The 115,343-nt window shown below is 44.2% G+C and carries 109 protein-coding genes, 1 tRNA gene, 1 other RNA gene and 1 pseudogene (2 of these 112 cut by a window edge); 96 read left to right on the top strand and 16 right to left on the bottom strand.

Annotated features, from left to right (window positions below):
- A protein-coding gene (locus NHH16_RS04340) for a DUF1292 domain-containing protein (RefSeq protein WP_262068384.1) crosses the window boundary here: on the bottom strand, nt 1–208 show its 5' portion. 89 nt of this gene lie to the left of the window's left edge; the window shows 208 of its 297 coding nt (coding positions 1–208); it begins with the start codon at nt 206–208; its stop codon lies off the left edge, out of view.
- A gap of 110 nt (nt 209–318) precedes the next feature.
- On the opposite strand from NHH16_RS04340, the gene NHH16_RS04335 reads away from it, so the two are divergent.
- The 9 genes from NHH16_RS04335 (at nt 319) to NHH16_RS04295 (ending at nt 7,740) form a co-directional block, all read left to right on the top strand.
- Nucleotides 319–1,320, top strand: a complete 1,002-nt coding sequence (locus tag NHH16_RS04335) for a substrate-binding domain-containing protein (RefSeq protein WP_262068383.1) — start codon at nt 319–321, stop codon at nt 1,318–1,320.
- Between the two features lie 13 nt (nt 1,321–1,333).
- A complete protein-coding gene (locus NHH16_RS04330; RefSeq protein ID WP_262068382.1) occupies nt 1,334–3,025 on the top strand; it encodes an alpha-amylase family glycosyl hydrolase in 1,692 nt (563 codons plus the stop codon).
- Nucleotides 3,022–3,573, top strand: a complete 552-nt coding sequence (locus NHH16_RS04325) for a DUF5662 family protein (RefSeq protein ID WP_262068381.1) — start codon at nt 3,022–3,024, stop codon at nt 3,571–3,573. The genes NHH16_RS04330 and NHH16_RS04325 overlap by 4 nt, the downstream gene beginning before the upstream one ends.
- A 49-nt stretch (nt 3,574–3,622) precedes the next feature.
- Nucleotides 3,623–3,707: transfer RNA gene (locus NHH16_RS04320), tRNA-Leu, on the top strand.
- Between the two features lie 84 nt (nt 3,708–3,791).
- Complete coding sequence (locus tag NHH16_RS04315) at nt 3,792–4,463, top strand: pentapeptide repeat-containing protein (protein ID WP_262068380.1); 672 nt, start codon at nt 3,792–3,794, stop codon at nt 4,461–4,463.
- A gap of 137 nt (nt 4,464–4,600) precedes the next feature.
- A complete protein-coding gene (locus NHH16_RS04310; protein ID WP_262068379.1) occupies nt 4,601–5,284 on the top strand; it encodes a SatD family protein in 684 nt (227 codons plus the stop codon).
- The gene (locus NHH16_RS04305) at nt 5,277–6,035 is read left to right on the top strand and encodes a DUF3307 domain-containing protein (protein ID WP_262068378.1); all 759 of its coding nucleotides are present in this window, start codon (nt 5,277–5,279) and stop codon (nt 6,033–6,035) included. Before NHH16_RS04310 ends, NHH16_RS04305 begins: the two co-directional genes overlap by 8 nt.
- Before the next feature lie 117 nt (nt 6,036–6,152).
- Nucleotides 6,153–7,211 (top strand): helix-turn-helix domain-containing protein, encoded by a 1,059-nt coding sequence (locus NHH16_RS04300; protein ID WP_262068377.1) that lies wholly within the window; start codon nt 6,153–6,155, stop codon nt 7,209–7,211.
- Nucleotides 7,192–7,740 (top strand): GNAT family N-acetyltransferase, encoded by a 549-nt coding sequence (locus tag NHH16_RS04295; RefSeq protein WP_262068376.1) that lies wholly within the window; start codon nt 7,192–7,194, stop codon nt 7,738–7,740. Before NHH16_RS04300 ends, NHH16_RS04295 begins: the two co-directional genes overlap by 20 nt.
- On the opposite strand, the gene NHH16_RS04290 is transcribed toward NHH16_RS04295, so the two are convergent.
- A complete protein-coding gene (locus NHH16_RS04290) occupies nt 7,730–8,824 on the bottom strand; it encodes a DUF3810 domain-containing protein (protein WP_262068375.1) in 1,095 nt (364 codons plus the stop codon). The two genes, NHH16_RS04295 and NHH16_RS04290, sit on opposite strands and share 11 nt — an antisense overlap.
- A 106-nt stretch (nt 8,825–8,930) precedes the next feature.
- Here NHH16_RS04290 and NHH16_RS04285 point away from each other — a divergent pair, with 106 nt between their 5' ends.
- Both NHH16_RS04285 and NHH16_RS04280 read left to right on the top strand, forming a co-directional pair.
- Nucleotides 8,931–9,494: a DUF3841 domain-containing protein gene (locus NHH16_RS04285; protein WP_262068374.1), complete on the top strand. Its 564-nt coding sequence runs from the start codon at nt 8,931–8,933 to the stop codon at nt 9,492–9,494.
- Nucleotides 9,487–10,041 carry a DUF3841 domain-containing protein gene (locus NHH16_RS04280; RefSeq protein WP_262068373.1) on the top strand — a complete coding sequence of 185 codons (555 nt, stop codon included), beginning with the start codon at nt 9,487–9,489 and terminating at the stop codon, nt 10,039–10,041. The genes NHH16_RS04285 and NHH16_RS04280 overlap by 8 nt, the downstream gene beginning before the upstream one ends.
- Here NHH16_RS04280 and NHH16_RS04275 read toward each other — a convergent pair.
- Complete coding sequence (locus NHH16_RS04275) at nt 10,025–10,693, bottom strand: TetR/AcrR family transcriptional regulator (protein ID WP_262068372.1); 669 nt, start codon at nt 10,691–10,693, stop codon at nt 10,025–10,027. The genes NHH16_RS04280 and NHH16_RS04275 overlap by 17 nt on opposite strands.
- Nucleotides 10,694–11,047: 354 nt before the next feature.
- On the opposite strand from NHH16_RS04275, the gene NHH16_RS04270 reads away from it, so the two are divergent.
- The 15 genes from NHH16_RS04270 (at nt 11,048) to NHH16_RS04200 (ending at nt 28,628) form a co-directional block, all read left to right on the top strand.
- Nucleotides 11,048–12,373, top strand: a complete 1,326-nt coding sequence (locus NHH16_RS04270) for a glycine/sarcosine/betaine reductase component B subunit (protein ID WP_262068371.1) — start codon at nt 11,048–11,050, stop codon at nt 12,371–12,373.
- On the top strand, nt 12,337–13,692 hold the full coding sequence (gene grdH, locus NHH16_RS04265) for a betaine reductase selenoprotein B (RefSeq protein WP_465223421.1): 1,356 nt from the start codon (nt 12,337–12,339) through the stop codon (nt 13,690–13,692). Before NHH16_RS04270 ends, grdH begins: the two co-directional genes overlap by 37 nt.
- Before the next feature lie 33 nt (nt 13,693–13,725).
- A complete protein-coding gene (locus NHH16_RS04260; RefSeq protein WP_262068369.1) occupies nt 13,726–15,216 on the top strand; it encodes a glycine betaine uptake BCCT transporter in 1,491 nt (496 codons plus the stop codon).
- 2 nt (nt 15,217–15,218) lie between these two features.
- Nucleotides 15,219–16,163 carry a thioredoxin-disulfide reductase gene (gene trxB / locus NHH16_RS04255; protein WP_262068368.1) on the top strand — a complete coding sequence of 315 codons (945 nt, stop codon included), beginning with the start codon at nt 15,219–15,221 and terminating at the stop codon, nt 16,161–16,163.
- 26 nt (nt 16,164–16,189) lie between these two features.
- Nucleotides 16,190–16,507, top strand: a complete 318-nt coding sequence (gene trxA / locus NHH16_RS04250) for a thioredoxin TrxA (RefSeq protein WP_262068367.1) — start codon at nt 16,190–16,192, stop codon at nt 16,505–16,507.
- A gap of 49 nt (nt 16,508–16,556) precedes the next feature.
- Nucleotides 16,557–17,027, top strand: coding sequence for a glycine/sarcosine/betaine reductase complex selenoprotein A (gene grdA, locus NHH16_RS04245; protein ID WP_262068366.1), 471 nt, complete (start codon nt 16,557–16,559; stop codon nt 17,025–17,027).
- Nucleotides 17,028–17,096: 69 nt separating this feature from the next.
- Nucleotides 17,097–18,635 (top strand): glycine/sarcosine/betaine reductase complex component C subunit beta, encoded by a 1,539-nt coding sequence (grdC, locus tag NHH16_RS04240; RefSeq protein WP_262068365.1) that lies wholly within the window; start codon nt 17,097–17,099, stop codon nt 18,633–18,635.
- A 12-nt stretch (nt 18,636–18,647) separates the two neighbouring features.
- Nucleotides 18,648–19,805 carry a glycine/sarcosine/betaine reductase complex component C subunit alpha gene (grdD, locus tag NHH16_RS04235; protein ID WP_262068364.1) on the top strand — a complete coding sequence of 386 codons (1,158 nt, stop codon included), beginning with the start codon at nt 18,648–18,650 and terminating at the stop codon, nt 19,803–19,805.
- Between the two features lie 222 nt (nt 19,806–20,027).
- Nucleotides 20,028–21,515 (top strand): polyphosphate:AMP phosphotransferase, encoded by a 1,488-nt coding sequence (gene pap, locus NHH16_RS04230; protein ID WP_262068363.1) that lies wholly within the window; start codon nt 20,028–20,030, stop codon nt 21,513–21,515.
- Between the two features lie 2 nt (nt 21,516–21,517).
- Entirely contained in the window at nt 21,518–22,519 is a 1,002-nt protein-coding gene (locus tag NHH16_RS04225) for a deoxyguanosinetriphosphate triphosphohydrolase (RefSeq protein ID WP_262068362.1), read from the top strand.
- Between the two features lie 17 nt (nt 22,520–22,536).
- Nucleotides 22,537–24,315 (top strand): DNA primase, encoded by a 1,779-nt coding sequence (gene dnaG, locus NHH16_RS04220; RefSeq protein WP_262068361.1) that lies wholly within the window; start codon nt 22,537–22,539, stop codon nt 24,313–24,315.
- 22 nt (nt 24,316–24,337) lie between these two features.
- A complete protein-coding gene (gene rpoD / locus NHH16_RS04215) occupies nt 24,338–25,459 on the top strand; it encodes an RNA polymerase sigma factor RpoD (RefSeq protein ID WP_262068360.1) in 1,122 nt (373 codons plus the stop codon).
- A 1-nt stretch (nt 25,460) separates the two neighbouring features.
- Nucleotides 25,461–26,156 (top strand): tRNA (adenine(22)-N(1))-methyltransferase, encoded by a 696-nt coding sequence (locus NHH16_RS04210; protein ID WP_262068359.1) that lies wholly within the window; start codon nt 25,461–25,463, stop codon nt 26,154–26,156.
- A 14-nt stretch (nt 26,157–26,170) separates the two neighbouring features.
- Entirely contained in the window at nt 26,171–26,947 is a 777-nt protein-coding gene (locus NHH16_RS04205; protein ID WP_262068358.1) for a Nif3-like dinuclear metal center hexameric protein, read from the top strand.
- 10 nt (nt 26,948–26,957) lie between these two features.
- Nucleotides 26,958–28,628 carry a nucleoside kinase gene (locus NHH16_RS04200; protein WP_262068357.1) on the top strand — a complete coding sequence of 557 codons (1,671 nt, stop codon included), beginning with the start codon at nt 26,958–26,960 and terminating at the stop codon, nt 28,626–28,628.
- 36 nt (nt 28,629–28,664) lie between these two features.
- Here the strand turns inward: NHH16_RS04200 and NHH16_RS04195 are convergent, their stop codons facing one another.
- From NHH16_RS04195 to aroC, 4 genes are read right to left on the bottom strand one after another with little or no spacing between them, the layout of a single operon-like run.
- Nucleotides 28,665–30,527, bottom strand: coding sequence for an extracellular solute-binding protein (locus tag NHH16_RS04195; protein WP_262068356.1), 1,863 nt, complete (start codon nt 30,525–30,527; stop codon nt 28,665–28,667).
- Entirely contained in the window at nt 30,524–31,366 is an 843-nt protein-coding gene (locus NHH16_RS04190; protein ID WP_262068355.1) for an ABC transporter permease, read from the bottom strand. Before NHH16_RS04190 ends, NHH16_RS04195 begins: the two co-directional genes overlap by 4 nt.
- Complete coding sequence (locus tag NHH16_RS04185) at nt 31,338–32,411, bottom strand: ABC transporter ATP-binding protein (protein WP_262068354.1); 1,074 nt, start codon at nt 32,409–32,411, stop codon at nt 31,338–31,340. Before NHH16_RS04185 ends, NHH16_RS04190 begins: the two co-directional genes overlap by 29 nt.
- A 5-nt stretch (nt 32,412–32,416) precedes the next feature.
- The gene (gene aroC, locus NHH16_RS04180) at nt 32,417–33,511 is read right to left on the bottom strand and encodes a chorismate synthase (RefSeq protein ID WP_262068353.1); all 1,095 of its coding nucleotides are present in this window, start codon (nt 33,509–33,511) and stop codon (nt 32,417–32,419) included.
- A 133-nt stretch (nt 33,512–33,644) separates the two neighbouring features.
- Here aroC and NHH16_RS04175 point away from each other — a divergent pair, with 133 nt between their 5' ends.
- From NHH16_RS04175 to hcp, 6 genes are all read left to right on the top strand, one after another.
- A complete protein-coding gene (locus NHH16_RS04175; RefSeq protein WP_262068352.1) occupies nt 33,645–35,309 on the top strand; it encodes a L,D-transpeptidase family protein in 1,665 nt (554 codons plus the stop codon).
- Nucleotides 35,310–35,323: 14 nt separating this feature from the next.
- Nucleotides 35,324–36,457, top strand: a complete 1,134-nt coding sequence (tgt, locus tag NHH16_RS04170; RefSeq protein ID WP_262068351.1) for a tRNA guanosine(34) transglycosylase Tgt — start codon at nt 35,324–35,326, stop codon at nt 36,455–36,457.
- Nucleotides 36,458–36,545: 88 nt separating this feature from the next.
- A complete protein-coding gene (gene yajC, locus NHH16_RS04165; RefSeq protein ID WP_262068350.1) occupies nt 36,546–36,851 on the top strand; it encodes a preprotein translocase subunit YajC in 306 nt (101 codons plus the stop codon).
- Nucleotides 36,852–37,026: 175 nt separating this feature from the next.
- Nucleotides 37,027–39,285 (top strand): formate C-acetyltransferase, encoded by a 2,259-nt coding sequence (pflB, locus tag NHH16_RS04160; protein WP_262068349.1) that lies wholly within the window; start codon nt 37,027–37,029, stop codon nt 39,283–39,285.
- Nucleotides 39,286–39,309: 24 nt separating this feature from the next.
- Nucleotides 39,310–40,038, top strand: a complete 729-nt coding sequence (gene pflA, locus NHH16_RS04155; RefSeq protein WP_262068348.1) for a pyruvate formate-lyase-activating protein — start codon at nt 39,310–39,312, stop codon at nt 40,036–40,038.
- Between the two features lie 111 nt (nt 40,039–40,149).
- On the top strand, nt 40,150–41,778 hold the full coding sequence (hcp, locus tag NHH16_RS04150; RefSeq protein ID WP_262068347.1) for a hydroxylamine reductase: 1,629 nt from the start codon (nt 40,150–40,152) through the stop codon (nt 41,776–41,778).
- 53 nt (nt 41,779–41,831) lie between these two features.
- Here hcp and NHH16_RS04145 read toward each other — a convergent pair whose 3' ends face one another.
- On the bottom strand, nt 41,832–42,320 hold the full coding sequence (locus NHH16_RS04145; RefSeq protein ID WP_262068346.1) for a hypothetical protein: 489 nt from the start codon (nt 42,318–42,320) through the stop codon (nt 41,832–41,834).
- Nucleotides 42,321–42,341: 21 nt separating this feature from the next.
- On the bottom strand, nt 42,342–43,016 hold the full coding sequence (locus NHH16_RS04140; RefSeq protein ID WP_262068345.1) for an MgtC/SapB family protein: 675 nt from the start codon (nt 43,014–43,016) through the stop codon (nt 42,342–42,344).
- Between the two features lie 155 nt (nt 43,017–43,171).
- Between NHH16_RS04140 and udp the strand changes: the two genes are divergently transcribed.
- The 13 genes and pseudogenes from udp to NHH16_RS04075 all read left to right on the top strand — a co-directional run bounded on the left by udp (nt 43,172) and on the right by NHH16_RS04075 (nt 54,704).
- Nucleotides 43,172–43,948, top strand: a complete 777-nt coding sequence (gene udp / locus NHH16_RS04135) for a uridine phosphorylase (protein ID WP_262068344.1) — start codon at nt 43,172–43,174, stop codon at nt 43,946–43,948.
- 13 nt (nt 43,949–43,961) lie between these two features.
- Nucleotides 43,962–44,660, top strand: coding sequence for a purine-nucleoside phosphorylase (deoD, locus tag NHH16_RS04130; protein WP_262068343.1), 699 nt, complete (start codon nt 43,962–43,964; stop codon nt 44,658–44,660).
- An 18-nt stretch (nt 44,661–44,678) separates the two neighbouring features.
- On the top strand, nt 44,679–45,338 hold the full coding sequence (gene deoC / locus NHH16_RS04125) for a deoxyribose-phosphate aldolase (RefSeq protein ID WP_262068342.1): 660 nt from the start codon (nt 44,679–44,681) through the stop codon (nt 45,336–45,338).
- Entirely contained in the window at nt 45,338–45,757 is a 420-nt protein-coding gene (cdd, locus tag NHH16_RS04120; RefSeq protein ID WP_262068341.1) for a cytidine deaminase, read from the top strand. The genes deoC and cdd overlap by 1 nt, the downstream gene beginning before the upstream one ends.
- Nucleotides 45,750–46,154: pseudogene (locus NHH16_RS15710) on the top strand (N-acetyltransferase); the annotation flags it as partial. The gene cdd and the pseudogene NHH16_RS15710, both read left to right, overlap by 8 nt.
- Nucleotides 46,155–46,229: 75 nt before the next feature.
- The gene (locus NHH16_RS04110) at nt 46,230–47,375 is read left to right on the top strand and encodes a phosphopentomutase (RefSeq protein WP_262068390.1); all 1,146 of its coding nucleotides are present in this window, start codon (nt 46,230–46,232) and stop codon (nt 47,373–47,375) included.
- Complete coding sequence (locus NHH16_RS04105; RefSeq protein WP_262068340.1) at nt 47,365–47,643, top strand: hypothetical protein; 279 nt, start codon at nt 47,365–47,367, stop codon at nt 47,641–47,643. The genes NHH16_RS04110 and NHH16_RS04105 overlap by 11 nt, the downstream gene beginning before the upstream one ends.
- A 13-nt stretch (nt 47,644–47,656) precedes the next feature.
- A complete protein-coding gene (locus tag NHH16_RS04100; RefSeq protein WP_262068339.1) occupies nt 47,657–47,881 on the top strand; it encodes a GNAT family protein in 225 nt (74 codons plus the stop codon).
- Nucleotides 47,882–47,970: 89 nt separating this feature from the next.
- Nucleotides 47,971–49,077 (top strand): 3-isopropylmalate dehydrogenase, encoded by a 1,107-nt coding sequence (gene leuB / locus NHH16_RS04095; RefSeq protein WP_262068338.1) that lies wholly within the window; start codon nt 47,971–47,973, stop codon nt 49,075–49,077.
- Complete coding sequence (gene ilvD / locus NHH16_RS04090; protein ID WP_262068337.1) at nt 49,070–50,746, top strand: dihydroxy-acid dehydratase; 1,677 nt, start codon at nt 49,070–49,072, stop codon at nt 50,744–50,746. Before leuB ends, ilvD begins: the two co-directional genes overlap by 8 nt.
- Nucleotides 50,747–50,764: 18 nt before the next feature.
- Nucleotides 50,765–52,444, top strand: coding sequence for a biosynthetic-type acetolactate synthase large subunit (ilvB, locus tag NHH16_RS04085; protein ID WP_262068336.1), 1,680 nt, complete (start codon nt 50,765–50,767; stop codon nt 52,442–52,444).
- Between the two features lie 13 nt (nt 52,445–52,457).
- Nucleotides 52,458–53,540, top strand: a complete 1,083-nt coding sequence (serC, locus tag NHH16_RS04080) for a 3-phosphoserine/phosphohydroxythreonine transaminase (RefSeq protein WP_262068335.1) — start codon at nt 52,458–52,460, stop codon at nt 53,538–53,540.
- A complete protein-coding gene (locus NHH16_RS04075; protein WP_262068334.1) occupies nt 53,541–54,704 on the top strand; it encodes a phosphoglycerate dehydrogenase in 1,164 nt (387 codons plus the stop codon).
- Between the two features lie 51 nt (nt 54,705–54,755).
- Here NHH16_RS04075 and NHH16_RS04070 read toward each other — a convergent pair whose 3' ends face one another.
- Nucleotides 54,756–55,925, bottom strand: a complete 1,170-nt coding sequence (locus tag NHH16_RS04070) for a ribose-phosphate pyrophosphokinase (RefSeq protein ID WP_262068333.1) — start codon at nt 55,923–55,925, stop codon at nt 54,756–54,758.
- 134 nt (nt 55,926–56,059) lie between these two features.
- On the opposite strand from NHH16_RS04070, the gene der reads away from it, so the two are divergent.
- The 9 genes from der to rnpB all read left to right on the top strand — a co-directional run bounded on the left by der (nt 56,060) and on the right by rnpB (nt 62,189).
- Nucleotides 56,060–57,382: a ribosome biogenesis GTPase Der gene (gene der, locus NHH16_RS04065; RefSeq protein ID WP_262068332.1), complete on the top strand. Its 1,323-nt coding sequence runs from the start codon at nt 56,060–56,062 to the stop codon at nt 57,380–57,382.
- A 9-nt stretch (nt 57,383–57,391) separates the two neighbouring features.
- Entirely contained in the window at nt 57,392–58,045 is a 654-nt protein-coding gene (gene plsY / locus NHH16_RS04060; protein WP_262068331.1) for a glycerol-3-phosphate 1-O-acyltransferase PlsY, read from the top strand.
- 2 nt (nt 58,046–58,047) lie between these two features.
- A complete protein-coding gene (locus NHH16_RS04055; RefSeq protein WP_262068330.1) occupies nt 58,048–59,061 on the top strand; it encodes an NAD(P)H-dependent glycerol-3-phosphate dehydrogenase in 1,014 nt (337 codons plus the stop codon).
- 2 nt (nt 59,062–59,063) lie between these two features.
- Nucleotides 59,064–59,438, top strand: coding sequence for a CidA/LrgA family protein (locus NHH16_RS04050; protein WP_262068329.1), 375 nt, complete (start codon nt 59,064–59,066; stop codon nt 59,436–59,438).
- Nucleotides 59,435–60,112 carry an LrgB family protein gene (locus NHH16_RS04045; RefSeq protein ID WP_262068328.1) on the top strand — a complete coding sequence of 226 codons (678 nt, stop codon included), beginning with the start codon at nt 59,435–59,437 and terminating at the stop codon, nt 60,110–60,112. Before NHH16_RS04050 ends, NHH16_RS04045 begins: the two co-directional genes overlap by 4 nt.
- A 48-nt stretch (nt 60,113–60,160) precedes the next feature.
- Nucleotides 60,161–60,637, top strand: a complete 477-nt coding sequence (locus NHH16_RS04040; RefSeq protein ID WP_262068327.1) for a MogA/MoaB family molybdenum cofactor biosynthesis protein — start codon at nt 60,161–60,163, stop codon at nt 60,635–60,637.
- Between the two features lie 5 nt (nt 60,638–60,642).
- Nucleotides 60,643–61,308: an MBL fold metallo-hydrolase gene (locus tag NHH16_RS04035; protein WP_262068326.1), complete on the top strand. Its 666-nt coding sequence runs from the start codon at nt 60,643–60,645 to the stop codon at nt 61,306–61,308.
- Nucleotides 61,305–61,775: a ribonuclease HI gene (gene rnhA, locus NHH16_RS04030; RefSeq protein WP_262068325.1), complete on the top strand. Its 471-nt coding sequence runs from the start codon at nt 61,305–61,307 to the stop codon at nt 61,773–61,775. Before NHH16_RS04035 ends, rnhA begins: the two co-directional genes overlap by 4 nt.
- A 68-nt stretch (nt 61,776–61,843) precedes the next feature.
- An RNA gene (gene rnpB / locus NHH16_RS04025) (RNase P RNA component class A) lies at nt 61,844–62,189 on the top strand.
- A gap of 43 nt (nt 62,190–62,232) precedes the next feature.
- On the opposite strand, the gene NHH16_RS04020 is transcribed toward rnpB, so the two are convergent.
- The 3 genes from NHH16_RS04020 to NHH16_RS04010 are packed head-to-tail and all read right to left on the bottom strand — an operon-like array spanning nt 62,233 to nt 64,158.
- Nucleotides 62,233–62,670, bottom strand: coding sequence for an aspartate carbamoyltransferase regulatory subunit (locus tag NHH16_RS04020; RefSeq protein ID WP_262068324.1), 438 nt, complete (start codon nt 62,668–62,670; stop codon nt 62,233–62,235).
- A gap of 17 nt (nt 62,671–62,687) precedes the next feature.
- A complete protein-coding gene (gene pyrB / locus NHH16_RS04015) occupies nt 62,688–63,605 on the bottom strand; it encodes an aspartate carbamoyltransferase (protein WP_262068323.1) in 918 nt (305 codons plus the stop codon).
- 16 nt (nt 63,606–63,621) lie between these two features.
- Nucleotides 63,622–64,158: a nitroreductase family protein gene (locus NHH16_RS04010; protein WP_262068322.1), complete on the bottom strand. Its 537-nt coding sequence runs from the start codon at nt 64,156–64,158 to the stop codon at nt 63,622–63,624.
- 191 nt (nt 64,159–64,349) lie between these two features.
- On the opposite strand from NHH16_RS04010, the gene NHH16_RS04005 reads away from it, so the two are divergent.
- The 15 genes from NHH16_RS04005 (at nt 64,350) to NHH16_RS03935 (ending at nt 82,918) form a co-directional block, all read left to right on the top strand.
- Entirely contained in the window at nt 64,350–65,867 is a 1,518-nt protein-coding gene (locus NHH16_RS04005; RefSeq protein WP_262068321.1) for a CoA-acylating methylmalonate-semialdehyde dehydrogenase, read from the top strand.
- A gap of 82 nt (nt 65,868–65,949) precedes the next feature.
- Complete coding sequence (locus NHH16_RS04000; RefSeq protein WP_262068320.1) at nt 65,950–66,792, top strand: class II fructose-bisphosphate aldolase; 843 nt, start codon at nt 65,950–65,952, stop codon at nt 66,790–66,792.
- A 78-nt stretch (nt 66,793–66,870) separates the two neighbouring features.
- On the top strand, nt 66,871–67,815 hold the full coding sequence (locus NHH16_RS03995; protein ID WP_262068319.1) for a substrate-binding domain-containing protein: 945 nt from the start codon (nt 66,871–66,873) through the stop codon (nt 67,813–67,815).
- Nucleotides 67,796–69,526 carry a sensor histidine kinase gene (locus tag NHH16_RS03990; protein WP_262068318.1) on the top strand — a complete coding sequence of 577 codons (1,731 nt, stop codon included), beginning with the start codon at nt 67,796–67,798 and terminating at the stop codon, nt 69,524–69,526. The genes NHH16_RS03995 and NHH16_RS03990 overlap by 20 nt, the downstream gene beginning before the upstream one ends.
- A 3-nt stretch (nt 69,527–69,529) precedes the next feature.
- Complete coding sequence (locus tag NHH16_RS03985; protein ID WP_262068317.1) at nt 69,530–71,092, top strand: response regulator; 1,563 nt, start codon at nt 69,530–69,532, stop codon at nt 71,090–71,092.
- A gap of 194 nt (nt 71,093–71,286) precedes the next feature.
- Entirely contained in the window at nt 71,287–72,309 is a 1,023-nt protein-coding gene (locus tag NHH16_RS03980) for a Gfo/Idh/MocA family oxidoreductase (RefSeq protein ID WP_262068316.1), read from the top strand.
- 19 nt (nt 72,310–72,328) lie between these two features.
- Nucleotides 72,329–73,333: a sugar ABC transporter substrate-binding protein gene (locus NHH16_RS03975; protein ID WP_262068315.1), complete on the top strand. Its 1,005-nt coding sequence runs from the start codon at nt 72,329–72,331 to the stop codon at nt 73,331–73,333.
- Nucleotides 73,334–73,361: 28 nt separating this feature from the next.
- Nucleotides 73,362–74,867 carry a sugar ABC transporter ATP-binding protein gene (locus NHH16_RS03970; protein WP_262068314.1) on the top strand — a complete coding sequence of 502 codons (1,506 nt, stop codon included), beginning with the start codon at nt 73,362–73,364 and terminating at the stop codon, nt 74,865–74,867.
- Entirely contained in the window at nt 74,860–75,873 is a 1,014-nt protein-coding gene (locus NHH16_RS03965; RefSeq protein WP_262068313.1) for an ABC transporter permease, read from the top strand. Before NHH16_RS03970 ends, NHH16_RS03965 begins: the two co-directional genes overlap by 8 nt.
- A 26-nt stretch (nt 75,874–75,899) precedes the next feature.
- Nucleotides 75,900–76,904 (top strand): Gfo/Idh/MocA family protein, encoded by a 1,005-nt coding sequence (locus NHH16_RS03960; RefSeq protein WP_262068312.1) that lies wholly within the window; start codon nt 75,900–75,902, stop codon nt 76,902–76,904.
- Nucleotides 76,905–76,928: 24 nt separating this feature from the next.
- Nucleotides 76,929–77,831, top strand: a complete 903-nt coding sequence (iolE, locus tag NHH16_RS03955) for a myo-inosose-2 dehydratase (protein WP_262068311.1) — start codon at nt 76,929–76,931, stop codon at nt 77,829–77,831.
- A 133-nt stretch (nt 77,832–77,964) separates the two neighbouring features.
- Nucleotides 77,965–78,981 (top strand): LacI family DNA-binding transcriptional regulator, encoded by a 1,017-nt coding sequence (locus NHH16_RS03950; RefSeq protein ID WP_262068310.1) that lies wholly within the window; start codon nt 77,965–77,967, stop codon nt 78,979–78,981.
- A 151-nt stretch (nt 78,982–79,132) separates the two neighbouring features.
- Nucleotides 79,133–80,167, top strand: coding sequence for a 5-dehydro-2-deoxygluconokinase (iolC, locus tag NHH16_RS03945; RefSeq protein ID WP_262068309.1), 1,035 nt, complete (start codon nt 79,133–79,135; stop codon nt 80,165–80,167).
- 13 nt (nt 80,168–80,180) lie between these two features.
- Nucleotides 80,181–82,112, top strand: coding sequence for a 3D-(3,5/4)-trihydroxycyclohexane-1,2-dione acylhydrolase (decyclizing) (iolD, locus tag NHH16_RS03940; protein WP_262068308.1), 1,932 nt, complete (start codon nt 80,181–80,183; stop codon nt 82,110–82,112).
- A gap of 17 nt (nt 82,113–82,129) precedes the next feature.
- Nucleotides 82,130–82,918: a 5-deoxy-glucuronate isomerase gene (locus tag NHH16_RS03935; RefSeq protein ID WP_262068307.1), complete on the top strand. Its 789-nt coding sequence runs from the start codon at nt 82,130–82,132 to the stop codon at nt 82,916–82,918.
- A gap of 22 nt (nt 82,919–82,940) precedes the next feature.
- Here the strand turns inward: NHH16_RS03935 and NHH16_RS03930 are convergent, their stop codons facing one another.
- A complete protein-coding gene (locus NHH16_RS03930) occupies nt 82,941–83,717 on the bottom strand; it encodes a DeoR/GlpR family DNA-binding transcription regulator (protein WP_262068306.1) in 777 nt (258 codons plus the stop codon).
- 168 nt (nt 83,718–83,885) lie between these two features.
- On the opposite strand from NHH16_RS03930, the gene NHH16_RS03925 reads away from it, so the two are divergent.
- The 12 genes from NHH16_RS03925 (at nt 83,886) to melA (ending at nt 97,030) form a co-directional block, all read left to right on the top strand.
- On the top strand, nt 83,886–84,920 hold the full coding sequence (locus NHH16_RS03925) for a LacI family DNA-binding transcriptional regulator (protein ID WP_262068305.1): 1,035 nt from the start codon (nt 83,886–83,888) through the stop codon (nt 84,918–84,920).
- A gap of 251 nt (nt 84,921–85,171) precedes the next feature.
- On the top strand, nt 85,172–86,176 hold the full coding sequence (locus NHH16_RS03920; RefSeq protein ID WP_262068304.1) for a Gfo/Idh/MocA family protein: 1,005 nt from the start codon (nt 85,172–85,174) through the stop codon (nt 86,174–86,176).
- A gap of 20 nt (nt 86,177–86,196) precedes the next feature.
- Nucleotides 86,197–87,030, top strand: coding sequence for a sugar phosphate isomerase/epimerase family protein (locus NHH16_RS03915; protein WP_262068303.1), 834 nt, complete (start codon nt 86,197–86,199; stop codon nt 87,028–87,030).
- Nucleotides 87,031–87,049: 19 nt separating this feature from the next.
- A complete protein-coding gene (gene iolE, locus NHH16_RS03910; RefSeq protein WP_262068302.1) occupies nt 87,050–87,946 on the top strand; it encodes a myo-inosose-2 dehydratase in 897 nt (298 codons plus the stop codon).
- A 14-nt stretch (nt 87,947–87,960) separates the two neighbouring features.
- A complete protein-coding gene (locus NHH16_RS03905) occupies nt 87,961–88,866 on the top strand; it encodes a sugar phosphate isomerase/epimerase family protein (protein WP_262068301.1) in 906 nt (301 codons plus the stop codon).
- Between the two features lie 28 nt (nt 88,867–88,894).
- Nucleotides 88,895–89,917 (top strand): sugar ABC transporter substrate-binding protein, encoded by a 1,023-nt coding sequence (locus NHH16_RS03900; RefSeq protein WP_262068300.1) that lies wholly within the window; start codon nt 88,895–88,897, stop codon nt 89,915–89,917.
- 23 nt (nt 89,918–89,940) lie between these two features.
- Nucleotides 89,941–91,446 (top strand): sugar ABC transporter ATP-binding protein, encoded by a 1,506-nt coding sequence (locus NHH16_RS03895; RefSeq protein ID WP_262068299.1) that lies wholly within the window; start codon nt 89,941–89,943, stop codon nt 91,444–91,446.
- Between the two features lie 12 nt (nt 91,447–91,458).
- On the top strand, nt 91,459–92,436 hold the full coding sequence (locus NHH16_RS03890) for an ABC transporter permease (RefSeq protein WP_262068298.1): 978 nt from the start codon (nt 91,459–91,461) through the stop codon (nt 92,434–92,436).
- Between the two features lie 237 nt (nt 92,437–92,673).
- Nucleotides 92,674–93,951 (top strand): ABC transporter substrate-binding protein, encoded by a 1,278-nt coding sequence (locus tag NHH16_RS03885; protein WP_262068297.1) that lies wholly within the window; start codon nt 92,674–92,676, stop codon nt 93,949–93,951.
- Nucleotides 93,952–94,836, top strand: coding sequence for a carbohydrate ABC transporter permease (locus NHH16_RS03880; RefSeq protein WP_262068296.1), 885 nt, complete (start codon nt 93,952–93,954; stop codon nt 94,834–94,836).
- A 15-nt stretch (nt 94,837–94,851) separates the two neighbouring features.
- Nucleotides 94,852–95,682, top strand: coding sequence for a carbohydrate ABC transporter permease (locus NHH16_RS03875; RefSeq protein WP_262068295.1), 831 nt, complete (start codon nt 94,852–94,854; stop codon nt 95,680–95,682).
- A gap of 25 nt (nt 95,683–95,707) precedes the next feature.
- Nucleotides 95,708–97,030, top strand: a complete 1,323-nt coding sequence (gene melA / locus NHH16_RS03870; RefSeq protein ID WP_262068294.1) for an alpha-glucosidase/alpha-galactosidase — start codon at nt 95,708–95,710, stop codon at nt 97,028–97,030.
- A 31-nt stretch (nt 97,031–97,061) separates the two neighbouring features.
- On the opposite strand, the gene NHH16_RS03865 is transcribed toward melA, so the two are convergent.
- Nucleotides 97,062–97,937, bottom strand: a complete 876-nt coding sequence (locus NHH16_RS03865; RefSeq protein ID WP_262068293.1) for an AraC family transcriptional regulator — start codon at nt 97,935–97,937, stop codon at nt 97,062–97,064.
- Nucleotides 97,938–98,054: 117 nt separating this feature from the next.
- Between NHH16_RS03865 and pheA the strand changes: the two genes are divergently transcribed.
- A complete protein-coding gene (gene pheA, locus NHH16_RS03860) occupies nt 98,055–99,185 on the top strand; it encodes a prephenate dehydratase (RefSeq protein WP_262068292.1) in 1,131 nt (376 codons plus the stop codon).
- Nucleotides 99,186–99,196: 11 nt separating this feature from the next.
- Nucleotides 99,197–100,471: an ATP-binding protein gene (locus tag NHH16_RS03855; protein WP_262068291.1), complete on the top strand. Its 1,275-nt coding sequence runs from the start codon at nt 99,197–99,199 to the stop codon at nt 100,469–100,471.
- Here the strand turns inward: NHH16_RS03855 and NHH16_RS03850 are convergent.
- The gene (locus NHH16_RS03850) at nt 100,468–102,210 is read right to left on the bottom strand and encodes an Rqc2 family fibronectin-binding protein (protein ID WP_262068290.1); all 1,743 of its coding nucleotides are present in this window, start codon (nt 102,208–102,210) and stop codon (nt 100,468–100,470) included. The two genes, NHH16_RS03855 and NHH16_RS03850, sit on opposite strands and share 4 nt — an antisense overlap.
- 94 nt (nt 102,211–102,304) lie before the next feature.
- On the opposite strand from NHH16_RS03850, the gene NHH16_RS03845 reads away from it, so the two are divergent.
- The 13 genes from NHH16_RS03845 to NHH16_RS03785 all read left to right on the top strand — a co-directional run.
- Entirely contained in the window at nt 102,305–103,186 is an 882-nt protein-coding gene (locus NHH16_RS03845) for a YicC/YloC family endoribonuclease (RefSeq protein ID WP_262068289.1), read from the top strand.
- A 12-nt stretch (nt 103,187–103,198) separates the two neighbouring features.
- Complete coding sequence (gene gmk, locus NHH16_RS03840; RefSeq protein ID WP_262068288.1) at nt 103,199–103,819, top strand: guanylate kinase; 621 nt, start codon at nt 103,199–103,201, stop codon at nt 103,817–103,819.
- 2 nt (nt 103,820–103,821) lie between these two features.
- Complete coding sequence (rpoZ, locus tag NHH16_RS03835) at nt 103,822–104,058, top strand: DNA-directed RNA polymerase subunit omega (protein ID WP_262068287.1); 237 nt, start codon at nt 103,822–103,824, stop codon at nt 104,056–104,058.
- Nucleotides 104,059–104,130: 72 nt separating this feature from the next.
- Nucleotides 104,131–105,468, top strand: coding sequence for a 30S ribosomal protein S12 methylthiotransferase RimO (rimO, locus tag NHH16_RS03830; RefSeq protein WP_262068286.1), 1,338 nt, complete (start codon nt 104,131–104,133; stop codon nt 105,466–105,468).
- Nucleotides 105,452–105,994, top strand: coding sequence for a CDP-diacylglycerol--glycerol-3-phosphate 3-phosphatidyltransferase (gene pgsA / locus NHH16_RS03825; RefSeq protein ID WP_262068285.1), 543 nt, complete (start codon nt 105,452–105,454; stop codon nt 105,992–105,994). The genes rimO and pgsA overlap by 17 nt, the downstream gene beginning before the upstream one ends.
- Complete coding sequence (locus NHH16_RS03820) at nt 105,994–107,229, top strand: competence/damage-inducible protein A (RefSeq protein WP_262068284.1); 1,236 nt, start codon at nt 105,994–105,996, stop codon at nt 107,227–107,229. The genes pgsA and NHH16_RS03820 overlap by 1 nt, the downstream gene beginning before the upstream one ends.
- Nucleotides 107,230–108,654, top strand: a complete 1,425-nt coding sequence (locus NHH16_RS03815) for a GNAT family N-acetyltransferase (RefSeq protein WP_262068283.1) — start codon at nt 107,230–107,232, stop codon at nt 108,652–108,654. It abuts the gene before it with no gap.
- Nucleotides 108,655–108,794: 140 nt separating this feature from the next.
- Entirely contained in the window at nt 108,795–109,487 is a 693-nt protein-coding gene (locus NHH16_RS03810) for an iron-sulfur cluster assembly scaffold protein (RefSeq protein ID WP_262068282.1), read from the top strand.
- A gap of 13 nt (nt 109,488–109,500) precedes the next feature.
- Complete coding sequence (locus NHH16_RS03805; protein ID WP_262068281.1) at nt 109,501–110,511, top strand: GGGtGRT protein; 1,011 nt, start codon at nt 109,501–109,503, stop codon at nt 110,509–110,511.
- 246 nt (nt 110,512–110,757) lie between these two features.
- The gene (locus NHH16_RS03800) at nt 110,758–112,182 is read left to right on the top strand and encodes an APC family permease (RefSeq protein ID WP_262068280.1); all 1,425 of its coding nucleotides are present in this window, start codon (nt 110,758–110,760) and stop codon (nt 112,180–112,182) included.
- Between the two features lie 12 nt (nt 112,183–112,194).
- Entirely contained in the window at nt 112,195–113,502 is a 1,308-nt protein-coding gene (locus tag NHH16_RS03795) for a M18 family aminopeptidase (protein WP_262068279.1), read from the top strand.
- A 172-nt stretch (nt 113,503–113,674) separates the two neighbouring features.
- Nucleotides 113,675–114,409, top strand: coding sequence for a LytR/AlgR family response regulator transcription factor (locus NHH16_RS03790; protein WP_262068278.1), 735 nt, complete (start codon nt 113,675–113,677; stop codon nt 114,407–114,409).
- On the top strand, nt 114,388–115,343 hold the 5' portion of the coding sequence (locus NHH16_RS03785; RefSeq protein ID WP_262068277.1) for a hypothetical protein. 118 nt of this gene lie beyond the right edge of the window; only the first 956 of its 1,074 coding nucleotides appear in the window; its start codon is at nt 114,388–114,390; the stop codon falls past the right edge of the window. Before NHH16_RS03790 ends, NHH16_RS03785 begins: the two co-directional genes overlap by 22 nt.

The following is a 115,343-nucleotide window of genomic DNA, read 5'->3' as shown; positions in this document are numbered from 1 at the left end:
CGATGTTTTTAAGTTCTGGCTCTTCACCTTCGTTCTCGATAAATTGATATAGATATACGTCGCCTGATTCACTCTCACCTTCTTCATTAAGAGGTAAGAGGGCGATGTAATCAGATTCTCCCACGGTAAAAATCGTCAAGATAGCACAGGTAACCTCTTCGTCATTATCTAGAGTGAGAACTACTAAGCTTTCGTTTTCTTCAGTCATATAGGGTACTCCTTTTCTTTTTTTCTACTGTAACAAAGGCTATGGAAAAAAGCAAGGTTATATAGTAAAATGAACGTTAGAGATGTGTCAAGAGACATGATGGAGGAGTTATGAGTAAATTAAAAAAAATAATGGCCATCCTACTTCTGCTGACATTAGCTACCAGTATCTGGAGTTGTAAGAAGAGTGTAGGGACCGATGAAGATAATGCAGTTGTCAAAGAGGAAGAACCTCAGGAAGAGGAAGCCGAGGCTCCTAAAATCGGGTTTTCGGTAATCAGCCTCGACAATCCTTTTTATAAGGCGCTAGAAAGCTCTATCCAGGAAGAGATGACGAAAGCCGGTTATGAATTTATCGTGAAGGATCCGGCAGGCAGTGTAGACACTCAGGCGGCTCAGATTGAGGAGTTTATCGCTCAGGAAATCGATATTCTTATCTTAACGCCGGTGAACTATGAAAGCATTACCCCTTCTTTAGAGCTTTTAAAGAAGGCGAAAATCAAAGTTGTGGGTGTGGATGTAAAGGTAAAAGAGGAGAGTTATTTAGAAGCTTTTATTGGCTCAGATAACGAGGAGATTGGTAGATTGCTCGCAGATGCGGTAATCGAAAAGTTACCAGAGGGCGGGAAAATAGCTGTCTTTGAATGCTTTTCCCAAAGTGCCATGGCCTACCGGATGAGCAATTTAGAGGAAGGACTTGCTGGGGCAAAAAAAGGTTTTGAAGTAGTGAAACGCATCGATGGTGGTAGTAACTATGAGGAATCGTTGGAAAAAGCAAGAGAGCTTCTAGCTTCTAGAAGCGATATTGATGCCATTATCTGCGGGAATGATCAAATGGCAATGGGGGTTAAGACGGCTGCTAATCTAGTGGGAAATGAGTCAGTGCTAATCTTTGGCATAGACGGTGCCCCAGAAATCAAGCAAGAAATTGCCAAATCGGGCTCTCAGGTGGTGGCAACGGTAGCTCAGTCACCTATTACTATGGGGAAAAGTACCTTCTCCGTAGTGAAGTCTATTCTTGAAAAGGAAGATTACGAAAAAGAAATTAAAGAAAAGGTATATTTGGTAGATCGTACGAATATAGATGTGTATGGAACTGACGGTTGGCAATAGGAAGAGGTCACATATGAAAATACTAGCAGGTAAGCCCTTGCCCATAGGGACTTGGAAAAACGGTGATATCCTAAATTTTTCAGTATCAGTTGATAAAGGAGCAGACTGCCGACTATTGCTTTATAAACAAGGGGAAGCGACCCCAAGTAAGCGAATCGAAATGAAAAATTCGGTTGGTTCTTTGTGGAGCGTGGCCTTAGAAGGTGTGTGTAGCGAATTCGAAAGTTATAACTATGAGGTGGATGGCCTTATTCTCCTTGACCCCAGAAGTCTGGGGCTTATTGGCAGAGAAGAGTGGAAAGGCCAACGTGATCCCTTAAGCGGACAAGTTCGTTCGCTACTTATGACACCAGAATTTGACTGGGAGGACGATGCCCCCTTACACCTTCCAGAAGATGAGCTAATCGCTTACAGCCTCCACGTCCGCGGTTTTACAAAAGGCGCAGCGGCAGGAGTACGGCATAAGGGAACATTTATCGGGATTATCGAAAAGCTTAACTACCTTATGGATTTGGGGATAAATCAGCTTCACTTAATGCCGATTTATGATTTTGAAGAAAATCTTCGCTATACGAATTACTGGGGGTATGGCGAGGGCTTTTTCTTTGCACCAAAAGCGGCCTATGCCAGTAATGGTAGCGGTATTAACGAATTTAAAGCTTTAGTGAAAGCATGTCATAAAGTGGGTATCGAAGTGGTGGTAGAAATGCCTTTCCAGGAAAAGGAAACTCCTTGGCTTATCGTCGAGTGCTTACGCTACTATGCCATGGAATACCATGTGGATGGTTTTATTCTTAACCCAGCTCTTATATCGATCGATGAGCTTAGAGCAGATCCAGTACTGACAAAGACGCGCATCTTGTATCACGACCTTACGTTTCAGAACACCATGCGAAGATTTTTAAAGGGTGACGAAGGGATGGTAGGCGAGACAGCACGCTGTATTACGAGGAGCCTGCGAGGGAGTGGTACCTATAATTATATTGCTAACCATAATGGGTTTACCCTACAGGATTTGGTATCATATGATGGCAAGCATAACGAGGCCAACGGTGAGAATAACACCGATGGGCCAGACTACAATTATAGCTGGAACTGCGGTGCTGAAGGTCCTACGCGGAAGAAAAGCGTATTGGCGCTACGCACGAATCAGGTAAAGAATGCTCTGTTTTTAGTGTTTCTGTCTCAAGGAATTCCTTGCCTTTTAGCGGGTGATGAATTTGGCAATACTATGAAAGGCAACAACAATGTATATTGCCAGGATAATGAGATTAGCTGGCTCGACTGGCGGCTTGAAAAGAAGAATCGCGAGCTAGTTACTTTTGTAAAAAGCTTAATCGCGATGCGAAAGAAGTATAAAACACTCCATGCAAAAGAAGAACTTCTGGGGATGGATGTGAGTAGTAGGGGAATTCCCGATGTATCTTATCACGGAGAAAGCGCTTGGCAAGCTCCTTTAGAAATTGCTAGTCGCATTCTGGGGATTTATTACCGGGGTAATGAAGAGGCCAGTAGCGAATGCTTTGTGGCTTATAATATGCACTGGATTAGCCACGAGTTTGCTCTTCCTAGCACGAACCAGGGAAAGAAATGGTACCGGGTAGCGTCTACGAAAGAGGGTATCTTCGACAAACCAGAATTACTAAAAGAACAACGGAAGACCTTACTTCCAGAACGAACAATCGAGGTATTTATTAGAAAATGAGAAAAGTAATTGGACATCTACGAACCATCAATAACCACAAAATGTTGGTGTTAAAGATGTGTTTTCGTTTAGGCTTATACAAACAAGGTTTGCTTCACGATTTATCGAAGTACTCCCTAACAGAATTTATTCCCGGGGTGCGGTATTATCAGGGCGATAGAAGTCCTAATGCCGCGGAGCGGGAAATCAACGGCACCTCCAGTGCCTGGCTTCATCACAAGGGACGCAACAAGCACCATTATGAATATTGGATAGATTACAGCATGAACGTTGAAGAAGGGATTGTGGGTCAAAAAATGCCCCTTAAATACGTAGTGGAAATGTTTGTGGACCGAGTAGCCGCCTCAAAGAACTACCAAGGGACAAATTACACTCCCGCTCACCCTCTCCATTATTACGACGGCGGCTCTGCCTTGCTAGGCAAAATGATTCATCCAGATACCGCTAAGCTCTTGCGAAAACTCTTGGTTATGCTCAAAGAAAGAGGTGAGCGAGAAACCTTCGCTTATATTAAAAAAGTCGTGCTAAAAGGTAAAGTTTCTTATTGACTTTAGCCCTCTATAATAGTATTATTATCTACGGACGTTAAAGTCCTTTGCGGAAGTGTCGGAACTGGCAGACGAGCAAGACTAAGGATCTTGTGAGCAATGCGCTCGTGTGGGTTCAAGTCCCATCTTCCGCATTACAGTTAGGGATTCAGAGAGTTTGTAAATTCTCTGAATCCCTTTTTTGATTTGATTACACGTTGGAAAAGAGGAAAATATAAATGAAAAAATATAAAATAGCAAAGCCCATGGTACCAGAGGTGCCTTTATTAAGAAGAGGAGAAGCGGAAACGCTGAGCGAAGCTGCTCTCAGCGAGCAAGCCTTATCAGAATTATCTTTTGAAAAAATAGACGGCGAAGCAGAGGATTATAAAAATGTGGTGGTTAGTCAGTCGCTATTTGCGGGCTGTAGTTTTCATAAATGCAGCTTTGAAAATGGCGAGTTTGCAAATGCTATCTTTGAAAACTGCGATTTCTCCGGTTGCAACTTTCATAACATCTATTTGAGCAAGGTGCATTTTGTGAACTGTAAAGGGTTGGGGAGTCTTTTTACCAATGGGATGTTTAAAGATGTTTTCTTTGAAAGTTGTAATCTAGCGATGGCTAATTTTGATTACTCAAAGCTGGAGTTTTGCGTTTTTAAAGAGTGCCAACTACTGGATAGTAACCTAGCCTATTGTCACTTTAAGAACACGACTTGGGATAAAACTAATCTTTCTAGGGCTAGTTTTTTCCAAACGCCTCTAAAAAAACAGGATTTCACAACATGTGAACTGGAAGGAATTGTGCTTTCGGAGAATCCTATCGAGCTAAAAGGAGCAATTGTTAACACCTATCAAGCAGTTGACTTAGCAAAAAGACTGGGAGTCATTGTTCGTTCAATGGAAGAATGAGTATCGCTTTAAATACACCCTTTTTAGGGAATAATTCTAAAATATAGCCTTATTAGCGAATAATTGTTGATTATTCGTTAAATAGGCTATATAATGATAAGACAAAACTAGGTGTGAAGTAGAGAGGAGGACGAGAGATGTTTTTCTTTGATTTTAATCCTTATATAGCTATTATTGGCGATATTATGCAATCAAAGAAGATTGTAGATAGAGAGTGTGTGCAGAAAAAAATGGTACAGACTTTGGCGAAGATTAATAAAAAATATACAGATGACATAGCCGCTAAGTTTACGATTACACTAGGCGATGAGTTTCAGGGTTTATTAAGCAGTGGCATCAATGTGCTAAAGATTATTACGGAAATTGAAAATGAATTAGATGATGTTGATATCCGTTTTGGCATAGGGGTTGGTGATATAACAACGCCTATTAATCGAGAGATTGCCATAGGAGCAGACGGTCCGGGATACTATCAAGCAAGGCGAGCCATTGATTATTTAAAAAAGAGCGAAAAGAAAAAGGAGAGTGGAAAGGCAAACATAAGGCTAGCGATTGACGGCAAGGAACAAGAGATGACAGAATTAGTAAATGTAATTTTTTCATTAATGACAGCGATGAAATTGTCTTGGACAGCAAGGCAGAGAGAGGTTGTCTGGAAGATGCTTCAGAATTCGACGAGTCAAGTGGAAGTGGCAAGTGAACTGGGAATCAGACAATCATCTGTACAAAAAAGTCTAGCCAATGCGAATTTCTACACCTATAAGGAAGCCTATCTGACAGTGGGAAAAGTGTTAGGCGAAATAAGGAGGGAGCATGTATAGCGAATACTTACTAATGTTGATATGTGGTCATATGATTGGCGACTTTTATCTTCAATCTGAGAAGATGGCTAGAAAAAAAGATGAAAAATATAGCGGCGTATGTATTCACGGTTTGTGTTACGGCGCCGTCCTTCTTCTAATGTCATTAGTCATTAAGTCAAGGGAAGTTATCATCTACACAGGTGTGGCAGTGGTGATGCATTTTATCATTGATTCTTTAAAATACTTATATATAAAGAACATAAAGGTAAAGAGTCAGAGAGTAACAAAGAACATTTTCATAATTGATCAAAGCATTCATTTACTTAGCCTGTTGATAATCGCCTTTCTATTTGCTCGTGGCGGTGGCCAGGTGATGTGTGCATTTGCTGTAATCACCGAGTATTTTTCCTTGATTAAGACGTCGCCTCAACACGTGTTTTTGTGGGTGACAATCTTATTAATCGTTCACAAACCGGCAAATGTTTTTATTGGGCAAATATTGGCTGGGTACAAACCAAGTGAAGCAGAAGATGTGCAGATGCAAACTTCAGATAAACGCGCAGGTCGTTATATTGGCAGTTTGGAAAGAATCATTATGGTAATCTTGATGTCGGTAGGACAATATGCAGCCATGGGTTTAGTCCTTACGGCAAAGTCTATTGCTCGGTATGATAGAATCACAAAAGACTCAGCATTCTCAGAATATTATCTATTAGGTACTTTGTTGAGTACATTAACGGCAATTGGTGTGTTTTTACTACTAAAGTAATGTAGAGAAATATAACTAACCGTTAATTCATTTTCAAAATAGTAAACGGATATTCAATTGTACATTTCCCTTTGTCATGGTATATTTTTACTACAAAATGTAAGGGGAGGACGAGAAATGGAGATCGGTGAAACAATTAAAAAATATCGAAAAGAGGCAGGGCTGACCCAGAAGGAAGTGGCAAAACGCGTAGGTGTGTCCGCGCCAGCTGTCAATAAGTGGGAGAACGGTTATTCTTTACCGGATATCTCCTTGTTATCTCCCCTTGCCCGCCTCTTTCACGTATCAGTAGATGAACTACTAGCTCATGAAAAGGGACTTACAGATAACGAGGCGAATCGTTTGGTGGAAGAAGCCCTAGAGCGCTTACAGACAGAGCCTTTCGAAGAAGTATTAGAGTGGATGAAAGGATATATCGAAAGGTATCCAAATGCTTATTTTCTTGCTTTGTGGGCGGCGAGAGTCTTTGAAAGTCAAGAGCTAAGGTTAGGGTTACCAGAGGATAAGAAAAACGAAGAGTTTATTTTAGATTGTTACCAACGGGTGTTAGAAAGTGAAGAGGAGGGGCTGAGAATTTCAGCGGCAGAATCCCTTTACTATTTCTATTACCGAAAAAAGGACTATACGAAGGCAGAGCAGTATTTAGCGTACTTTTCTGAAGAAAATCCTGAGCGTAAGCGTAAACTAGCTGCTATCTACAGGGAGACGAACCGCCAAGAGGAAGCTTATAAGATGCTAGAAGAATTGCTTTACGGTAGCTATCAAAGGGCGAATCAGGTATTTCAGGATCTTTACCAGATGGCTCTTGGGGAAGAGGACTATACAAAGGCTCACCTGTTGGTGGATAAGATGGCGGCACTTGCTCAGCTTTTTGAAATAGGCAAATATCATGAGGTTTGCCAAGGGTTAGAGCTAGCGACTCTTGAACAAGATGAAGAATGGACGCTTCTCATAATGGAGCAAATACTAAGTAATCTAGAGAGTCTGTATGGTTTTACAGAGTCACCGTTATACGCTCATATGGAGTTTAGAGATACGGATTACACGTCATATTTAGCAAAAGTCAAAGAGGATTTGTTGCAGGGTCTTAAGGATGAGGATGTGTATGGATATATGAAAAACAACCAGAAGTGGCAAGAGCTGAAAGGGGATAACCATGAAAATATTAGAAACTAAGCGATTGATTTTACGACCGTGGCAAGAAGCTGATGCGGAGAATTTGTACCAATACGCCAAAGACCCGTTAGTAGGTCCGATTGCTGGATGGCCAGTTCACACCAGTGTAGAAAATAGCTTGCAGATCATTCGTGAGGTTCTTTCAGCCGAAGGGACTTACGCGGTTACCTTAAAGGGTGAAGATAAAGCGATTGGCAGTATTGGTTTGATGATTGGGGAGCAGAGTAATCTAAATATTCCGGTTACAGAGGGAGAGGTTGGGTATTGGCTAGGTGTTCCTTATTGGGGACAAGGACTGATTCCCGAAGCGACGAAAGAGCTAATGCGCTATGCCTTTGAAGAGCTAGGACTGACCACCTTGTGGTGCGGATATTTTGCTGAGAATGAGAAGTCGAAGCGGGTCGGAGAGAAGTGTGGATTTCGCTATCACCATACAGAAGAAAAAGAATGGCCGCTAATAGGAGAGACGAAAACTCAACACATTACCAGTATTTCTCGAGATGAATGGCGAAAACTTGCTAGTGGATAGCTTGCTGGTAATACGCTACCACTAAATCCACCATAAGATTATATCTCATGACACCTTCTTCTTGGCCATTGGCCTTAAGGTAGGTGTCATTTACTTTATTGGAAACCTCCGCCACCTTACCATCAAAACGATTCCAAAATTCACTATTGGCTCTTAGGTCGGCTTCGCAAGCGGGAGATAACGTTTCTCTAAGAGAGGCGTGCGCAGCTGGGTCTGCTTTGTATAAAGCATTCATACAATAAATCCAACCACTTAAAAGACCACTGTAGCGAAAGGAGCTGTCCTCTGCCCCAGAGCAGGCGAGAAAGGCGATAAAATTCGCCTCGTCTTCAGACATAAAGCCCCGCAGATGAGCCAGCTCGTGACACATAGTAAAAGGAATATTGTAGTCCGTCATATCTTGGTTATAGTTGGCTTCAATGGTAAAAGGAGAGTAGATACCGCTTAGGTGCTGGTAGGAAAGGATTTCTGAGAGTAGTAGTCCTTTCGGTCTCGCGTAGGTGCCAGATAACTCGGGATAGGTTTTCCCTAAAGAGGCCATCACTTCGGTGGCTTCTTTTGCCGTATCAGGAGCAAGCATCATAACTCCGTTTTCATCCCTTTTTACTTCCGTACTTAAAGCATTCACCTCTTCTGTAAGCCACTGGCAGACTTCGTTAAGTTCCGCAGCGGAGTATTCCTGGGGGGTGATATTAGAGGTCTCGGCAAAGGAGAGGTTGTGATAGTTGATACCGCAGTTGCATACGTAGAGGAAGAAGAGGATGTTAGCGGAAAAAAAGAGGTTAGTCAACCAAGAGAAAACGTTTTTTCTGTCCCCTTTCTTCCAAAAAAGGCGTATCAGCAAACCCAGTCCAGATAGGAGCAGGGTTAGGACAAGAAGATAGAGCAATATTTCGGAGAGAGAGAAGGGAAAAAGATTGGTGAATTTTCCCGTTAACCAGACGCAAGCGGCATAGATCGACTGGCGATACCACTGCGCAAAACCAGAGCTTTTACTGGCGATAAAAAGCAGCAAAAAACTGGCTGCAAAAAGCAGCAAGGTTAGAATGATTTTGAATTTATTGAGCGATTTTTTCTTGTTCATAAGCTCATTATAGAGAGCTCATTCGTGGAAGTAAAGGCTTGCTTTTTGTAAATACGCCCCTTATAATGGTGCCTAATTTATATAAGAGGGAAAGGGGAAGTGAAGGATGATACTGTGGACGAGACAGGTAGTAGACGCTTATAAGGAGTTAGATGACTGCGGTGTATACGCAGTTAGGGAAGAATATATTAGGGAAAAGAACGATACCATTTCCGACTACTATTTGGAGCTTTATCGGTGGTATACGAAAGCAGCTAGACAATATATCGATATCGACGAAGAGCGGCTTTACCCTATATGGTTATCGGTAGACGAACAGATGATGCTACAAGGGACGCCGGGAACGGTCATCCTAAAGCTCGATGTCCCAGAGGAAAAAGTGCTTCTATGCAATGATGTGGCCTGGGGATACCGGATGAATTACTGGTACGTACCTCTTGATGAGGCGGATGAAAAGTCTCATAACGAAGAGCTACAGCGTTACGGTATTGCCAGCGAGGCGGATTTAACCTTAACTTCGAAAGGGAACTTTTATCCCCTGTTAAAGAAAAAAATCGAGAGTAGCTGGCAGCGGATATTTACCCAGGCGCCGAAAAAGCCAGAAGAGTATGTGGCGACCATGTGGGAGATTAAAAAGGAATGGGTAAAGGAGGTACGCGTTTGTGAGTGAAGGAAAGATAAGTCTTTGGACGAGTCAGGATGTCCGTGTGCATCAGAGTCTACAAAGAGGTGAGACTTATACGGTCAAAAAGGAATATGTAAAAGAAAAGTTTGGCGAAGTGGCGTGGATATTTCTTGAGGCCTACGGCTATCTCGGGAAGGTGGCGGCTGCTCAAATGGAACAACCAGAGGGGAGCGAGTCACTGATTTGGACCTTTAGAGATCGTAAATGGGTCAAAAAAGAAGGTGATAGCGTGGTCATGAAGCTAGAGGTGCCGGTAGATCAGGTCCTGCTTTTCAATCTGAATAAGTGGAATAAAATCTTGAATTTGTCCTTTATTGGGGAGGCCAGGGAAGAAGAGCAGTTTGCCAGTGAGCTGGCGAAGATGGGAATAAAAGATACCCTAGAGGTTTTTCGTAGCTCCTTCTATCCGGTGCAGAAACGCAAAATAATCGATAGTTGGAAAAGCGTATTTGACCTCCAGGGTATCAGTGATGAATATATTCAGGGTGGCTTGTGGGAAATCCAGCCGTCTTGGGTTACAGAAGTTCTTTAGGAATCCCACAGGTATAAATTAATATCTCTTGCAATTCTTTAACAAGACGGTCTACCTTTAGGTGATCGTCTTGACATTTTTGCTCTAACTTGTATTTCACACAACTAATCGTAATCTCGTTAATCATATCTAGATTTTCTTCTGTTACCGCGGTTTCTTCCTCAATTAGTGGCCTTAGAATACGTAGGCTCCGCTCTTTTAAATTATTCCCAAAATACATGGTTTCAATTTCCGCAGAAAAGCGATGACGCTCTTCAGGAAAGAGGATATCATAGTAAAGATTTAGGATCTCTTTCAAATTCTGGCTGCGCTTCCCAAAGAAAAAATTGTAAAAAACCTTGGGTTTGCGAAAAATCGAGCGATTAAATAGATCCCAAATAGCCAGAAAGTTTTTAGTGGGAGATTGGGCCTGATTACTTAAGTGTTCTAGGGATTCACTATACTCGCGGAAGTATTTGATAGAGGCCAGCATCAGCAGCTCGTCCAAATCCTCAAAATAGAGATAGATAGTAGAATTATGAAAGCCAGCTTTATCCGCGATTTTTCTGACCGACACCTGGTCGATGCCCTCGGCTTCAATCATTTCCCGGGCAGTCTCGATAAAAAGAATGGCATTTTGTTTTCTCTGTAAATCATTTTCGCCAATATTCATGGTAAAACCTCATTCGTCTATAATTTTGTCAAACTCATGTATAGCATAAGTTATTTTTGGGAAAAAAGAAAGTGTAAAATCTAACTATTCAGGACAGACCACAGACACGTCTACTTCGTAGACTATTCGCTGTTAAAACAGCCTCCATTCTGAATAGCGATAGAAAATATAAATAATTGATAAAGAAATTGTTAAAAAAATAATAATTTCTCTTGACAATAAGCGCGCTTATGAATACAATGATTGTAAATATTAACGTACAAGCGCGCTTATTGTATGTTAAATTTAGACAATTTAACTATAGAATATACCTATATGTTAAAAAACGCTAAGCGAGAAAAGAAGGAGGTTACTATGAGGCTGGAAATAGGAAATTTTTATGTAAAGGACATTGTTTTCGGTGAGGAACTAGCATTTTCAAAAGGCACCCTAACGGTAAACAAGGAGGAGGCTCTAGCGTTTATCCGTGAAGATGACCGCATTACCGAGGCAGATTTGTACATCGTAAAGCCAGGTGAGATGGTGCGGATGTGTCCAGTTAAGGAAGCGATTGAGCCTAGAGTTCGTCCAGATAACAGAGGTTTGTTCCCAGGATACGAAGGCGAATTAGTGCAAGCCGGTGAAGGAACGCTTCACGCTATGAAAAACTGTAGTGTCCTAGTGGTAGGTAAGCATTGGGGAGGCTTTCAAGATGGCGTCATCGATATGGGCGGCGAAGGTCAGAAGTACACCTTGTTTGGTGAACTGAATAATATTGTGCTTGTAGCCGATACGAACGAGGACTTTGAAAAGCATGAACAACAAAAGAAAAATGATGCTCTTAGAAGAGCCGGTCACAAATTAGCTGAGTATATCGCTAATTGCGTTAAAGATTTAGTTCCTGAAGATACAGAAGTCTTTGAGCTGGAGTCGATTATTAAAAGAGACCCTGAGGTGGAGAAGTTACCTTCTGTAGTTTACGTAATGCAGCCCCAGACCCAGCTAGAGCAAATGGGATACAATACCTTGGTTTACGGTTGGGACATGAATCACATGGTGCCGACGCTAATGCATCCTAATGAGGTGTTAGACGGTGCTCTTGTATCAGGAAGCTTTATGCCGGTGTCCTCTAAGTGGTCAACCTATGATTATCAGAACTGCCCGAATATCAAAGCTCTTTATAACGAACACGGTAAGACGATTAATTTCTTAGGAGTGATTATGTCAAACCTAAATGTAGCCCTAGATCAAAAGGAAAGAGCAGCGATTTTTGTAGCACAACTCGCTAAGAGCTTGGGAGCTGATGGCGCGGTGGTTGCTGAAGAAGGCTATGGTAATCCAGATGCGGACTTTGTCGGTTGCTACGTAGCCCTAGAAGATGTTGGGGTTAAGACAGTAGGTATCACCAATGAGTGTACGGGACGCGATGGACAGTCGCAACCACTGGTTACCTTAGATGAAAAATGCGACGCCATCGTTTCTTGTGGAAATGTATCGGAATTAATTGAATTACCAGCGATGGATGTTGTGCTTGGTGAGTTAGAAGCTCTTGGACGAGATGGTTTTGCTGGTGGCTGGGCAGATGATGAGCTCCTAGGACCATCAGTAAGACCAGACGGCTCGATTATTATGGAAAACAATTCGATGTTCTGTGGCGATCAAGTATGTGGATGGTCACCGAAGACGATGAAAGAATTCTAGGAGGAGGGAAGAACATGAAGAAAGCGATTTTATATATTAATCAGTTTTTTGGTCAGATTGGCGGTGAAGACAAGGCCGATTTTGCTCCAGAAATTAGAGTAGGTAAAGTAGGACCAGCTCTTGAGTTTGCTAAGTCGTTAGATGCAGAATTGACCCACACGATTATCTGTGGTGATAACTTTATGGGGTCCCAGACAGAAGAAGCAGTAGCGACTATTCTGGGCATGTTAGAAGATAAAGAAATGGATCTTTTTATTGCTGGACCGGCCTTTCAGGCAGGACGTTACGGTGTGGCTTGCGGAACCATTTGTAAAGCAGTAGCGGAAAAGTTTGGCGTCCCAGTTGTGACTTCTATGAACGTGGAAAATCCTGGGGCAGAAATGTTTAAGAAGGATATGTATATTTTACAAGGTGGCAACATCGCTTCCAAGATGCGTCAAGATGTGAAAGCCATGGTTAGCCTCGCCAATAAGATTCTAAGGGGCGAAGAGGTCGGCTCTGCCGACGAGGAAGGTTACTTTGGCAGAGGCATTCGTCGTCAAGTATGGCGAGCCGACGCGAAACCTGCCTCTGAGAGAATGGTAGAAATGCTTGTTAAGAAGCTAAACGGCGAACCTTTTCAGACAGAATTGCCAATTCCTAAATTAGACCGGGTGCCGATTGCCGCAGCTATTAAGGATTTAAAGAGCGCGAGAATTGCTCTAGTAACCACCGGGGGAATCGTGCCAGTAGATAACCCGGATAAGATTCAATCCGCTTCTGCAACCAGATGGGGACGCTATAATATCGATCAAGTTGCTGCTTTAAAAGGCGGCGAATATAAGACGATTCACGCAGGCTTTGACCCAGCCGCTGCCGATGCCGATCCGAATGTAATTACTCCTGTAGATGCCTTGCAGGTGCTTCTAAAAGAAGGGGTTTACGGTAGTCTTCACCCATATTTCTATTCAACTGTAGGTACAGGAACGACTCAGGCTGAGGCTCAGAGAATGGCTCAGGAAATCGTGCCTTACTTGCAAGAAGACAAGGTGGATGGCGTGATTATGGTCTCCACTTGAGGTACCTGTACTCGTTGCGGTGCAACGATGGTTAAGGAAATTGAAAAGGCTGGCTTCCCAATCGTGCAGATGTGTAATCTGATTCCGGTAGCGAAGACGGTTGGCTCTAATAGAATCGTACCAACAATCTCTATTCCGTATCCACTAGGAGACCCAGGCACAACGAAAGAAGAGCAATGGAAACTGAGATATCATCGTACCAAAGTAGCATTAGAAAGCTTGGCTACGGAGATCACGGAACAAACAGTTTTTAAAGTATAAAGCTGCTCTTAAGGGATGGAGGTAAGATAGGTAATGAAGAAAAGTACAAATTTAGTCTTTCGCATTTCGCTAATTCTTACGGGCGGTATTGCGCTATGGGCAGTATTTTTAAACGATAGTTTTACGAAGGTATCAGACGCTGTCTATGCCTTTCTAACAGGTAACTTTGGGTGGTTATATTTGATTGCGATGCTCTTTTTCGTCATCTTTGTAGTGGCCCTTGCAATCAGTAAGTACGGGAAGCTACGTCTAGGACCTGATGATTCGAAGCCCGAATACAGTACGGTGTCGTGGTTTGCCATGCTCTTTGGTGCCGGCATGGGCGTAGGCCTTGTGTTTTGGGGCATCTCGGAACCGATTTCTCACTATGTGAGTCCCATGGGTATGGCGGGCGGAACGCCGGAGGCGGCAGCTTTTGCCATAAAGTCTTCCTTTATGCACTGGGGGATTCACCCCTGGGCAAATTATGCCATTATCGGTTTGGCGCTGGCTTATTTTCAGTTTAGAAAAAACAAACCAGGGCTTATCAGCTCGATTTTCGAACCGTTAATTGGTGAAAAAAGGGTAAACGGCTTCTGGGGTAAGCTGATTGATGTATTAGCGGTGTTTGCAACGGTCGCCGGAGTAGTTACTTCTCTGGGATTAGGGGTTTTGCAGATCAACAGTGGGCTCGGCTATCTCTTTGGAGTACCGACCACCCTGGTTGTTCAGATTATCATCATTGCCGTAATCTCTTTTATCTATATTTGGTCGGCAGTCTCAGGTATTGATAAAGGAATTAAGCTGATTTCGGATGCGAACCTTTATATTGCTCTAGGTTTGATGATTTTGGTATTCCTTATTGGACCTAAGGTTGAAATTCTGAATAATTTAACCAACGGTATTGGCCAATACCTTGGCGATTTTATCCCAGATAGCTTAGGGATTAATACGTATGGTGACAATTCATGGATTGAAGGTTGGCGCGTATTTTACTGGGCATGGTGGATTGCATGGGCACCTTTTGTAGGCGTATTCATCGCTAGAATTTCTAAAGGGAGAACGATTAGAGAGTTTATTGGTGGTGTGGTATTAGCGCCGACGCTGGCTTCCCTCGTCTGGTTCGCAATTTTCGGAACTCTAGGAATTCACTTAGGGGAGACGGGCAAGTTATCGACGAAGGTTTTAGAAGCAGTGGCTTCCGTACCGGAGACCGGCCTCTTCGTGGTGATGAAAGAGTATCCGCTAGGTACCCTTTTATCGGTGGTAGCTTTGGTGCTGCTTTGCACCTTCTTTATCACTTCCGCAAACTCCGGAACCTTTGTACTATCCATGCTTTCTTCGGATGGGGATTTGAATCCACCGAATAGCAAAAAAGTAATTTGGGGTGTTGTACAATCCGTATTAGCGGTAGGACTATTAATTGCCGGCGGTCTAAAGCCACTACAGATCATCTCGATTGCGGCAGCCTTCCCCTTTATATTTATCATGATATTTGCCGCCGTCTCGCTAGTGAAGGCGCTTAAGTCTGAAGAAGGAGTGTAGGAATGGGCAAGATTTATGATGTGATTATCCTCGGCGCCGGTCCAGCCGGTCTTGCGGCAGGGCTCTACGCTGGGAGAAGCCGATTATCGACTTTAATTATTGAAAAAGGCCAAGATGGCGGTCAAATCGCCATTACTGATGAAATCGAGAACTACCCTGGTCAAAGGGTGGAAGGGGAGTCAGGCGCGTCTTTAGTAGCCAGAATGACAGAACAAGCAGAAAAGTTTGGTTGCGAGCGGGTAGCCGATACGGTTACAGAAGTTCTCTTAGATGAAGAGATTAAGGTGATTAAAACGTCTAAAGAAGAGTATTACAGTAAAAACGTGATTATCGCTACCGGAGCGTATGCAAGACCGATTGGCTGTAAGAATGAAGCCAATTATATCGGTAGAGGTGTTTCCTACTGTGCCACCTGTGATGCCAACTTCTTTGAAGATTTTGAAGTATACGTAGTCGGTGGCGGCGACTCCGCCGTAGAAGAAGCTTTGTACTTAAGTAAGTTTGCCCGGAAGGTGACGATTATACACCGCCGAGATGAACTTAGAGCAGCGAAGTCTATTCAGGAAAAAGCCTTTGCTAATCCGAAAGTAGCCTTTATGTGGGACTCAGTCGTAGAAGAAATTGGCGGCGAGGACATTCTTTCAGAAATGAAAGTGAAGAATCTAAAAACTGGTGAAGTGACCACGGTAGTGGCAGACGAAGAGGATGGCATGTTCGGGCTCTTTGGCTTCATCGGTACCATACCTAACTCGGATCTATTTAAAGGGAAAGTGGCAATGGATGAGCGCGGATATATCGTCGGCGACGAGAACATGAACACCGATGTAGAAGGGGTGTTTGTGGCTGGAGATGTGCGTATCAAAAGCCTTCGTCAAGTGGTTACCGCCGCAGCTGACGGTGCCATTGCCGCTACCTGGATCGAAAGAAAGATATCAGGATATCTGTAAGTTAGAATAACTCAGGAGGATTTATCATGCTAGAGCTTACAAAAGAAAACTTTGAAGAAGAAGTATTAAAAGCAGACGGATACGTATTCGTAGATTTCTACGGCGATGGCTGTGTACCATGTCAGGCGTTGATGCCAAAGGTACACGCGTTTGCTGATACCTACGGTGATAAGCTTAAGTTTACTGCCCTTAATACCACGAAAGCGAGAAGACTGGCGATTGCCCAAAAGGTTCTTGGCCTTCCTGTAATGGCAGTTTATAAGGACGGTGAGAAAGTACAAGAGCTTGTGAAAGACGATTGTACAGAAGAAGCCATCGAAGAGATGATTAAGAGTTATATCTAGGACTCTGCAATCATAAATACGTAACATGATAGAAGAAAGGAGATTAATTATGGCTATTTTAGAAGGTAAAAAAGCAATAATTATTGGAGACCGTGATGGAATCCCCGGACCAGCTATCGCTGAGTGTGTGAACACAGCCGGTGCGGACGTAGTATTTTCATCGACGGAATGCTTCGTGTGAACGAGCGCAGGAGCAATGGATCTAGAAAATCAAAAGAGAGTTAAAGAATTCGCTGAGGAATTCGGCCCAGAAAACTTGGTCGTACTTCTTGGTGCTGCTGAAGGAGAAGCTGCAGGTCTTGCAGCCGAAACCGTAACCGCAGGAGACCCTACTTTTGCAGGTCCGCTCACTGGAGTCCAGCTTGGACTTAAAGTATATCACGTATGTGAACCAGAAATTAAAGCTGAGTTTGACGAAGCTGTATATGATGAACAGATTAGTATGATGGAAATGGTTCTTGACATTGACGATATCGTTAGTGAAATGTCGGCCATTCGTGACGAATACACGAAATACTAGAGAATCAATCGGGGGATAGGGACAAAGATCCCTATTCCCCTTAATTCTATTATAGAAAGGTGAATAAAGATGAATAGTGTAATTAAAGGCACCAGCTACGTGCTGGTACATACACCGGATATGGTATTGCACAACGGAACGACTCAGACCACGGAGAGAATTGTGAATCCAGAATCCGAATACTTGAAAGAAGTACCAAAGCATCTACGTAGTTTTGAGGATGCGGTTAATTACTATCCGAACCAGACTTATATTGGCAATCTACATCCCGATGAGCTTAGGGAGGTAGAGCTTCCTTGGTATAATAAGACCATGGACGGTGCCAAACGCTATGGTAAGTTTGGTGAGATTATGCCTCAAGAGGAGTTCTTGCTCTTAGTACAGGCTTCTGATATGTTTGAAGTTGTGCGTCTAGAGAAGGGGTTTGTTGAATCTCATAAAGAAGCCTTCATGGCCAATCCAATTATCTCTGAGGATATCAATGCCAGAATTCATGAGGGCGTAGAGCTTTCAGAAATCGAGAACTTCGTGAATAACGAAGATGCTGAAGGCTTATATCACGATGGAAAACTAGTGGGCTGCGTAAAGCGAGCTCATGATATAGATAGCAACTTATCGGCTCACGTAATGCACGAGAACCTGATGAGTAAGGCTTCCAGCGTCTTAGCGCTTCTTTATGCCGTTAAGAACGCGGGAATCCGTAAAGAAGACGTAGACTACGTAGTAGACTGCGCGGAAGAAGCATGTGGTGACATGAACCAAAGAGGTGGCGGTAACTTCGCCAAAGCGGCGGCAGAAGTAGCGGGTCTTGTAAACGCGACGGGTTCAGATTTAAGAGGTTTCTGTGCAGCACCGACCCATGCAGTCATTGAAGCAGCAGCTCTTGTTAAATCAGGTGCTTATAAAACCGTCATCGTTACCAGTGGTGGTTGTACCGCAAAGCTAGGTATGAACGGAAAAGATCATTTGAAGAAAGAGATTCCGATTCTAGAAGACTGCTTAGGCGGTTTTGCGGTAGTGATTACGGAAAACGACGGCGTAAGCCCAGAAGTAAATCTTGACCTTCTTGGACGCCACAGTGTAGGAACCGGCTCGGCTCCTCAGGCAGTTATGACTGGCCTAGTAATCTCTGGCCTCGAAAAGGGTGGGCTTAAAATCTTAGATGTGGATAAGTACTCTCCAGAGATGCAAAATCCAGATATTACCGTACCAGCAGGTGCCGGTGATGTACCCCTTGCTAACTACAAGATGATCGGTGCTCTTGCTGCTAAGCGCGGGGAGATGACTCCGAAAGACTTAAATGACTTCGTTAAAAACCACGGGATGATCGGCTGGGCCCCCACTCAGGGACATATCCCATCCGGTGTACCTTACATCGGTTTTGGAATCGAAGACATTAAAGCCGGCAAGGTAAATAAAGCGATGATTATCGGTAAAGGAAGCTTATTCCTTGGCCGGATGACCAACCTATTTGACGGCGTATCCTTTATTATGCAGCCTAATAGCGGCGAGACAGAGGGCGGCAGCTTTGATAAAGCGGAAGTGAAACAACTAATCGCCGAAGCCTTAAAGGACTTCGCGCAAAACATGCTAGACAAAGCAGAGTAGAGGAGGCGCAAAATGGCTAAGAATTTAAATGAATTAGTAGCGTCCACCTTTCTCGAGATCGCGGATGGTATCGAAAGCGGGAGCTTCGCTGCCAAACCGAAGATTGCCTTAACAGGCATGGGTAGCGAACACGGTGAAGTCAATGCGATCGCTGGAGCCCAGGCCGCAGCCAAGACGGGAATCGATGTGTATTACATCGGGACTCTAGAAGCGGAAGGCGTAACTACAATCCACGTGGCTGATGAAGAAGAAGGCCACAAGAAGATGGAAGAGCTACTGGATAAGAAGGAAGTGGACGGAGCAGTTACTATGCACTTTCCTTTCCCCATTGGGGTGTCGACGGTAGGTAGAAGCCTGACCCCGGGGATGGGAAAATCGATGTACATCGCTACCACCACGGGAACTTCTAGCGCCGACCGGATAGAGGGCATGATTAAGAACGCGATATACGGAATCATCGCCGCGAAAGCCTGTGGCAAGACGAATCCTACTGTAGGAATCTTAAATGTAGATGGTGCCCGGCAGACGGAGAAGGCCTTAAAAGAATTGCAAGCAGGTGGCTATGATATCACTTTTGCCCAGTCGAAGCGGGCCGATGGAGGCTTAGTCCTTAGAGGCAACGATGTGTTAATGGGTTCCGCAGATGTAATGGTATGTGATTCGCTTTCCGGTAACATCATGACTAAGATGCTCTCTTCGTTTAACACTGGTGGTAGCTATGAAGCGATTGGTGACGGCTATGGACCAGGCATTGGAGAAGGGTATGATAAGCTTGTCATGATTATATCTCGAGCTTCTGGCGCCCCGGTAATTGAAGGGGCGATTAAATATGCCGCCGAATTAGTCCGTGGGGATTTGAGGGCAGTTGCCGAGAAGGAATTTGCAGCCGCTAAGAAAGCCGGTTTAGACGAGATTTTAAAAGCGAGAAAAGAGGCAAGCACTGGAAAGAGTAGCGAAGCTGAAGAGGTAAAAGCACCACCGAAAGAGGTGGTAACCTCACAAATCGCCGGAATCGAGATTATGGACCTAGAAGACGGAGTACAGGCCCTCTGGAAAGTAGGCATTTATGCTGAGAGCGGCATGGGCTGTACGGGACCGATTATCCTAGTAAATGAAAGTAAGACCGAAGACGCAGTCGCCGAACTTAAAAAGGCGAGTTTCATTGGATAGGGGACACGCAGGTCGTGTCTCACAATCTAACATTGAGACATTTTACTCTTTTCCCCCGATGAGTGTAAAATGTCTCACCCTCCAAAAGATTAAAGGACATTCTCAGGCGTGAGGATGTCTTTTTTGTTTTATAGTAAAAAATAGATAAAATCCCTCTATATATTAGGAAAAAAGGGATTTATAGTGTATACTAACTCTATATGCTTTGAAGAAGGGGGTAGTATGCTAAAGGAATTAGATTACGATGTAAAAATTAGTAAACAGGATTACCAAGAAGCAATCAAACCTCTACAGGCTAAGCTGATGGAGCTACAAAGGCAGTTAAAGGAATTAGAGATTCCCGTGATGATTGCCTTTGAAGGCTTTGGTGCAGCCGGTAAGGGCGTACAGACAGCACAACTTTTAAAGGGGTTAGATCCGCGCGGATTCATCGTCTATCCAGTCAAGAACGAGACTGAAGAAGAGGCGATGCATCCGTTTTTGTGGCGCTTTTGGAACAAGATGCCGGCGAAGGGGCGGATTTCAATTTTTGACAGTAGCTGGTACCGCCGGGTGCTGATTGACTATTTTGAAAAAAGAGTGGATAAGAAGCAAGTAAAAGCAAGCTACAAATCCATTGCGGCCTTTGAAGGTCAGTTGATAGCCGAGGGAATGGTTATTATTAAGCTTTTCTTAGCGATTGATGAAAAGACTCAGAAGCAGCGCTTTGGGCGACTATTAGCAGATGAAGATACGGCTTGGCGGGTGAGCGCTGGCGATTTGCTGCGCAATAAGAAGTTCTCCAAATACGCGAAGATTAACGAAAATATGTTAAAGGCGACGGATAATCCCGAGGCGCCTTGGCACGTGATTCCGGCTACCGATAGACGGTTTACGACGCTAAGAGTGTATGAAGCTGTAACTGGAGCTATGGAAAGCGCCATTAAAGCTAAGCAAGAGGAAGAGCAAGTACAGGTGATTTATCCTCACAGCGAAGAAGAAGCGGTTCACGAAACGGTTCTTGATAAAGTAGATTTGAGCAAATCTTTGACAAGAGAAGAGTATCAGCGAAAGCTACGGAAGCTTCAGAAAAAGCTAGAAGGTTTACACGGTGAGCTTTATCGCAAACGGATTCCAGTCATCATTGGGTTTGAGGGCTGGGATGCCGGCGGCAAAGGTGGGGCGATTAAGCGTCTTACTAGTAAGCTAGATCCTAGGGGGTACGAAGTGAGCCCAACAGCAGCGGCAAACGACTGGGAAAAGCGCTTTCATTACCTGTGGCGTTTTTGGAAACACGTGCCTAAGTATGGCCATATCGGGATTTTCGACCGTACTTGGTACGGCCGGGTGATGGTAGAGCGAATTGAAGGTTTTTGTACGAAACCAGAGTGGCAAAGGGCCTATAAAGAAATCAATGATATGGAGCGAGACTGGACGAACGAAGGGTATGTGGTGCTTAAGTTCTGGATGCATATCGATAAGGATGAGCAAAAAAGACGCTTTGACGAACGGAGCAGCAATCCGTTAAAGAAGTGGAAGATTACCGATGAGGACTGGCGTAACCGGGAAAAATGGGACGCCTATGAAGAAGCGGTTAACGAGATGATTATTCGCACGGATAAGCCAGCGGCACCTTGGATTATTATCCCTGGTAACTGCAAATATTACGCTCGTATCAAAGTGCTAGAAACGGTGGTTGCCGCTATAGAAGCACGGTTGCAGGAGGATTAGCCATGACTATTCGGGAACAGTTAGAACGTAGAGAATATGAATATCTAAGCCCCTATGCGGCGAAGAGTCAGGATTCTAAGGGGCGGGGGACGGTGGAAGCAGAATGCGATATCCGTCCAGTTTTTCAAAGAGATAGGGACCGGATATTACACAGTAAGTCCTTTCGCCGGCTTAAGCAAAAGACCCAGGTGTTTTTACTACCAAAGGGGGATCATTATCGGACCCGGCTAACACATACGTTAGAAGTTTCCCAGAATGCTCGGACGGTGGCGAAAGCGCTACGCCTTAACGAAGACTTGGTGGAGGCTATTGCCCTTGGTCACGACGTGGGGCATACGCCTTTTGGACACGCTGGTGAGCGGGCGCTTAATAAGGTTACGGGTGGCAATTTTACCCATAACGAGCAAAGTGTTCGGGTTCTTGATAAGCTAGAAAAGCACGGGGCAGGGCTTAACCTTACCTGGGAGGTTTTAGACGGGATAGTTAACCATAAGACCAGTGGCACTCCTTTTACATTGGAGGGACAGATTGTCCGCCTTTCTGACAAAATCGCCTATATCAATCACGACATTGACGATGCGATTCGCGGGGGGATTATCGAAGAGGCAGATATTCCTAGTGATTTAAAAGCTGTTTTAGGTGTATCTAGTAAAGTGCGCCTTGATACCATGATTCATGACGTGATTACTAGTAGCATGGACAAGGACCGGATTACCCAGTCTGCAGAAGTAGAGGCGGCGATGATTGAACTGCGCAAATTTATGTTTGAAAACGTCTATTTAAATCCCAAAGCAAAGTCAGAAGAGGATAAGGCGGTAGCCATGATTACGAAGCTTTATGAGTATTATTTACTTCATTATGAGATACTTCCAGATGAGTATTTGCAGATGTTAGGAGAAGGAGAAAGTAAAGAGCGAGTGGTGTGTGATTATATCGCCGGCATGACCGATAATTATGCGGTTAAGAAGTTTGAAGAGTTTTTTGTGCCTCAGGCATGGCAGTAGAATGGAGTTTATACTAAATGTTTTATCCTGAAGAGATAATTGAAGAGGTGCGTAGCCGGAGCGACATTGTGGATGTGATATCCGGCTACGTAAAATTGCAAAAAAAGGGCAATACGTATTTTGGTTTGTGCCCCTTTCATAATGAAAAGACCCCCTCGTTTTCCGTTAGTAAGGAAAAGGGGATGTTTTACTGCTTCGGTTGCGGGGAGGCAGGCAACGTCATTACCTTTATCATGAAATACGAGAATTACACCTTTGTGGAAGCACTTAAATTTTTGGCGGAGCACTCAGGGGTGGAGTTACCGGAGATGGAACAGTCAGAGGCTCAGAAAAACAAAGCCAATAAGAAGTTACAGATTCTGGAGATTAATAAGATTGCGGCTAATTACTTTTTCTGGGAGTTAGGCGAACAGTCGGGAGAGATTGCCCTTACTTATCTAAAGAAGCGTGGGCTTTCCGATGAGGTGATTCGTCGCTTCGGACTGGGATTTGCCCCCAAGGATGGCCGTAAGCTCTATCGTTACTTAAAGGAGAAGGGGTATTCCGATGGTCTTTTAATGGAGTCCGGCTTATTTTCCGCGGATGAAAGAAATGGCGCGTACTGTAAGTTTTGGAACCGGGTGATGTTCCCCATTATGGATGCCAATAGCCGGGTAATCGGCTTTGGTGGCCGGGTGATGGGCGAGGGCGAGCCAAAATACTTGAATTCACCAGAGACGCTGTTGTTTGATAAGAGTCGCAACTTATACGGACTGAATTACGCAAGGAAGTCAAAAGCTGGGTACTTGATTGTCTGCGAAGGGTATATGGATGTTATCGCCTTACAAAAGGCTGGTTTTACCGGAGCGGTTGCTTCCCTAGGAACAGCCTTTACTTCAGGGCAAGCCTCCCTTCTTAGGCGGTACGTGGACCAGGTGTACTTAACCTATGATAGCGATGATGCAGGAACGCGAGCGGCGCTTAGAGCCTTACCGATTATTAAAGAGGCGGGGATTAGCGGTAAGATTATTCGGATGGACCCTTATAAGGATCCGGATGAGCTAATTAATAAAGAAGGTGCGGAAGGGTTTCAGAAGCGGATTGATGAGGCCGAAAATGGCTTTATGTATAGCCTCAAGGTTTTGATGCGCGAGTACGATATGGACTCTCCAGAGGGGAAGACCAAGTACATGAACGCTGTGGCTGAACGCCTCACTACCTTCGAAGAGGAAATCGAACGCAATAATTATATTGAAGCAGTGGCTAAGGCGTATCACGTAGAGTATGAAGACTTAAAACAACTGGTCAAAAAGGCCGCGCTACGTCTAGGACAGGCAAAAGTCGTTAAAAGACCGCTACCAACCGGTGCGAAGAAAAAGGAAAGAGAAGATGGCGAGGAGCTAGCTCAGAAAATCCTTTTAACCTGGATCGCCGATGACCGGGAGGTATATGAAAGCCTTAAGGATTATTTGGATAAGGCGGATTTTACGAAAGAGATTTACCGTGAGATCTATGAGCTTCTCGTAAAGCAGTACGAAGAAGGCAGTGTTAACCAAGCGATGATTATCAATCATTTTACCGATGATGATGAGCATAAAGAGGCCGCGGGCATTTTCAATAGCAAGATTCGCGGTTTGGAAGATGTTAATGAACAGAAGAAATCTATTATCGATACTCTTCAAAAAGTGAAGGAGCGTAGCCTAAAAGAGCAGGTGAAGGCCTTAGATCCAACGGATATAAGCGGCCTGCAAGAAGTGATGAAAAAAAAGCAAGCGCTGGAGCAGATTAGAAGAATCGAAATTAAGATGATAGACTAATGTGGATGAGGAGATGTAAAAAATGGAAGAAAACATGTTGAAATTTGAAGAGAAAATGAAAGAGCTAGTCGTTCTCGGAAAAAAGAAGAAGAGCATTCTGGAAATCGGGGAGATTAACGAATTTTTCGTGGAAATGGAACTGGAGACAGAACAGATGGAAATAGTTTACGAACAGTTAGAGAAAAACGGTATTGATGTCCTCAGAATAACCTCTGATAACGATGCTGATGACGAAGTAATCGACGACGAGATCATCGCTAGAGAAGAAGAGGAAGTGGATGTTGAGAAAATCGACTTATCCGTACCTGATGGAATTAGCATTGAAGATCCTGTGCGGATGTATCTAAAAGAAATCGGTAAGGTTCAGCTTTTAACCGCGGAGGAAGAGGTAGAACTAGCTAAGCGGATGGACGATGGTGATGAAGAGGCGAAGAAACGTCTAGCCGAAGCCAACTTACGTCTGGTTGTTAGTATCGCTAAGCGCTATGTAGGCCGTGGCATGCTTTTCCTTGACCTGATTCAAGAAGGAAACTTAGGTCTTATTAAGGCTGTAGAGAAATTTGACTACCATAAGGGCTTTAAATTTAGTACATATGCAACCTGGTGGATTCGCCAAGCGATTACGAGGGCGATTGCCGATCAAGCGCGGACCATTCGTATTCCGGTACATATGGTGGAGACAATCAATAAGCTTATCCGAGTTTCCCGTCAGCTATTACAGGAGCTAGGAAGAGAACCCACGCCAGAGGAGATTGCAGAAGAGTTAGATATGCCGGTTGAAAGAGTCCGGGAGATTCTTAAAATTTCTCAGGAACCGGTGTCCTTAGAAACCCCAATCGGTGAGGAAGAGGACTCTCATCTAGGGGATTTCATCCAAGACGATAATGTGCCGGTGCCAGCGGAAGCGGCAGCTCAGACCCTTTTAAAGGAGCAACTTGATGAAGTCCTTGATACGCTGACGGAAAGAGAGCAGAAGGTTTTGCGCTTGCGCTTTGGTATGAATGACGGCAGAGCACGTACTCTAGAAGAAGTAGGGAAAGAGTTTGACGTTACGAGAGAGCGTATTCGGCAGATAGAAGCCAAGGCTCTTCGTAAGCTTCGCCACCCTAGCCGCAGCCGTAAGTTAAAGGATTATTTAGACTAAGATGAACGGGTTATCAAAACGGCTACAGATGCTAGCGGATTTCGCTCGCCCTGGAAGTGTGGTTGCCGACGTGGGAACGGATCACGGCTATCTTCCGATTTATCTGGTAGAAAATAAAATCTGTCCCCGGGCCCTAGGAATGGATATTAATGTGGGCCCTCTTGAAAAAGCTAGAGAGCACGTAGGCGAAGCCGGTCTTTCGGCGAGCATTGAACTCCGCCTTAGTGACGGTCTAGAAAAGCTAGCCCCAGGGGAAGCAGAGGGCGTGATCATTAGCGGCATGGGCGGCGCGTTAGTGTTAAGGATTCTAGAAGCCAGCAAAGAAGTGGTGGATGCTTTAGATTATTTGATTCTTCAACCTCAGTCAGAGCTTAAAAAGGTGCGAGAGCGTCTAGCGGATTTAGGGCTTATGATTAGTGATGAAGGGATGGTAGAAGAGGCTGGGAAGTTTTACACCGCCCTCTTCGTAGAAAAAGGACCAGAGAAAACGTATTCATCATGGGAGCATCAGTATGGACCTTGCTTATTACAGGAAAAAAACGAGACCCTATATACGTTTTTGCAAAAGGAAAAGCAGCTTAAGGAGCAGATAAGTAGCACTCTCACGGGGAGGGACACTCCCGAAATTCGTGCCAGACAAGGAGCGCTTAAGGCTGAATTACAAGATATAAAGGAAGCGCTTCAGTATTATTTGTAGAAGGGAGATTAGCGATGGTTTGTCAGGGAATAGTGGAAAAGATAGAAGCTAGTTACGACAAAGAGTATGCCCTTGAGTGGGATAATGTGGGACTTTTGGTAGGCCGAGACGATAAAGAAGTGAAGAAAATCTACATCGCCCTTGATGCCACCGATGAAGTGATTGCCAATGCGCTTGCGTTCGGTGCGGATATGCTAATTACTCATCATCCGCTATTATTTTCGCCGATTAAACGCATAACCAGTAGCGATTTTATCGGGCGACGGATTATCCAGTTAATTCAGAACGATATCTCTTATTATGCAGCTCACACTAACTACGACGTTCTCGGGATGTCGGATTTATCGGGAGCGGTTCTTGGTTTAGAGAATTCGGAGACCTTGGAAGTGACAGCCGTTGAGGGGGATCTAGGCATCGGCAAGGTGGCAAAACTAGAGAGTTCTGTCACCCTAGGTGAGTTTTCGAAGCAGGTGAAAGATCGTTTTCACTTAGGCAGTGTGAAGGTCTTTGGTGATCTTGATGACCAGGTGTCCGTCGTCGCCATTTCGCCTGGTTCAGGAAGCAGCATGATTCGTCCCGCTATTAATAAAGGTGCGGACGTCTTGATTACTGGAGATATCGATCACCATACGGGAATTGACGCTCTAGATCAAGGTCTTAGAGTCATCGATGCGGGACACTACGGCATCGAGCATATTTTTATTGAAGACATGAAAGAATTTATCTTACAGCAGATTCCGGAGGTTATAGTGGCTACAGAGCCGCTTAAATCACCGTTTATTATCGTTTAAAGGGGGAGACATGGGAGAAAAGTTATGTAAAATCACCATTGACGGTGTGGAAAAAGAATATTCATTAGGAACGAAGCTAGAGACCGTTGCTAGGGAGTATCAAAAGGAGTTTGCCGATGATATCGTCTTAGCTTATGTGGACGGCAAGCTCACTGAACTTACCAAATACGTGCGTGATAATACCAAGGTGCGCTTTGAAAGTTCCAGCGGCAGTGCCGGTCATAAGACGTACAAACGCAGTATGTGTCTGATGATGGTAAAAGCCGTTCACGATGTGACAAATCATACTGATATTAGCGTGCGTATTCACTACTCCATTAGTAAAGGCTATTACTGCACGGTTTTAGGTGGCGATATCGAAGTTAATCAAGAGTTTCTAGATAAAGTGGAGGCCCGAATGCACGAACTGGTGCGGGCCGATGTACCGATTGATAAACGCAGTCTCAATACGGACGATGCCATTGCTCTATTTCACAAGCACCGGATGTATGATAAAGAAGAGCTCTTTAAATACCGGATGGTATCCCGGGTTAATATTTACAGTATGAACGAATTTGAGGATTACTATTACGGCTATATGGTGCCCTCAGCCAGTTACCTTCAGTACTTCAAATTATTTCCCTATGATGAAGGCTTTGTTCTGCAGATGCCAACGGCAAAGGACACTCGCACGGTGCCGCCTTTTGCGCCCCAGCACAAGCTATTCCAAGTACAGAAAGAGTCCACTAAGTGGGGAGATATGCAAAACATCGAGACGGTAGGCGCCCTTAACCGCCAGATTTGCCATCATAATGTTAGTGAATTAGTTTTGGTTCAAGAGGCCCTACAGGAGAAAAAAATCGCGGAAATTGCCTCTGCTATTAGCGCCCAGAAGAGTGTGAAGTTTGTTCTGATTGCCGGACCGTCCTCTTCGGGAAAAACTACTTTTTCCCATCGACTCAGTATTCAGCTTAAAGCCAGTGGCTTGGTACCTCACCCGATTGCGGTGGATAATTACTTTGTTGAACGAGAAGACACGCCTAGAGAGGCTGATGGAACTTATAATTTCGAGTGCCTTGAAGCCGTCGATGTGAAATTGTTCAACGACCATATGCAGCGCCTATTAGCTGGCGAAGAAGTGGTTATACCCACGTTTGACTTTATTGAAGGTAAGAAAAAATACGGTGGACCGATTCTGAAACTTGCCGAAAATGACGTCTTAGTGATTGAAGGTATTCACTGTCTTAATCCGAAGTTGACCGAAAGCCTTAATAACGACCAAAAATTCAAGATTTATATAAGCGCCTTGACTCAGCTTAATATCGATGAACACAACCGGATTCCTACCACTGATGGACGTCTCCTTAGACGAATCGTTAGAGATGCCAGGATGCGGGGGGCGGATGCGAAGAAGACCATTAACATGTGGGATTCGGTGCGCAGAGGTGAAGAAGAGAATATCTTCCCTTATCAGGAAGAGGCCGACGTGATGTTTGACTCGGCACTTATCTATGAGTTGGCGGTTCTTAAGCCATACGTAGAGGCTCAGCTTTTTGCTATTGAGAAAAATGCTCCCGAATACGTGGAAGCGAAGCGCCTGCTTAAATTCTTAGATTACTTCTTAGTAATCAGCAGCGAAAATGTACCGGCGAACTCTCTACTGCGAGAGTTTATCGGTGGTAATATTTTAGGAACAAGTTAAGGAAAAGGGACACGCAAATTTGCGTGTCCCCTTTCCTTAATGGCTTTTTACTTCTCGCCAAAGCTCGTTATAGAGCGCATCGTTTTTGTCCCCTAAGAACTTAAAGGTTTCACAGTTTTCTAGATCCTTTGCATCGGGGAAAGCGATTTTGCTATTACGTATTGCGTCATCCTCGATTAAGTCTCTGGCCGCTTCGTTAGGCGTAGAGTAGGTGATATAGTCAAAGTTCATCTTGGCAATGTCTGGCCGACATAAGAAGTTGATGAACGCTTCGGCGTTCTCTTTGTTCTTAGCGTTTTTCGGAACCACCCAAGAATCAATCCAAACATTAGACCCTTCCTTAGGAATAACGTACTCAAGGTCAGGGTTTTCGGACTGGGTGTAGATCGCTTCACCGGAGTAGATAACTCCGAGAGCGGCTTCATTGCCAATCATTTTATCCCTTACCTGATCGATTACGTAGGCTTGTACTAAGGGCTTTTGTAGGGTTAGAAGATCGGTAGCTTCATAAAGCTCATCTCTATCGGTAGAATTCAGCGAATAGCCTAGGTACTTTAACGTGATACCAAAAGCATCTCTTACCGAGTTCTGCATCAGGATGTTATCTTGATACTTCTCATCCCAGAGAATGCTCCAACTATCGACCTCCTCATCCACCATTGTTTTGTTGTAAAGAATCCCCACGGTTCCCCAGCAGTAAGGAACGGAGTAGCGGTTCTGGGCGTCAAATTGTTTTGACTGTTCCAGATACGTATCCCCGATATTCTCGATATTAGGAATATTCTCGTAATTTAATTCTGCTAGTAAATCATTTTCAATCATGCGTTCAATCATGTAATCTGACGGGCAGACTACATCGTAGGCGATTGCCCCAGACTGAATTTTGGGATACATAATCTCATTGGTTTCGAATTCCTCATAGACTACTTGAATACCGGTCTCTTCTTCGAAGAGAGTCAGTACCTCGGGGTCCATGTATTCGCCCCAGTTATAGACGATCACTTGCTTCTTACCAGCTACATTGCTAGAAGTAGAGTAATAGACGCCGCCTACTAGCACCAGTATACCTAAAAGAGCAGGTGCCACTCGTCTCACCAGAATTCGCTTCACTGGGTGGGTTTTCTTTTTGCGCTCCGCCTCTGGTGGCGTCATGTTAACGAGAAAGAGCAAAATAAGTACCGAGAGAAAGAGCAGGGTAGAGAGAGCATACATCTCTGGCTTAATGCCTTTTCTAACCTCGCTGTAGATTTTGGTGGAAAGTGTGTCCACCCCTGGTCCCTTTGTAAAGTGAGTGATGATAAAATCATCTAGGGACATGGTAAATGCTAGGAGAAAGCCTGAGGTGATTCCTGGATAGATATCTGGTATCACCACTTTTAAAAAAGCTTGTAGTGGTGATGCACCTAGGTCTAAAGCTGCTTCATAGGTGCTTTTACTTGTCTGCTTAAGCTTTGGCATTACGCTTAAAATCACATAGGGGATATTAAAGGTAATATGTGCTAGGAGGATCGTGGTAAAGCCCAAGGAGAAGCGAATAGCGATAAAAAGTAGCATCAAGGAAATACCGGTTACGATATCCGCATTCAGCATGGGAATGTTGGTAATACCCATAATTACCGTACGTTTTCTTTTGCCCATGGCGCTAATGCCAATGGCGGCGACAGTCCCGATTAGGGTGGCGATAGCCGCGCTTAAAAGAGCAATCGCGAGAGTGGTAAAGAGGGCGTTCATAATCTCTTTGTTTTGGAAGAGAGAGACGTACCATTTACCAGTAAAGCCGCCCCATTTTGACCGGGTCTTTGAGTTGTTAAAGGATAAGACAATCAAAGTGAGAATTGGCGCGTAGAGCAGTATTAAAATAAGAACTAGGTAAAATCGTTTTAAAAATGACTTAATCAAAAGCTATTGCCCTCCCCGTCTTTGTCGTATTTGGCAATTAGCGCCATGCTTAGAATAATAAAGACCATTAACACAAGGGACAGGCCACTGCCTACGTGCCAGTTGCTGCCTTGTTTAAACTCTTGTTCGATAACATTGCCAATTAAAAGGATTTTGCTACCGCCTAGTAAGTCGGAGATAACAAAGGTAGTTAGCGCCGGTACAAAGACCATGGTAATCCCGCTGATAATGCCAGGTCTACTTAGGGGTAAGGTGACGCGCAAAAAAGTCTGTAAAGGATTGGCGCCTAAGTCTTTAGCGGCATTGATAACATCCTTATCGATTTTCGAGAGGACGTTATAAATGGGCAGCACCATAAAGGGCAGGAAGTTATAGACCATTCCCAGAATGATGGCTGCCGGTGTGTTGATGATCTCCAGGGCTGGCAAGTGCAGGAACTCAAGCACGATGTTAATCACGCCATTTTTCTCCAGAAGATTCTGCCAAGCCATGGTGCGCAGAAGAAAGTTCATCCACATAGGAAGGATGAAGATAAGCACCACAAAGCTATTTTGATTGACGTTCATTCCCGTTAAAATAATCGCTAGAGGGTAGGCTAGTAGTAAACAGATAGCGGTACTGATAAAGGATAAAAGTAGCGCTAAACCTAACGCTTTTAAGTTCTCGGGAGTGGTGATTTTGGCTACGTTTGCAAAGGTGAACGTGCCTTCAGGGGTAGTCAACCCGTAATAAAAGATCATTACCAAAGGAATGATGATAAAAGCAACTGCCCAAAAGAGATAGGGGCCACTAAGAAGCTGCTTTAAGGTTTTACTCTTCAACTTCAATCGCCTCCTCATCTTCAGAAACTGGTTTTTTCATAATTTGGATATTAAAGGGATCCACGTGAATCCCCACCATGGTTCCCACAGGAAACATTTCTGTACTGTGGACTAGCCAAGTATAGTTATGGGCTTCAACTTCCATTTCGTAGTGAACGCCCTTAAAGATCAGGTGGGTGACAATTCCATCGATAATGCCGCTACCAGGCTTTTCTAGCTCCACATCCTCAGGGCGAATAACCGCATCGACAGGTTTGTTTTTACCAAAGCCGACGTCTACACAGGGAAAATCTACGCCCAGTATCTTTACCAGTTTGTCTTCCACCATTAGGGCTGAGAAGATATTGCTTTCGCCGATAAAATCTGCTACAAAGGCGTTCTGGGGCTCGTTGTAGATATCTTCAGGAGTGCCGATTTGCTGAATGTATCCTTGATTCATAACGACGATGGTATCAGACATGGTTAAGGCCTCTTCTTGATCGTGAGTTACGTAGACAAAAGTGATTCCCAGTTCGTTTTTCATACGGATCAATTCATACTGCATATCTTGGCGAAGTTTCAAATCGAGAGCGCCTAAAGGTTCGTCGAGAAGAAGCACCTTAGGTTCGTTAACAATCGCTCTAGCGATCGCCACCCGTTGTTGCTGGCCGCCGCTTAGGGAGTCAGGCATCCGCTCCTCAAAACCCTCAAGATTAACCAGCTTTAGGGCGTAGCGAATTTTTTCCTCAATGTAGCTTTTCGTATGCTTTTTAATCTTCATCCCAAAGGCGATGTTTTCGGCAATGGTCATATGGGTGAAGAGGGCATATTTCTGGAAAACCGTATTAATTTGGCGCTTGTTAGGCGCGATATCGGTAATGTTCTTACCCTCAAAAATCACCTTCCCCTGATCAGGAGTTTCAAAGCCACCCAGCATTCGTAGCAGGGTGGTTTTACCACAGCCACTAGGGCCGAGAAGGGTTAAGAATTCATTTTCTCTAATGTAAAGAGTAAGGTCATCGATTACTAGGTTGTCACCGAAGGATTTGGAGACACCTTGAATGTCAATTAATTTTTTTGGCACCGTTTTTATTCCTCACAATCGTATATTTTTTTTAGATTTTCTAATTTACTACTACAGTTCATTAGAAGGGCATCAATCAGCGTTAGCCCCACCATCGCTTCTACCACCACGACGGCCCTAGGAACGATTACGGGATCGTGTCGCCCCTGAATGGTAATGCTGGTCTCTTCGCCGCCTAAGGTCACAGTTTTCTGAGGCATAGCGATAGAAGGCGTAGGTTTGATGGCGGCTCTTAGGACAAGCGAATCCCCATCGCTAATACCACCTAAGATTCCCCCAGCGTGATTAGTTGCTTTCCCCGTTTTGGTAAAGGGATCATTATTCTCATGGCCATTTAGGCTAGCTGCTTGAAAACCGGCGCCAAATTCCACACCCTTTACACTACCGATACTCATTACCGCTTTCGCCAGTTCACTATCAAGCTTTCCGAAGACCGGCTGTCCAAGACCGACCGGAAGTCCGGAAACGACGCATTCAATCACGCCGCCAGCGGAATCACTATGAGCAAGACACTCGTCCAAATAGGCACGGGCTTCTTCGGCGGCCTTAGCATCCGGCATGAAAAGAGGGTTGTTGTTAATTTCTGCCTCGTCAAAGCGCTCGCTAGAAATACGGATGGGACCGATACTGGTGGCGTAAGTGAGCGGAGTGATGCCAAACTCATTTAAAAGCTTCCAGGCGATGGCCCCCGCTGCCACCCGGCCAATGGTCTCTCGGCCAGAAGAGCGACCGCCCCCGCGATAATCGCGGATGCCGTACTTTTCCTGATACGTATAATCGGCGTGACCAGGGCGATACGTGTCCTTTATCTTTCCGTAATCATGGGAGCGTTCATCGGTGTTATAGACCACCATTGAGATGGGCGTTCCCGTCGTTACCCCAGCAAAGGTTCCTGAAAGAATCTCTACTTCATCGCCTTCTTTGCGAGGTGTTGTATACTTACTCGTACCGGGTTTGCGTCGATTTAGAAAAGGTTGAATATCTGAAGGGGCGAGAGTAAGCCCAGCGGGACAGCCGTCGACGACAACGCCGATGGCCTTTCCGTGGGATTCGCCCCAGGTAGTTATGGTAAAAATTGTACCTAAAATTGATCCTGCCATACGCCCTCCTTTTTAAAATAAATGTACCTAATATTATACACATTTTTTCACACAATTCTACTGTACTTTTATAGGAAGATAGAATATAATGAAAAAGTAATTGTGTCTAAAATAAACGAGGCGAGTATAGAAAATGAAAGAAACCAGTAAAAACAGCAAAGAGAAGAAAAGCTCAGAAGAGATTGCTGACGAAACCATGCAAGAGTTCTACGCAGCCATGGAGAAGAAAGATGAAGAAAAAGTTAAACAAAAAGATGAGGAAGAGTCTGGGTCCGAGCAAGATTCAGAGGACGATACTGATGAGCTTGATGTACATTTTGTTGACATTGATTCTCCGAGTTTCGATAAGCAAGAAGTAGAAGAAGAGCCAACTGAAGAGGAACTAGCAGAAAAAGCAGCAGAAAAGAAAAAGAAGCGTAAACGCCTAGGGATTGTTCTTGGGAGTATTTTTGGTGTACTTTTAGTTGCCTATTGCGGGATTTCGATTTTCTTTATGAGTCATCTTTTCTTTAATACAAAGATAAACGATATTGATTTTGCCATGAAAAAAGCTGAAGAAGTAGAAACGTATATGGCGGGTCAAGTAGATGATTATCAGCTTACACTTATGGAAGCAAACAATCAGACAGAAGTAATCGATGGCCAGACAATTGCCCTCGAATATGTGAAAGGGAATGAGGTAGAGCAGCTGATTAATGATCAGAATCCTTTCCTTTGGCCTGTGTCACTATTTAAACATCCGAATTTACAAGCTAAGATTGGTGTTAAATACGATGAAAAGGCGCTAACTAGCGCTATCGATAATCTTAAGTGCCTAGTCGAAGAAGGGCAAGTGCCCTCAGAGGATGCCAAGCCAGTTGTGGAGAATGGCACCTTTGTGATTAAGGACGAGGTATACGGCACCCAGATCAATAAAGAAGATTTTGTGAAGAAGGTAGAGGAAGCGATTAACGGTTTCCATAAGGAAATCGATATGGCAAAAGATGTCTATCTTAAGCCTAAATTCACCAAGGATTCTAGCGAAGTAATCGCTGCAACCAAAGAGATGAATTCTCGCCTTGGTGTGGATGTGACTTATGATTTTAATCCTCATCAAGAAAAAGTGGATGCCGAGAAGTTAGAGCAGTGGCTTAAGACCGATGAGAACATGGCTGTTTATCTAGACGAAGAAGCAGTTCGCGGTTTTGTAAATGAACTAGCAGCTAAGTACAATACGTACGGCCAACCGCTAACGATGGTATCAAGTGGCGGCCGTGAGGTTACCGTACCAGGTGGTAGCTTCGGTTGGGAAATCAATATTGAGGAAGAGTTGGCCACTTTATTAGCCAACATTGCGAATAAAGAAGTGGTAACAAGAGAACCGGTGTATTCACAAAGAGCCGTTAATCACGAAGGTGTAGGTGTGGGAAATACTTATGCAGAAGTAGATTTAACCGCGCAAAAGCTTTACTTTGTCCAAGATGGTCAGGTAGTCATTAATACGGAGGTGACGACTGGCAATCCGAATAAGGGTTGGGAGACACCACCAGGACTCTTTTTCCTCAACTATAAGACTACGAATACTACTCTTCGCGGAAAGAAGATGCCGGATGGTAGTTATGAATACGAAAGTCCCGTCAATTTTTGGATGCCTTTTAACGGCGGTATTGGTTTTCACGATGCTCCGTGGCAACCGCGTCTCGGTGGCGATTGGTATTTGACCAACGGTTCTCGTGGTTGTATTAATATGAACTATGATGCTGCTTCCCAGCTTTATAACTTAATTCAGTCGGGAACCCCAGTATTAGTCTACTACTAGAATAAAGGAGTTACATGTACGAAATAATAAGACGTGACGGTCTTGCAAAGCGGGGGCGACTCCACACAGTTCACGGTGTGGTGGAGACCCCTGTTTTTATGAACGTAGGTACGGCGGCCGCGATTAAAGGTGCGGTGGCAACCACGGATTTGCAGGAGATTAAGACGCAAGTGCAGCTTTCCAATACCTACCATTTGCACGTAAGACCGGGAGATGAAGTTGTAAATAAATTAGGAGGCCTTCATAAATTCATGGTCTGGGATAAGCCTATCTTAACGGATTCCGGTGGCTTCCAGGTGTTTTCTTTGGCGGGCCTTCGTAAAATTAAAGAAGAAGGGGTATATTTTAATTCCCATATCGATGGCCGTAAGATTTTTATGGGTCCGGAGGAGAGTATGCGAATTCAGTCCAATCTGGCCTCGACGATTGCCATGGCTTTTGATGAATGCCCATCTAGCGTAGCTAGTAGAGAGTATATTGAAGCCTCAGTTGAACGAACGACCAGGTGGCTCGTTCGCTGTCAGGAGGAGATGAAGCGCTTAAATTCTTTGCCAGAGACGATTAATCGCCAGCAAATGCTCTTTGGGATTAATCAAGGTGGTATTCTTGAAGATATCCGGGTTGATCACGCCAAAGAAATCAGCAAGCTGGATTTAGACGGTTACGCCGTTGGCGGTCTAGCAGTAGGTGAGTCCCACGAGGATATGTACCGCATTCTCGACGCCGTAGTCCCTCATTTGCCGGTAAATAAGCCAACGTATTTGATGGGTGTGGGAACGCCAATTAATATTCTTGAGGCCGTCGACAGAGGTGTGGATTTCTTTGACTGTGTGTATCCTAGCAGGAACGGACGTCACGGTCACGTCTATACGAACCACGGGAAGTTGAATTTATTTAATGCGAAGTTTGAATTAGATACGCGCCCCATCGAAGAAGGGTGTCAGTGCCCCGCCTGCAGGACTTACTCAAGAGCCTATATTCGCCATTTATTAAAGGCGAAAGAGATGCTTGGTATGCGCCTAGCAGTTTTACACAATCTCTATTTCTACAATAATATGATGGAAGAGATTAGAGAAGCGATTGAAAATGGCAATTACGCTGAGTATAAAGCGAAAAAAATAGCAGATATGACGGAAAAAACTTGCTAGGACCTTCCCCCCTGGTGTATGATACTACTAGTGCCGAAAGGTAGGGGAGACGTCCGCAAAGGGAATCCCGAATATAAGGAGGATTATCATGTTTACATTAGCAGAACAAGCAGCAACAATGAGCCCGATTTTTATGTTAGCCTTATGGGCATTAGTAATCGGCGGAATGTGGTTTATGTTGATCAGACCACAGCGTAAAGAGCAAAAGCGTATTCAGGCAATGGTTGCCGATATGGCAGTAGGAGATACCGTGCTGACGACGAGCGGATTTTACGGTGTGATTATTGATATTACCGATGAAGATGTTATCGTTGAATTCGGAAGCAATAAGAATTGTCGTATTCCGATGCAAAAGGCAGCAATTGCTCAGGTGGAAAAAGCCTCAAAAGAATAAGCTAGCTTGAAAAAGAACTCACACGGTGAGTTCTTTTTTTAATGATTTTGCACAAAATTAAGTACAATCAATGATTATGATAACTATTATCAAAAACGTATTGTATTCCTGTATACAAAGTGCTATATTGTTCACGAAAACAAAATAAAAATGCAATTGAAAGGGGATTACGTAGATGGAAATTAAAGACTTTGTACAATGGGAAGGCTTTAACGGTAGGTTATGGAAAGACGATGTTGATGTTAGAGACTTTATTCAAAATAACTATACACCTTACGAAGGAGATGAAAAATTTCTGGTAGCACCCACAAAGGCAACAGAGAGTCTTTGGGAGGAGCTAAAAAGGCTTCAAAGAGAAGAACGAGCGAATAATGGTGTACTGGATATGGAGACGGAAGTGGTGTCCGATATTAATGCTTATGGAGCGGCGTATATTAAAGATTCACTAAAAGATGAAGAGAAGGTGGTGGGTTTACAGACTGATAAACCACTTAAACGTGTGTTTATGCCTTACGGCGGTATTAATATGGCGGTAAAGGCGTGCGAGACGTATGGGTATACTCCTAATCCGAAGATGGTGGAAATCTTTACAAAATATCACAAAACCCATAACCAAGGCGTTTTCGATATCTATACTCCGGAAATGCGTAGAGCAAGAAAGGCGAAGATTATCACCGGTCTTCCAGATACTTATGGAAGAGGCCGAATTGTGGGCGATTATCGCCGGGTAGCGCTTTACGGCCTTGACTACTTGATTCGTCAGAAGGAAGAGGATTTTATTACCGGCGAACGCCACGGCATGAAGGGCACCGATTTTCGCTTAAGAGAAGAGATTGCCGATCAGATTAAGGCCTTAAAAGAGATGAAGGAGATGGCGAAGGCCTACGGTTTTGATATTAGTCAGCCGGCAAAGGATGCTAAGGAAGCCGTTCAGTGGTTGTACTTTGGCTATCTAGCGGCGATTAAAACCCAAAATGGGGCAGCGATGAGCGTGGGACGTATTTCCACATTTTTAGATATCTACATTGAAAGAGATCTTAAAAAAGGCGTTTTAAGTGAAAGGGAAGCTCAGGAATTAATCGATCAATTAACGATGAAGTTTCGAATGGTTAAGTTCGCAAGAATTCCTAGCTATAACGAACTGTTTTCGGGAGACCCGGTCTGGGCGACGCTAGAAGTAGGCGGCATGGGCATGGACGGACGCAGTATGGTTACCAAAAGCGATTTTCGCTTCTTACATACCTTAGAGAATATGGGACCCTCACCGGAGCCCAACTTAACGGTGCTCTACTCAGACCGATTGCCAGAGGCCTTTAAAGATTACGCTTCCTACATTTCGATTGAAACCTCCTCGATTCAGTATGAAAACGATGAGGTGATGCGACCGGTTTGGGGCGATGACTACGCTATCTGCTGCTGTGTTTCGGCAACCCAGACGGGAAAAGAAATTCAGTTTTTCGGAGCCCGTGCCAATTTGGCAAAATGCCTATTATATGCAATCAACGGTGGTGTTGACGAGAAGACGAAAGTGCAGATAGGACCAGCTTATCGGCCCATCACCAGCGAATATCTTGACTACGATGAAGTGATGGAAAGATACGACCAGATGATGGAGTGGCTGGCCAAATTGTATGTAGATACCTTAAATATGATTCACTATATGCACGACAAGTATTACTACGAAGCGGCAGAGATGGCTCTTATTGACACCGATGTCCGTCGCACGTTTGCAACGGGTATTGCCGGATTTTCTCACGTGGTTGACTCGCTTTCGGCGATTAAGTACAGCCAGGTCAAAGTAATTCGCGATGAAGATGGCATGGCGGTAGATTACCAGGTTGCTGGCGATTTCCCAAAATACGGCAATGACGATGACAGAGCCGACGATATTGCGGTTTGGCTTCTGAAAACCTTTATGAATAAGTTGCGGAAGTGCCATACGTACCGAAATTCGGAGCCCACCACCTCTATTTTGACGATTACCTCAAATGTGGTCTACGGCAAGGCGACAGGTTCCTTACCAGACGGTCGTAAAGCGGGAGAACCGCTTGCACCAGGAGCAAATCCTTCCTATGGCGCCGAACAAAACGGTCTATTGGCCTCGCTTAACTCTTTGACGAAGCTACCATATGAAGAAGCGTTAGATGGCATTTCTAACACCCAGACCATTAGTCCAGGGGCTCTTGGTCACGAGCAGACGGAGCGGGTAGGTAAGCTAGTGAATATTCTCGACGGCTATTTTTCCCAGGGGGCACATCATCTAAATGTGAATGTCTTCGGTACTGAGAAGCTGATTGATGCCATGGAGCATCCAGAAAAAGAAGAATATGCCAACTTTACGATTCGGGTATCTGGCTATGCGGTTAAGTTTATCGATTTGACAAAGGAGCAACAGCTAGACGTGATTGCGAGAACGTGTCATAATACTTTGTAAGAAATGAAAAAGGAGCGTAATAAGATGACCAAAGGGTACATACATTCTCTGGAAAGTTTTGGCTCCGTAGATGGACCGGGTGTCCGCTATGTAATCTTCGTAGCGGGTTGCCCGATGAGATGTCAGTATTGCCATAACCCTGATACTTGGAAGATGAATACCGGTAAGGAAATGACGGCGGATGAACTGATAGAAAAGGCCTTAAGATACCGCTCTTACTGGGGAAGTGAGGGCGGTATTACTGTTAGTGGCGGTGAACCACTGATGCAGCTGGATTTTCTGCTGGAGCTTTTTAAAAAAGCAAAAGAACAGGGGATTCATACCACGATTGATACCAGTGGCAATCCATTTACGAAGCGTGAACCTTTCTTTTCCAAGTTTAATGAATTGCTGAAGTATACCGACTTAATTATGTTAGACATTAAGCATATTGATAATGCCCAGCACTTAAAGCTGACAGGTCAGCCAAATACCAATATTTTAGAGATGGCCGAATATCTCTCAGAGATAGATAAGCCGGTCTGGATTCGCCACGTCCTCGTGCCTGGGCGAACCGATGACGATGAGTATCTACATAAGTTAGATGCTTTTATCAGGACCCTTACGAATGTTGAAAAGGTGGAAGTCTTACCTTATCATAATCTAGGCGAATATAAGTGGGATGAGCTGGGTTACGATTATCAGCTAAAAGGCATTGAGGCGCCGACGAAAGAGCGAATAGAAAACGCTAAGAAAATCCTTCATATTGATTAAAACATTCTAAACTATTCTTAAATCTCCTTTATTAATTCCTAAAGGGAGATGATAACCTCTATAATAAGAAGCAATCAGGTAAATAATGCAAACTAATGGAGGTAAAAGGTTATGAGTATGTTTTGTTATCAATGTCAAGAAACGGCGTTTGGAACAGGGTGCACAAAGCGAGGTGTCTGTGGAAAGACCGAGGATGTCGCTAAACTCCAAGATGTATTGATTTATTCTTTAAAAGGGATTGCCGAAGTGGTGGTGGCCGATAACATTCCGGTAAAAGACATTCCCGACGTGAACCATGAGCTCGTGAAGTCACTTTTTATGACGATTACCAACGCCAATTTTGACGGCGATAGTATCTTTGCCCAAATCGAGAAGCTACTAGCCCTTAGGGATGCCCTTAAGTCTAAGTACGGTGCTAACGTAGATAAGGATTCAGCGACCTTTACTGTTCTGACGCTTGCCGAAGCGCTAGAGAAGGCCGAAAGTGTAGGCGTTCTGGCTACGGAAAACGAGGATATCCGGTCCTTGCGCCAGTTTATTACCTACGGTCTAAAGGGGATGGCAGCATATACCGAACACGCCCTAAATATCGGCAAAGAGAACCTAGAAATATATGATTTTATGTATCATACTTTAGCCCAGATAGAAGATGATAGCCTAGGTAAGGATGAACTGATTCAGCTCGTACTTAAGACTGGGGAGACAGGCGTTAAATCCATGGCGCTTATCGATGAGGCGAATACGTCGAAATACGGACATCCGGAGATGACAGAAGTAAATATTGGTGTTCGCAGTAATCCAGCGATTCTGATTTCCGGTCATGACTTAGTGGATTTAGAGCAGCTATTAGAGCAAACTCAAGGCACAGGGGTAGATGTGTATACCCATAGTGAGATGTTGCCAGCTCATTCCTACCCGTTCTTTAAAAAGTACGACAACTTTGTAGGGAACTACGGAAACGCGTGGCACCGACAGGTGACGGAATTCGAAACCTTTAAAGGACCGATTCTCTTTACCACCAACTGTATTGTACCACCTCGTAAAGAAGAGATTAGAGAGCGAATCTTTACAACCGGCGCCACCGGTTACCCGGGATGTCCTCATATCGAAGCGGATGCTGAGGGAAAGAAGGATTTTAGCCAGATTATTGAGATGGCTAAGAAGCTTCCAGCACCGGAAGAGATCGAGACAGGCACCATTCTTGGCGGCTTTGCTCATAACCAGGTGTTCGCTCTGTCCGATCAGGTTGTCGACGCGGTTAAATCAGGGGCAATCAGAAAATTCTTCGTTATGAGTGGCTGTGATGGTCGAATGAAAGATAGAGAATATTACACGGAGTTCGCCAAAGCGTTGCCGAAAGACACGGTAATCCTGACCTCGGGCTGCGCAAAATACCGCTATAATAAGTTAGGCTTAGGTGATATTAACGGCATTCCTCGGGTACTAGACGCCGGCCAGTGTAACGATTCCTACTCCTGGGCAGTGGTGGCTTTGAAGTTAAAAGAAATATTTGCCGCGGAAGATATTAATGACCTGCCGATTCAGTTTAACATCGCTTGGTACGAGCAAAAGGCAGTGATTGTCTTAATGGCGTTATTATCAATGGGCTTTAAGAATATCCATATCGGTCCGACGCTTCCAGGGTTCTTATCAGATAATGTGCGCCAAGTGGTAATTGATACCTTTGGACTAGCAAAGAGCGATACAGTAGAAAACGATTTGGCCGCTTTTCTTGGCTAAAGGATAGGCAAAATAAAGGGCCAGTATCTTGAGTGTTTAGATACTGGCCTGTTTTATTTACTTATCTCGAGGATAATCATAAACGGCAACTTCTTTGTCTCTTTACGAAAAGCCTGGAAGTCTTGATACGTGCCGGATGGATTGGTGGTCTTTAGGGGTTCACCAGGTTTGAAGGTTGCCGCCTGAAAGTGACCGCCGAATCGCTTTCGGCGAAGATAGTAGGAGCTAATGAGAAAGACCGTGTTTTCACTAGGAGCGATTTTGCCCCAGCGAAAGCGCCACTTTACGCGGTAGCCTCGGCGCTTGAAAAACCACCAGAGAGTCAAGGGATGAATCCCCCGCGCACCGAGAAAACCGGTACGCCACAAGGGCTTACGGTTGATGTATTCCTGATAGCGCTCAAGTGGCATGGCGTCGCCGTTAAGCAGTAGCTCGGCGTTATATAAGCCGACGATGCCACAGCCGTGATCTGCTAAGGTTCCGAAAAGACCGACCTTGCCCTCTAGCTCTTTTTGATTATTGATTAGCTTTTTAGTTCCCATTTTAGATACTCTCTTTCGTTTTTAAGTCTCTATGCTCTCCACTTCTGGATGGGCACTGATGACGTCGATAGGATTTTGGTTGCTATAGCTTTCAGGAAAAGAAGCGGATAGCTTGATTTGGAGATTGCCATCTTCCAGTCGCTTAATGGTTAAATTAGTGACTTTGCTAGCTTCCTTGCCGAAAATACGGGCTAGTATCTGGTTGATATCGCAGCCTTCAGAGACTCTAAGGGTTACTTGCCAAGCCGTTGTGCTTAGGACAGTGAGAGGTCTAACATGAAAGAGAAACTGGAGTAATAGGATGAAGATAGTGCTGGCAATGCTTAAAAAGTACATTCCCGTTCCAAAGCCCATCCCGATTCCAACAGTGGCCCAGATACCAGCGGCTGTCGTCAGACCGGTTACGCTTTTATTACGGACGAAGATAACACCTGCTCCTAAGAAACCGACAGCGGTAACGACACTAGAAGCCACTCGCGAAGGGTCTAGCGAAACTTCTGCTAGACGGAGCACATCGCTAAAGCCGTACTTTGAGAGCACCATCATTAAAGCGGCGGCCATCGCCACGATGGCGTGGGTTCTAATCCCGGCCATTTTCATTTTATTTTCTCGTTCGTAACCGATAATTGCGCCGCAAAGGGCAGCACCGAGAATTCGTAAGAATAATTCCATTTCGTATAATAATTGAGCTTGCATGTATATACCCCCCCTTTATGCTTTTGAATAGTCATTACTCTGGACAGACCACAGACACGTCTACTTCGATTATAACGAAAAGGACACAAAAAAACTATAGTTTAATGCCATTTGAAGTGGTATCCTATTTACAGAATGATTAAAGGAGGCTTGATATGATTAATTACTCAGAAGAAAAAGACCGTCAATATCACCTGCAAGTTGCGGAAGGTGAAGTGGGACGTTACGTTATTATGCCAGGTGATCCAAAGCGCTGCGGGAAGATTGCGAAGCATTTTGATAACCCTAAGTTAATTGCCGATAACCGGGAATATGTTACGTATACAGGTAGCCTTGACGGCGTACCAGTATCGGTTACTAGTACCGGCATTGGTGGACCGTCAGCGTCCATTGCCATGGAAGAGTTGATTAAAGTAGGGGCGGATACGTTTATCCGCGTAGGCACCTGTGGGGGGATGCAAGAAAACATTGAAAGTGGCGATATCATTATCGCTAACAGTGCCGTACGAATGGAAGGGACGTCTAAAGAATACGCGCCTATCGAATATCCGGCAGTAGCGGACTTTGAAGTGACGAATGCCTTAGTGGCAGCGGCTAAAAAAGGGGATAAGCGTTACCATGTAGGGGTAGCCCAGTGTAAGGACGCCTTTTTTGGCCAGCATGAACCGGAAAAGATGCCTGTGGGTTACGAACTTCAGCAGAAATGGGAGGCATTTAAAGCCTTAGGCTGTATGGCTTCGGAGATGGAGAGCGCCGCGATGTTTATCGTTGGCAGTGCCAGAAGCGTCCGAGTTGGCAGCGTCTTTTTGGTGATGGCGAATCAGGAACGGGCGAAAAAAGGGTTACCAAATCCTGTGGTTCACGAAACGGAAGTCGCCATTGAAACGGCAGTAGAAGCTTTGCGCCTATTAATAAAGAGCGACAAGGAATAGGAGGAGATATAAGATGGGAACACCACATAATGGAGCAGAAAAAGGTGAAATTGCGAAGAAAGTCTTGATGCCAGGAGATCCTCTGCGAGCGAAGTTTATCGCAGAGACGTATTTAGATGAGGTAAAGCAGTTTAATACCGTTAGAAATATGTTTGGTTATACAGGAAAATATAAAAGGCAAGAAGTAAGCGTTATGGGAAGCGGCATGGGAATGCCGTCTATAGGCATCTATTCCTACGAGCTTTATCATTTTTACGAGGTAGAGGCGATTATACGCATTGGCTCAGCTGGTGGTTTTCACGATGACCTTGAGCTAATGGATTTGGTTATCGCCCAGGGAGCCTGCACAGACTCACGGTATGCCTATCAGTTTGATCTACCGGGAACCTTTGCACCAATCGGTGACTACGAGCTACTTAGTAAAGCCGTTTCCTTAGCCGAAGCCAAAGGAACGAAGTATAAGGTAGGCAATGTGGTTTCGGCAGATGTTTTTTATAACAACGATGACCGGGTGAACGACCGTTGGAAGAGTATGGGTGTGCTGGCAGTGGAGATGGAAGCTGCTGCACTTTATATGAATGCCGCGAAAGCGGGCAAGAAAGCTCTCGCTATGCTCACCATTAGCGATCATTTATTTAAAAAGACAGCACTCAGTGCTAAAGATAGGGAAACCAGCTTTAACGAGATGATGGAAATTGCCCTGGATTTATAAGAGAGGAAGAAGTCAAAAATGGATATTAAAGAGATATTAAGACACGTAGACCACACGGTTCTCAAACCGACAGCGACCAAGGAGGAGATCCGCACTTTAATCGATGAAGGCATTGCGTATCAGGTAGCATCTGTCTGCATTCCCCCAAGCTTTGTAAAAGAGGCGACAGCTTATGCAGCAGGGCGTTTGCCGATTTGTACGGTTATCGGTTTCCCAAACGGTTACAATACCTGTGCTTCGAAAGTAAGTGAAACAAAAGACGCTGTCCTAAACGGGGCAGATGAAGTGGATATGGTTATTAATTTGGGCGACGTTAAAAGCGGGGACTTTGAAAAGGTGCTAGCGGAGATAAAGGCAGTAAAGGCGGGCGCTGGCGGTAAGCTTTTAAAAGTGATTATCGAATGCTCGGAACTAACGGAAGCAGAAAAAATTAAACTATGTGAAGTGGTAAGTGCTTCCGGCGCCGATTTTATCAAGACCTCGACGGGGTTTGCTAGCGGCGGCGCCACCTTTGCCGATGTGGAGTTGATGGTGAAAAACGTCAGCCAGGACGTGCGGGTAAAAGCCGCAGGCGGTATTAAAAGTATTGCGGATGCCGAGCGCTTCTTGTCACTAGGAGCGGAGCGCTTAGGGAGCAGTAGTGTAATTAAACTAGCGAAAGAGGAAGGGCTTTTGTAATGGAAGAATCAAGACGGAATGAGCTACTAGAAGTGGCCCAAAAAGCCGTTAAAAAAGCGTATGCGCCGTATTCGTTCTTTAAGGTAGGGGCCGCCCTTTTGACAGAGGATGGTTCCGTTTATAGTGGCTGTAATATTGAGAATGCCGCGTATTCCCCTACCATATGTGCGGAGCGAACGGCCCTTGCCAAAGCGGTAAGTGAAGGCCACCTGGCCTTTACGGGCATCTTAATCGTCAGTGAAGACGGGAAGGGCAATACTGCCTTTACCTCCCCTTGTGGAGTATGTCGGCAGACACTGCGAGAATTTTGCTCGGATGATTTTGAAGTGATTTTAAGCGACGGTAGAGAATTCAGAAGCTATACACTAGGCGAATTGCTACCCCTTAGTTTTTCCAAAGAGGATGTTTTAAATGATTAGAAAAGCAAGAGAAACGGATATAGAGAGGATGGAAGAGATTTTTGCCATCGCGCGAGAATATATGAAAGCTAGCGGCAATTTAAGCCAGTGGCAAGAGGGGTATCCTGGCCGCGACTTGCTTAAAGAGGATATTTCGGCAGGGAAGTCTTACGTGATTACCGGTGATGATGACGAGGTTGTGGGAACGTTTTACTTTTCCCGAGAAGAGGATCCCACGTACCGAGAGATTGACGGCGCTTGGTTAAATACGGAGCCTTATGGAGTGATTCACCGGATTGCCAGTGATGGCAAGCGTAAAGGCATCGTTAAAGAGGCTCTGGAATATTGCCTTCAACAGACGGACAACCTTCGCATTGATACCCATGAAGATAATCAGACCATGCAGCAGGTCTTGGAGAAACTAGGATTTAAGCGCTGCGGCGTGATTCGTCTTGCCAATGGGGAGCCCCGAGTAGCTTTTCAGTATTCCCAGATAGAGCCGTCTAGAAGTCAGCGGGCCTTTCTGATTGTTATCGACTCGGTAGGAGCTGGCGCCGCTTCTGATGCGGCCGCTTACGGTGATGAGGGCGCAGATACCCTAGGGCATACCGCCCAGGCGGTGGGGGGCTTGCATTTGCCGAATCTGGAGAAGCTAGGACTAGGAAACATTCATAAGCTAGAAGGGGTTAAGCCGGTTACAGGTCCCCTTGCCCAAGTTACTAAGCTTAACGAAAAGAGTGTGGGGAAAGACACGATGACGGGACACTGGGAAATGATGGGTGTCTATACGACAGAACCGTTTATTACCTTTACAGACACAGGGTTTCCAGCGGCCTTGATAAAAGAATTAGAAGAAAAGACCGGTCATCCGGTTATCGGTAACGTGGCTGCTAGCGGCACCGAGATTATGAATGAGCTAGGAGAAGAACATCTAAAGACGGAAGCGATGATTGTCTACACTTCAGCGGACTCCGTTTTACAGATATTAGCGAATGAAGAAACCTTTGGTCTTGAGGAATTATATCGCTGCTGCGAAATTGCCAGAGAGATTACGATGAAGCCTGAGTGGCGAGTAGGGCGGGTGATTGCTAGACCCTTTATTGGGAAGAAGAAAGGGGAATTTGTCCGGACGGCAAACCGACATGACTATGCCCTTAGACCGCCCCGTAATGTGTTAGATGAGTTAAAAGATCACGGGCTGGATGTAATTGCTATTGGCAAGATTAACGATATTTTTGACGGTCAAGGCATTACGAGAGCGGTTCATTCGGCTTCTTCCGTTCAGGGAATGGAGCAGACGATTGTGGTGGCAGGAGAAGCGTTTAACGGATTATGTTTCGTTAACCTGGTGGATTTTGATGCCAAGTGGGGCCATCGCCGGAATCCCGTTGGGTATGCAAAGGAACTAGAAGCCTTTGATCAGAAGTTAGGCGAGTTAATGCCTCTGATAAAGCCTGGTGATGTTTTAATGATTACGGCTGACCACGGCAATGATCCTACCTTTGAAGGCACAGATCACACGAGAGAAAAAGTTCCTTTTCTTAAGTATCTTCCCGGGGAGGAAGGAGGAGTCGTGCCAGAAGGAAGTGGTTTTTCAGTTATTGGTGAGTATTTAAGGAGGTTATTCATTGAAGAATAAGGCGATTATTATCAGTTTGTCAGGGATTGCCCTGAATATAGTAGTTTGGTGTATCTATCTGTTTGTAAATAGTGGGGAGATGAATATGATGGTCCTGCTGCTAACCGTTCCCTTTGGAATTGTCGGAGCCATCAGCGGGGGCTTTGTAGAAAGGGCTTTTCCCAAGATTATGCTGATGCTAGTTAATATTCTCTTTACCCTAAGTATTGTGTATCCCTTTATTATGTGGGCGCTTATGGGTCCATCAATATTACAGAATGCCATGTAGGAGGTAGCTTTTTATGAAAGTAGTTAGAAAAGATGACGAAGGTAGAATTACCGTAGAATCCGACGGTGGTCGCGTGCTTGGCGAGTTAAGCTACGAGATTAATGACGGTACGCTTAAAGTGACAAAATACGAAGTGGAAGATGAGTTTGGTGGTCTCGATGGCTACGCTGCCTACCTTTTAGAGGATGCGGTAGGGGAAGTGGTAGCAGAAAAAGAGCTACAAGTGCTGGAAGCGTAGTTTTCCGATTTAATGTGTTAAAGTCTTGAAACATCCCAGGAAATATTGTATTATTATACGATAAACGTTTTAAGGAAGGGATGATTTTTATGGAGGCAACAATCGGGATAATCAGAGGTGACGGAATAGGGCCGGAAATCGTAACAGAAGCTGTAAAGGTTCTGAATAAGATTCAGGTCGTATTCGGTCACTCTTTTTCATTTAAAGAATTACTTCTAGGAGGAGCATCAATCGATGCCACGGGAGAGCCGCTGACAGAGGCGACGATTAAAGAAGCGAAGACGTGTGAGGCGGTACTTATGGGCTCCATCGGTGGCGATCCGAATACCAGTCCTTGGTATCAATTACCAGCGAATTTACGGCCAGAAGCAGGGCTTCTTAAAATCCGGAAGGAACTTAATCTATTCGCCAATCTGCGCCCAGCAGTCCTATATGACTCGCTGAAGGCTGCTTGTCCACTGAAGGAAGAGTTGATAAGCGGGGGCTTTGATATGATGATTATGCGGGAGCTAACCGGTGGCCTCTACTTTGGCGAGCGGAGCCTTGAAGAAAAGGATGGCGTGCGGATAGCCAAAGACTCCTTGACGTATACCGATGTGGAGATTCGGCGTATTGCTATTCGCGCCTTTGAGATTGCCAGAAAACGTCGGGGGAAGGTGACCAGCGTTGATAAGGCCAATGTGCTCGATTCGTCCAGACTTTGGCGACAAGTGGTAAACGAAGTGGCAAAGGATTATGAGGACGTGGAACTAGAGCATATGCTTGTGGATAATTGTGCCATGCAGCTTGTCAAGAACCCTCAGCAGTTTGATGTGATCTTAACGGAAAATATGTTTGGCGATATTCTCTCCGATGAGGCTAGTATGGTGACTGGGTCCATAGGAATGTTAGCTAGCGCTAGTTTAAACGACACCGCTTTTGGGCTCTACGAGCCAAGTGGTGGTTCGGCACCAGATATCGCCGGTAAAGGCGTGGCGAATCCGATTGCCACCATTTTGTCAGCGGCGATGCTCTTAAAATACAGCCTCGGACTGGATGAAGAGGCTGCGTGTATTGAAGAGGCGGTGGGCAAAGTGTTAGAGCTGAATCAGCGGACGCTGGATATTGCCGGTGAGGACAGTGTGATTATCGGCACGGAAGAGATGGGTAATTTGATTTGTGCAGAAATAAAAAAAGGGGGACATGGAAATGCGTAGTGATGCAGTAAAACAAGGAAATGTACAGGCGCCAGGTCGGTCGCTATTACGAGCCGATGGCTTTACCGATGAAGAGATAAACCGCCCGCTTGTGGGAATCGTTAGCTCCTATAACGAGATTGTTCCTGGGCATATCAACTTGGATAAGATTGTGGAAGCGGTTAAAATTGGCGTTGCTATGAATGGCGGAACTCCGATTGTCTTTCCGGCGATTGCCGTTTGTGATGGTATCGCCATGGGGCATGTGGGTATGAAATATTCTCTCGTTACCCGTGACTTAATTGCTGATTCCACCGAGTGTATGGCTATGGCGCACCAGTTTGACGCTCTCGTAATGGTGCCAAACTGTGATAAAAACGTCCCAGGGTTATTGATGGCGGCAGCCAGAGTTAACGTACCGACGATATTCGTAAGCGGTGGTCCTATGCTCGCTGGCCGGGTAGATGGAAAGAAGACTTCCCTGTCCAGCATGTTTGAAGCCGTAGGCGCACATGCTGTGGGTAAAATGAGTGATGAGAAACTAGCAGAGTTTGAAAATAAAGCCTGCCCAACTTGTGGGTCTTGCTCGGGTATGTATACCGCCAATTCCATGAACTGTTTAACAGAGGTTCTCGGTATGGGTCTATCTGGAAATGGCACTATTCCTGCCGTGTATTCGGAGCGAATTCGCCTAGCGAAGAAGGCTGGAATGCAGGTAATGGAACTTCTAAAAAAAGATATCAGACCGCGAGATATTATCACGAAAGACGCGATCTTAAATGCCCTAACCATGGATATGGCGCTTGGATGTTCTACCAATAGTATGCTTCATTTACCAGCGATTGCTCACGAAATCGGTATGGATTTTGAAATCGATTTTGCCAATCCCATTAGTGAAAAAACGCCGAATTTATGTCACTTAGCACCGGCAGGACCGACGTTTATGGAAGATTTAAACGAGGCTGGCGGCGTCTATGCAGTAATGAAGGAAATTGATAAATTAGGACTGTTAAAGACCGACTGTATGACCGTTACCGGTAAAACAGTGGGAGAAAATATAAAAGATGCGAAAAATCTGGACGAAGAGGTGATTCGCCCAGCTGAAAATCCCTACACCAAGACCGGCGGTATCGCCGTTCTAAAAGGCAATCTTGCTCCCGATGGCAGCGTGGTAAAGCGCTCAGCGGTAGCACCAGAAATGCTGGTTCATGAAGGCCCAGCCCGGGTATTTGACTGTGAAGAAGATGCTATTCAGGCGATTAAAGGGGAGCGGATTAAACCAGGAGACGTGGTGGTAATTCGCTACGTGGGTCCAAAAGGCGGTCCCGGTATGCCGGAAATGCTTAACCCGACTTCAGCCATTACCGGTATGGGACTTGGCGAAAGCGTGGCGCTGATTACAGATGGTCGTTTTAGCGGGGCTTCAAGAGGCGCTGCCATCGGTCATATTTCACCGGAAGCCGCTGCCGGCGGCCCCATCGCGCTAATCGAAGAAGGAGATTTGATTAAAATCAATATTCCTGAGTATAAATTAGAGGTGGCGCTTTCCGAGGAGGAGTTACAAAGACGGCGAGACGCGTGGACACCGAGAGAGCCAGAGCTAAATACCGGTTACGTGAAGCGCTACATGAGTATGGTTAGCGCTAGTAATAGGGGAGCGATCCTGGAAGTTCCTAAGTGTGAAAGCTAGTTAGAAAGGAAGAGCAGTATGCAGTTAACAGGTGCGCAGATAGTTATAGAGTGTTTGAAAGAGCAAGGCGTAGATACGGTGTTTGGTTATCCAGGCGGCGCGATTTTAAACCTTTACGATGAATTGTATAAAAATCAAGATAGTATCAAGCACTATCTTACCTCCCACGAACAAGGAGCTGCCCATGCCGCTGACGGCTATGCCAGAGCGACGGGAAAGACCGGCGTGGTCTTTGCCACTAGTGGACCAGGAGCGACGAATTTGGTAACGGGTATCGCTACCGCCTATATGGATTCGATTCCCTTGGTGGCCATCACCTGTAATGTAGGCGTGGGATTACTGGGAAAGGATAGTTTTCAGGAGATTGATATCACCGGAATTACCCTACCGATTACGAAACACAATTATATTGTGAAGGACGTGAAAGACTTAGCTTCGGCTATTCGTAAAGCCTTTGCCATTGCCAGGAAAGGTCGACCAGGCCCTGTGCTTGTGGATATTCCCAAAGATGTAACCGCCGAAAAGACGGAATTTACCGCTAGTGAAAATAAAATGGTATCGGAGCCGGGTACGGTCTGTGATAGTCAGATAGCCACAGCGATTAAAATGATTCATAAGGCGAAAAGGCCGATGATCTTTGTTGGCGGTGGCGCGGTGCTGGCAAACGCCGGGGCAGAGGTTCAAGCGTTTGTAGATAAAGTTCAGGCGCCGGTTTGTGATACTTTAATGGGAAAAGGGGCTTTTAACGGGGCGGATCCTCTTTATACGGGAATGCTGGGAATGCACGGAACGAAGACCGCGAATTACGGGGTTAGCGAATGTGACTTGCTAGTGGTTATCGGGGCTCGTTTTTCTGACCGAGTTACGGGAAATGCCAAGAAATTTGCTAAAAACGCTAAGATATTACAGATTGATGTGGATGAGGTCGAGATTAATAAAAACGTCCTAGTGACGGGGCAGGTAATCGGTGACGTGAAAGCGGTGTTACAACGCTTAAACGAGAAGCTAGAACCAGCTAATCACGATGAGTGGATTGCCCATATCATGGAGTATAAAGAAAAGTATCCACTTACCTACAATGAAGAAGTCTTGACTGGTCCTTTCATTATTGAAGAGATTTACCGGCAGACAGAAGGAGAGGCCGTTATTACCACCGAGGTTGGTCAGAACCAAATGTGGGCGGCCCAGTTTTACAAATACAAAGAACCAAGAACTTTCTTGACATCCGGGGGCCTCGGGACCATGGGGTATGGTCTGGGAGCGTCTCTAGGAGCCAAGCTTGGACGTCCTGATAAAATCGTTATCAACATTGCCGGTGACGGGTGCTTCCGCATGAATATGAATGAACTGGCAACCGCTGGTAGATACAACATTCCGATTATTCAGGTGGTAATTAATAATCATGTTCTAGGGATGGTAAGACAGTGGCAGACCCTATTTTACGATAAGCGTTACTCAGCGACGGTGTTAGAAGACAATGTGAACTTTGCCAAGTTAGCAGAGGCGCTGGGAGTAAAAGGGGTTACGATAACCAGCAAGGAAGAGTTTAAAACGGCTTTTGCCGAGGCGTTAACCTTAGGGAAACCAGTCCTATTAGACTGTCAAATCGATGCGGATGAGAAGGTGTGGCCGATGGTTGCGCCTGGAGCTGCTATCGATGAAGCTTTTGATGAAGGCGATTTAAACGCACAGAAATAAGGAGATAGAATAAATGAGTAGAGTGTACAATTTTTCGGCGGGACCAGCGGTTCTGCCTGAGGATGTCTTGAGAGAAGCAGCGAAAGAAATGTTAGATTATCAGGGAAGTGGCATGTCGGTGATGGAGATGAGTCACCGCTCGTCTGAATTTGAGGGGATTATTCAGACGGCTGAGGCCGATTTACGGGAGCTTCTGCAGATACCGGATAACTACAAGGTGGTCTTTTTACAAGGTGGTGCCTCTACCCAGTTTGCCATGATTCCGCTTAATTTTATGAAGAATAAGGTGGCAGACTATATCGTGACCGGGCAGTGGGCCAAAAAAGCTTGCGAGGAAGCAGCGATTTACGGAAAGGCAAATGTGATCGCCTCTTCCGCTGATGAGACCTTTAGCTATATTCCTGATTTGAATGATTTAGCGATATCAGAGGACGCGGATTACGTCTATATTTGTGAAAACAATACGATCTACGGCACGAAGTTTAAAGCCCTTCCCGATACGAAAGGGAAACCCCTGATTTCGGATGTGTCATCTTGCTTCCTATCAGAACCGATGGATGTAAGTAAGTACGGCATGATTTTTGGTGGGGCTCAGAAGAACATTGGACCTTCTGGAGTTTCCATTGCGATTATCCGCGAAGATTTATTAGAAAATGAACCACTAGAGATTGCGCCGACGATGCTAAAATACAACACTCATGTAAAGGCTGAGTCTCTATATAATACACCTCCTTGCTACGCGATTTATATCTGTGGGCTAGTTTTTAAATGGCTTAAGAAGCAAGGTGGCTTAGCTGAAATGAAAAAGATTAACGAAGAAAAGGCAAGTCTTCTCTATCAATTCCTCGATGAGAGCAAATTGTTTAAGGGAACGGTAAGAGAGGCCGATCGCTCGCTAATGAACGTTCCTTTCGTAACGGGATCAGATGAGTTAGATGCCAAGTTTGTGAAAGAGTCAAAAGCCGCAGGACTGATGAACTTAAAAGGCCACCGCAGTGTAGGCGGAATGCGCGCTAGTATTTATAACGCTATGCCTAGAGAGGGTGTTCTGGCACTGATTGATTTTATGAAGAAGTTTGAAGAGGAGAATAGATAGATGTTTACTTACCATTGTTTGAACCCGATAGCAGAAGTGGGACTTAGTCGTTTTTCTAGTGACTACGCTCACATCGATGAACCGGAGAAGGCAGAGGCGATTTTAGTTCGCAGCGCTTCTTTGCACGGAAAGGAATTTGGCGAGCATTTGCTGTCGATTGCCAGAGCGGGTGCCGGTGTTAATAACATTCCTTTAGACGAATGTGCGTCTAAGGGTATTGTTGTGTTTAACACCCCTGGAGCCAATGCTAACGGAGTTAAGGAGCTTGTGATTGCAGGAATGCTGTTGGCTTCCCGAGATATTATCGGTGGTGTTGACTGGGTTCACGATCACGAAGAGGATGGAAATATTGCTGGGGCGGCGGAAAAAGCCAAGGCAGCTTTTGCTGGCCGGGAAATCGAGGGTAAAAAATTAGGGGTAATTGGTCTAGGAGCCATCGGTGTTCTCGTTGCCAATGCGGCTACCCATTTAGGTATGGACGTCTATGGGTATGACCCTTACGTTAGCGTGGATTCGGCGTGGCGCCTATCAAGAAGCATACATCACGCCACTACTCTCGATGAATTGTATAAAGAGTGTGATTATATTTCTGTTCACGTACCGGCACTAGAAAGCACCATCGGCATGATTGATAAGAATGCCATTAGTTTGATGAAGAAGGACGTGGTAGTCTTAAACTTCTCTAGAGATACTCTGGTAAACGGTGAGGACATGGTGGATGCGCTGGTTGCTGGAAAGGTAAAGCACTACGTGACCGACTTCCCGATTCCCGGCATTGCCGGAGTAAAGGGAGCCATTGTCATCCCTCATTTGGGGGCTTCTACAGAAGAGTCAGAGGACAATTGTGCTAAGATGGCAGTTAAGCAAACGATAGACTATCTGGAAAACGGAAATATCAAAAATTCCGTAAATTATCCTGACTGTGATATGGGACGGCGAGGCGAACACGTAAGAATTGCCTTGTTGCATGAAAATATTCCAAACATGCTGGGACGCTTTACCAAGATTCTCGGCGATCACTGCATCAACATTGCCGATTTGGCCAATAAGAGCAAAGGTGGCTACGCCTATACCTTGATGGATGTTGATAGCGACATTAGCGAAGAGGTAATCGACCAGCTGCGAAGCGTTGAGTGTGTGAAAAAAATAAGAGTTTTAAGATAAGAAAAACTAATAAACCCGGTGCCTATTAATAGGTTACCGGGTTTTAAAGTGTTATCGGTTATATTTTTCCAAAAGGGTTTGAATCTTCTGGGTCGGATTTAAGACGTTACTCATGGTTACATCGTGGTTAGCCGAATCGATAATCAGGGCTAAGAACTTACTTAAGTCAGCAATAATAAAGTAAGGACGCTCTTTAACTGCTGGCGGTAGGTACGTTAGGTTGGTGGTGATTACTCGGTCGATGTATCCCTTTTCGTGATAGTCGTCAAAGGCTTCAAAGCCATCTGTAAAAAGCCCGAAGGTGCTACAGATAAAGACTTTCTTAGCACCCCGTTCTTTGACCTTCTTGGCAACTTCAAGCATACTACCCCCAGAGGAAATCATATCGTCAATAACGATGACATCCTTACCCTTTAAGTCAGCGCCTAAGAACTCGTGAGAGACGATGGGATTCTTGCCATCAATGATTGTGGAGAAGTCCCGCCGCTTATAGAACATTCCCATTTCTACCCCTAGTACGTTAGAGAAGTAGATGGCGCGGTGCATCGCCCCTTCGTCAGGGCTGATAATCATTAAGTGATCCTTATCCACATGAAGATCCTTTTCTTCCCGAAGTAGGGCCTTCATAAACTGGTAAGGGGGATTAAAGCTATCGAAGCCACTTAAGGGAATGGAATTAACCACTCGTGGGTCGTGAGCATCAAAGGTAATGATGTTGTTAACGCCCATGGAAACCAGTTCTTCTAAGGCGAGAGCCGCATCTAAGGATTCTCGCTTGGTTCGCTTATGTTGCCGTCCTTCATAAAGGAAGGGCATGATTACGCTGATCCGATGAGCTTTCCCAGTGGCGGCGGAGATAATTCGCTTTAAATCTTGGTAATGGTCATCAGGGGACATGTGATTTAAGCGGCCGTTAACGGTGTAGGTAAGGCTATAGTTACAGACATCCGTCATGACAAACAAGTCTTTTCCCCGGATGGTTTCGCCAATCACACCCTTAGCTTCCCCCGAGCCAAAGCGCGGTACGGAACATTCAATTAGATAATTCTCTCGTAGATAATCACAGAAGAAAGGGGATGAAGGGTCCACACAGTCTACAGACTTTCTAAAACTAACGATATGATTGTTGATTTTCTCACCCATTTCCCGAAAGCTTTCTAGCGCCGCAATTCGTAGCGGGGCAACAGGTAGAGATTTTTCGATTAACTCAATATTTGGCATTTGACTTTCTCCTTTTTCGATACTTAATGTTATCATTTCCCAGGGCTTTTGGCAATAAAACCATGACAAAAACCTTGTTCTGAGCTATAATGTTAGAGTTAAGACAGTATATGCAAAAAGCGAGGAGATATAAGATGAGTAAACCGGTGGTAGCAATCGTTGGGAGACCAAACGTGGGAAAATCTACCCTTTTTAATTTATTAGCGGGAGAAATGATTTCGATCGTTAAAGACACACCTGGCGTCACTAGAGACCGTATTTATGCGGAGGTGAACTGGCTAGATCGGGATTTTACCTTAATAGATACTGGCGGGATTGAGCCAGATAGCAACGATATCATTCTTTCACAGATGCGCGAACAAGCCCAGATCGCCATTGACACAGCGGACGTTATTCTTTTTATCGCCGATGTAAGACAAGGGCTTGTAGATTCGGATGCGAAAGTAGCCGACATGCTGAGACGCTCTAAAAAGCCCGTACTTTTGGTAGTGAACAAGGTGGATAGTTTTTCGAAGTTTATGCCTGATGTCTACGAATTTTATAATTTGGGTATTGGCGATCCTTTGCCGATTTCCGCTGCTTCCAGGCTAGGTATCGGGGATATGCTAGATGCGGTTATCGCCCATTTCCCAGCCAATGAGACGGAAGAGGAAGACGATGACAGGCCAAGAGTAGCCATTGTGGGAAAACCCAATGTTGGGAAATCATCAATTATCAATAAGCTTTTAGGTGAAGAGCGGGTCATCGTTTCCGATATTGCCGGAACGACCCGGGATGCCATTGATACGACGATTAAGCATGACGGCAAAGAGTACGTCTTTATCGACACCGCTGGGCTTCGCCGGAAGAGTAAGATTAAAGAAGAGCTAGAGCGCTACAGCATTATTCGAACCGTTACCGCTGTCGAACGGGCAGATGTGGTTCTAGTGGTGATTGATGCTGTAGAAGGCATTACGGAACAGGATGCGAAAATCGCTGGGATTGCCCACGAGCGCGGTAAGGGTGTGATTATCGTGGTCAATAAGTGGGATGCAATTGAAAAGAACAATAAGACCGTGAAGGAATACGAGCACGAAGTGCGCCGGGTCTTATCGTTTATGCCCTACGCCGAGATTATGTTCGTGTCAGCTAGCACTGGCCAACGACTGATTAAGCTCTACGATATGATCGATATCGTTATTGCTAACCAAAATATGCGAATCGCCACGGGAGTTCTCAATGAGATTATGGCGGAAGCGGTAGCCATGCAACAGCCGCCTTCTGATAAGGGCAAGCGCTTAAAGCTATATTACATTACCCAAGTAGCCGTCAAGCCCCCGACCTTTGTTATCTTTGTCAATGACAAGGAGTTAATGCATTTTTCATATACTCGTTATCTGGAAAATAAGATTCGGGAAGCCTTTGGCTTTAAGGGAACCTCTCTTAAGTTCTTTATCAGAGAAAGAAAGGAAAAGTAAGTTAGAGTTATGGAAAGAGTACTTTGTTTATTAATCGGCTATGTGTTTGGTCTTTTTCAGACCAGTTATCTCTATGGGAAGATGCATGGTATCGACATTCGAGAAACGGGAAGTGGCAACGCGGGTACTACCAACGCCCTTAGAACTCTGGGAAAAAGGGCAGGCATCATTACCCTTTTGGGAGATGCTTTTAAGTGTGTGTTGGCGGTGGTCGTAGTTCATTTGCTATATCGCAGTTCTCGGCCAGAGATGTTACCTTTGCTTTCAATGTACGCAGGCTTCGGCGCCGTTCTCGGTCACAATTACCCCATCCAATTAGGGTTTAAAGGCGGCAAAGGTATTGCAGCTACGGCTGGTATTATTCTCTCGACGACTAATGTGTGGGTGGTTCTTATCTGTCTAGCTGCGTTTATTGCGATTGTAGCCACTACTCGTTACGTATCGGTGGGTTCGTTAGTCATCGTGACTATTTATCTGATTAGCGTGATTGTCCGTATATACACGGGATCCTATAACACCAGTCCTAAGTACTACTGGGAGATGATCTTGATTGCGACGCTTTTTCTTATTTCCGCAGTGCTAAAGCACCGAGAGAACATCAAGCGTCTTTTAAATGGAACAGAAAATAAAATTAGTTTTAGCTCAAAGAAAAAGGAGGTTTAATCATGGCAAACGTAGGTATGGTAGGTGCTGGTAGTTGGGGAACAGCCTTAGCGATTTTACTTAGTAACAACGGACACGACGTAGAAGTTTGGTCCATTGACGAGAAGGAAGTGGCGGATTTAAACCGGGATCATGAGCATAAGGCGAAGTTGCCAGGGGTGAAGATTCCTGAGGATATTACTTTTACTACGGATTTAGAACACGCCGTTACGGGAAAAGAATTTATTGTGATGGCGGTGCCTTCTGTCTTTACAAGAGGGACAGCAGCTAAGATGAAGCCCTATATTAAAGAGGGACAGATTATCGTCAATGTTGCCAAGGGCATCGAAGACGATACGCTGATGACGCTTTCCGAGCAAATCGAGGAAGAACTCCCAATGGCCGACGTGGCGGTGCTTTCCGGACCGAGTCATGCCGAAGAAGTTAGCCGCGGTCTGCCGACAACAATCGTTGTTGGTGCCAAATCCAAGGAAACGGCAGAACTTTTACAGAAAGCCTTTATCAACAAGGTGTTTAGAGTATACATTAGCTCAGATATCGAAGGCATTGAACTAGGTGGTTCTCTTAAGAACGTAATCGCTCTGGCTGCTGGTATTGCCGATGGCATGGGCTATGGGGACAATACGAAGGCCGCCCTGATTACCAGGGGCATTACCGAGATTTCTCGCCTAGGAATTGCTATGGGTGGCAAAGCGGAGACGTTTTCCGGGCTAACGGGTATTGGCGATTTGATCGTTACCTGTGCCAGCGTTCACAGCCGTAACCGTAAGGCTGGTTTCCTAATGGGACAAGGGAAAACCATGGAAGAAGCGATGGCTGAGGTTAACATGGTGGTAGAAGGTGTGTATTCGACTAAGGCCGCCGTTAAGTTAGGCAAAAAATATAACGTGAGCTTACCGATTATCGAAGAGGTTAATAAGGTGCTTTTTGATGGTAAGAATCCTCAGGATGCCGTTAATGAACTAATGCTTCGCAGTAGTTCATCGGAGCACGGATCCATGGAGTGGAGCAAATAAAAATGAAGGTTTTAAAACAAATTGGAATTATCTTCCTGGTCTGCCTACTGTCGGAGGGGATAAAGATGTTACTCCCTTTTTCCTTTCCCAGTAGCGTGATTGCCATTCTGCTTTTAACGGCATTCTTAGGGCTGCGAATTATTAAAGAAAAGCAGATAAAGGAGACAGGTGATTTCCTTCTAGAAAACATGGGCATTGTCTTTGTGCCTTTAAATGTCACAATTGTTGAACAACTAAAGCTTTTAGAGGGCCAGCTGGTACAGTTTTTTATCGTGGCGATAGCCTCCCTTTTCCTTTCTTTTTTTGTCACGTATTTTACCGTACGTTTTGTACAAATACTGATGGGAAAAATGGATGCTAGAAGGGAGCGGTCATGAAAGAGTTGTGGGCAAATCCCTTATTTGGCGCCTGCCTTACCATTGTCACGTTTGCACTGGCGCGCATGCTTAACGAACGTCTAAAAACACCCCTAGCCAATCCGATTTTAATCGCGTCTTTACTTTGTATTGGGTTTCTAGGTATTCTAGGGATTCCCGTTGAGGATTATCAGGTAGGCGGGGCTTTTATTGAAATGTTTTTGCTACCGGTAACGGCCATCCTTGGTTTGGCTGTTTATAGGCAGCGAGAGATTCTTAAAAGAGATTTTTTCCCAGTGGTAATCGGCTGCTTTGTGGGTAGTCTCACCTCCATTGTCAGCACGATGGCTCTAGGGAAGCTTTTCAGGCTAGATGAGGTTCTTACAGCTTCTTTGATACCAAAGTCAGTAACGACGGCCATTGCCATTGATCTGTCTGAACAATTAGGCGGGTTAAAGGGAATTACCATTATGTCGGTTATTATCTGCGGGGTCTGTGGAGCAGCCTTTCATCCGTTACTTATTAAGCTTTTTAAGCTGGATAACAAGGTGGCAAGAGGAGTGGCCATCGGCACAACTTCTCATTCGGCGGGGACCACATCCGCCCTTCAGTTAGGAGAAATCGAAGGAGCGATTAGCGGTGTTTCTATGGGAATAGCGGGAATTTCCGCCGTTATTATTGCATTATTTCTATAATTAGTTTAAAATTTAAGTCAGTAAATCATAAATACGGAGGTCCTTAAAATGAGGGTTGCTATTATTACAGCTAGTACGGAAGTATATAGAGAAAAGGAAATAGACAGAAGTGGAGAACTATTGAAAAGCTATCTGCAAGAAGAGAGCGACTGTGAAGTGGTTTTCATGAAAGCGTTACCTAATGACCGGGAGGTGATAGGTACAGTACTTCAGCGTATGGCAGATGGAGCTTTGGCGGATTTGGTTCTAACGACTGGTGGTGCCGGCTGTAATCCCGAGGATTATACCCCTGAGGCAACGATGGATATTTGTGACCGTTTAGTACCAGGAATTCCAGAAGGCATGCGAGCGTATACCATGACGAAGACTAAAAGAGCCATGCTTAACCGTGGGGTTGCCGGTATTCGTAAGCAGACATTAATCGTCAATCTCCCAGGTAAAGCCAAAGCGGCACTTTCTTGCCTAAAGTATCTCTTACCGGAGCTTGATCACGCTTGCGCTGTTATCGGTAGTGAGGGCGAATAATTTTGATGAAGGTAACGTATATTTATCATTCGGCTTTCCTAGTAGAGACTGATCATCACGTTCTGATTTTCGACTACTATAAAGGGAAGCTACCGGAGTTTGACCAGACAAAGCCAGTCTACGCTTTTGCCAGTCACGCTCATTTTGATCACTACAATAAAGAGATTCTTACTTGGGGAGCGACCTGTATCCTTGCTGATGATATCGTCGCTGATAAGAGTGAAAACATTCACTTTATCGGTCCTGATATGAGTATGACTCTCGGTGATATTAAGATTCAGACGCTGCGCTCTACCGATGAGGGCGTAGCGTTTTTAGTGGCGTGCGAAGGTAAAAAGCTCTACTTTGCCGGCGATCTTAATTGGTGGCACTGGCGGGAAGAAAGCGATGCCTACAATCAGGAGATGGCCAGGAACTACCAAAGGGAAATAGACAAGTTAAAGGGTGAGCACATCGATCTTGCCTTTATTCCCCTAGATCCGCGCCTAGAAGATGCTTACTATCTGGGTCTTGATTACTTTATGAAGCAGACGGATACGGACGTAGTTATCCCGATGCACATGTGGGGAAAGTATCAGATTCAAGAGCGATTACATCACGATCAGAGAGCGGCTTCGTATCAGAGTAAGGTAAAAGAAATCGTCAGTAAAGGAGATAGTTTTCTACTATGAAAGTAAAGATCTATACAGATGGTTCGGCTAGAGGGAATCCTGATGGTCCTGGGGGCTATGGGGTAGTTATCGAGTACGTGGATGGCAAAGGCGAGCTCCATGTAAAGGAACTCTCGGAAGGGTTTGTCAAAACCACGAATAACCGGATGGAATTATTAGGCGTAATTAAAGGGCTAGAGGCTCTTAATCGCCCTTGCGAAGTAGAGGTGTATTCGGATTCTCAGTACGTAATCAAGGCCTTTAATGAAGGGTGGTTAGCGAACTGGCTTAAGACCGATTGGAAGAAAGGAAAGGTCAAGAATATCGACCTTTGGAAACGATTATTAGCTGCTACAGGAAAGCATCAGATTACTTGGAACTGGGTAAAGGGCCACGACGGTCACCCCCAGAATGAGCGCTGTGATGAGTTGGCGACAACAGCAGCTGACGGCGACAATCTCTTGGTGGATGAAGGAGTTAGTAATTAACAAAGAATAGGTGACTGGGAAAAGGTCAGAGAAGTTCTGGCAGTTTCCCAGTCATCTATGGATGACTTTTAGTAAACCAGCTGATCGCGGCTGCAAGTGCCGAAAGGCCGCAGGCGAGGAAAGTCCGGGCTTCATAGGGCAGGATGCCGGATAACGTCCGGTGGAGGCGACTCCCAGGCTAGTGCAACAGAAATATACCGCCACAATACGTGGTAAGGTTGGAAGGGCAGTGTAAGAGACTACCGCCTCTTTGGTAACAAAGAGGGCATATGTAAACCCCATTCGAAGCAAGACCGAATAAAGACAATGCGGCGGCCCGTCGCGTCTTAGGTAGGTCGCTCGAGCCTATCGGTAACGGTAGGCCTAGATAGATGATCGGCAGATACAGAACCCGGCTTACGGTTTGCTAAAAAAGGAGACGCGCGTCATTTCGACGTGCGTCTCTTTAAATGCAATTCTATTCAAATTTTTCTTCGCAGTACTTACAGCGATACGTTTTTGTCTCCTTATCCGTTAGGCAGAAGATTTGTTCAAGCTCTTGTTCAATGGAAGTGATACACCGCGGGTTGCGGCACTTAATCACATTTTTAATCTCCTTTGGCAGATGCAAAGTCATTTTCTCGACGATTTCTTCGTCTTTAATAATATTCACGGTGATTTCATGATCGATAAATCCTAGAATATCCATATCGATAATATCGATGGGACATTCGATTTTCATAATGTCCTTTTTCCCCATCTTATTGGAGCTAGCATTTTTAATAATTGCGACTACGCAGTCTAGTTTTCCTAGATCAAGATACTTATAGATATCCATACTCCGTCCGGCCTGTATATGATCGAGAACAAAGCCTTCGGAGATTCTTCCAACATTTAATTGATTTTTAATAGCCATATTCTTTTCCCCCTCTTTTAGACCGTAATGTTAAGCAGATTCAAGATTAACGCCATCCGGATATAGACACCGTACTGGGCTTGTTTAAAGTAGGCGGCTCGCGGATCGTTATCTACTTCAATCGAGATTTCATTCACTCGGGGAAGGGGATGTAAGACGTACATTTCCTCAGGCGCTTTTGCCATCTTTTCGGCATCTAAGATATAGAAATCCTTCATGCGAATATAGTCGTCCTCGTTAAAGAAACGTTCCTTTTGAACCCTGGTCATATAGAGGAAATCAAGTTCAGGTAAAGCTTCTTCAATACGAATCACTTCTTTGTACTTAATGTTCTTTTTATCTAATACGTCCTCTTTAATATAGTCAGGAAGGCGTAGCTCTTTTGGTGAAATTAAGTAAAACTCTATTCCCTCATACCGAGAGAGGGCGTAGATAAGTGAGTGAACCGTGCGGCCGAACTTAAGATCGCCGCATAGCCCGATGGTCAAGTTATTGATGCGACCCTTTAATGAGCGGATAGTAAGCAAATCGGTTAAGGTTTGGGTAGGGTGTTGATGCCCACCATCACCGGCGTTAATTACAGGAATGGATGAATACTTGCTGGCCACTAGCGGCGCACCCTCTTTGGGATGACGCATAGCGGCGATATCTGCATAACAAGATACCGTACGGATGGTATCGGCTACGCTTTCGCCTTTGGCAGCGGAAGAGGAGTCAGCGGAAGAAAATCCCAATACGCTTCCGCCGAGATTAAGCATCGCGGCCTCATGGCTTAAGCGAGTTCTGGTGCTAGCCTCGTAAAAGAGGGTGGCTAATTTTTTACCCTCGCAAGCATGGGCGTATTTATCTGGATTATTCTCTATATCATTGGCAACGTTCATTAATGTATCTAATTCCTCGACAGAAAAGTCTAGAGGACTGATCAGATGTCTCATGGTAACCTCCTATGTTTTAAATAAATGTTAACAGTTCGTCCGCAGTTTTTCGCTTAGGTGCCTGAGGTGATTCATCAGGATAACCGATAGCGATAAGAGCGGCAATTTCCCGGTCCTCGGGGAGGTTAATCAGCTCTGCCACCTTATCTTCGTCATATATCCCCATAATGACGGTTCCTAGTCCAGCGTCTTTAGCAGCTAAGCAAAACGTGGCGGCGGCAATTCCCGCATCAAAATTCTCCCACTTATTCTCCCGAGTGGTAGAGTAAGAACCGTCTCTTTCGTAGCCGCTGCGACCTTTGATAAAGGTTAAGGCAACTAGCGTGCTGGCGGTTTCGACGATTCGCGCATTGAAGCTAGGAAGGGCTGTTTCCTTTATTTTGGACAAAATATAAGAATCCTCAATTGCTAGATAACGTACAATCTGAGAATTCTTCCAGGATGGTGCAAAAGCAGCCACTTGAATAATGGAGGAAAGGGTATCGTGATCAATCGCTTGATCTTTAAACTGTCTGACACTTCTTCTTTCTTTAATACAAACATTAGTCTCCATAAAAGTACTCCTTTATAAATTTTCTTACAGATAATCATATAATAATCGGTCTTTAGTTTCAAGTTATACTTATTTAATTTTAAAAAATCAAAATTTACTATTGCAAAACATGAGTAAGTGTACTATGATGTTATCAAGAGTTAACCAAAAGATTACCAAAGGATTGCAAAAGGTAAGGAAAGTGAGGAATTATGGCTACGAATGATGTAAAAAGATTGAGACCGTTTATTAATGGAGAGTTTATTGAATCAAAAACAGAAGTATATAACGATGCTTTTGATCCTAGTACAGGCGAGGTGATTGCCAAGGTGCCATGTTGTACAGCAGCAGAAGTAGAGCAAGCGATTGCCAGTGCTAAAGAAGCGTATAAAGGCTGGTCAGCGACCCCGGTTATTAAAAGAGTTCAAGTGCTTTATAAGATGCGGGATTTAATCGAACAAAATATCGATGAGTTGACAGAGTTATTAGCTAGAGAAAATGGAAAAGCTTGGGCAGAGGCTAAAGGCGATGTTCTGAAGGCAAAAGAAGGTACCGAGCAAGCGATTGCCGCTCCGTCACTAATGATGGGTGAAAGCTTGATGGATGCTTCATCGGGTTTTGATACTGTTTTATATAACGAACCGTTAGGCGTTTTTGCCGGTATCGTTCCTTATAATTTCCCAGCGATGATTCCTATGGGATGGATGGCACCGATGTGTATCGCCTGTGGTAATACGATTGTTATTAAAGCAGCAACCTTTGTACCTCAAAGCGCGCTAAGATTTGCTGAGCTATATAAGGAAGCGGGCTTGCCAGACGGCGTCTTAAATATTGTAACCTGCTCCAGAAACGAAGCGGAAATATTCTTGAATCACCCAGATGTAAAAGGTGTTTCCTTTGTGGGATCAACCTCTGTTGGTAAGCATATCTATAAAACTGCAGCTGGAAACGGCAAGCGTGTTCAGGCTTTATGTGAAGCTAAGAATCACGCCCTAGTACTTGAGGATGCACCGATTGAGCGAACCGCTGCCGGAATTATTAATTCTGCTTTTGGTTGTGGTGGACAGCGCTGTATGGCTTTGCCAGCTATCGTTGTGCAAGAAAGTATTGCGGATGCTTTAGTGGCTAAGATTAAAGAGTTAGCCCAGAAGTTAGTGGTTGGCCCAGCATATGATAAGGCCTCACAGTTAGGGCCGGTTATTAATGCCAATCACCAAAAATCTGTAAATGATTGGATTCAAAAAGGTATCGATGAAGGTGCCAAGGTAGTTCTTGACGGACGCCAAACGGTGGTTGAAGGTTATGAGAACGGCTTTTATATCGGCCCCACAATTTTAGATGAAGTGACGCCAGAAATGTCCGTAGGACAAAAGGAGATCTTTGGTCCAGTTCTTTGTGTTAAGAGGGTGAAAACCTTTGAAGAAGGACTAAAACTGATGAATGACAATGAGTTTGCGAACGGTTCGGTTATTTATACCCAAAACGGTTACTATTCAAGAGAGTTTGCAAGACATACCGATGGCGGTATGGTTGGTATTAACGTGGGTATCCCTGTACCAGTGGGCATGTTCCCCTTCTCTGGACATAAGAATTCATTCTTTGGTGATTTACACTGTCTAGGTAAAGACGGTTACCGTTTCTATACAGAGACAAAAGTAGTGACCACCCGTTGGTTTGATGAAGAGGAAGCGAAGAAAGAAGAGACCTCAACCTGGGATGGCACAATCTAAGAAGTCCCAAGGACTTTCCTGTTTCTAATAAAAAAGGAAGCTCAACCAAAAGGTTGAGCTTCCGCCTATAAGGAGACAAATTATGGCTTTAGTAAAGATGAAAGAACTTTTAGAGGGAGCGAAAAAAGAAGGACGTGGAATAGGGGCTTTTAGCGTAGGTAACCTGGAAATGGTAATGGGGGCTGTCAAAGCTGCAGAAGAGCTGGCGACCCCGATTATTTTGCAGATAGCAGAGGTTAGGCTACCCCATGCGCCGTTAGCGCTTATCGGTCCGCTGATGGTGGCGGCCGCCAAGGAAGCGAAAGTACCGATGGCGGTACACCTAGATCACGGACTAGAGTATAGTACGATTAAAGAAGCCTTGGATATAGGCTTTACTTCGGTAATGCTGGATGCTTCGCGAGATAGCTTCGAGGAAAATATCCGTAAAACCCAGGAAGTGGTAAAGTTAGCTGGGCAATACGGGGCTACAGTGGAGGCAGAGCTAGGTCTAGTAGGCGGTAGTGAGGATGGTAGTACCGATCACGGCGTAAAGTGCACCAATCCCCAGGACGCCTTAACTTTTTGTCGGGAGACGGGTGTGGACGCTTTGGCAGTTGCCATCGGCAATGCTCATGGTGATTACCCGGTAGCTCCAACGTTAAGATTTGACGTGTTACAAGAAATAAAAGACTTGGTATCTTGTCCATTGGTATTACACGGCGGTAGCGGTATTACCGACCGGGATTTTCAAAAGGCAATCGCTTGTGGTATTACGAAGGTAAATATCGCCACGGCGAGCTTTAACGCGGTGACAAAAAGTGCTGAAGAGTATTTGCAAAGCGCTGGCAAGCATAACTATTTTGCGCTAAACGAGGCGATGGTAAAAGGGACCTACGAGAATGTTAAGCGACATATTGAAATCTTTAACACTTTAGAAGTGTAGGATAATCTGCTATGATATTTATTATCATAGCAGATTTTTAATAGAGAGAATTCTATCGTAGAGAGTTGGGGAACGAGAATGAGAAAAAGAATGATTATGTCAGCGTTAGTAGTGCTGATGGTGTTACTGATTTGGGGATGCAGTAACCGTGATGAGTCGAAACAAGAGGCGGCAGAAGAGTATGTTATCGGGGTGGTAGCCAAGTCGGGGACGAGTGAATACTGGATGTCGGTTCGCTCAGGTATGGAAGCAGCTGCCAAAAAGTATGGGGCTCGGGTGATGTTTTTTGCACCGGAAGCGGAAGATAATTTAGAGGCACAGGAGAAGTATATCGACGAGTTACTTAAGCGAAAGGTTGATGTGTTGGCAATTTCGCCGATTGATGCCTTTGGCGAGCCGACGTACGTTAAGCTGGCTAAAGATAAGGGCGTGCCGATTGTCGCCTTTGATTCTGCGTACGCAGATTTAGATATCCCTTATATTGGCATCGATAATGAGCAAGCAGGCTACGAGATGGCCAAGTACTTGGCGAAGAAATTAGATTATTCCGGTGAAATCGGTATTGTCTCGGGAGAGCTTAACCAGATGTGTCATAAGGAACGAGTGGCAGGGGCCAGAAGATATATTGATTCTCAACCAGATATGCAGATTGCTTATGTGGAAAGCGGATATTCCGGAGCGAAGATGTCTGGGGAAATCATTGCCGCCCAGCGCCAAAAGTATCCCGGGGTTAAAGGTCTTGTGGTCACCAGTGCGGTGACCGCTTTAGGAATTATCGAGAGCTCAGAAGCAGGGACGATGAAAATCGTCTCAATCGACGTTCAAAAAGATGCAATCTTAGCGCTAAAAAACAAGCGGATTAGCGGTCTGGTTGCTCAGTCGGGATACGATATCGGTTATGAGACCGTTCGCTACGTGGACGCTTTACGCAAAGGAGAGGCGAAAGAGAACCAAGTGGTTCTCGACGCAGATTTTTTGACGCCAGAAAATGTGGAGGGTTACCTTGAAGAGTATACGTATTAAAATTTTGGTTTCGATTTTCTTTATTACGGTTATCACCACCCTGGCAATTACGGTTGTTTTTTATCAAAAGGCAGCGGATACGATTGAAGATAATTATATCTTATCTAACCAACAGCGAAATCGTCAGTTGATTGAAAGCCTTGACCAATCGATGCAAGAGGTTCTTCATATTTCGGTAGAAGCCTCTTGTGATCCGGAATTAAAGAGGAAAACTCACGAATACACAGTTAATCAAAAGGATCAGACGTTAGAGGAAATTGCAGAGATCTTGAAGATGTACTATAAGCAGAATGCGGCCATTTCCTCCTACCATTTAATCATTCCTAGCCAGCAAGTCTTAGTCACGTCAGAGGCGTATCCGATTTTTCGCAAGGTAATCGAAAAGCGAAATATTGAGGCTATCATCAGAGAATCCCAAGAGAAGGCGGGTCCCTTTTTATTGAAAAGCTTAATTAGCGGGAAGCCTTCCCAGCTTGCCTTTGTGGAAGAGGTGGCGGTGAATGGAGAAGTCCTAGGGTATCTGTGTGCGAATATAGAAGAACGGTCTTTATACTATAATTATCTCTCGGAGATGAAGACGGAAGCGGTGGAAGAGGTGATGCTTCTCGACGTAGAAGATAAAATTATTTCTTCCGATAACGCGGAGCAAGTCGGTACGGCATCTCACCTTCAGGTGGAAAGAGGGGCCGCCGATAAGCGAACGGAGTTAGTTAGTCTTGATGAGGATAATATCTATTTCTATTCAAGAGCCTATTTCTCGGGCTGTGCCCTCTATATCTCGGCAGATAGGGAGAGTGTACTCGGGGACTTGACTCAGCTACGTCTTTACTATACGGGGATATTTCTTACTTTTTTACTGATAGCGGCAATTTTGGCATTTTATCTAGCACAAATGATCTACCGACCCATTAAGCAGTTGACGACTACGGTAAAGCAGGTTTCAGAAGGAAACCTTGAAACGAGAGCTGACATTACCTCAAAGGATGAAATCGGGACGTTGTCAGAAGAATTCAACCAGATGTTAGATCATATCGAGGAGCTGATCGAGCAGGTGATTGAAAAGGAGAAGCTAAAAAAGGATGCTGAATTAGAGGCTCTGCAGTATCAAGTGACGCCTCATTTTATGTACAATACTCTAAACGCTATTAAATACTCGGCAAAGATTAAAGGGGAACAGGAACTAGCGGGGTTAATCGAGAACTTTGTGGAGCTATTGCAAGCCAGTATCAGCAAAAAAGGGGCTTTTTTAACGGTGACGGAAGAGCTGTATATTCTTGAGAACTATATCCGTTTGCAGGAATTTAGGAGCCACGCGACTATTCAGATGCGCTGTGAAATCTCTGAGGAAGCCCAGAGCTGCTTAATCCCTCGTTTGCTATTGCAGCCACTGGTGGAGAATTCCTTGTTGCACGGTATTGACTTAAAGGAAAATAACGGGGTCATCAAGATAACGGCGAAGGTAGAAGAAGAGGTTTTGTATCTGGAGGTTAGCGACAACGGTCGCGGAATCAGCCAAGAGAAAATTACTCAGCTTTTATATAAGAAAACGAAGAAGACAAAAGGTTTTACGGCTATTGGTATTCCCAATATTTTGGAGCGCCTCAAATTGTATTACGGGGAACGAGCCGGTATGGATTACCGAAGTGATGTGCCGGGAACAACGGTAATTATCCATTTGCCAAAAGAGGTATACGATGATCAAGAGGAGTAAGAGATGTTAAAGACGATGTTGGTTGATGATGATTATTTAGTAAGAAGCTATTTGAAAACGTTGCCGGCTTGGCAGAATGCCGGTTTTGAAATATCCTCTGATGTGCGAGACGGGGAAGAGGCTTTAAATGTCTTACAGACCCATCCAGTGGATCTAATCGTTACCGATATCTCAATGCCGCTAATGGACGGAATTGAGCTAATTCGCAAGGTGCGTGAGCAGGATTCTCAGGTGTATATTATCGTTCTCAGCTGCCACGATGACTTTGAATTTGTGAAAGAGGCGATGAAGCTAGGGGCTGATGAGTACGTTTTGAAAAATACTCTTGAAGACGAAAATCTCCAGCCGTTACTGGCTCAGGCGAAAAAGAAAATATCTGAACGAAAGCAACAGAAAACCGGGAAAAGTGAGGCGAGCGAACCTTTAGCCAAGGAACATGAGGAAGCGTCCTTTTTGTTTTTTAATAAGATTCTCTCAGGGGTATCCGCTGAAGAAGTAGAGAAAATGCGAAAAAGTGTGGGTATTTCCTATCCCTTCCACAATTGTGCCGTAATCAGCATGAGCATTGATCAGGAGAATCCTGAGCAGTGGTTTGAACTGGAAATGGAAAAATATTTCCGCGAGTTTTATCAGCGCTTTTGCGACGGGTTTACCAAGGTCAAGGAAGAAGAGGATTTGCACTGCGAGGTGGTTTACCTTGGGGCAGGGGTGTTCTGCTGCTTTTTAGACTTATCGGAAGAGAGACGGAGCAGTGTCATGAGCCAGCGTCTTATTCAAGCGGCAACGGCCTGTTACCGTATCTGTAAGGACGAACCGTATGTTTTTCGGATCGGTGCCAGTAGTATTTGCATGGGTGGCCAAGCGGTTAGACAGGCTTATCAGCAATCCCGAGAAGCGCTCAAAATGGGCTTCTATGAAGAAAAGCAGATTTTATATTACGTGAACGATCGCCGCATGAGCAAGGTCCTTCCGAAAAAAGCGGAAGAGTTTCTGAAGGAAGCAAACACCCTGTTTTACAAAAAAGGCCAAGACGAATTTTGGGCTCGGAGCTTGAAAGTAGGGCGGGCCTTTGAAGAGGAGCAAACCCAGAGTCGTACGGTTGTTCAGTGGTTGCGAACCTTACAGGAAATTGTTGACGTGAAAGTAGAGGCACCAGAAGCGATTCGCAGCATGAAACAGGTTTACGACGTCTTAAGGAACATGGCCGAAAAGGCGAATACCAAGGATTGTACAGCGATTCCATCAGAGGTCAAAGGCACCGTCAGAGCCGCGGCAGAATACGTATTGGAGCACTACAAAGAACCGATTGGCCTGACGGAAGTAGCAGAAGTGGTGGGGGTTAATTCTTCTTATTTGAGCTATATCTTTTCCCAAGAAATGGCCATGGGCTTCTCGGCCTTTCTATTAAAGCAGCGAATGAAATGTGCCAAAAGGATGCTGCGCGAAACCAACTACAAAATTAGAGAGGTGGCGGAGCAGTCGGGATTTAACGACTATCACCATTTTGCCAAAACCTTTAAAAAAACCACCGGCGTAAGCCCGGCCGAATATCGAAAAGGGAATTAAAATGTTAAGCACCAGGTATCACTAGTAAATAGTGGTACCTGATTTTTTTACACAAAAAAATGACACAAAAAAATCAGGGAATTCGGCAAAGCTAAATTATTTACCACCAATCCAAAAAAACAACCGCTAATCATCGCGATTGTTGGTGGCTATACTTAAGGAGCATAAAGGAAAAGAACTAAAAAGGAGGAAGGATGAAAGAAGTTCGTATTGGTTTAATTGGATTAGGACGCCTTGGGTATGAGCATGCCGAAAATATTGCCAAGCGCGTACCAAAGGCCAAGCTTCAGGCAATCTGCGATGTTGATCAGCAAAGACTTGAAGAAACGGCCCAGGAGCTAGGAGTAGAGTACACCTTTAGCGACTATGAAGAAATGTGTCGGTGCTCGGAGCTGGATGCTATTTGTATTGTTTCACCATCGGCGCTACATACAGAGCACATTCGTATCGCTATGGAAAACGGCAAGCACGTATTTTGCGAAAAGCCGCTGGATACCACTGTGGCAAAATGCAAGGAGGCGGAAGCGGTAGTTGCTGCCTACCCAGAGAGAATTTTCATGCTGGGATTCATGCGACGCTATGACAGATCGTATCGCTTAGCGAAAGAAAAAATTGACCGCGGTGATATCGGTAGAATCGTAATGATTCGGGCGTATACTCAAGACCCGATTTCCACGATTGAGAGTACATTAAAGTTTGCCCCTCATAGCGGTGGTCAGTTTCTCGATATGTGTGTGCACGATATTGATTTGTGCAACTGGTTTACCGGTGGACAAAAGCCGAAGAATCTATGGGCGATTGGTGGTTGCTTTGCGTATCCTGAGTACCGGGAGTGGAACGACGGCGACAATGTTAGTTGCCTACTTCAATATGAAGATGAAACCATGGCCTTTTTATTTGCCGGACGTGCCGCTGCTCACGGGTGTAATGTGGAGACAGAGATCATCGGGACGAAAGGAACCTTGAGAATCGGTGCCGTTGGTACCGACAGTATGTTAGAGGTATTAAGCGATCACGGCGTATGCCGGGAGTGTTATCCGGATTTCATGTACCGGTGGCACGAAGCGTATATCGCTGAAATGGAAGAATTTGTTAACTGTATTCTTGATAACCGTCAACCAGAAGTCACCGTCTTTGACGGTACCATGGCCTCAGAGACGGCTTATCGGTGTAAAGAGTCATTTGAAACGAAGAAGATGTTACCATTTAGAGATTAACTAAACGAGGAGAAGAGAGATGAAAAAAAGAGTATTGGCAATTTTATTAGTTGTAGCAATGGGACTTTCATTAGTGGCTTGTGGAAAGGGCGATGATAAAAAAGCCGAAGCAAGCGAAGGCGAGGCTTCAAACGGTGAGGGCTTAAGCGTAAATGTTATTTTGAAGACGACGGCTTCCGAGTACTGGGGTTATGTAATGGCAGGCTGCCAGGCCTACGGAAAAGATCATCCAGAAGTTAAAGTTGATGTTCAGGGGGCTTCTTCGGAGACCGCCTATGATGAACAGCTTAATATTATTGAAACCAATCTGGCTTCTAGCCAATACGATGGTTTCGTTATTGCTCCTTTGCAGGCGGATATGGTGGTAAAGCAAATTGCCGGCACAAAGTATCCCATCGTCGCTGTTGATACGGCTATCGAAGCGCCAGAGGTATTATCATTCGTCGGTACAGGAAATGAAACAGCAGCCTACGAGGGCGGAAAATACGCAGTTGAAATGGCAAAAGCCGCTGGTTGGAAAGAGTTAGAAGCGATTTCTATCTCAGGCGTGGAAGGGGATTCAACCGCTACAGCTAGATTAGAGGGCTATAAAAAAGGCGTTAATGAAGCTGGCGGCAAATTCTTAGATGCAGAGATTCAGTATGCAGACGCCGTTGCTGATAAAGCGTATTCCAGCATGGAAGCGATTATTCAAAATCACCCGAAAGGGGTAGCAATGGTTCTTTGTAACAACGATGATATGGCGATTGCCGCAGCTAGAGCAGCAGCGGGAAACAGTGCCTACGAAAATACGATCTTCGTTGGCTTTGATGGTATCCAATCGGCCTGTGAAGCGATTCTAGCGAAAGAAGAGACGATGTCGGTAGCGCAAAGCGCTTATGACATGGGCTACAAATCAGTAGAGGCATGCGTTAAGGCGATTAAAGGTGAAGAAATCGAAGCGTTTATCGATTCTGGAAGTGCCATCATTACCATCGACAATGCACAAGAGCAACTGGATACATTAAAGTCTTATCTGAAATAATTTAAGGCTCCATTCAAGGAGGAAAGTTATGAGTGAATATGTGGTGGAGCTCAAAGGGATTACCAAGCGTTTTCCCGGTGTTGTCGCTCTAAAGAATATGAATCTATCGGTAAAGCCTGGCGAGATTCTCGGACTAATCGGTGAAAACGGTGCTGGAAAATCTACTTTAATTAAAGTTCTAACCGGTGTTTATCAGGCAGAAGAGGGCGAGATTTACGTCAATGGTCAGAAGCAGAAGTTCCGTGACCCTAACGACTCGGCAGCGGCAGGGATTGCCTGTGTATATCAAGAACTTAACATTGAGAAGCTACTGAGCGTTACTGACAATATTTTTATTAACAAGTGGATTAGAGGAAAAGGCGGTTTACTAGACTACCCAGCGATGAATGAAAAGGCGCGAGAAGTTATGGCCTCTTTAGGAATTGATATTGATCCCTCTAAGCTAGCTGGCACCTTTGGTATGGGTGTTCAGCAGATGATCGAGATTGCCAAGGCGATTTTGATCGATGCCAAGATGATTATTATGGATGAACCCACCTCTTCATTAGGAGAGAAGGAAGTGGAGCTTTTAATGACTATCTGCCGCAAGCTTAAGGCAAAGGGGATTAGTATTATCTTTATCTCCCATAAGCTAGAAGAACTATTTGAGCTTTGTGACCGGGTAACGGTAATGAGAGATGGAGAGCATATCTGGACGAAGCAAACAGAAGATACAGACAGTGATGACTTAGTGAAAGCCATGGTAGGACGCTGCGTCGACCAATTGTTTGTAAAAATAGACACACAGCAGGGCGATTGCGCCCTGCGTGTGGAAAATATTAACTCCGCCGGCGTTCTTCACGATGTAAGTTTTGAAGCGTATAAAGGACAAATTCTTGGCTTTTCCGGACTTGTAGGCGCCGGACGGACAGAACTGATGCGGGCGGTCTTTGGGGCAGACCCAATTGATAGCGGTAAGATATTTCTACACGGAAAAGACGTAAAGATCAAAAGCCCTAAGCAGGCGATTCGCCATAAGATAGCCTTTTTAACCGAGGACCGTAAAGGTCAAGGGCTTATCCTAGGGCAAAGCGTGCAAATGAATTTGATTCTGGCGAATATGGCTGGTTTTTGCAAAGGCCCCTTTATCGATGATAAAAAAGTATGTCAGACCGGCGATCATAACTGCTCGTCCTTACGGATAAAAACACCTTCTCAGTACGAAGTCGTTCGGCAACTATCAGGGGGAAATCAGCAAAAAGTTGTTATCGGTAAGTGGATTAACTGCGATGCAGATATTTACATTTTTGACGAGCCGACAAGAGGAATCGATGTGGGGGCGAAAGTCGAAGTGTACAACGTGATGAATGAACTGATAAAAGAGGGCAAGTGTGTCATTATGATTTCCTCGGAGATGCCAGAGATTTTGGGGATGTCCGACCGGGTAATCGTTATGCGCGAAGGTCGAATTATGGCAACCGTTGATCGTGAAAGTGAATATTTTAATCAGGAGGCAATCATGAAGGCCGCCTGGGGAGGAAAGATAGATGAGTAAAGGCAAAGGTAAATTTAAGCTTAACAGCAACGTCGCAAATAGATTAGGTTCATTAGGTGCTTTATTAGTACTTGGTGTCGTGCTTTCGTTTGCGACAGATAGCTTCTTAACACAATCCAATATTATGAATATATTTAAGCAAACATCGGTAAATGCGTTAATCTCGACCGGTATGCTGGTATGTCTGATTACCGCGGGAATCGATTTATCAGTCGGTGCCAATGCGATTTTTTGTACCTGTATGATGGGAATGCTTTTACAAAAAGGTGTAACCAATCCCTTGATTATGATTGCCGTCGGCGTGTTTTCGGGACTGTTCATCGGCTTTATCAACGGAACGTTATTAACCCGGCTACACCTGCCACATCCTTTCGTCTCCACCTTGGGAATGAAAAACGTATTATGGGGTTTAGCTCTTTTGGTGGTAAATTCACAGATTGTCTCAGGGTTCCCAGCCCAGGTCACCTGGCTAGGCTCAGCGACAATCCCCAGTAGCGTCCCCCTTCTAGGCGGTTTTCCCATTAGCTTTATCTTAGTAATAGCCATCTTTTTGGTTATGGGTGTATTTTTATCAAAGACCGCTCTTGGTCGTTCCATCTACTGTGTGGGTGGTAGCCCCGAGGCGGCAAGACTATCAGGAATTCAATCGGCAAACGTGCTTACGTTTTGTTATACGCTATCAGGCTTTATGTCAGCCTTAGCCGCTATCGTTCTCATCGGTCGTGGTGGTATCGCCAACGGAGCCAATGCGATTCAGCCTTATGATACGGATGCAATTGCTGCTTGTATCATCGGTGGTGCTTCTTTTAGCGGTGGAAAAGGAACGATGAGTGGAACTTTGATCGGTGCTCTAATTATTACCGTTATTAGAAATGGTCTGCAGCTACTAAGCGTATCCACAGCTGTGCAAAATATCGTTATCGGCCTGGTAATTATCTTGGCAGTACTGTTAGACGTAACCAGAGAGAGAGTAGAAGCCAATGCTAGAAGACTAGCCGCGGTGTAATTCATTAAAGAAAGAAGGATAAAGTTATGTTGAAAATAGGTGTGATTGGTTGTGGAGCGATTGGCAAAGAGCATATCAAACGTTTGATGTATCTAGTTCCCGGTGCCCAAGTGGTTGCTTGTGCTGATTTCTACCCAGAAGCAGCGCAGAAAACGGCAGCGATGTTTCAAGTGCCGACGGTTTACCAAACGGGAGAGGAGCTGATAGGGGCTTCAGAGGTGGAGGCGGTGGTTATCACTTCCGCGGATGATTCACACTTTGCTTATACTCTGGCAGCGGTAAAACTAGGAAAACAAGTGTTTTGCGAGAAGCCATTAGCGCTAACGGCCTCAGAATGTGAGGAGATTATTGCTGAAGAAGTAAAGCAAGGACGGCGCTTGGTTCAGGTTGGCTTTATGCGGCGTTACGATCCCGGATATGCCAAGATGAAGGAAATTATTGATTCTGGGGAGCTAGGAGCACCGCTGATGATTCATGCTTGTCACCGTAATGTCTTTCAATCAGAAGGCTTTCAAACGGAGATGGGAATCACTAATGTAGCTATTCACGAGTTGGATATTTGTCGCTGGCTATTAGGAGATGAATACAAAAAAGCTCAAGTGCTGAAGGTTAAGCAGTCTGGGCGCTCAACAAAGGGATACGACAATCCCCAAATCGTTCTCTTGGAAACAGAAGATGGCTCCCGAATCGATGTAGAGCTACAGGTGTGTGATGCCTATGGTTACGATATTCAGTGTCAGGTGGTTTGTGAAAAAGGAACGATTAACCTACCAGATCCAGCTTCAGTAATTATGCGGGCTGAGGCTAGGTGTTCCACAGAGCTTTTGACTGATTGGGCGAAGCGTTTTATAGAGGCGTATGACATCGAGTTAGCGGACTGGGTTAACGCTGTGGAAAAAGGAGAGCTTACAGGTCCTTCTTCCTGGGATGGCTATGCAGCCTGTGTAGCAGCAGACGCTCTAAATCGCTCCCGAGGCACAGAAACCTTTTTACCGATTGAAATGATCGAAAAACCAGGTTTGTATCAATAGAAATCGCATAACAGGAGATAAAAGATGCTTAATAAAGATAAAATCAAATTGGGAATCGCGCCGATCGGCTGGACGAATGACGATTTGCCGGAGCTAGGTAAAGAAAATACCTTCGAACAGTGTGTTAGCGAAATGGCCTTAGCAGGCTTTACCGGAACCGAGATTGGCAACAAATACCCTAAGGAGCCGGAGGTGCTAAAGCAGGCGCTAGAGCTTAGAAATATGCAAATATGCAATTGCTGGTTTTCTACCTTTTTTACTACCGGTGAGGAAGCCGAGACAATCGCCGCCTTTACAAAACAACTGGATTTTTTGCAGGCGATGGGGGCTAAGGTAATCGGCTGTTCCGAACAAGGAAGAGGAATTCAAGGAAAGCCTTATCCGATCTTTGGTGACCAAAAACCGGTTTTTACAAAGGAAGAGTGGCAGCGTTTATTTACCGGGATGAATAAGCTAGGAGAGCTAGCGGCGGCAAGAGGGATGAAGTGTAGCCTTCATCACCATATGGGCACCGGTATACAGACTCCAGAAGAAATCGATATCTTTATGGAGGGAACCAATGAAAATGTCTATTTACTCTTTGATTCCGGCCATATCTATTTTTCGGAAGGGACACAAGAGGCGGTAGATAATCTAGTGGAAAAATATATTGACCGAATTGCCCACGTGCATTTAAAGGACGTGCGTAAAGAAAAAAGAATCAAGACCATCGAAGAAAAGATGTCTTTTCTAGAGGCGGTTAAAAACGGAACGTTTACCGTTCCTGGGGATGGTGATATTGTCTTTGACAAGATTTTCGCCACCTTAGAGAAGCATAATTATGAAGGATGGATGCTAGTGGAGGCAGAGCAGGATCCTGCCAAAGCCAATCCTTTAGAGTATGCCCTTAAAGCCCGAGACTTTATTAGGGAGAAGACAGGACTATAATAAGGCAAAAGAGTCGAGTAATGAATCACCTTCATTGCTCGGTTTTTTGTGTGCAGTATAATAATAAAATCGTCATTGCGTGCTTTTTGCGTGTGTGATATAATTGCACTATTAAATAGTTGAGGTGAGTAAGATGGCAGGTACAATCCAAGATATTGCAGAACTGGCCGGTGTGTCCCGGGGGACGGTAGATAGGGCCTTAAATAAGCGGGGCCGCATTAATAAAGAGGTGGAGGAAAAGATTCTCCAAATCGCAGAAGAGATCGGCTACGTTCCTAGGAAGCGGCGAAGCGATGGCGACAAACGTATGAAAGTAGGCGTTGTAACCCAGCTTTCTGGGGCTCCCTTTATGGAGCAGATTCGGCGCGGGATACAAGCGGCGATAAAGGAGACGGCACCGAAGAATACAGAGCTTTTTCTCGAAGAAAGCGACAGCGTTAGCGAAGAAAATCAGCTAGATGCGCTCTCGCGGCTAGAGAAAGAGGGGGTGCAAGGTATTGCCATCATGCCTGTTGAAAGCGAATTGGTCCGAAGCAAGATCAACGAGCTAACACTAAAAGGGATTAAGGTGGTTACCTTTAACACGGATATTAAGGGGACGAATCGGAGCTGCTTTGTGGGTATGGATAATATTAGGAGCGGGCGTACCGCAGCCGGGTTAATCGCCCTCTTAACGCGGAAAACGGGAGACGTCTTGGCGATTACGGGGCACTTTGGCAACAGTGTTAACAATATGCGGGTGGAAGGATTTACCGATGAACTAAAAGAAAGCTTTCCGGGGCTTAACCTAGTGGGCGTCCAGAGTGGATTTGACGAAAGCGAAGAGGTAAAAAGAATCGTGATGAACAGCCTAAAGACCTTTCCGGATTTGCAGGGAATCGTGGTCTTTTCCGCTGGTCAGGAAGGGGTAACGAAAGCCCTTGAGGAGCTTCAAGTAACCCAGCGACCGTTTGTAATTGTTTACGACACCACCACCCCGAATGAAAAGGGACTTAAAAAGGACGAATTTGACTTTGTGATTGACCAAAATGGGTATATGCAAGGGTATCGCTCGCTTTGCCTGCTACTTGATGTGATTCAAGGGGATGGAAAGCCAGCTAAGGAGTACTATTACACCGATATTGTAATTAAAACGAAATATAATATATAACTGGTCATTCTGACTTATTTTCATCTGTATCTTTGTGCAAAATGCAGAAAAAGTATGCGTGCAATAAAATCTATTGCACGCATTTGTTGCGTGTGATATTATAAGATAGAAAAGAAACACACATAGCACACGGGATAATGAGGTGAAAGGTATGAAGTATTTAGAATTTGCAGAAGACAGAAAATTTGATTTGATTTTACTAGGACGTGTAGCGATTGATCTTAATCCTGCCTACAACGAAAAGGTGAAGGAAGAGTTTAAGCCGCTGAAGGAAGTCAATATGTTTGAGAAGTACGTGGGTGGCTCACCGGCAAATATCGCCATTGGCGTTTCTAGACACGGGATGAAGGTCGGCTTCTTAGGTAAGGTATCCGATGATCAGTTCGGTGAATACGTAGTTGACTACTTTGATAACGAGGGTATCGACACGTCTCACATTACGAAGTGCACTAACGGTGAGAGTCTGTGTTTAACTTTTACGGAAATGCTTTCCTCTAGTGAGAGTAATATTTTGATGTATCGCAACACGCCAGCTGATTTACAGTTGTCCGTAGACGATATCGATGAAGAATATATTCGCTCAGCCAAGGCGATTTTGATTTCCGGAACGGCTCTGGCGGCTAGCCCTTCACGGGAAGCGGCGATTAAAGCCGTTATGCTCGCAAGACGTACGAATACGAAAATAATTTTCGACATTGATTACCGGTCTTATAGCTGGAAAAACGATGACGAGATTTCTATTTACTATTCGCTGATTGCCAAAGAGGCCGATATCATTATGGGGTCTCGTGAGGAGTTTGATCTGACCGAGAAGCTTATCAAACCAGGAATGTCAGACAAAGAGACCGCTAAGTACTGGCAAGGGTATCACGCAAAGATTGTAGTTATTAAGCACGGTATGAAAGGCTCAACGGCGTATACCTTAGATGGTCAGCAGTTCTCCATTAAGCCTTTCCCAGTAGAAGCGAGAAAAGGCTTTGGCGGCGGCGACGGCTACGCTTCAGGCTTTCTCTATGGCCTATATCAAGGTTGGGAGATCATTGATTGCCTAGAATTTGGCTCGGCGGAAGCCTCGATGATGGTTAAGAGCAATACCTCGTCCCATACGCTTCCCGGACCTGAAGGTGTATTTGCGTTTATAAAAGAGGAAAAGGAATTATACGGCGAGATGGTTGCTCGCGTATAGCAGGAGGAGAAGGATGAACAAGACCACAAAGATGACGACTGCGCAAGCGATTGTCAGATATTTAGATAACCAATATGTAATGATGGATGGGAAAGAGACGAAATTTGTCGAAGGTTTCTTTACGATCTTTGGCCACGGTATTGCTGTTGGCTTAGGGGAAGCTTTGGATACCAATCCAGGCAGTATAAAGGTAATGCAAGGCAGAAACGAACAAGGGATGTGCCATACGGCCATTGCCTATGCGAAGCAAAATAATCGGCGTAAGATTATTCCCTGTGCCTCTTCCGTTGGCCCTGGAGCAGCGAATATGGTAACCGCATGTGCAACGGCCACGGTGAATAATATCCCTTTATTGGTATTTCCTGCGGATACGTTTGCCTCAAGACAGCCAGATCCAGTACTTCAGCAATTAGAGCAGAGCAGTTCTTTGGCCATCACCACCAATGATGCTTTTAAGCCGGTATGTAAGTATTGGGATAGAATTACTCGTCCGGAAATGGTCATGACGGCTCTTAACAATGCGATGCGCGTGTTAACGGATCCGGCGGAGACAGGGGCTTGTTGCATCGGTCTTTGTCAGGATGTAGAAGGAGAGTCTTTTGATTTCCCTGAGTACTTTTTTGCGAAGAGAGTGCACCGGATTACGAGACCGGCGGCCGTTGATGAAGAAGTGGAAGATATCGCCGCCGTAATTAAGGCGGCTAAGAAGCCTTTGGTAGTTGTAGGCGGTGGCGTGCGCTATTCAGAGGCCGGCAAAGCCGTGGAAGACTTCTGTACGGAATTTGGTATTCCTTTTGGGGAAAGCCAAGGAGGCAAGAGTGCATGTATCTCTAGCCATCCTTATTGCCTCGGCGGGATTGGCGTTACCGGCACCTACGCTTCCAATATTATTGCGAAAGATGCGGATGTAGTCATCGCTATCGGCACCAGGCTGTCTGACTTTACAACCGGCTCTAAGCGGCTATTTAAAAATGAAAATGTTCGGTTTGTCACCATCAATTACTCTCGCTACCACGCGTATAAAATGGACGCGGTCAAGGCTGTAGGAGATGCGTTAGCCACGGTTAACGCCTTAGCGGAAAAACTACGTGCAGCGAATTATAAAGCCGGGTATACTAGCGAAATCACAGAGGCAAAAAAAGCGTGGGCGGAGGAGATGGAGCGTTTGGCGAACATCCGTTATACCGGTGATGATTTTGAGCCGATTATTAAGGCGCGAGATCCCCGGACCGTTCCCGAATTTGTTAAGCTAACCAGTGGCAAGATTCCTCAATCAGCAGCGCTTGCGGCTATTCGCCGAGTGATTGATCCAGAGGCGACGATTATTACCGCCGGCGGTTCGCTGCCTAGCTGTATGCAGCGGATGTGGACTACCGACAAAAGAGGTGGCTATCACGCCGAGTACGGTTACTCTTGTATGGGATATGAAGTAGCAGCAACTCTTGGCGTTAAGTTTGCCGAGCCGGATACTGAGGTATATGCAGTAGTAGGTGATTCTAGCTTCCAAATGCTCCACAGTGAAATCGGCACCATTATGCAAGAGCGCCAGAAAGTGAATATTCTCGTTTTTGATAATTGTGGATTTGGTTGTATCAATAACCTGGAGATGAATCATGGAATTGGCAGTCTAGCGACAGAGTTCCGCTACAGCGATGGGCAGAAACCAACAGGGGACCTAATTCCTGTTGACTATGCAAAAGTAGCAGAAGGGTATGGACTTAAATCGTATACCTGTAAGACGATCGAAGAGTTAGAGGCGGCTCTGGAGGATGCGAAACAACAAGAGGTTGCTTGTCTATTTGACTTAAAAATTATTCCTAAAACGATGACCGATGGATACGAGTCGTGGTGGAATGTAGGGATTGCCACCACCTCGGTAAAAGAAAGTGTAAGAGAGGCGTGTGACGAGGTTATGGAAGGCCGAAAAGAAGCGCGGGACTACTAGAAAGCGAAGGTGTAGAATTGGAAAAGAAGGTTTTTGGTTACCCAGAATTTAACAAAAATGGCGAAAAAGTATTAACTACGTATGACAATGAGTATAGTGAAATGCTAATGGATATACGAGTTTATAATATGCTGCCGGATCAGGAATTGGTTTTTGAAAAAGAGGGTGAAGAAACGGCGATTTTACTTCTGCGCGGCGAGATCGAATGCCAAACAGCGATGAGTAAGTATCACGGAAAACGAAGAGACGTCTTTACCGAGGGTCCTTATTGCCTTCACGTGTGTACCGGAGTGAAGGTTACCGTTAAGGCAAAGGTCGCTTCGCAAATTCTCGTACAATCGACAAAGAATAAAAAAAACTTTACGGAGAAATTCTATGTACCTGAGGATGCCCCGTGGAAATACTCTGCTCTTGGTAAGTATGGCAATGTGGCCAAACGCCAAGTGAATACCATTTTCGATCTAGATATCGCACCGTATTCTAACATGGTCTTAGGAGAAGTGTTAAATGATAAAGGGAATTGGTCAGGTTACTTGCCACATCAGCACCCTCAACCGGAAGTGTATTATTTTATGTTTGACCGCCCAGAAGGGTTTGGCGCAAGCTTTGTCGGTGACGATGTATACAAAAGCGTGGATGGAAGTTTTTCTGCCATACCAGGTGGCGCCTTGCATCCACAGGCGGTAGCACCAGGCTTTCAAATGTATACCTGTTGGATGATTCGCCACTTACCAGGACAGCCTTGGCACCAAACGGATCGCAACGAAGATGAGCGCTATCTATGGCTTAACGATGTTGAAGAATAGAAAATTAATAAACCCCAGCCGCTTACAGGCTGGGGTTTGCTAAATGAAACTGGATATTGTTATGTTCAAAAGCTTCCAGATACTCAGCCGTTGGCTCGGCATCAGAGATGATTTGGTCTAGGTCGGATAGTTTGGCAAAAGTCATTAGGGTAAATTTATCAAATTTGGTATGGTCAGCTAGTAAAAACCGAGTTTGGCTACTTTCAACTACCGCTTTTTTGACGATATATTCTTCGTTAGTAGCATTCGTGGCTCCGTTCTGGATAGAAAGTCCCGTACAACACATAAATGCTTTATTGATATTGTAGCGGGAAAGATAGGACTCGGCTTCGCTACCGTTAAAAGACAAGGTATCTCGGCGTAGCTTTCCCGGCAGTGAAAAGACGTTAAGGCTAGGATAGGGAACGGCGGCAAGGGCTACCTGTAAGCTATTCGTAATAATGGTGCACGTTTTATCTTTGATAAAGTTCACCAGATTCAGACTGGTAGTGCCGGTATCGATATAGAGAACGTCACCATCTTCCACAAAAGAGGCAGCTACTTGGCAGATTTGTCTTTTCTCCTCTTGAAGCTGTGCATGTCTTTTCGTAAAAGGGGTAATGGTTTCAAAATGCGGAGTGTGATCTAAAGCGGTGACGCCTCCATAGACTTTTTCCACGGTACCGCGCTTAACCAAGGTATTGATATCTCGGCGGATCGTATTCATCGAGACGTTAAACTCCTTGCAAAGTTCATCGAGAGTGACGTTCTTAGACCTTAGTATATATTCTTCAATTAAATCAATGCGTTCAATTCTCATAGGTAAAGATTCCTCCTGAGGTTGGTATTTTATACAACTAATCGCTATTAATTTTATCATATCACAAGAAAATTGTAAACTTTTGGTAAGGTTTATTGCAAAAAGTGAGTAAGTGTATTACTATACTGGGGAATGATAGATGTATATGGATAAAAAGGAGACGGTAAGATGACGGTGACATCACAGCAGATTGCTGATGCAGCAGGCGTTTCAAGAGCAACGGTAGATCGGGCGTTAAAAAATCGCGGAAGAGTAAAACCAGAGGTGGCTGAGCGTATAAAACAAATTGCGAAGGAAATGGGGTACCATCCTAATCAAGCGGCGAGAAGCTTAGCTCTGTCTAAAAATCCTATCCGTGTGGGAGTGATTTTGTCATCTATGCAAACGCCATTTATGGACGTAGTCTTAAAGGGCGTTAGAGACGCCCAGAAGGAAGTAGAGAAAAGAGGCGTGAGTGTAGAAATACATTCAATTCCTGGAAAAGATGTGGATAGAACCATAGAACTTATGGATGAGCTAAAGGAGAAGAAGGTTGGCGGCATCGCTCTCGTGCCGACAGATGATGAAAGGGTAAGAGAGAAAATCGATCAGTTGGCAGAAGAGGATGGAATACCCGTGGTAACTTTAAATGCCGATGTCTCAAAAAGCAAACGAATATGCTTTGTTGGCCAGAATAATGAAAGAGCCGGCGAGACAGCCGCTGGTTTGATGGCTGAATGTCTGCCTAGTAATGGACGAATATGCGTAATTGGTGGTAGAGAACTTAACCCAGCTATCTCTAGTCGAACTGACGGCTTCATTAACCAACTCGAGAAAATTCGTCCAGACATTGAACTGCTTAAGACTTTTTATGTGGAGAATGAAAACGATAATGAAGAGTCGGAAAAGATTGCTCTGCAAATGTTAGCTGAATACCTTAAGTTAGACGGTGTATATGTGAGCTCGCCTGCCATCCTCGGAGTGTGTAAAGCCTTTCAGAAGAAAGGGGTAGAGCAAAGGATTAAGCTTATATCCCATGACCTTTTAAAGGAGAATTTGCAGTATTTAGAAGATGGAACTCTTAATTTCCTCATTGGACAAGAAGGTTATATGCAGGGGTATGAGCCAGTTATGGTCCTTTATAAATTACTTGTAGAAGAAATAGAACCTGAAAACACGTATGAATATACAAGTATTATTATTAAAAATAAATTCAACATATAACCAAGAGATAACAATGAGATTACCAAAATTATACAAAGTTACCAATTTGAAGTGTGTATATAGTAGAAAAACTTTTTGATTTTCTGCAATATGCACATTTTTTTTGTGTTCAAATTAACAATTTGTCAGAATATACAAAATCCTTAAAAAAACATTAGTGAAAAGGCACATTGCGTACACGTGACCGCAGTGATATTATTAGGCAAACCTTACAAAGGCTATATGACAAAAAAGACAGGAGGATAAAGGAGATGTTGAAAGTAGGAGTAATCGGTTGCGGAGGTATGGGAAGAGACCATATTGATCGTCTAACCAATAAAATTCAAGGAGTTGAGGTGGTAGCGGTATCAGATCCGGTAGCCGAGAATGCCAAGCTAGGGGCAGCTATCTGTAATGGGAAAATATATGAGAATGCTATCGAACTGATTGAAGCTACAGAGGTGGAGGCGATTTTTGTCGTTTCTCCAGGATTTGCTCATAAAGAACCCCTACTTAAAGCGATTGAGCTAGGTAAGCGAGTGTTCTGTGAAAAGCCATTAGCAACAACCGCAGATGATTGTTTAGAAATTGTAAAGGCAGAGGTAGCATCTGGCAAACATCTGATTCAAACTGGCTTTATGAGAAGGTACGACAGAGGGTATCGTCAAGTGAAAGCAGCTCTTGAATCGGGAGAATACGGAGAGCCCTTAATGCTACATTGTACCCATCGCAATCCTGAAGTAGGTGAGAACTATACAACACCAATGGCGGTCCATGATACAGCCATTCACGAAATAGATGTTCTCCACTGGTTAACGGATGACGATTATGAATCCGTTCAGGTGCTTATGCCAAGAGTAACGAAGTATTCACACGCGCAGCTTAACGACCCCCAGATTATGCTTTTGCGAACGAAAAAAGGGGTATGTATCGATGTGGAAGTGTTTGTAAATTGTAAATTCGGATACGATATTCAGTGTGAAGTGGTATGCGAAGATGGTTCCATCAAAATGGCCGAGCCGGCCTATCCAGATGTACGAAAAGACGCAAAGCTTGCTACAACCATTGATACAGATTGTTTTGTGAGATTTAAGGATGCTTACGATGTGGAAGTGCAAGACTGGGTAGATCAAGCGGGAAATGGTGTGATTGCAGGACCGAACGCTTGGGATGGTTACCTAGCGGCGGTTACGGCAGATGCTCTCGTTAAAGCACAAGAAACAGGCAATATCGAACCAGTTGTTACGGCAGTAGAAATGCCAGAGTTCTATAAATAGGAGTAAAAGGAGATTAAGAGATGAAGATAGGGTTTAATGAAGCAACAGCACTAGAGTGCCAGGGTCAGTCTTTAATGGCTGATCTAGAGGCCTGCGAGAAGAATGGATTTGATTATATCGAGATTCGTTTTGATTGTATCAAGGAGTATTTAGAGGAGCATACTCTTCAAGAACTGGCAGATTGGTTTAAGAACCATCACTTAAAGCCCTGGGCATACAATACCTTGATTTATTTCAATCAAAGGGATGAGGCCGGGGAGAAAGAGATTGACGAAGAAGTGGATTTTATTATCAAAGTGTCAAAGGCCATCGGCATGGAAATGTTAATTACCGTTCCTTCTTTTGATGTTAAGGATAAAACGGTTACGGAAATCAAAGAAGAGGCTGTCCAAAGACTGCAGTATTTGGCGGATAAAGTTGGACCAGAGATGAGAATTTCCCTAGAGTTTTGCGGGGCTCCTAATTGTTCAATCAATCAATTTGGTACAGCTTACGATGTCGTTAAGGAAGTGGACCGTGAGAATGTGGGTATCACAGTAGATACGTTCCACTTTCACGAAATGTGTTCCCAGCTAGATGATTTAGAGAATGCAGATGGTCGAAAGATTTTCGCTTATCACCTAAATGATTGTGAGGATCTACCACTTGGTTCGTGTGGCGATGACAAACGTTTATGGCCAGAAGAAGGGGTAATCGACCATGAAGGGATAGCGAACACACTTAAGAAAATCGGGTTTGACGGAGTGTGCACGATCGAGGAGTTCCGCCCAGAGTATTATGAACTTTCTCATGCCGATAATGTGAAAAAGGCGGCAGAAGTAACGAAAGCGTTTGTTAGTAAGTATTTCAATTAGTGAAGAGGAGGAGCCACAGATGCTCGATAAAAACAAAGTTAGCTTAGGAATCGCCCAGATAGCTTGGACGAATGATGATATGCCTGACTTGGGAAAAGAAAATACCTTCGAACAGTGTGTAAGTGAAATTGCCTTAGCGGGATTTGCAGCCTCGGAGGTGGGGGCGAAGTATCCGACAGATCCAGTTGTTCTAAAGAAAGCCATGGACCTTCGCGGTTTAACGATTTGCAATAGTTGGTTTTCGTCGTTCCTAATCACTAAGCCGTATGCAGAAACGGAGCAAGCGTTTATCAAGAGTTTGGACTTTTTACAAGCAGTTGGTGCAAAGGTCATCGGCGTATCCGAACAAAGCTATAGCATCCAAGGGAAGCTTGAACAACCAATATGGGAAGGCAAGTATGAGATGAACGACGAGGAATGGGAGCTGCTTACAGAGGGGCTTAATAAACTGGGAAAGATTGCCAAAGATAGAGGAATGACGTTAACCTTCCATCATCATATGGGAACCGTTGTACAGACGGAAGCGGAAATCGATAAATTTATGGACATGGTAGATAAAGAGCTGGTATATCTGCTATTTGATAGCGGTCATCTTTCCTTTGCGGGAATCGATCCCGAAAAAGTACTAAAAAAATATGTAAACCGCGTGAGACACGTTCATTTAAAGGATATTCGTGGCGAAATGGTTAAGCGTTCGCAAACGGAGAGGTGGAGTTTTCTTAAAGGTGTTCGCGAAGGCGTGTTTACTGTTCCAGGAGACGGTGATGTAGACTTTGCTCCCCTGTTTAAGATTTTGGAGGAAGCGGAGTATAAAGGCTGGATGGTGGTGGAAGCAGAACAAGATCCAGCCAAAGCAAATCCTTTGGAATACGCGCTTAAGGCAAGGAAGTATATCGCAGATAAAACAGGATTATAAGGAGGTGCGTAGGTGTGAAGATAGCATTTGATGTAGATGTATTAGCGAAGCAGATGGATATTAACCGGATGGTTCATCAGGTGGCCGATTGGGGCTATAAGTATATAGAGCAATCACCCCATCCACGAATCAATCCCTTTTATAAGCATCCCCTCTTTTCTAAAGAGTGTGAGGCGGAGTATCGCAAAGCGCTTAAAGAGACGGGAGTTGAATTGTCATCCCTGATATGTGTATATCGCTGGTCGGGACCGACGGAAGAGCAAAGGCGGTTTGCGGTTGAAAACTGGAAGAGATTAATTGAAATTGCCGTTAATCTAGGCGTTCAAGTTATTAATACGGAATTGTCAGGTGATCCGAACCAGCAAGAAATCTGTAATGGAATGTGGTTTAAGTCTGTTGAAGAGCTACTACCGATTTTTGAGCGTGAGGGCATTCGGGTAGAAATTCAATCTCATCCCTATGATTTTTGTGAGCTAAATAATGAATGCTGCGATCTTGTTAAGTCTTTTCGCTCAGACTATATCAAGTATGTGTATGCGACGGCCCACGGTTTTTTCTACGATCAAGGAAAAGGCGATGTGAAAAGTATGCTTGAATACGCGGGTGATGATCTGTCCCATGTTCTCTTTGGGGATACTTATAATCAGGAATTGGATTGTCGCTATATCGTTAACCCACCCTGGTTAAATGCCAGAGGTAAGGCCGATGTCACCGTACATCAGCATCTAGCGATGGGTGAAGGGGATGTGGATTTTGAGCAGATATTTGAAACATTAAGGCAGACAGGTTTTGCCAAGCGTAAGTTTAAAGTAGGTGGCGAACCAATTGCTGCGGTATCGTATTTTGGTTTTCCCGAGAAAATGGATAAGCAAGCCCCAGAAGCTCGTGAACGGATTGAAAAGGAATTACTTTTCAAATAAATCTAGCGATAAAGAGGAGGAAAGAAGGATGAAGAAAAAGTTTTTTGGAAGAGTGCTATCGGTATTGATTTTGACAACGATGGTGGTAAGTATGTTGACGGCCTGTGGTGGGAAAAGTGACGGTGGGTCTGAGGATGCATCATCAAGTGATTCTCAAACGCTGACGCTGATTATGTCGCAACGAGATGAATGGTTAAGCGAAATGGAAGAGGCAGCAATTAAGGAGGCAAAAGACCTAGGAATTAAGCTCACGACTGTTGATGCACAACTTGATACGAGCAAAATGCTTCAATTTATTGAAACTGCCAGAAATGATGGTCAAAAAGCGATTATCATCAATATGGTAGATCCGGAAACGGCGGTTCAATGCGTTGAGGCAGCCGGTGATATGTTCGTTGTTTTTGTCAATAGATATCCCGCTGATGATTCGGTTTTAAACGAAAAGGTGGTGTACGTAGGCTCAGATGAAAATACCTCTGGGAAATTCCAAGGAGAGTGGTTGGCAGAACATTTTAAAGAAGAGGGAAAAACGGAAATTAAATACATTCTTCTAAACGGTATTCTTGGACAGACATCTACAACTTTAAGAACCGCATCAGTGCTTAAAGCATTAGAAGATAGTGGCATAAAAGCATCCGAAGCAACTGCGCCACTAGCGTGTGAATATGCGAGAGAAATGGCTCAAGATACCATTGCACCACTTCTTAAGACAACAAAATATGATTGCGTTATTTCTAATAACGACGGGATGGCATTAGGTGCAATCGAGGCAATGACAGCTGAGGGAATCGATGCAACCACAATACCGATTGTCGGAATTGATGCAACAACAGATGGTCGACAAGCTGTAAAAGATGGAACGCTATCAATGACGGTTTTCCAGAATGCAAAAGGACAAGGAAGAGGAGCTTTGATCGCAGCACAAAATCTCATTGCTGGAAAAGCAATCAATGATGGCTCGGACTATGAAGTTGATGAGAGTGGTAATATTCTGTGGATTCCTTTTGAACCGGTAACCAAAGAAAATGTTGCTGAATATGACAATAGATAAATCGGAAGATTGAGGTGGATATATTGGATGATAAATATATTCTGGAAATGCAGGATATTGTCAAAGAATTCCCCGGGGTAAAAGCGCTAAATGGCGTGCAATTAAAGGTCCGCCCAGGCACTGTTCACACACTGATGGGAGAGAATGGTGCGGGGAAGTCTACCCTGGTAAAATGTTTGATTGGCATGCAACCTGTCACATCCGGAAAAATTAGGTTTAAGGGAAACGAAGTGTCATATAAGACAACACAGGAAGCTTTAGATGCTGGGATTTCCATGATTCATCAAGAACTGTCGCCAGTTTTAGAACGTACAGTATGTGAAAATATTTTTCTCGGCAGAGAGCCAAAAAAAGGAATCTTCATTGACTACAAGAAGATGCATAAAGATTGTATAGAATTATTTGAAAAGATTGGCTTGATGATAGATCCGCGAGAGAAGATGAAGAATTTGACGGTAGCCAAAATGCAGATGGTTGAGATTGTAAAGGCGATTTCTTACGATGCATCCATAGTTATTATGGACGAACCAACATCTGCCCTAACGGATACAGAGGTAGAAGACTTATTTAAAATCATAGCCGAGCTGAAAGCAAAAGGCGTAGCGATTATTTATATCTCTCATAAAATGGAAGAAATTTTTCGAATTAGCGATGATATTTCAGTTTATCGAGATGGGGAATATATCACTACGGATGTTGCTAAGAATCTAACGCAAGACAAGGTTATTGAGTTGATGGTGGGACGAGAAATTACGGACATGTTTCCTAAAAAACACTGTGAAATCGGCGAGGTTGTTCTTGAAGTTAAAGAGCTGTGTTCGGGAAAAGCCGTTCGGAATGTGTCGTTTAATCTGCGAAGAGGTGAAATATTAGGCTTTGCTGGCCTTGTGGGTGCAGGCAGAACAGAAACGATGGAAACTATATTCGGAATGCGTAAGCGAACCGGTGGGAAGGTTTATAAAGACGGACAGGAAATAAATATAAAAAGTCCAGAAGACGCCATTAAAAACCGCATCGGTATGCTGACGGAAGACCGCCGAGGAAACGGGATTGTTGGAATCCTAAGTATTAAGATGAATACGGTTTTAGCTCATTTAAAGAGCTATGGTTTTCCTGTGAATGCCAAAAAAATGGCGGAAGATACCAAGGCCTATGTGGAGCGTTTAGGCACAAAGACACCGACTATTGAAACGCCTATTGGCAATCTGTCGGGTGGCAATCAGCAAAAGGTTCTGTTAGCGAGATGGCTATTGACGGATCCGGATATATTGATAGTAGATGAGCCAACAAGAGGTATTGATGTCGGGGCAAAGGCGGAGATTCACACGATTCTTTCAGAATTGGCCGGAATGGGAAAAGCAATCATTGTTGTTTCCTCTGAATTACCCGAAGTGTTGGGTGTTGCTGATCGTGTAGTGGTAATGCGAGAGGGTGTAGTTACTGGGTGCTTGAACCGTGAAGAAGTATCTCAGGAACTTGTTATGAAGTACGCCACTCTAGATAAGAGCATGCAGAAAGCAATACAATAGGAGGATTGAGCATTGAATGCAAAAAGGAAAAAAGTAATCTCGGATAATATTATATGGTTGATTTTAATCGCATTAGTTATATTAATGTCTATAGCCAACCGGAACTTTGCTACGATGGCAAACTTAAAAACACTGTTAACAGGAGAAGCAATTAAAGGAATTATGGCCTTTGGAGTAGCTTTTGCTATGTTGACAAAAGGTATTGACCTTTCAATAGGTGCTGTTGCAGCACTTGTTGGCGCCGTTACTGGTGGTTTGGTTCAGCCTGTAGATTTAGCGACTAGGGCTTTTCCGGGCGGGGCACATTTGGCGGTACCGTTATCTATTTTATTAGGAATCTTAATTGGAGCAGCAATTGGGGCGTGTATAGGTGCACTTGTGGCATATACCCATATTCCTGCATTTATTGCGACCTTAGGTGCACAACTGATATGTCGTGCAGGTGCAAAAATGGTATCCAACAGACCTGTATCGAATTTACCAGATGCTTATCGTTTTATGGGGAGTAAACAGTTTTTTGGAATTCCCATGATTGTAATCGTCTTTATCGTTATAGCGATTCTCGCTTGGTTTATTTTAAAACATACAAGATTTGGAATGAGTTTGTATGCTCTTGGAGGAAATGCTCAAGCAGCCACTGTTGCCGGAATCAACGTAGAAAAAACACTAGTAAAAGTATATATTTGGTGTTCTGTGATGGCGGCTCTAGGAGGTATATTGCTAGCTGGAAGATCGGGATCATCGGATCCTTCAACTTCGGGAATAGGTTATGAATTGGACGCAATTGCAGCGGCAACTGTCGGCGGAACATCTCATTCAGGTGGAGTTTGTACTATCTCAGGGGTAATTGCGGGAATTTTGATTATGGGTGTAATCAACAATGGCCTTGTGCTCATGGGCGTTGACGACAATATGACCAATATTTGTAAAGGTATTATCATCATTGGATCTGTAATTGTAGATATGAGAAAGAATATTCAGAAAATCTAAATATGTTTAATCGCAACTAAATATATAGCTTTAAAAAGGAGATTGTGCTACACGCAATCTCCTTTTTAAATTGTTCAAAATGTCGATTGATTTAACATTTTGACTCATAAAGACAACAAAAATGTATAACATATTATAAAGAAAAACGATAAAATGAATATATAAAAACATTAGTGCACAAATGTTTGGATTTAGAAGCAGATAATTATAACTTTTTATACAAAAAGGAGAAGGCGTATGAAAAAGAGAATTATATCAATGGTTTTAGTTTTAACATTATTGCTAGTAACGACCTTTGGTTGCTCAAGTTCCCAGGATGAAAAGAAGGATAGTTCAGCAAGCAAGAAGGATAGTCTGACCCTTGCTATTTGGGATAAAGTTCAGGAGCCAGGATTACGAAAAATATGTGATGAATTTACAGAGAAAACAGGAATTAAAGTGGATATCCAAATTACCCCTTGGGATCAGTACTGGACGATGTTAGAGGCAGGTGCAACAGGTGGTTCACTGCCGGATGTTTTCTGGATGCACGTACGCGAAATCGAGAAGTATGCACGGGCAGACATGCTTTTAGACTTATCTTCGAAAATTGAAGAAAGTAGTGAGATATCAATGGATAACTATTTTGAGGATGTGGCCCAGGTATATCAGTATGAAGGCAAACAATATGCGATTCCTAAGGATATCGATACAATTGCACTTTGGTATAACAAAACTCATTTTGATGAAGCCGGTATGGCATATCCTGATGATACATGGACCTGGGACGATTTAAAGGTAGCTGCTAAAGCTTTATCGAATGATGACCACAAAGGCTTTGGTTCAAGAATTAAGAATTACCAAGAAGTCTGGTATAACCTTGTTTACGGAAACGGCGGTTATATTATAAACGAAGACCAAACAAAATCAGGTTATGATGATCCGAAAACAATTGAAGCAATCGATTATTTTGTTGATTTAGTCAAGGATGGCTCATCACCAGATAATACAGTTACGGCAGAGACGGATTTGATCGCCTTATTTGAGTCAGGAGCAATCTCGATGTCACTGATGGGCTCTTGGACAATCGGAGAGTTAACAGGTAATGACTACGTGAAAGAAAACGGAGCGGTAGCGGAGATTCCGATGACAGAAGATGGTACGAGAGTATCGATTTACAATGGATTAGGCTATGCAGCTGCAGCCAACACAGACAACGAAGATGGTGCATGGGCGCTTATCGAATATTTAGGTTCGAAAGAAGCTCAAGAAAAGCAAGCAGAATATGGAGTAACCCTTTCAGCGTATAAAGATGCTTCTGATAAATGGGCAACTCACGCGGAGGGCTTTGACCTATCACCGTACATTAACGTGATGGATGATACCTTGGTATTTTACCCTCACTCGACAAATACTACCGTTTGGGAGGACATGTCTTTAGAGTCACTTGTAGATGCTTGGAATGGAACGAAGAGTACGAAGGATGCCTGTACAGAAATTGCTGAAAAGATGAATCAATTTTTAGAGGAAGAATAGATGAAGAAAGCAAATCGGAATGAATTTATATGGGGCTGGCTGTTCATATTGCCAACGATGATTGGGCTTATGGTGCTTAATATTATCCCTATTTTTCAGACTATCTACCAAAGCTTTTTCAAAACAGGTGATTTTGGAAAAGGGAACGTCTTCGTCGGGTTAGACAATTATATTCGTCTAATACACGATGAGGCAGTCTGGCAATCGCTAATTAACACTATTAAATACGCGGTTATCGAAGTACCTTTTTCCGTAATTATCGGCCTGCTTGCAGCGGTACTATTAAATCGTAAAATGAAGGGACGTACGATCTTTAGGACGATATTTTTTCTTCCGATGGTTATGGCACCAGCAGCAGTTGCCATGGTGTGGAGATGGATGTATAACTCAAAGTTCGGTTTGCTCAATTTCCTGTTGAGCAAACTCGGGCTTGGCCCGGTTAACTGGATTTCCGATCCCAAAATCGCCATTGTCTCGATTGCAGTAGTGGGTATCTGGTCAGTGATTGGCTACAATATGATTTTATTTTTGGCAGGGCTACAAGAAATCCCAGCAGATTATTACGAGGCAGCTAGAATTGACGGTGCAAGCTCAGTAAGACAATTTTTTCAAATTACCGTGCCTCTTATTTCACCAACGATGTTTTTCGTGTGCATTACGAGAATTATTGCCGCATTTCAGATTTTCGATCTAGTTTTTATGATGATGGACAATACCAACACGGCGCTACCAAAGACCCAGACTCTTTCGTATCTCTTCTATAAATATTCTTTTATGCAGAATAATAAAGGGTATGGTTCCGCGATAGTTATTCTATTACTGGCGGTTATACTGGTGATTACCTTTGTGCAGATGAAGATTGAAAAGCATATAAACTATGATTAGAAAAAGGTGAGAAAAATGAAGGATTCGAATAAAAGGACAAATATACTGATCTACATAATTATGGGTATCGGTGCACTGATAATGATTATTCCTTTCGCCTGGATGATACTTACCGCGTTTAAAAGCCCAACGGAAGCGACAAGTTTAAATCCTTTTGTAGTATTTCCGAAAAAGTGGCGGACAGAGGCGTTTGTGGATGCCTGGTCGAAGATGGATTTCGTAAAATTGTACATAAATACCATTTTGATGATTATCGGTAGGGTGATCTGTGCAGTAGTGACGGCGACAATGGCAGGATATGCCTTCGGTAGGTTAAATTTCAAAGGGAAAAACTTCGCCTTTTCCTTGGTGTTGTTTCAAATGATGGTTCCACCGCAGATTTTTATTATCCCGCAATACCTTATTGTGAATAAGCTGGGATTGTTAAACACGACCTTTTCCCTGATTTTTCCTGGACTAGTGTCTGCTTTTGGAACATTCCTACTACGACAATCTTTTAAGAGTCTGCCTAAAGATTTAGAAGAGGCAGCGAGACTAGACGGATGTAATATAGGACAGACGTTTTTGCATATTATGATGCCACTGGCACGTTCAAATATGGTTGCCCTATGTATCTTTACGGCGATTTTTGCCTATAAAGATTTGATGTGGCCCTTGGTTGCGAACACAGAACAATCATCTATGCCGCTATCAAGTGCTTTGGCTAAGCTGCAAGGACAGTTTCAAGCTAACTATCCGCAATTAATGGCGTCAGCAGCAATCTCTTGTGTTCTAATTGTTGTGATTTACTTGGTTTTTCAACGACAATTTATTGAAGGTATTGCAACGTCAGGTGGAAAACTATAAACACTAATTGGAGGTAAGGAACACAATGATTAAAATTACTTTTATCGGTGCAGGCAGTACAGTATTCGCTAGAAATGTGTTAGGTGACTGCATGTGTACGCCAGCATTAAGAGAGTGTGAGATCGCACTCTACGATATTGATAAAAATAGACTGGAAGATTCAGAGATTATACTAAAAGCTATCAACAAAAATATTAATGAAAGTCGCGCAGAAATAAAGACGTATTTAGGGGTTGAAAATCGTAAAGGTGCACTTGAAAATGCTGATTTCGTTGTAAACGCCATTCAAGTAGGTGGCTATTCACCGAGCACGATAATCGATTTTGAAATTCCAAAAAAATACGGACTAAACCAAACGATTGCCGATACTTTGGGAATAGGCGGAATTATGAGGGCACTGCGAACGATTCCGGTATTGCGAGATATTGCTAGAGAGATGGAGGAGGTGTGTCCCGATGCTCTGTTCTTAAACTACACCAATCCCATGTCAATCCTTACAGGCTACATGCAGCGCTATACAAAGGTACGAACAGTCGGCTTATGTCACAGCGTCCAGAAGTGTACCGAGGAGCTCTTTACAAATCTAGGAATTGAGGAACAGTTAGAAGGACATACCGAGTATATTGCCGGAATCAACCATATGGCATGGCTCCTTGAAATCAAGGATAAGACTGGCAAAGACCTATATCCGATGATTCGGGAAATGGCTAAGAACAAGAATGCTAAAGAAAAGCATAACGATATGGTTCGTTTTGAATACATTAATAATTTTGGATACTATTGCACAGAGTCAAGCGAGCATAATGCAGAATACAATAATTTCTTTATCAAAAATCGGTATCCAGAACTAATAGATAAGTTTAACATTCCGCTAGATGAATATCCAAGACGATGTGAAAAGCAGATTGCTGAATGGGAAGAGGAAAAAGCAGGAATTCTTAAAAATGGCGAGATTACCCATGAAAGATCTCTTGAGTACGCTTCGTATATTATGGAAGCAATTGTAACGAATAAGCCATATAAAATTGGTGGAAACGTTATGAATACAGGTCTTATCACTAACTTAGTCGAGGATGCTTGCGTGGAGGTGCCGTGTTTGGTTGATGGCAGTGGCATAAATCCCTGTTACGTAGGGGCGCTACCAACACAGCTTGCGGCAATGAATATGACGAATATCAATGTTCAGCTGCTGACAATTGAAGCGGCTGTAAAGAAAGACCGAAATTATATTTATCAAGCAGCTATGTTAGACCCTCACACTTCTTCGGAGCTTAGCGTTGCGGATATTAAGAAAATGTGTGATGAGCTGATAGAAGCTCATGGAGAGTATATGGCAGATTATCAATAATCAGAAAGAGGAAGCGAAACGGCTTCCTCTTTTAATGATTTTCTTTATGAGACTCAAGTTGCTTTTTATTATTAGACCATATTTCCTTCCGATAATCCCGTGGTGACATGCCGATTTTTTGTTTAAAGGCTTTAGAAAAAACCAAAGGATTTTTATATCCGCAAGATGAGGCAATGCTTTCGATGGATAGATCAGACATACTTAGCATATCCCTTCCCCGGTCAATGCGAAAATCCGAAAGGTACTTCTGCGGTGAGATACCCAATTCGTTTTTAAACAAGGTGCAAAGATAACTGCGATTGATACAAACAAAGTCGGCGACATTCTGAACGGTGATTTCATGAACATAATTATTGCCGATATATTCGATTGCTTTCTTGATATAAAAGGTTTGTTTTTCGTTTGGCTTATAGGGTAGTTCAACGGTCAGTTCCTTTGCCAAGTAGCCAAGAAAGTGAAAAAAGTATCCTTGTAAAAAGTAATCATGGTATTCGCCGATTTTACTGTGGCTAAGCATTTCTGTAATGAGATTTTTAAGCTCGGGTCCGTAGCTGGTTTTAAAGATGGGATGACTCATGCTTATACCAAGCTTTTTTATGTAATCTTGGCATTTAGTCCCGTCGAAGCCAATCCAGATATACGTCCAGGGGTTATCAGTTGAAGCTTCATAATAGGTCCGCACATCGGGTTCGATTAGGAAACCTTGGCCTTGTTGCAAATGATAAGTTTTTTTATCGACGTAAAAGTTTCCTTCCCCTTCCAAAATAACGTGAAGTACGTAGCCCTTACGAGCGGCAGGGCCAAAGCTGTGCCCAGGTGCGCACTCGCCGTATCCGCAAAAACAAAGATATAACTCCGGATGCTGATTTTCACTTTCGTTTAATTGAAGGACATATGCATTCTCCATAGGAATCCTCCCTTCTCGATTGTATGAATTATATCATATTTTCCTTAATGTCGGGTCTTTTTGTGATATAATTCCTTTATTGGTGACAAGTTAAAAAGGATATGAGGAGCAAGTTAAATGAAAGATTTACAAGAACTACGAGCACGCCTAGATGTAATTGATGCCCAGATAGTCGACCTTTATAAAGAGCGAATGGATATTGCGAGAGAAGTGGGCGCTGATAAGGTAAAGACTGGCAAAAAGGTGTTTGATCCTATTAGAGAGCAAGCCAAGCTAGACCAGGTTACGGAGCTTTTAGAGGATGGTTTTTACCAAAAAGGAATTGGTGAACTGTATGCGCAGTTAATGAGCCAAAGTAGAAAGATACAATATCAGATTTTAATTGAAGAAGGGAAAGAGAACAAGTCAGTATTCACCCCTGTAGCCGAGTTGCCAGTATCTTCGAAAGAAATTGTCTATCAAGGCGTTCCCGGTTCTTATTCTCAACTAGCCACGAAGAAATACTTCGGCGAGGATGCGAAGCTTAAGAATGTCAGATCTTTTCGGGAGGCCGTTGCTGCGGTGGTTGATCAGGAAGCGGACTACTCAGTTTTGCCGATAGAGAATTCTTCGGCGGGAATGGTTAGTGATGTGTACGACTTATTAGTACAGTATGAGGCGACCATTGTGGGCGAAGTTATCCTGCCAATTTCCCACGCGCTCGTAGGTGTGAAAGGCGCGACCCTGAATTCGATTAAAGAAGTATACTCCCATCCCCAAGCGCTTTCTCAGAGTAGTGAGTATTTAGAGGAGCACCCTGACTGGAAGCAGCTAGCCATTGGCAATACGGCAGTGGCAGCCAAGCAGATAAAAGCCGCGGGAGATATTACGAAAGCCGCTATTTGCTCCGAAGAAGCTGCATCTCTTTACGAGCTAGAGATTATTGATCAGGGCATTAACCGAAATGAAAATAATTCCACCCGCTTTATCGTCTTGGCAGGGAAGAAAATCTATAAAAAAGATGCTAAGAAGGTTAGCATCTGTTTTGAACTCCCTCACGTTTCGGGATCGCTATACCGAATTCTTTCTCACGTGATCTTTAACGATTTAAATATGACCAAAATTGAGTCCAGACCGATTAAAGACCGGACTTGGGAGTACCGCTTTTACGTGGATTTTGAAGGTAATCTTCAGGATGCCGGTGTCCAGAACGCTCTGTTAGGCATAGCTGAGGAGAGTAAGAATTTATTGATTCTAGGAAATTATTAGAGGGTGGTTATATGAATACGTGGGAATTAGTAGTTTATGAAAAAGTGAAGAATGATGAGTTAGTGGGAATCCTAATGGAGCCCTTTAACAACGAAGATTTAACGGAGATTCGCGAGGAGCTGCACTTGGTTACCCGCAAGCTCTTAGAGTTTGCTAGCTGCTACGGCTTTTCGGGAAATATTTGGCAGGATTATCTGACCTTCCTTTTGGTTACCGATGAGAATGGGTATTCCTTAAGTGCGGAGAAGGTGGGAGAGATTCACGGAAGCCTTAATGAGTATGCTCTTGACGACCTTTGCCTAATTAGAGAGCTTTATAGCCTAGACTTACAGGGGCTGGCGGATGTCTCACAAGTGAGTGGTTTGGGGAATTTAATGAACTATGAGGCAGCGAAGGAAGGAACGGTTTTTAATAAGCGCATTAGAGGCCATATTGAGCTCCTTGCCAGGGACTTAGCGTTTGCAGAGAGTGGTCTGGAGTTTAAAGAGGTTCTAACCGCTTTTTACAAGCAGTTTGGCGTAGGCAAATTCGGTCTTCATAAAGCCTTTCGTCTTTCCGATACAAACCCAGGAGAGATTTTGCCGATACGCAAAATCGCTCACGTACACCTAGATGATTTGGTGGGTTATGAGCTTGCTAAAAAGAAGTTAATTGATAATACCGAGGCGTTCGTCGCTGGTAGGAGAGCGAATAACTGCCTGTTATTTGGTGATGCGGGGACTGGTAAGTCGTCATCGATTAAGGCTATTCTTAACCAGTATTACGATGAGGGTCTACGGATAGTAGAGGTCTACAAGCACCAATTTAAAGAGCTAAATACCGTGATTGATCAGCTAAAATACCGAAACTATAAGTTTATCATCTATATGGATGACTTATCTTTCGAAGACTTTGAAATAGAGTATAAGTACCTAAAGGCTGTAATTGAAGGGGGGCTAGCGAGAAAGCCAGAGAATATTTTAATCTATGCAACTTCCAATCGTCGCCATTTGATTAAAGAGACCTTTAAGGACAAAGAGACCTACGGTGATGAGCTTCACGGAAGCGATACGGTGCAAGAAAAGCTTTCCTTAGTAGATCGCTTTGGCATCACGATTTATTTTGAAAAACCAGAGCGCCGGGATTACGAGCAGATTGTCCTAAGCTTAGGTCGAAAAAATGGTATCGATATGCCGGCAGAAGAGTTAATTGCGAAGGCGAATCAGTGGGAGATGTACCACGGTGGCAGGTCAGGTCGGACCGCCCAACAATTTATTGATTATTTACTTGGAAAAGAGGACGCCTAGGCGTCCTCTAATCGTTTGATTTGACTGATATCGGAGTCGATAATCAGTGAATAGTTAGTATGGTAAATCACAAAGCCAGGCTTACCGCCAGCGGGTTTCTTGATGTTTTTCTTAAGTGAGTAGTCGATTTCCACCTTATCGGCTCCCCGCTTAGAAGAGTAATAAGCGGCTAAGCGACCGGCTTCTTCAAAGGTGGCATCAGGCATCTCTTCCCCGTTTGCCTTCACAATTACGTGGCTACCGGGAGCTTCTTTCGCGTGGAACCACCAGTCACCGCCAGTGGCGAAGGAGAAGGTTAGGTAATCGTTTTGCAAGTTGTTTTTACCGACGTAGATGTGATAGCCGTCACTTGAAAGGTAGTGGAGAGGTTCGTTCTTGTACTTCTCTTTTTTCTTACCTTGACGCTTCTTAATATAGCCGCCGTTTTGCAATTCTTCCTTTAGCTGCAGCAAATCTTCTTCGCCAGTGGCGATATCAAGCGCTGTGCTTAGGGACTGCAGATAATCGACTTCGCTTTTCGTTTCTTTAATTAAGGCCTCTAGGGCTTCAAAGGTTCTCTTTTTCTTGTTGTATTTGGCAAAGTACTTCTGGGCATTTTCGCTAGCGCTTAGGGTCTCGTCTAGCTTAATGGTTACTTCTTCGCCGGTATAATAATTAAGAGCAGTTAAGGATTTATCCCCTTCCTTTAGTTCATACCCGTAGGCGTTAATCAGTTCGCCGTACTGCTTATATTTGTCTCGGTCCTTCGTATCTTCTAGCTGACGCAGCTGTAGCTTATACTTCTTCACGTTACGCTCAAGATTCGTATTGATCACATGGCGAAGATCCACGGATTTTTGTTTAATTCTAGTCCGCGCATTCTTCTTCTGGTAGTAATCAAAGAGAAGGGTAAAGATACTCTCATAAGGAACGAACGTCATCGATTGTAGGTGCTTAAGTTCTAAAGCAGCAAAATCAAAAGGCGCATCCTCTTCATAATAAATGCGGGGGCTAAAGTTATGGTTTTTCACGTCCTCTAAAAAGAGCGTAAACTGATTAAAGACGTGAAAGAGCTGGTCAGCGTCTAAGTCACCAATGCTAATCCGGGAGTCAAAGCCTGATAAAAAGCAAAGTTCTTCGGCGACCACCGGGCTAATGCCCATAAAGTTTTTGAAAAGCGCTGTCTTTAAGTCCAGTCCCTTCTGGGTTAGGGCAGCCTGAAAACTAGGGAAATCCATGGTTAGCGGATCGACTACGCCGCCTAACTGAGGGATAAAATAGGTCCGTCCCGGAAGCACCTCTCTAACGGAACTGACATTTCCGGAGACGTGGCGAATGCTATCGAGAATCATATCGTTCTCATCGATAAAGATGATATTGCTATGCTTACCCATCAACTCAACTACCAAGCGTTTTTCCTTTAAGTCGCCTAAGTCATCGTAGTGCTCGATATGAAAGTAGATAACCCGTTCAAGTCCAGGCTGGGTCACCTTAAGAAGGCGACCGCTACCGATGTGCTTTCTAAGCAGCATACAAAAGCCTGGGGCCGTCATGGGGCTTTTTTTATTTTCCACCTCGGTAAAGATTAGAGGAAGACTTGGACTTGCCGAAATCAGTAAGCGATTGGCGCCGGTCTTTGTTTTGATATTAATTAGTAGCTCATCCTTTTCCGGTTGAGCAATTTTATTTATTCTGCCACCTTCTAAGGCCGCGTTTAATTCGGCCACCATTGCAGCGACAGCGATTCCATCTAATGCCATTTTTAATTCTCCTTTTTCACCTGATTATCTTATCATAATACCTTGAAAAAAGGTAGGGTATCGACTATAATTAGTTAGATTGCGAGGTATTAATATGATTAAAAGTATGACCGGTTTTGGTAGAAGTGAATACTCTAAAGGCGATAAGAAATATACCATAGAAATGAAGAGTGTCAATCACCGCTATTTAGATATGAATGTCCGGATGCCCAAAAAGCTTAATTTCTTCGATTCGGCAATTAGAGGCCTGATTAAGAAAAACGTATCTCGGGGCAAGGTGGATGTTTTTATTACGTATGAAGATTTGTCAGAGGGACAGGTTTCCCTTAAGTACAACGAAAGCCTGGCAGAAGAATACATGACGAGATTTAAGGAAATGGAAACCCGCTTCTCCTTAGAAAATGATATTCGCGTATCAACCCTAAGCCGTTGCCCAGAAGTGCTGACGATGGAAGAGCAGGTAGAGGACGAAGAAGAGCTATGGCAAGGATTAGAGACGGCTCTTAAAGGCGCCTTAAAGCAGTTTGGTGAAACGAGAGCGTTAGAGGGTGAGAATCTCCGCGCAGACTTGCTAATTAAACTAGATGCGATGCTAGTGACTTTAGAAGAAGTGAAGCAGCGTTCACCGGAGATTGTCACAGCATACCGAGAAAAGATTGAAGATAAAGTAAAAGAACTTTTAGGAGATGTTCAGATTGACGAGAATCGAATTGCCCAAGAGGTGGTGATTTTTGCGGAGAAGATCTGTACGGATGAAGAGGCGGTACGTCTTGGCAGTCATATTGAGCATATGAAGGCGACGCTTACGGGCACAGAGGCAGGAATCGGCAGAAAGCTTGATTTTATCGCTCAGGAGATGAACCGGGAAGCGAATACCATCCTTTCTAAGGCCAATGATTTGGAAATATCAAATTACGCCATTGAGTTAAAGACAGAAATTGAAAAAGTAAGAGAACAGATACAAAATGTGGAATAGAAGAGGTAAGTCATGAAGAAAAAAGGTATATTAGTCGTTGTCTCGGGTTTTTCCGGAGCTGGTAAGGGAACGCTGATGAAGGCGCTTTTAGAGCGTCATGACAATTATGCGTTGTCCATATCAGCAACCACGAGAAGCCCTAGAAAGGGCGAGGTTCACGGCCGTGAATACTTCTTTAAAACGGAAGCCGAGTTTGAGAAAATGATTGCCAACGAGGAGCTGATAGAGTATGCTAACTATGTAGGCAATTATTACGGAACCCCTCATGACTATGTGGAATCCATGCTAATGCAAGGAAAAGATGTAATCTTAGAGATTGAAATGATAGGGGCCTTAAAAGTAAAAGAAAAGTATCCAGACACCTTGCTTCTTTTTGTCACACCGCCGACGATTGCCGAGCTTAGAAGACGACTTGTGGGACGGGGGACCGAAACAGAAGAGGTGATTAAGGGCCGGATTGATAGAGCCAAAGAAGAAGCAGAGGTCATTGATAAATACGATTACTTAGTAGTAAATGACAACCTGAATCAAGCGATACAGCGAGTGCATGAGATTATTACGTGTGAACACGATCGCAGCTTTAGAAACAAAGAGTTTATTGAAGATATAAAGCAGGAGTTGAAAGGAGAATAACTATGTTACATCCATCTTACAGCGATTTGATGAAAGTCGTAAATAAAGACGTCGAGGAAGGCCATACAAAAGTTGTAAACAGTCGTTACTCGATTGTTATGGCAACGGCAAAGAGAGCCCGTGAGATTATTGACGGGGCCATGCCGATGGTAAAGTCGAATGAAGGAGACAAACCTCTTTCAATTGCAGTTGAAGAGTTGAATGAGGGCAAGATTACCATTCACGCTGAAGAAGAATAAGAAGAACTTTAAAGGCAGATGCGAAAGTATCTGCCTTTCAGTTCTATAACAGGAAAGGTGACACAATCACATATGAAAGTATATTTTATATCGCTTGGCTGCGATAAAAACCTAGTGGATACGGAAGTGATGCTAGGTCTGCTTGGGGAACGAGGCTACAGCATGACCGATTTTGCTGAAGAAGCGGAGGTATTGGTAGTAAATACGTGTTGCTTTATCCACGATGCCAAAGAAGAAAGCGTAGCCGCGATTTTGGAAATGGAAGATCTAAAAAAAGAAACGGGTGCCAAAGCCTTGATTGTTACAGGATGTATGGCTCAGCGGTATCAGCAGGAAATCCGCGAGGAGATTCCCGAGGTTGATGGGGTGCTAGGCACGAACGCCTATGACCAGATTATCGAAGCTATCGATGAAGCCGTAGGTGGCAAGCCCAGTCTTATGATGAAGGAACTACAAGGGATTCCCCAGGTGGCAAGCGAGCGCATGCTGACGACAGGTGGACACTACGCCTATCTAAAGATTGCCGAAGGGTGCGATAAGCACTGTACGTATTGTATTATCCCGACGCTGCGGGGCAGATATCGCAGCGTTCCCCTAGAAACCCTAGTTAAGGAAGCGAAGTCGTTAGTGGAAAAAGGCGTCAAAGAGTTGATTCTTGTGGCTCAGGAGACGACGGTTTACGGTAAGGACATCTACGGAGAAAAATCACTGGCAAAGCTTCTAAGTGAGCTAGCCAAAATCGAAGACCTACACTGGATTCGCATTCTCTATTGCTATCCAGAAGAGATAGATAATGAATTAATCACTGCGATAAAAACAGAAAAGAAAGTCTGTCACTACTTGGACTTACCAATTCAGCATATTAGCGACAATATTTTAAAAGCGATGGGACGACGCACCACCAAGAAGCAGCTACTTGAGACAATTGCCAAACTACGGCAAGAGGTTCCGGATATCTGTTTGCGGACAAGTCTGATAACAGGGTTTCCTGGTGAGACGAAAGAAGAGCACCAAGAACTCCTTGAGTTCGTTAGGGAGATTCGTTTTGACCGCTTAGGTGTCTTTACCTATTCTCAGGAAGAAGGTACTCCGGCCGCGGAGCTAGAAAATCAAGTTCCCGAAGAGGTTAAAGAAGCCAGAAGAGACGAGCTTATGAGTGCGCAACAAGAAGTGGCTTTTGCAAAAGCCCAGGAGAAGATCAATCAGACCTTAGAAGTCTTTATAGAGGGAAAAATTGCTGATGAGGATGTCTATGTGGGACGCAGCTATATGGACGCTCCAAATGTAGATGGCTTTGTCTTTGCATCTTCAGAATACCCAGCTGAATCTGGAGACTTTATAAGGGTGAAGGTTACAGAAGCAAAAGAATATGACTTGATAGGAGATAGAATAGATGAATTTACCGAATAAACTTACCGTGATTAGAATGTGCATGGTTCCAGTATTTGTATTATTTATGTTAACAGATATCGGTGGCGACGCCAATAAATGGATTGCCCTAGTACTGTTCTGTGTAGCTAGCTTTACCGATTTTCTCGACGGCAAGATTGCCAGAAGTAGAAATCTCGTTACCAACTTTGGCAAATTTATGGATCCTCTAGCGGATAAGCTCCTTGTGTGTGCCGCAATGATCTGTCTGATTCCTCAAGGAAAGTTAGCAGCTTGGATTGTGATTGTCATTATCTCAAGAGAATTTATAATCAGCGGTTTTCGTCTGGTGGCATCCGATGCAGGGATCGTTATTGCCGCTAGCTACTGGGGCAAATTTAAGACCGTCTTCCAGATGATGATGATTATCGTCTTAATCGCCGACTTCGGTGGAGTTTTTGATCTGATTGGTCAGATTTTAATCTGGATTGCCTTAATCCTAACGGTGATTTCTTTAATTGATTACATCTGGAAAAATCATCAAGTCTTAACTGAAGGAGGAATGTAATGGTAGCCGAGTTACTTAGCGTAGGAACCGAATTATTATTAGGCAACATTGTGAACACCAACGCCAACTATCTTGCGAAGGAATGTGCAAGCCTTGGCCTATCTTGTTATCACCAAGTGGTGGTGGGGGATAATCCGGAGCGTTTAAAAGAAACGTTAATAACGGCCTTAGAGCGCTCGGACGTGGTGATTATGACCGGGGGCTTAGGTCCAACAGATGACGATCTTTCAAAGGAAACGGCCGCCGGGGTCTGTGGCCTTCCGTTAATCTTAGATGAGCATTCTAAGGAGATGATTGCCGATTACTTTGAGCGGGTTCATGCCGGTAGTATTACCAATAACAACTGGAAGCAAGCGATGATTCCGGAAGGAGCAATTGTCCTCGATAATCATAACGGGACAGCACCGGGAGTGATTATTGAGACCGATAATAAGGCTATTATTCTTTTACCTGGACCACCGGGAGAGTTAAAGCCTATGTTTGCCGAACATGTGGCTCCGTATTTGGCTGCGAAGCAACCAGAGCAATTTTATTCGAAGATGGTGAAGCTTTGCGGAATTGGCGAAAGTAGTGCCGAGACCAAGGTGAAGGATTTAATCGATGAGCAGACCAATCCCACCCTTGCGCCCTATGCAAAGATTGGCGAGGTGCACTTCCGAGTGACCGCAAAGGCAAAGGACGCAGCTCAGGCAGATGCGCTAATGGAGCCCCTAATAAAAGAGCTTTATCATCGCTTTGGCAAGCTGATTTTTACCACCGACCCAGATGAAACCCTAGAAGAAGTAGTGGTGAAGCTTCTAAAGGCAAAGGGGTATACTTTAGCGACGGCAGAATCCTGTACTGGTGGGCTCTTAAGCGGACGCCTGATTAACGTAGCAGGAATCTCGGAAGTCTTTAAGGAAGGCTTTGTAACGTACGCCAATGAGGCAAAGATGAGAAGCTTAGGGGTGAAAGAAGAGACGCTAGCTCAGTATGGTGCGGTTAGCAAAGAGACAGCAAGAGAAATGAGCGAAGGTGTCTGCCAAGTCACCGGCGCTGATGTGGGTATCTCGGTTACCGGTATCGCTGGCCCAGATGGCGGGACCAAGGAGAAGCCAGTTGGCCTCGTCTATATCGGTTGTACCGTGAAAGGCAAGACCCGGGTAGAAGAGTTCTTTTTTACCGGTAATCGCAAGAAAAATCGGGATTACGCCGTAGTTAGAGCGTTAACACTCTTACGAGAGGAGATTTTGTAGATGAATATAAGAATGCTTAGAAGAGATGAAGTGCTTGAAGGCCTTCGTCTGGCTTGGGAGGTATTCTCTAAGACAACGATGTCAGGATACACTCCGGAAGCCATAGAAAGCTTTCGGGAATTGATAAAATACGAAGTGGTGATTCAAAAGTTCGATAGTAAAGAAATGCTCTTATTCGGTGCTTTCGCTGACGACGGTCTAAAAGGCGTGGCAGCGCTAACGAGGGATAATCATATTTCTTTCCTTTTCGTCAAACCAGAAGAGCAGATGAAAGGCTTAGAAAAGCTACTTTTTGATCAGCTCTGCTATTACGTGGGAACAACGGGAAATGGGAAGCGCATCACCGTGTTTGCCACACCATCTCAGGCCGCGATTTATCAGCAGCTGGGTATGAACTCTTCAGGAGTACCGTTTACGGACAAAGGCGTAGAGTATCTACCCTTTGAAAAGGTTCTTCCAGGACCAGAAAAGAAGAAATCCAAGACTGGCATGATTGTTGCAATTATTATCGCCGTGTTTGTCCTAATTATGATTCTCTTTGGTGTCTTGGTATCTTTCTTTGTAAAGAACGTCCGGACAGCTATTGAAAATCAAGCGCCTTCCCAGGAAGAATTCTTTTCGGTGCCAGAAGATGAAGAGTACTATCCAGAAGGTGACTACGATTTCTACGAGGAAGACGAGTCGGTTCTCATGGGTATAGAGGAAGAAATTAAAAAGGACTTGTCCTATGAATGGAAGGACAGCTACTATACGAAAGAAGAGAGCGTTTCTCAAACAAGCTACATCGACTTTGACGTAGCGTACCCAGAAATAACGGGTCTGAAAGATGAAAAGGTACAGACGAAAATCAATGACGCCATTAGGGAGACGGCCATGCAGACCGTTAATGATTATCATCTAAAGCCTAGTCAAGAGATGAAGGAGAAGCTTCTGACAGCTGAGAATGGCTTCATTGTAAGCTATGTCAGCTACAAAGTGACGTACGCCAGTGATGATTTGATTTCGGTGATCTTTGACGAGCAAGCCTTCACCCCGGAAAGCGAAAGTGGCAAGGTACATCTGCGAACGGTAAACATTGGTCTTAAGGACGGTAAAGTGTACGAGGCGAAGGATATCTTCAAACTGAACGATAAATTCTTAGAGGCCTTCCGGACCACTATGCAAGAAGAGGCGTCCGATGAAGATTTCTTAGGAGACTATAAAGATGATGAGCTAAAAGCCGCTCTTGAAGACGAGAATGAGATCCTTAATCCAGAATTCTTTATTTATAAAAAGGGAATTGAGGTAGGATACGATATCAACCCGACCGCTGAAAGCGATGAGAGCGAAGACTTTGACTATGCCTGGGTAACGGCACCTTTTAGTTTTACCCAAGCGGGGACTTATCAAAGCGATAGTGAATTTTGGGATTTATTAAACGAATAAACTAGCAGAATACACGAAAAAGAGGCTGTGCTTGGCCTCTTTTTTTCATGATTACTCCGTTGACGATGATTGATAAATATGCGACAATAAAAAAGCATGTAAATGCACAAATTGATTTATCTATCGAAAGGAGTCGAAACATGATTTATTCACATGAAGTAGAGATGATGTGTCCTGTAGCACAAGGGGCAAATCACGGACCGGCACCAATCCCTGAAGAGGCGAAATGGGTGCAAGCAAAAGAAGTAAAAGACATTTCCGGATTAACTCACGGTGTGGGCTGGTGTGCGCCACAACAAGGTGCCTGTAAGTTGACGCTTAACGTTAAAGAAGGGATTATCCAGGAAGCTCTTATTGAGACTATTGGCTGTTCAGGAATGACTCATTCAGCAGCGATGTGTTCAGAAATTCTTCCAGGAAAGACCATCCTTGAAGCGCTTAACACAGACCTTGTCTGTGATGCGATCAACACAGCAATGAGAGAACTTTTCTTACAAATCGTCTACGGAAGAACGCAAAGTGCTTTCTCAGAAGATGGTTTGCCAGTAGGTGCTGGATTAGAAGATCTTGGTAAAGGCCTTCGTTCTCAAGTAGGTACTATGTACGGAACTCTAGCAAAAGGTCCTCGCTATCTCGAAATGGCTGAAGGATACGTTACCGGAATCGCTCTTGATGCTAACGATGAAATTATCGGTTACCAATTCGTAAGCCTAGGTAAGATGACAGACTTCATCGCTAAGGGAGACGATCCGAATACAGCGTATGAAAAAGCGAAAGGTCAATACGGTCGCGTAGATGAAGCAGCGAAGATTATTGACCCGAGAAAGGAATAGGAGGTAGCGAATAATGGCATTATTTGAATCATATGAAAGAAGAATAGATAAGATCAATTCTGTGCTTAATAGCTACGGAATCGCTTCTATTGAAGAAGCTGAAAAAATTACAAAGGACGCAGGTCTGGATGTATACGATCAAGTAAAAGGCATTCAGCCAATCTGCTTCGAAAACGCTGCTTGGGCATACGTAGTGGGCGCAGCAATCGCTATTAAAAAGGATTGTCGTCGGGCTGCTGATGCTGCCGCAGCTATCGGTGAAGGTCTTCAATCATTTTGTATCCCAGGATCTGTTGCTGACCAACGTAAAGTAGGTCTTGGCCACGGTAACCTTGGCAAAATGCTTCTTGAAGAAGAAACCGAATGTTTCGCTTTCTTAGCTGGTCACGAATCTTTTGCAGCTGCTGAAGGTGCAATCGGAATCGCTGAAAAAGCAAATAAAGTTCGTAAAAACCCCTTACGTGTAATCTTAAACGGCCTTGGAAAAGACGCTGCTAAGATTATCTCTCGTATCAACGGTTTCACCTATGTAGAGACCCAGTACGACTACTACACAGGCGAGTTAAAAGAAGTTTCTAGAACAGCATACTCAGAAGGTCTTCGCGCAAAGGTTAACTGCTATGGTGCTAACGACGTTCGTGAAGGTGTTGCGATTATGTTTAAGGAGGGCGTTGACGTATCTATTACAGGTAACTCAACCAATCCAACCAGATTCCAACATCCAGTTGCTGGTACATACAAAAAAGAATGTAACGAACAAGGCAAGAAATACTTCTCAGTTGCTTCAGGTGGTGGTACAGGTCGTACTCTTCACCCAGATAACATGGCTGCTGGTCCAGCTTCTTACGGCATGACAGATACTATGGGAAGAATGCACTCTGACGCTCAGTTTGCCGGATCTTCTTCAGTACCAGCCCACGTAGAGATGATGGGACTTATCGGCGCTGGTAACAACCCAATGGTTGGTATGACAGTAGCTGTAGCGGTTTCTTTAGAGGAAGCGGCAAAGGCTGGTAAATTCTAAGGAAGCAGCTTATATAGGGTTAATAATGACTGCACTGATCGTTTTGATTAGTGCAGTTTTTTGTATTGGAAATATCACTTAGTAAAAATGTCGGTATTAATTCGTAATGAGAATTGGTATCGACATTTTTTTGTTCAATATGGATATGGCATAAGTATTTAAAAGTGTTATAATTTCAAATATGAGTATTTTTTAACAATATACTTGAGAAATATCATTTTAGTCATGAGAGGAGACTTAAGAAAAATGAGTGAAAGTAAGAAGAAACTAGTTCAGAAGATGGACTGGTACACACTAGCGTTGATGGCCTTTTCCGGCGTTTGGGGTTTTGGAAATGTCATTAATGGCTTCTATTGGTATGATGGACTGAAAGCGATTATCCCCTGGATCCTGATGTTTTCATTGTACTTTGTACCCTATTCTTTAATGGTTGGTGAGCTTGGTTCCGCTTTTAAGAACGAAAGTGGTGGTGTAAGTTCATGGATTTTGAAGACGATAGGACCAAGGATGGCTTTTTATGCAGGTTGGACGTATTGGGTGGTTCATATGCCCTATATTTCTCAAAAGCCGAATGCAGTCCTAATTGCCAGCAGCTGGGCAATTTTTAGAGATAACCGGATTAGCCAGATGAACACGACGTTGATGGCCCTTGTTTGTCTAGTTATTTTTTTGGTAGCGATGTTGCTTGCTAGACGCGGCATTAGTATTATCAAGAAATTGGGAGCCATTGCTGGTAGTTCCATGTTTATCATGTCCATTCTCTACATTATTCTGATGATGGCAGCCCCAGCTATTAGCGGTGGACAAACTTTGAGTATTGATTGGAGCGTAAGTACGTTTACCCCTAATTTTGATCTTAAATTCTTTACTAGTTTCTCGATTTTGGTTTTTGCGGTAGGTGGTTGCGAAAAGTTCTCACCTTATGTAAACAAAATGAAAGATCCGGCAAAAGGATTTTCTAAAGGTATGATTGCCATGGCAGTAATGGTATGTATCTGTGCAATTCTCGGAACCATTGCTATGGGTATGATGTTTGACTCTAATAACATTCCTGAAGATTTAATGACTAATGGTGCCTACTATGCGTTTGCTAAGCTTGGTGGCTATTATCACGTTGGTGACCTCTTTGTCGTCTTGTATGCGATTACCAATTTAATCGGTCAGTTCTCGGTAATGATTATTTCCATTGACGCACCTCTTTTAATGCTACTTGGAAGTGCGGATAAGGACTTTATTCCCGAGAGTATGTTTAAGCAAAACAAATTTGGCGCTTACACCAACGGACATAAGCTAGTGTTTATCATTGTGGGACTACTGATCGTCATTCCGGCCTTTGGTATTAAGAGCGTAGATACCTTGGTTCAATGGCTTGTAAAGGTCAATTCTGTATGTATGCCTCTTCGTTATCTCTGGGTATTTGTAGCGTACGTTGCCCTTAAGAAGGTGGCAGAAAAGTTCCCGGCTGAGTATCATTTTACTACTAAGAAGGGGCTAGGAATCTTCTTTGGTATCTGGTGCTTTATTGTAACAGCCTTGGCTTGTATTAGTGGTATTTACTCAGAAGATAAATTCCAAATGACGCTTAATATCTTAACACCACTTGTGCTCTTGGCATTAGGACTAATTATGCCTATGATGGCAAGACGCAATAAGAACAAGACAGCAGCGTAGTAAGGAGGCTATATGAGCAAGAAATTGGAGGAACTACTTACTTTTTTAAGGAAAAGTCCAACAGCTTTTCACGGAATCCATAACATTGAAGAAAAGTTATTGGCTGCAGGCTATCAAAAATTTACGGAAACGAAAGTCTGGGAGTTAAAGCCAGGTGATAAAGGGTTTGTTACGAGAAACGACTCTTCAATAATTGCTTTTAAAATTCCCCAAAAGGCCTTTCCAGGTTTTCAAATCGTGGCTAGCCATAGCGACTCCCCAGCTTTTAAGATTAAAGAAATACCAGAAATAACGGTCGAGGATAAATATACAAAACTGAATGTAGAGGCTTATGGCGGAATGCTTTTGGCGCCTTGGTTTGATCGTCCCCTTTCAGTAGCTGGACGAGTGCTATATAGAGACGGGAATAAGGTGCGGACAGCGCTTGTAGATGCTGCTGAGGATCTACTTTTAATCCCTAATCTAGCAATCCATATGAACCGCGGGGTAAACGATGGCTACGCTTATAATGTGCAGAAGGATATGCTGCCTCTTATCGGTGATGGTAGTGCAAAAGGCGAGCTGATGAAGCGTGTAGCCATAGCAGCGGGCGTAGAGGAAAAGGATATTATCGGTAAAGATTTATTCTTATATCTGCGTCAAGATGGCAGTAACTGGGGCACAAACAAAGAGTATTTTAGCGCGCCGCGAATTGATAATCTGGAATGCGCTTTTCTTACCTTAGAAGCCTTTCTAGGAGCGAAGGAGAGTGGCAACGCGGCGGTCTACTGTGTCTTTGATAATGAAGAAGTGGGTTCCCAGACTAAGCAAGGGGCAGCTTCCACATTCTTAAAAGAAACCTTGATGCGTATTTGTTTAGAGCTTGGAGAGAACCGGGAAGATTATTTCCGTAAGATAGCTGGAAGTTTTATGGTATCGGCGGATAACGCTCATGCTGTTCACCCTAATAATACGGAGAAAACCGACGCCGTTAACAAAGTCTTTATGAATGAAGGCATTGTCTTTAAGCACAGCGCTAATCAGAAATATACTACGGATGCCGTATCTGGCGGGATATTAAAGACAATCTTTAATACGGCGAAAGTGCCGTATCAAGAGTTTGTTAACCGGTCTGATGTCTTAGGCGGCTCGACCCTTGGCAGTATTGCCAATACTCAGGTATCGCTTAACACGGTAGATATTGGCCTGGCACAACTGGCGATGCACTCGCCTTATGAGACGGCAGGAGCAAAAGATTTAGAGTATATGATAAAGGGAATTACAGAGTTTTATCAATCGCAAATCTTGGTGATGGGTAGTTCGGAATTTGAAATTGTGTAATTTGTTAAAAAAGTGTCTAAAAAAGGAAAACAAGCATCGCTTGTTTTCTTTTTTTTTGCTATAATAAGCTTGTCGTAGTGCATTTTACGACAGGGAATGAGCTTTTTATGACGAATAGCAACTTGTGCTTAAGTTGCTTGATATACTATAAAATAACTAAAGGGGTAAGATTGTGATTCGAATTGGGATTTGTGATAATAACAAAGAGCATTTCAAAAAATTAACAGACTTCTTGAATAAAATTTCTGAGGAAGAAGGTTATCAGCTTAGTATTAAAGAATATAAAAGCGGTGATGCTCTATTGTTTGCCTGGGAAGACGCTTATGCTAGAGAGGAACTACTTTGTTTGGATACCGAGCTGGCTAATCCGGATGGCATTGAAATTGCGAAGAAGATTAGGGAGATGGGAGCAGAACAAGAGATTATCTTCTTTTCTGCAGATAAAGATAGAGCCATCGAGGCTTTTGATGTGGATGCGTTTCACTATATCATTAAGTTTACCACTCCAGAATCAAGGGTGCAGGATATCTTTACCAAGGCTTTTGCAAAGATAGAGAGTCTCACGAGTGAGGTGCTTACGGTAAGCTGTGCCGGTGATAGTCGGAATATTCCCATTGATCAGATCAAATATTTCCAGGTGGATTTACGAATCATTACTGTTTATTACGGAGATAGCGAGCAGTTCGAGTTTTACTCAACGATTGGAAAGATAGAGAACGCCCTTAATAGCCGAGGCTTTATTCGGATTCATCGCGGAATCCTAGTAAATAAGTATCAGATTAAAAGGGCTGTGACGGGAGAGATAACCTTGCTGGATGGAACTGTTTTGCCGGTGGGGAGAAACTATCAAAAGCAAGTTAAAGAAGAGCTTGAAGGTGAGCAAAAATGGACGCGAGGAAAATCATAAGGAAGAGAATAATCGGTTTTATCTTAGTCGTACTCATGTGTATGAGTGCGCTCCTTTGCGTACAGGCGACCACCACGGCAGGAGAAAGGGTACCGATTCAGATATCGAAGGAATCTATCGGCTGTGCGGATGCTTATAAGCTTGCGTGGGATGAAGTGATAGACACGCAGTTGTACTATTACGTGGCTTGCTATAACCAGAATGAAGGGGTTCATCATTTTGCGGTAAATGATATTGTGGTTTCCGCGGAAACGGTGGCCGATTGGTTAACGGATGATGCGACATCTCTAGCATATAATGTTGCAAGTGCTCAAAACCCGCGAATTCACGCACCAAGAGTTGATGAAAAGATAAAGGCAGAGTATAGGCTGACGATAGATACCACTCAGTTAGCTAGTTCGGAGAACCTTGAGGGGTATGAAATAGGCTATACGTTATATACAAATGAGGTTTATGGTGATTATGAAGTAGTGCTTGAGAATGCGGCGAGGGTTTATGTCTATGGCACAGTGACGCCAGAGCCAGAACCACCGGAGCCGGAACCGCCAAAACCGGAACCGCCAAAACCAGAACCACCAAAACCAGAACCACCAAAGCCAGAACCACCAAAGCCAGAATCGCCAATAGAACCTACGCCAACCAAGCCGGAAACGCTTATCTTACCAGCGCCAGCAGCTCCTAGAAGTGAAGCGCAGGTTCCGATGACGCCGAATACGCAATCAGTGCCAGAGACGCCTACACAGGCAGTAGAAGAAACGCCTGAGGTAGAAGAGGCGGCACTTATTACCGAACCCCTTGCAAGTACTATGTTAGCAGTAACGGCAGCAAATTCGATTATTGCAAGCAGTCAGAACGCTGTAGGAGCGGTTACGGGAGCTGTGCAAGGAACGACGGTGAGAGAGATTTTATTGGAACACAGTTTTGTCCAGACCTT

It is taken from the genome of Ohessyouella blattaphilus (assembly GCF_024721265.1).
Classification (GTDB): Bacteria; Bacillota; Clostridia; order Lachnospirales; family Lachnospiraceae; genus Aequitasia; species Aequitasia blattaphilus_A.
Note: the sequence above shows the minus strand (reverse complement) of the source record. Positions and strands in the feature narration are given on the sequence as shown.

Bases quoted from the DNA above. Each gene is read 5' to 3' on its own strand.
- yajC (WP_262068350.1), top strand. From the start codon at position 36,546: ATGTTTACATTAGCAGAACAAGCAGCAACAATGAGCCCGATTTTTATG.
- NHH16_RS03795 (WP_262068279.1), top strand. From the start codon at position 112,195: ATGAGCAAGAAATTGGAGGAACTACTTACTTTTTTAAGGAAAAGTCCA.
- trxA (WP_262068367.1), top strand. From the start codon at position 16,190: ATGCTAGAGCTTACAAAAGAAAACTTTGAAGAAGAAGTATTAAAAGCA.
- pap (WP_262068363.1), top strand. From the start codon at position 20,028: ATGCTAAAGGAATTAGATTACGATGTAAAAATTAGTAAACAGGATTAC.
- plsY (WP_262068331.1), top strand. From the start codon at position 57,392: ATGGAAAGAGTACTTTGTTTATTAATCGGCTATGTGTTTGGTCTTTTT.
- iolD (WP_262068308.1), top strand. From the start codon at position 80,181: ATGAACAAGACCACAAAGATGACGACTGCGCAAGCGATTGTCAGATAT.
- NHH16_RS04175 (WP_262068352.1), top strand. From the start codon at position 33,645: ATGAAAGAAACCAGTAAAAACAGCAAAGAGAAGAAAAGCTCAGAAGAG.
- NHH16_RS04290 (WP_262068375.1), bottom strand. From the start codon at position 8,824: ATGAACAAGAAAAAATCGCTCAATAAATTCAAAATCATTCTAACCTTG.
- NHH16_RS04070 (WP_262068333.1), bottom strand. From the start codon at position 55,925: ATGCCAAATATTGAGTTAATCGAAAAATCTCTACCTGTTGCCCCGCTA.
- NHH16_RS03985 (WP_262068317.1), top strand. From the start codon at position 69,530: ATGTTAAAGACGATGTTGGTTGATGATGATTATTTAGTAAGAAGCTAT.
- NHH16_RS03850 (WP_262068290.1), bottom strand. From the start codon at position 102,210: ATGGCATTAGATGGAATCGCTGTCGCTGCAATGGTGGCCGAATTAAAC.
- cdd (WP_262068341.1), top strand. From the start codon at position 45,338: ATGGAAGAATCAAGACGGAATGAGCTACTAGAAGTGGCCCAAAAAGCC.
- NHH16_RS04075 (WP_262068334.1), top strand. From the start codon at position 53,541: ATGTTTACTTACCATTGTTTGAACCCGATAGCAGAAGTGGGACTTAGT.
- iolE (WP_262068311.1), top strand. From the start codon at position 76,929: ATGCTTAATAAAGATAAAATCAAATTGGGAATCGCGCCGATCGGCTGG.
- udp (WP_262068344.1), top strand. From the start codon at position 43,172: ATGATTAATTACTCAGAAGAAAAAGACCGTCAATATCACCTGCAAGTT.
- iolE (WP_262068302.1), top strand. From the start codon at position 87,050: ATGCTCGATAAAAACAAAGTTAGCTTAGGAATCGCCCAGATAGCTTGG.
- NHH16_RS04210 (WP_262068359.1), top strand. From the start codon at position 25,461: ATGAACGGGTTATCAAAACGGCTACAGATGCTAGCGGATTTCGCTCGC.
- NHH16_RS04005 (WP_262068321.1), top strand. From the start codon at position 64,350: ATGGCTACGAATGATGTAAAAAGATTGAGACCGTTTATTAATGGAGAG.
- pheA (WP_262068292.1), top strand. From the start codon at position 98,055: ATGAAAGATTTACAAGAACTACGAGCACGCCTAGATGTAATTGATGCC.
- NHH16_RS03885 (WP_262068297.1), top strand. From the start codon at position 92,674: ATGAAAAAGAGAATTATATCAATGGTTTTAGTTTTAACATTATTGCTA.
- NHH16_RS03875 (WP_262068295.1), top strand. From the start codon at position 94,852: ATGAAGGATTCGAATAAAAGGACAAATATACTGATCTACATAATTATG.
- NHH16_RS03845 (WP_262068289.1), top strand. From the start codon at position 102,305: ATGATTAAAAGTATGACCGGTTTTGGTAGAAGTGAATACTCTAAAGGC.
- NHH16_RS04275 (WP_262068372.1), bottom strand. From the start codon at position 10,693: ATGAATATTGGCGAAAATGATTTACAGAGAAAACAAAATGCCATTCTT.
- NHH16_RS03810 (WP_262068282.1), top strand. From the start codon at position 108,795: ATGATTTATTCACATGAAGTAGAGATGATGTGTCCTGTAGCACAAGGG.
- NHH16_RS04200 (WP_262068357.1), top strand. From the start codon at position 26,958: ATGGGAGAAAAGTTATGTAAAATCACCATTGACGGTGTGGAAAAAGAA.
- NHH16_RS04300 (WP_262068377.1), top strand. From the start codon at position 6,153: ATGGAGATCGGTGAAACAATTAAAAAATATCGAAAAGAGGCAGGGCTG.
- rimO (WP_262068286.1), top strand. From the start codon at position 104,131: ATGAAAGTATATTTTATATCGCTTGGCTGCGATAAAAACCTAGTGGAT.
- NHH16_RS03865 (WP_262068293.1), bottom strand. From the start codon at position 97,937: ATGGAGAATGCATATGTCCTTCAATTAAACGAAAGTGAAAATCAGCAT.
- NHH16_RS04145 (WP_262068346.1), bottom strand. From the start codon at position 42,320: ATGGGAACTAAAAAGCTAATCAATAATCAAAAAGAGCTAGAGGGCAAG.
- NHH16_RS04260 (WP_262068369.1), top strand. From the start codon at position 13,726: ATGAAGAAAAGTACAAATTTAGTCTTTCGCATTTCGCTAATTCTTACG.
- deoC (WP_262068342.1), top strand. From the start codon at position 44,679: ATGGATATTAAAGAGATATTAAGACACGTAGACCACACGGTTCTCAAA.
- NHH16_RS03950 (WP_262068310.1), top strand. From the start codon at position 77,965: ATGGCAGGTACAATCCAAGATATTGCAGAACTGGCCGGTGTGTCCCGG.
- NHH16_RS03995 (WP_262068319.1), top strand. From the start codon at position 66,871: ATGAGAAAAAGAATGATTATGTCAGCGTTAGTAGTGCTGATGGTGTTA.
- NHH16_RS03930 (WP_262068306.1), bottom strand. From the start codon at position 83,717: ATGAGAATTGAACGCATTGATTTAATTGAAGAATATATACTAAGGTCT.
- deoD (WP_262068343.1), top strand. From the start codon at position 43,962: ATGGGAACACCACATAATGGAGCAGAAAAAGGTGAAATTGCGAAGAAA.
- trxB (WP_262068368.1), top strand. From the start codon at position 15,219: ATGGGCAAGATTTATGATGTGATTATCCTCGGCGCCGGTCCAGCCGGT.
- pflB (WP_262068349.1), top strand. From the start codon at position 37,027: ATGGAAATTAAAGACTTTGTACAATGGGAAGGCTTTAACGGTAGGTTA.
- NHH16_RS04020 (WP_262068324.1), bottom strand. From the start codon at position 62,670: ATGGCTATTAAAAATCAATTAAATGTTGGAAGAATCTCCGAAGGCTTT.
- iolC (WP_262068309.1), top strand. From the start codon at position 79,133: ATGAAGTATTTAGAATTTGCAGAAGACAGAAAATTTGATTTGATTTTA.
- ilvB (WP_262068336.1), top strand. From the start codon at position 50,765: ATGCAGTTAACAGGTGCGCAGATAGTTATAGAGTGTTTGAAAGAGCAA.
- NHH16_RS03980 (WP_262068316.1), top strand. From the start codon at position 71,287: ATGAAAGAAGTTCGTATTGGTTTAATTGGATTAGGACGCCTTGGGTAT.
- NHH16_RS04050 (WP_262068329.1), top strand. From the start codon at position 59,064: ATGAAGGTTTTAAAACAAATTGGAATTATCTTCCTGGTCTGCCTACTG.
- NHH16_RS03900 (WP_262068300.1), top strand. From the start codon at position 88,895: ATGAAGAAAAAGTTTTTTGGAAGAGTGCTATCGGTATTGATTTTGACA.
- pgsA (WP_262068285.1), top strand. From the start codon at position 105,452: ATGAATTTACCGAATAAACTTACCGTGATTAGAATGTGCATGGTTCCA.
- der (WP_262068332.1), top strand. From the start codon at position 56,060: ATGAGTAAACCGGTGGTAGCAATCGTTGGGAGACCAAACGTGGGAAAA.
- NHH16_RS03970 (WP_262068314.1), top strand. From the start codon at position 73,362: ATGAGTGAATATGTGGTGGAGCTCAAAGGGATTACCAAGCGTTTTCCC.
- NHH16_RS03925 (WP_262068305.1), top strand. From the start codon at position 83,886: ATGACGGTGACATCACAGCAGATTGCTGATGCAGCAGGCGTTTCAAGA.
- pflA (WP_262068348.1), top strand. From the start codon at position 39,310: ATGACCAAAGGGTACATACATTCTCTGGAAAGTTTTGGCTCCGTAGAT.
- NHH16_RS04315 (WP_262068380.1), top strand. From the start codon at position 3,792: ATGAAAAAATATAAAATAGCAAAGCCCATGGTACCAGAGGTGCCTTTA.
- NHH16_RS04335 (WP_262068383.1), top strand. From the start codon at position 319: ATGAGTAAATTAAAAAAAATAATGGCCATCCTACTTCTGCTGACATTA.
- NHH16_RS04330 (WP_262068382.1), top strand. From the start codon at position 1,334: ATGAAAATACTAGCAGGTAAGCCCTTGCCCATAGGGACTTGGAAAAAC.
- NHH16_RS03805 (WP_262068281.1), top strand. From the start codon at position 109,501: ATGGCATTATTTGAATCATATGAAAGAAGAATAGATAAGATCAATTCT.
- hcp (WP_262068347.1), top strand. From the start codon at position 40,150: ATGAGTATGTTTTGTTATCAATGTCAAGAAACGGCGTTTGGAACAGGG.
- leuB (WP_262068338.1), top strand. From the start codon at position 47,971: ATGGAGGCAACAATCGGGATAATCAGAGGTGACGGAATAGGGCCGGAA.
- NHH16_RS04055 (WP_262068330.1), top strand. From the start codon at position 58,048: ATGGCAAACGTAGGTATGGTAGGTGCTGGTAGTTGGGGAACAGCCTTA.
- NHH16_RS03960 (WP_262068312.1), top strand. From the start codon at position 75,900: ATGTTGAAAATAGGTGTGATTGGTTGTGGAGCGATTGGCAAAGAGCAT.
- NHH16_RS04045 (WP_262068328.1), top strand. From the start codon at position 59,435: ATGAAAGAGTTGTGGGCAAATCCCTTATTTGGCGCCTGCCTTACCATT.
- tgt (WP_262068351.1), top strand. From the start codon at position 35,324: ATGTACGAAATAATAAGACGTGACGGTCTTGCAAAGCGGGGGCGACTC.
- NHH16_RS04325 (WP_262068381.1), top strand. From the start codon at position 3,022: ATGAGAAAAGTAATTGGACATCTACGAACCATCAATAACCACAAAATG.
- NHH16_RS04285 (WP_262068374.1), top strand. From the start codon at position 8,931: ATGATACTGTGGACGAGACAGGTAGTAGACGCTTATAAGGAGTTAGAT.
- grdC (WP_262068365.1), top strand. From the start codon at position 17,097: ATGAATAGTGTAATTAAAGGCACCAGCTACGTGCTGGTACATACACCG.
- NHH16_RS03800 (WP_262068280.1), top strand. From the start codon at position 110,758: ATGAGTGAAAGTAAGAAGAAACTAGTTCAGAAGATGGACTGGTACACA.
- rnhA (WP_262068325.1), top strand. From the start codon at position 61,305: ATGAAAGTAAAGATCTATACAGATGGTTCGGCTAGAGGGAATCCTGAT.
- NHH16_RS04100 (WP_262068339.1), top strand. From the start codon at position 47,657: ATGAAAGTAGTTAGAAAAGATGACGAAGGTAGAATTACCGTAGAATCC.
- NHH16_RS04140 (WP_262068345.1), bottom strand. From the start codon at position 43,016: ATGCAAGCTCAATTATTATACGAAATGGAATTATTCTTACGAATTCTC.
- gmk (WP_262068288.1), top strand. From the start codon at position 103,199: ATGAAGAAAAAAGGTATATTAGTCGTTGTCTCGGGTTTTTCCGGAGCT.
- NHH16_RS03815 (WP_262068283.1), top strand. From the start codon at position 107,230: ATGAATATAAGAATGCTTAGAAGAGATGAAGTGCTTGAAGGCCTTCGT.
- NHH16_RS04205 (WP_262068358.1), top strand. From the start codon at position 26,171: ATGGTTTGTCAGGGAATAGTGGAAAAGATAGAAGCTAGTTACGACAAA.
- NHH16_RS03820 (WP_262068284.1), top strand. From the start codon at position 105,994: ATGGTAGCCGAGTTACTTAGCGTAGGAACCGAATTATTATTAGGCAAC.
- dnaG (WP_262068361.1), top strand. From the start codon at position 22,537: ATGTTTTATCCTGAAGAGATAATTGAAGAGGTGCGTAGCCGGAGCGAC.
- NHH16_RS04040 (WP_262068327.1), top strand. From the start codon at position 60,161: ATGAGGGTTGCTATTATTACAGCTAGTACGGAAGTATATAGAGAAAAG.
- NHH16_RS03855 (WP_262068291.1), top strand. From the start codon at position 99,197: ATGAATACGTGGGAATTAGTAGTTTATGAAAAAGTGAAGAATGATGAG.
- aroC (WP_262068353.1), bottom strand. From the start codon at position 33,511: ATGGCAGGATCAATTTTAGGTACAATTTTTACCATAACTACCTGGGGC.
- NHH16_RS04310 (WP_262068379.1), top strand. From the start codon at position 4,601: ATGTTTTTCTTTGATTTTAATCCTTATATAGCTATTATTGGCGATATT.
- NHH16_RS04305 (WP_262068378.1), top strand. From the start codon at position 5,277: ATGTATAGCGAATACTTACTAATGTTGATATGTGGTCATATGATTGGC.
- NHH16_RS04295 (WP_262068376.1), top strand. From the start codon at position 7,192: ATGAAAATATTAGAAACTAAGCGATTGATTTTACGACCGTGGCAAGAA.
- NHH16_RS04270 (WP_262068371.1), top strand. From the start codon at position 11,048: ATGAGGCTGGAAATAGGAAATTTTTATGTAAAGGACATTGTTTTCGGT.
- NHH16_RS03920 (WP_262068304.1), top strand. From the start codon at position 85,172: ATGTTGAAAGTAGGAGTAATCGGTTGCGGAGGTATGGGAAGAGACCAT.
- rpoZ (WP_262068287.1), top strand. From the start codon at position 103,822: ATGTTACATCCATCTTACAGCGATTTGATGAAAGTCGTAAATAAAGAC.
- serC (WP_262068335.1), top strand. From the start codon at position 52,458: ATGAGTAGAGTGTACAATTTTTCGGCGGGACCAGCGGTTCTGCCTGAG.
- rpoD (WP_262068360.1), top strand. From the start codon at position 24,338: ATGGAAGAAAACATGTTGAAATTTGAAGAGAAAATGAAAGAGCTAGTC.
- NHH16_RS04190 (WP_262068355.1), bottom strand. From the start codon at position 31,366: ATGAGGAGGCGATTGAAGTTGAAGAGTAAAACCTTAAAGCAGCTTCTT.
- NHH16_RS04000 (WP_262068320.1), top strand. From the start codon at position 65,950: ATGGCTTTAGTAAAGATGAAAGAACTTTTAGAGGGAGCGAAAAAAGAA.
- NHH16_RS04225 (WP_262068362.1), top strand. From the start codon at position 21,518: ATGACTATTCGGGAACAGTTAGAACGTAGAGAATATGAATATCTAAGC.
- NHH16_RS04035 (WP_262068326.1), top strand. From the start codon at position 60,643: ATGAAGGTAACGTATATTTATCATTCGGCTTTCCTAGTAGAGACTGAT.
- NHH16_RS03880 (WP_262068296.1), top strand. From the start codon at position 93,952: ATGAAGAAAGCAAATCGGAATGAATTTATATGGGGCTGGCTGTTCATA.
- grdD (WP_262068364.1), top strand. From the start codon at position 18,648: ATGGCTAAGAATTTAAATGAATTAGTAGCGTCCACCTTTCTCGAGATC.
- NHH16_RS03915 (WP_262068303.1), top strand. From the start codon at position 86,197: ATGAAGATAGGGTTTAATGAAGCAACAGCACTAGAGTGCCAGGGTCAG.
- pyrB (WP_262068323.1), bottom strand. From the start codon at position 63,605: ATGAGACATCTGATCAGTCCTCTAGACTTTTCTGTCGAGGAATTAGAT.
- melA (WP_262068294.1), top strand. From the start codon at position 95,708: ATGATTAAAATTACTTTTATCGGTGCAGGCAGTACAGTATTCGCTAGA.
- NHH16_RS03965 (WP_262068313.1), top strand. From the start codon at position 74,860: ATGAGTAAAGGCAAAGGTAAATTTAAGCTTAACAGCAACGTCGCAAAT.
- NHH16_RS04010 (WP_262068322.1), bottom strand. From the start codon at position 64,158: ATGGAGACTAATGTTTGTATTAAAGAAAGAAGAAGTGTCAGACAGTTT.
- NHH16_RS03975 (WP_262068315.1), top strand. From the start codon at position 72,329: ATGAAAAAAAGAGTATTGGCAATTTTATTAGTTGTAGCAATGGGACTT.
- ilvD (WP_262068337.1), top strand. From the start codon at position 49,070: ATGCGTAGTGATGCAGTAAAACAAGGAAATGTACAGGCGCCAGGTCGG.